At 69.6% G+C, this 111374-nt stretch carries 109 protein-coding genes and 6 pseudogenes (2 of these 115 running past the window's edge); 63 read left to right on the top strand and 52 right to left on the bottom strand.

Translation table 11 applies throughout. From position 1 onward, the window contains the following. The 3 genes from ACWIGU_RS25185 to ACWIGU_RS25175 all read left to right on the top strand — a co-directional run. Positions 1-576, top strand: partial view of an alpha/beta fold hydrolase gene (locus ACWIGU_RS25185; protein ID WP_454404024.1) — the 3' portion only. It extends 141 nt beyond the left edge of the window; the window shows 576 of its 717 coding nt (coding positions 142-717); its start codon lies beyond the left edge, outside the window; it ends in the stop codon at positions 574-576. Positions 577-712: 136 nt separating this feature from the next. Continuing rightward, on the top strand, positions 713-1609 hold the full coding sequence (locus tag ACWIGU_RS25180; protein ID WP_454403956.1) for a hypothetical protein: 897 nt from the start codon (positions 713-715) through the stop codon (positions 1607-1609). A gap of 109 nt (positions 1610-1718) precedes the next feature. After that, positions 1719-2084, top strand: coding sequence for a DUF1801 domain-containing protein (locus tag ACWIGU_RS25175; RefSeq protein WP_454403955.1), 366 nt, complete (start codon positions 1719-1721; stop codon positions 2082-2084). 85 nt (positions 2085-2169) lie between these two features. Here the strand turns inward: ACWIGU_RS25175 and ACWIGU_RS25170 are convergent. Further along, a pseudogene (locus ACWIGU_RS25170) lies at positions 2170-2415 on the bottom strand (MerR family transcriptional regulator); the annotation flags it as partial. Positions 2416-2437: 22 nt separating this feature from the next. Between ACWIGU_RS25170 and ACWIGU_RS25165 the strand changes: the two are divergent. After that, positions 2438-2572 (top strand): annotated as a pseudogene (locus ACWIGU_RS25165) (erythromycin esterase family protein); the annotation flags it as partial. 36 nt (positions 2573-2608) lie between these two features. Here the strand turns inward: ACWIGU_RS25165 and ACWIGU_RS25160 are convergent. Beyond that, positions 2609-3187, bottom strand: a complete 579-nt coding sequence (locus tag ACWIGU_RS25160; protein WP_454403954.1) for a TetR/AcrR family transcriptional regulator — start codon at positions 3185-3187, stop codon at positions 2609-2611. 54 nt (positions 3188-3241) lie between these two features. Here ACWIGU_RS25160 and ACWIGU_RS25155 point away from each other — a divergent pair, with 54 nt between their 5' ends. Beyond that, a complete protein-coding gene (locus ACWIGU_RS25155) occupies positions 3242-3757 on the top strand; it encodes a GNAT family N-acetyltransferase (protein ID WP_454403953.1) in 516 nt (171 codons plus the stop codon). Here the strand turns inward: ACWIGU_RS25155 and ACWIGU_RS25150 are convergent. Continuing rightward, positions 3741-4187, bottom strand: coding sequence for an Lrp/AsnC family transcriptional regulator (locus tag ACWIGU_RS25150; protein WP_454403952.1), 447 nt, complete (start codon positions 4185-4187; stop codon positions 3741-3743). The two genes, ACWIGU_RS25155 and ACWIGU_RS25150, sit on opposite strands and share 17 nt — an antisense overlap. Before the next feature lie 218 nt (positions 4188-4405). On the opposite strand from ACWIGU_RS25150, the gene ACWIGU_RS25145 reads away from it, so the two are divergent. Next, on the top strand, positions 4406-5050 hold the full coding sequence (locus tag ACWIGU_RS25145) for an AzlC family ABC transporter permease (RefSeq protein WP_454403951.1): 645 nt from the start codon (positions 4406-4408) through the stop codon (positions 5048-5050). Then, entirely contained in the window at positions 5043-5372 is a 330-nt protein-coding gene (locus tag ACWIGU_RS25140) for a branched-chain amino acid transporter permease (protein WP_356285556.1), read from the top strand. Before ACWIGU_RS25145 ends, ACWIGU_RS25140 begins: the two co-directional genes overlap by 8 nt. Positions 5373-5777: 405 nt before the next feature. On the opposite strand, the gene ACWIGU_RS25135 is transcribed toward ACWIGU_RS25140, so the two are convergent. From ACWIGU_RS25135 to ACWIGU_RS25125, 3 genes are read right to left on the bottom strand one after another with little or no spacing between them, the layout of a single operon-like run. After that, positions 5778-7337 carry a tripartite tricarboxylate transporter permease gene (locus ACWIGU_RS25135; protein ID WP_454403950.1) on the bottom strand — a complete coding sequence of 520 codons (1560 nt, stop codon included), beginning with the start codon at positions 7335-7337 and terminating at the stop codon, positions 5778-5780. Positions 7338-7340: 3 nt separating this feature from the next. After that, a complete protein-coding gene (locus tag ACWIGU_RS25130) occupies positions 7341-7853 on the bottom strand; it encodes a tripartite tricarboxylate transporter TctB family protein (RefSeq protein ID WP_454403949.1) in 513 nt (170 codons plus the stop codon). After that, positions 7850-8896 (bottom strand): Bug family tripartite tricarboxylate transporter substrate binding protein, encoded by a 1047-nt coding sequence (locus tag ACWIGU_RS25125; RefSeq protein WP_454403948.1) that lies wholly within the window; start codon positions 8894-8896, stop codon positions 7850-7852. The genes ACWIGU_RS25130 and ACWIGU_RS25125 overlap by 4 nt, the downstream gene beginning before the upstream one ends. Positions 8897-9015: 119 nt before the next feature. On the opposite strand from ACWIGU_RS25125, the gene ACWIGU_RS25120 reads away from it, so the two are divergent. Further along, positions 9016-10086 (top strand): DUF5937 family protein, encoded by a 1071-nt coding sequence (locus ACWIGU_RS25120; RefSeq protein ID WP_454403947.1) that lies wholly within the window; start codon positions 9016-9018, stop codon positions 10084-10086. A gap of 112 nt (positions 10087-10198) precedes the next feature. Then, positions 10199-11053, top strand: a complete 855-nt coding sequence (locus tag ACWIGU_RS25115) for an alpha/beta hydrolase (protein ID WP_454403946.1) — start codon at positions 10199-10201, stop codon at positions 11051-11053. A 254-nt stretch (positions 11054-11307) separates the two neighbouring features. On the opposite strand, the pseudogene ACWIGU_RS25110 reads toward ACWIGU_RS25115, so the two are convergent. The 5 genes and pseudogenes from ACWIGU_RS25110 to ACWIGU_RS25090 form a co-directional block, all read right to left on the bottom strand. After that, positions 11308-11544, bottom strand: a pseudogene (locus tag ACWIGU_RS25110) (SDR family NAD(P)-dependent oxidoreductase); the annotation flags it as partial. A gap of 52 nt (positions 11545-11596) precedes the next feature. Then, entirely contained in the window at positions 11597-12421 is an 825-nt protein-coding gene (locus tag ACWIGU_RS25105) for a class I SAM-dependent methyltransferase (protein ID WP_454403945.1), read from the bottom strand. A 281-nt stretch (positions 12422-12702) separates the two neighbouring features. Continuing rightward, the gene (locus ACWIGU_RS25100) at positions 12703-13785 is read right to left on the bottom strand and encodes an acyltransferase family protein (RefSeq protein WP_454403944.1); all 1083 of its coding nucleotides are present in this window, start codon (positions 13783-13785) and stop codon (positions 12703-12705) included. Between the two features lie 173 nt (positions 13786-13958). Then, positions 13959-16343: a glycosyltransferase gene (locus ACWIGU_RS25095; protein WP_454403943.1), complete on the bottom strand. Its 2385-nt coding sequence runs from the start codon at positions 16341-16343 to the stop codon at positions 13959-13961. 19 nt (positions 16344-16362) lie between these two features. After that, complete coding sequence (locus ACWIGU_RS25090; protein WP_454403942.1) at positions 16363-16767, bottom strand: hypothetical protein; 405 nt, start codon at positions 16765-16767, stop codon at positions 16363-16365. A gap of 161 nt (positions 16768-16928) precedes the next feature. Between ACWIGU_RS25090 and ACWIGU_RS25085 the strand changes: the two genes are divergently transcribed. From ACWIGU_RS25085 to ACWIGU_RS25075, 3 genes are all read left to right on the top strand, one after another. Next, positions 16929-17954: a chitinase gene (locus tag ACWIGU_RS25085; RefSeq protein WP_454403941.1), complete on the top strand. Its 1026-nt coding sequence runs from the start codon at positions 16929-16931 to the stop codon at positions 17952-17954. A 149-nt stretch (positions 17955-18103) separates the two neighbouring features. After that, positions 18104-19387 carry a low temperature requirement protein A gene (locus ACWIGU_RS25080; RefSeq protein ID WP_454403940.1) on the top strand — a complete coding sequence of 428 codons (1284 nt, stop codon included), beginning with the start codon at positions 18104-18106 and terminating at the stop codon, positions 19385-19387. 133 nt (positions 19388-19520) lie between these two features. Further along, positions 19521-20771 (top strand): MFS transporter, encoded by a 1251-nt coding sequence (locus ACWIGU_RS25075; protein ID WP_454403939.1) that lies wholly within the window; start codon positions 19521-19523, stop codon positions 20769-20771. Positions 20772-20782: 11 nt separating this feature from the next. On the opposite strand, the gene ACWIGU_RS25070 is transcribed toward ACWIGU_RS25075, so the two are convergent. After that, the gene (locus ACWIGU_RS25070) at positions 20783-21013 is read right to left on the bottom strand and encodes a hypothetical protein (protein WP_454403938.1); all 231 of its coding nucleotides are present in this window, start codon (positions 21011-21013) and stop codon (positions 20783-20785) included. Between the two features lie 138 nt (positions 21014-21151). Beyond that, positions 21152-22264 (bottom strand): ABC transporter substrate-binding protein, encoded by a 1113-nt coding sequence (locus tag ACWIGU_RS25065; protein WP_454404023.1) that lies wholly within the window; start codon positions 22262-22264, stop codon positions 21152-21154. A 120-nt stretch (positions 22265-22384) separates the two neighbouring features. On the opposite strand from ACWIGU_RS25065, the gene ACWIGU_RS25060 reads away from it, so the two are divergent. The 5 genes from ACWIGU_RS25060 (at position 22385) to ACWIGU_RS25040 (ending at position 25780) form a co-directional block, all read left to right on the top strand. Further along, complete coding sequence (locus ACWIGU_RS25060; RefSeq protein ID WP_454403937.1) at positions 22385-22579, top strand: helix-turn-helix domain-containing protein; 195 nt, start codon at positions 22385-22387, stop codon at positions 22577-22579. 182 nt (positions 22580-22761) lie between these two features. Continuing rightward, positions 22762-23664 carry a dioxygenase family protein gene (locus tag ACWIGU_RS25055; protein ID WP_454403936.1) on the top strand — a complete coding sequence of 301 codons (903 nt, stop codon included), beginning with the start codon at positions 22762-22764 and terminating at the stop codon, positions 23662-23664. Positions 23665-23708: 44 nt separating this feature from the next. Beyond that, entirely contained in the window at positions 23709-24788 is a 1080-nt protein-coding gene (locus ACWIGU_RS25050) for a maleylacetate reductase (RefSeq protein ID WP_454403935.1), read from the top strand. 9 nt (positions 24789-24797) lie between these two features. Further along, complete coding sequence (locus ACWIGU_RS25045) at positions 24798-25370, top strand: hypothetical protein (protein WP_454403934.1); 573 nt, start codon at positions 24798-24800, stop codon at positions 25368-25370. Positions 25371-25426: 56 nt separating this feature from the next. After that, on the top strand, positions 25427-25780 hold the full coding sequence (locus ACWIGU_RS25040) for a VOC family protein (protein WP_454403933.1): 354 nt from the start codon (positions 25427-25429) through the stop codon (positions 25778-25780). Between the two features lie 149 nt (positions 25781-25929). On the opposite strand, the pseudogene ACWIGU_RS25035 reads toward ACWIGU_RS25040, so the two are convergent. The 3 genes and pseudogenes from ACWIGU_RS25035 to ACWIGU_RS25025 form a co-directional block, all read right to left on the bottom strand. Next, a pseudogene (locus tag ACWIGU_RS25035) lies at positions 25930-25992 on the bottom strand (hypothetical protein); the annotation flags it as partial. A 53-nt stretch (positions 25993-26045) separates the two neighbouring features. Beyond that, positions 26046-26374 (bottom strand): annotated as a pseudogene (gene manB / locus ACWIGU_RS25030) (phosphomannomutase/phosphoglucomutase); the annotation flags it as partial. Positions 26375-26382: 8 nt separating this feature from the next. Continuing rightward, positions 26383-27204 carry a helix-turn-helix transcriptional regulator gene (locus ACWIGU_RS25025; RefSeq protein ID WP_454403932.1) on the bottom strand — a complete coding sequence of 274 codons (822 nt, stop codon included), beginning with the start codon at positions 27202-27204 and terminating at the stop codon, positions 26383-26385. Between the two features lie 147 nt (positions 27205-27351). On the opposite strand from ACWIGU_RS25025, the gene vdcB reads away from it, so the two are divergent. The 3 genes from vdcB to ACWIGU_RS25010 are packed head-to-tail and all read left to right on the top strand — an operon-like array spanning position 27352 to position 29682. After that, complete coding sequence (vdcB, locus tag ACWIGU_RS25020; RefSeq protein ID WP_454403931.1) at positions 27352-27954, top strand: non-oxidative vanillic acid decarboxylases subunit B; 603 nt, start codon at positions 27352-27354, stop codon at positions 27952-27954. A 28-nt stretch (positions 27955-27982) separates the two neighbouring features. Beyond that, positions 27983-29410, top strand: coding sequence for a non-oxidative vanillic acid decarboxylases subunit C (vdcC, locus tag ACWIGU_RS25015; protein ID WP_454403930.1), 1428 nt, complete (start codon positions 27983-27985; stop codon positions 29408-29410). Positions 29411-29442: 32 nt separating this feature from the next. After that, positions 29443-29682, top strand: coding sequence for a non-oxidative hydroxyarylic acid decarboxylases subunit D (locus ACWIGU_RS25010; protein ID WP_454403929.1), 240 nt, complete (start codon positions 29443-29445; stop codon positions 29680-29682). Between the two features lie 135 nt (positions 29683-29817). Here ACWIGU_RS25010 and ACWIGU_RS25005 read toward each other — a convergent pair whose 3' ends face one another. Then, entirely contained in the window at positions 29818-30156 is a 339-nt protein-coding gene (locus ACWIGU_RS25005) for a DUF4333 domain-containing protein (RefSeq protein ID WP_454403928.1), read from the bottom strand. Positions 30157-30303: 147 nt separating this feature from the next. On the opposite strand from ACWIGU_RS25005, the gene ACWIGU_RS25000 reads away from it, so the two are divergent. Further along, positions 30304-31533 carry a MalY/PatB family protein gene (locus ACWIGU_RS25000; protein WP_454403927.1) on the top strand — a complete coding sequence of 410 codons (1230 nt, stop codon included), beginning with the start codon at positions 30304-30306 and terminating at the stop codon, positions 31531-31533. Positions 31534-31622: 89 nt separating this feature from the next. Here the strand turns inward: ACWIGU_RS25000 and ACWIGU_RS24995 are convergent, their stop codons facing one another. Next, positions 31623-33779 (bottom strand): glycoside hydrolase family 3 N-terminal domain-containing protein, encoded by a 2157-nt coding sequence (locus tag ACWIGU_RS24995; protein ID WP_454403926.1) that lies wholly within the window; start codon positions 33777-33779, stop codon positions 31623-31625. Positions 33780-33885: 106 nt separating this feature from the next. Between ACWIGU_RS24995 and ACWIGU_RS24990 the strand changes: the two genes are divergently transcribed. Further along, a complete protein-coding gene (locus ACWIGU_RS24990; protein ID WP_454403925.1) occupies positions 33886-34740 on the top strand; it encodes an endonuclease/exonuclease/phosphatase family protein in 855 nt (284 codons plus the stop codon). Continuing rightward, entirely contained in the window at positions 34737-36320 is a 1584-nt protein-coding gene (locus ACWIGU_RS24985) for an alpha-amylase family glycosyl hydrolase (protein ID WP_454403924.1), read from the top strand. Before ACWIGU_RS24990 ends, ACWIGU_RS24985 begins: the two co-directional genes overlap by 4 nt. A gap of 198 nt (positions 36321-36518) precedes the next feature. Here ACWIGU_RS24985 and ACWIGU_RS24980 read toward each other — a convergent pair whose 3' ends face one another. The 9 genes from ACWIGU_RS24980 to ACWIGU_RS24940 all read right to left on the bottom strand — a co-directional run bounded on the left by ACWIGU_RS24980 (position 36519) and on the right by ACWIGU_RS24940 (position 45667). Then, entirely contained in the window at positions 36519-37964 is a 1446-nt protein-coding gene (locus tag ACWIGU_RS24980) for a sulfatase family protein (RefSeq protein ID WP_454403923.1), read from the bottom strand. Between the two features lie 5 nt (positions 37965-37969). After that, positions 37970-39358: a glucoamylase family protein gene (locus ACWIGU_RS24975; RefSeq protein WP_454403922.1), complete on the bottom strand. Its 1389-nt coding sequence runs from the start codon at positions 39356-39358 to the stop codon at positions 37970-37972. A gap of 30 nt (positions 39359-39388) precedes the next feature. Next, positions 39389-40144 (bottom strand): hypothetical protein, encoded by a 756-nt coding sequence (locus ACWIGU_RS24970; RefSeq protein ID WP_454403921.1) that lies wholly within the window; start codon positions 40142-40144, stop codon positions 39389-39391. 100 nt (positions 40145-40244) lie between these two features. Then, the gene (locus ACWIGU_RS24965; RefSeq protein ID WP_454403920.1) at positions 40245-41132 is read right to left on the bottom strand and encodes a carbohydrate ABC transporter permease; all 888 of its coding nucleotides are present in this window, start codon (positions 41130-41132) and stop codon (positions 40245-40247) included. After that, complete coding sequence (locus tag ACWIGU_RS24960; RefSeq protein ID WP_454403919.1) at positions 41129-42115, bottom strand: carbohydrate ABC transporter permease; 987 nt, start codon at positions 42113-42115, stop codon at positions 41129-41131. The genes ACWIGU_RS24965 and ACWIGU_RS24960 overlap by 4 nt, the downstream gene beginning before the upstream one ends. Positions 42116-42119: 4 nt before the next feature. Next, on the bottom strand, positions 42120-43361 hold the full coding sequence (locus ACWIGU_RS24955) for an extracellular solute-binding protein (RefSeq protein ID WP_454403918.1): 1242 nt from the start codon (positions 43359-43361) through the stop codon (positions 42120-42122). A 154-nt stretch (positions 43362-43515) separates the two neighbouring features. Continuing rightward, positions 43516-44571, bottom strand: coding sequence for a LacI family DNA-binding transcriptional regulator (locus ACWIGU_RS24950; protein WP_454403917.1), 1056 nt, complete (start codon positions 44569-44571; stop codon positions 43516-43518). Between the two features lie 167 nt (positions 44572-44738). Then, positions 44739-45002 carry a hypothetical protein gene (locus tag ACWIGU_RS24945; protein WP_454403916.1) on the bottom strand — a complete coding sequence of 88 codons (264 nt, stop codon included), beginning with the start codon at positions 45000-45002 and terminating at the stop codon, positions 44739-44741. Between the two features lie 95 nt (positions 45003-45097). Then, on the bottom strand, positions 45098-45667 hold the full coding sequence (locus ACWIGU_RS24940) for a YidB family protein (RefSeq protein WP_454404022.1): 570 nt from the start codon (positions 45665-45667) through the stop codon (positions 45098-45100). Between the two features lie 249 nt (positions 45668-45916). Between ACWIGU_RS24940 and ACWIGU_RS24935 the strand changes: the two genes are divergently transcribed. After that, positions 45917-46378, top strand: a complete 462-nt coding sequence (locus ACWIGU_RS24935) for a GNAT family N-acetyltransferase (RefSeq protein WP_454403915.1) — start codon at positions 45917-45919, stop codon at positions 46376-46378. 119 nt (positions 46379-46497) lie between these two features. Here the strand turns inward: ACWIGU_RS24935 and ACWIGU_RS24930 are convergent, their stop codons facing one another. After that, entirely contained in the window at positions 46498-46812 is a 315-nt protein-coding gene (locus ACWIGU_RS24930) for a hypothetical protein (protein ID WP_454403914.1), read from the bottom strand. 189 nt (positions 46813-47001) lie between these two features. On the opposite strand from ACWIGU_RS24930, the gene ACWIGU_RS24925 reads away from it, so the two are divergent. From ACWIGU_RS24925 to ACWIGU_RS24910, 4 genes are all read left to right on the top strand, one after another. Continuing rightward, positions 47002-47442 carry a VOC family protein gene (locus ACWIGU_RS24925; protein WP_454403913.1) on the top strand — a complete coding sequence of 147 codons (441 nt, stop codon included), beginning with the start codon at positions 47002-47004 and terminating at the stop codon, positions 47440-47442. Positions 47443-47594: 152 nt separating this feature from the next. Next, positions 47595-47789 carry a hypothetical protein gene (locus ACWIGU_RS24920; RefSeq protein WP_454403912.1) on the top strand — a complete coding sequence of 65 codons (195 nt, stop codon included), beginning with the start codon at positions 47595-47597 and terminating at the stop codon, positions 47787-47789. Between the two features lie 198 nt (positions 47790-47987). Beyond that, positions 47988-48887: a bifunctional helix-turn-helix transcriptional regulator/GNAT family N-acetyltransferase gene (locus ACWIGU_RS24915; RefSeq protein WP_454403911.1), complete on the top strand. Its 900-nt coding sequence runs from the start codon at positions 47988-47990 to the stop codon at positions 48885-48887. A gap of 119 nt (positions 48888-49006) precedes the next feature. Beyond that, positions 49007-49504, top strand: a complete 498-nt coding sequence (locus tag ACWIGU_RS24910; protein WP_454403910.1) for a GNAT family N-acetyltransferase — start codon at positions 49007-49009, stop codon at positions 49502-49504. A 157-nt stretch (positions 49505-49661) separates the two neighbouring features. Here the strand turns inward: ACWIGU_RS24910 and ACWIGU_RS24905 are convergent, their stop codons facing one another. Beyond that, positions 49662-50147: a nucleoside deaminase gene (locus ACWIGU_RS24905; RefSeq protein ID WP_356289043.1), complete on the bottom strand. Its 486-nt coding sequence runs from the start codon at positions 50145-50147 to the stop codon at positions 49662-49664. Between the two features lie 323 nt (positions 50148-50470). Next, a complete protein-coding gene (locus ACWIGU_RS24900) occupies positions 50471-50635 on the bottom strand; it encodes a hypothetical protein (RefSeq protein WP_454403909.1) in 165 nt (54 codons plus the stop codon). A 469-nt stretch (positions 50636-51104) separates the two neighbouring features. On the opposite strand from ACWIGU_RS24900, the gene ACWIGU_RS24895 reads away from it, so the two are divergent. The 3 genes from ACWIGU_RS24895 (at position 51105) to ACWIGU_RS24885 (ending at position 53774) form a co-directional block, all read left to right on the top strand. Continuing rightward, the gene (locus tag ACWIGU_RS24895) at positions 51105-51725 is read left to right on the top strand and encodes a helix-turn-helix domain-containing protein (protein WP_454403908.1); all 621 of its coding nucleotides are present in this window, start codon (positions 51105-51107) and stop codon (positions 51723-51725) included. 795 nt (positions 51726-52520) lie between these two features. After that, entirely contained in the window at positions 52521-53069 is a 549-nt protein-coding gene (locus ACWIGU_RS24890; protein ID WP_454403907.1) for a hypothetical protein, read from the top strand. 213 nt (positions 53070-53282) lie between these two features. Further along, positions 53283-53774: a nucleotidyltransferase domain-containing protein gene (locus tag ACWIGU_RS24885; protein ID WP_454403906.1), complete on the top strand. Its 492-nt coding sequence runs from the start codon at positions 53283-53285 to the stop codon at positions 53772-53774. A gap of 145 nt (positions 53775-53919) precedes the next feature. Here the strand turns inward: ACWIGU_RS24885 and ACWIGU_RS24880 are convergent, their stop codons facing one another. After that, on the bottom strand, positions 53920-55332 hold the full coding sequence (locus ACWIGU_RS24880) for an MFS transporter (RefSeq protein WP_454403905.1): 1413 nt from the start codon (positions 55330-55332) through the stop codon (positions 53920-53922). 322 nt (positions 55333-55654) lie between these two features. Between ACWIGU_RS24880 and ACWIGU_RS24875 the strand changes: the two genes are divergently transcribed. The 3 genes from ACWIGU_RS24875 (at position 55655) to ACWIGU_RS24865 (ending at position 58414) form a co-directional block, all read left to right on the top strand. Continuing rightward, the gene (locus ACWIGU_RS24875; RefSeq protein WP_454403904.1) at positions 55655-56641 is read left to right on the top strand and encodes an SDR family NAD(P)-dependent oxidoreductase; all 987 of its coding nucleotides are present in this window, start codon (positions 55655-55657) and stop codon (positions 56639-56641) included. Between the two features lie 251 nt (positions 56642-56892). Then, positions 56893-57471, top strand: a complete 579-nt coding sequence (locus tag ACWIGU_RS24870; RefSeq protein ID WP_454403903.1) for a dihydrofolate reductase family protein — start codon at positions 56893-56895, stop codon at positions 57469-57471. Between the two features lie 157 nt (positions 57472-57628). Continuing rightward, positions 57629-58414, top strand: a complete 786-nt coding sequence (locus ACWIGU_RS24865; protein WP_454403902.1) for an ABC transporter permease — start codon at positions 57629-57631, stop codon at positions 58412-58414. 92 nt (positions 58415-58506) lie between these two features. Here the strand turns inward: ACWIGU_RS24865 and ACWIGU_RS24860 are convergent, their stop codons facing one another. Together ACWIGU_RS24860 and ACWIGU_RS24855 are read right to left on the bottom strand one after the other, a co-directional pair. Continuing rightward, entirely contained in the window at positions 58507-59436 is a 930-nt protein-coding gene (locus tag ACWIGU_RS24860; RefSeq protein ID WP_454403901.1) for a M56 family metallopeptidase, read from the bottom strand. Positions 59437-59451: 15 nt separating this feature from the next. Then, entirely contained in the window at positions 59452-59838 is a 387-nt protein-coding gene (locus ACWIGU_RS24855; protein WP_454403900.1) for a BlaI/MecI/CopY family transcriptional regulator, read from the bottom strand. A gap of 123 nt (positions 59839-59961) precedes the next feature. Here ACWIGU_RS24855 and ACWIGU_RS24850 point away from each other — a divergent pair, with 123 nt between their 5' ends. The 9 genes from ACWIGU_RS24850 (at position 59962) to ACWIGU_RS24810 (ending at position 68465) form a co-directional block, all read left to right on the top strand. After that, on the top strand, positions 59962-60657 hold the full coding sequence (locus ACWIGU_RS24850) for a phosphatase PAP2 family protein (RefSeq protein ID WP_454403899.1): 696 nt from the start codon (positions 59962-59964) through the stop codon (positions 60655-60657). Beyond that, the gene (locus ACWIGU_RS24845; protein WP_454403898.1) at positions 60654-61490 is read left to right on the top strand and encodes an undecaprenyl-diphosphate phosphatase; all 837 of its coding nucleotides are present in this window, start codon (positions 60654-60656) and stop codon (positions 61488-61490) included. The genes ACWIGU_RS24850 and ACWIGU_RS24845 overlap by 4 nt, the downstream gene beginning before the upstream one ends. 263 nt (positions 61491-61753) lie before the next feature. Further along, entirely contained in the window at positions 61754-62788 is a 1035-nt protein-coding gene (locus ACWIGU_RS24840; RefSeq protein ID WP_454403897.1) for a sodium-dependent transporter, read from the top strand. Positions 62789-62980: 192 nt separating this feature from the next. Continuing rightward, a complete protein-coding gene (locus ACWIGU_RS24835; RefSeq protein WP_454403896.1) occupies positions 62981-63919 on the top strand; it encodes an ATP-binding cassette domain-containing protein in 939 nt (312 codons plus the stop codon). Further along, a complete protein-coding gene (locus ACWIGU_RS24830; RefSeq protein ID WP_454403895.1) occupies positions 63916-64767 on the top strand; it encodes an ABC transporter permease in 852 nt (283 codons plus the stop codon). The genes ACWIGU_RS24835 and ACWIGU_RS24830 overlap by 4 nt, the downstream gene beginning before the upstream one ends. A 70-nt stretch (positions 64768-64837) precedes the next feature. Then, on the top strand, positions 64838-66121 hold the full coding sequence (locus ACWIGU_RS24825) for a sensor histidine kinase (RefSeq protein WP_454403894.1): 1284 nt from the start codon (positions 64838-64840) through the stop codon (positions 66119-66121). Then, positions 66118-66786 (top strand): response regulator, encoded by a 669-nt coding sequence (locus tag ACWIGU_RS24820; protein WP_454403893.1) that lies wholly within the window; start codon positions 66118-66120, stop codon positions 66784-66786. The genes ACWIGU_RS24825 and ACWIGU_RS24820 overlap by 4 nt, the downstream gene beginning before the upstream one ends. Before the next feature lie 149 nt (positions 66787-66935). Further along, positions 66936-67370 (top strand): VOC family protein, encoded by a 435-nt coding sequence (locus tag ACWIGU_RS24815; RefSeq protein ID WP_454403892.1) that lies wholly within the window; start codon positions 66936-66938, stop codon positions 67368-67370. 123 nt (positions 67371-67493) lie between these two features. Beyond that, complete coding sequence (locus tag ACWIGU_RS24810; protein ID WP_454403891.1) at positions 67494-68465, top strand: SDR family NAD(P)-dependent oxidoreductase; 972 nt, start codon at positions 67494-67496, stop codon at positions 68463-68465. Positions 68466-68547: 82 nt separating this feature from the next. Here ACWIGU_RS24810 and ACWIGU_RS24805 read toward each other — a convergent pair. Next, positions 68548-68720: pseudogene (locus ACWIGU_RS24805) on the bottom strand (GNAT family N-acetyltransferase); the annotation flags it as partial. A gap of 326 nt (positions 68721-69046) precedes the next feature. Here ACWIGU_RS24805 and ACWIGU_RS24800 point away from each other — a divergent pair. After that, positions 69047-71275 carry a penicillin acylase family protein gene (locus ACWIGU_RS24800; RefSeq protein WP_454403890.1) on the top strand — a complete coding sequence of 743 codons (2229 nt, stop codon included), beginning with the start codon at positions 69047-69049 and terminating at the stop codon, positions 71273-71275. A gap of 247 nt (positions 71276-71522) precedes the next feature. Further along, positions 71523-72440, top strand: coding sequence for an NADP-dependent oxidoreductase (locus ACWIGU_RS24795; RefSeq protein ID WP_454403889.1), 918 nt, complete (start codon positions 71523-71525; stop codon positions 72438-72440). A 328-nt stretch (positions 72441-72768) separates the two neighbouring features. Here ACWIGU_RS24795 and ACWIGU_RS24790 read toward each other — a convergent pair whose 3' ends face one another. The 3 genes from ACWIGU_RS24790 to ACWIGU_RS24780 form a co-directional block, all read right to left on the bottom strand. Further along, the gene (locus ACWIGU_RS24790) at positions 72769-72990 is read right to left on the bottom strand and encodes a helix-turn-helix domain-containing protein (RefSeq protein ID WP_454403888.1); all 222 of its coding nucleotides are present in this window, start codon (positions 72988-72990) and stop codon (positions 72769-72771) included. Between the two features lie 148 nt (positions 72991-73138). Further along, entirely contained in the window at positions 73139-73795 is a 657-nt protein-coding gene (locus ACWIGU_RS24785) for a YceI family protein (protein ID WP_454403887.1), read from the bottom strand. Positions 73796-74036: 241 nt separating this feature from the next. Next, positions 74037-74738: a 2-phosphosulfolactate phosphatase gene (locus tag ACWIGU_RS24780; RefSeq protein ID WP_454403886.1), complete on the bottom strand. Its 702-nt coding sequence runs from the start codon at positions 74736-74738 to the stop codon at positions 74037-74039. 306 nt (positions 74739-75044) lie between these two features. Between ACWIGU_RS24780 and ACWIGU_RS24775 the strand changes: the two genes are divergently transcribed. Further along, positions 75045-76502: an amidase gene (locus ACWIGU_RS24775; protein ID WP_454404021.1), complete on the top strand. Its 1458-nt coding sequence runs from the start codon at positions 75045-75047 to the stop codon at positions 76500-76502. 38 nt (positions 76503-76540) lie between these two features. Here the strand turns inward: ACWIGU_RS24775 and ACWIGU_RS24770 are convergent, their stop codons facing one another. Beyond that, entirely contained in the window at positions 76541-76912 is a 372-nt protein-coding gene (locus tag ACWIGU_RS24770; RefSeq protein WP_454403885.1) for a winged helix-turn-helix transcriptional regulator, read from the bottom strand. Positions 76913-76995: 83 nt separating this feature from the next. Here ACWIGU_RS24770 and ACWIGU_RS24765 point away from each other — a divergent pair, with 83 nt between their 5' ends. From ACWIGU_RS24765 to ACWIGU_RS24750, 4 genes are all read left to right on the top strand, one after another. Continuing rightward, a complete protein-coding gene (locus tag ACWIGU_RS24765) occupies positions 76996-77904 on the top strand; it encodes an NAD(P)-dependent oxidoreductase (protein WP_454403884.1) in 909 nt (302 codons plus the stop codon). Between the two features lie 700 nt (positions 77905-78604). Next, positions 78605-80710 (top strand): SpoIIE family protein phosphatase, encoded by a 2106-nt coding sequence (locus tag ACWIGU_RS24760; RefSeq protein ID WP_454403883.1) that lies wholly within the window; start codon positions 78605-78607, stop codon positions 80708-80710. 126 nt (positions 80711-80836) lie between these two features. After that, positions 80837-80968, top strand: a complete 132-nt coding sequence (locus tag ACWIGU_RS24755; protein WP_454403882.1) for a hypothetical protein — start codon at positions 80837-80839, stop codon at positions 80966-80968. A gap of 827 nt (positions 80969-81795) precedes the next feature. Beyond that, positions 81796-82452, top strand: a complete 657-nt coding sequence (locus tag ACWIGU_RS24750; protein WP_454404020.1) for a TetR/AcrR family transcriptional regulator — start codon at positions 81796-81798, stop codon at positions 82450-82452. Positions 82453-82455: 3 nt separating this feature from the next. On the opposite strand, the gene ACWIGU_RS24745 is transcribed toward ACWIGU_RS24750, so the two are convergent. Both ACWIGU_RS24745 and ACWIGU_RS24740 read right to left on the bottom strand, forming a co-directional pair. After that, on the bottom strand, positions 82456-83490 hold the full coding sequence (locus ACWIGU_RS24745; RefSeq protein ID WP_454403881.1) for an SMP-30/gluconolactonase/LRE family protein: 1035 nt from the start codon (positions 83488-83490) through the stop codon (positions 82456-82458). Positions 83491-83632: 142 nt separating this feature from the next. Continuing rightward, a complete protein-coding gene (locus ACWIGU_RS24740; RefSeq protein WP_454403880.1) occupies positions 83633-84694 on the bottom strand; it encodes an SDR family NAD(P)-dependent oxidoreductase in 1062 nt (353 codons plus the stop codon). 183 nt (positions 84695-84877) lie between these two features. Here ACWIGU_RS24740 and ACWIGU_RS24735 point away from each other — a divergent pair, with 183 nt between their 5' ends. Next, positions 84878-86695: a flavin-containing monooxygenase gene (locus ACWIGU_RS24735; protein WP_454403879.1), complete on the top strand. Its 1818-nt coding sequence runs from the start codon at positions 84878-84880 to the stop codon at positions 86693-86695. Between the two features lie 799 nt (positions 86696-87494). On the opposite strand, the gene ACWIGU_RS24730 is transcribed toward ACWIGU_RS24735, so the two are convergent. The 4 genes from ACWIGU_RS24730 to ACWIGU_RS24715 all read right to left on the bottom strand — a co-directional run bounded on the left by ACWIGU_RS24730 (position 87495) and on the right by ACWIGU_RS24715 (position 91570). Then, positions 87495-88292 (bottom strand): SAM-dependent methyltransferase, encoded by a 798-nt coding sequence (locus ACWIGU_RS24730; protein ID WP_454403878.1) that lies wholly within the window; start codon positions 88290-88292, stop codon positions 87495-87497. A gap of 109 nt (positions 88293-88401) precedes the next feature. Beyond that, positions 88402-89316 carry a carbohydrate ABC transporter permease gene (locus ACWIGU_RS24725; RefSeq protein WP_454403877.1) on the bottom strand — a complete coding sequence of 305 codons (915 nt, stop codon included), beginning with the start codon at positions 89314-89316 and terminating at the stop codon, positions 88402-88404. Then, positions 89313-90236, bottom strand: a complete 924-nt coding sequence (locus tag ACWIGU_RS24720; RefSeq protein ID WP_454403876.1) for a carbohydrate ABC transporter permease — start codon at positions 90234-90236, stop codon at positions 89313-89315. The genes ACWIGU_RS24725 and ACWIGU_RS24720 overlap by 4 nt, the downstream gene beginning before the upstream one ends. Then, a complete protein-coding gene (locus ACWIGU_RS24715; protein WP_454403875.1) occupies positions 90233-91570 on the bottom strand; it encodes an extracellular solute-binding protein in 1338 nt (445 codons plus the stop codon). The genes ACWIGU_RS24720 and ACWIGU_RS24715 overlap by 4 nt, the downstream gene beginning before the upstream one ends. Positions 91571-91828: 258 nt before the next feature. On the opposite strand from ACWIGU_RS24715, the gene ACWIGU_RS24710 reads away from it, so the two are divergent. The 3 genes from ACWIGU_RS24710 to ACWIGU_RS24700 all read left to right on the top strand — a co-directional run bounded on the left by ACWIGU_RS24710 (position 91829) and on the right by ACWIGU_RS24700 (position 94285). Then, positions 91829-92596 carry an SDR family NAD(P)-dependent oxidoreductase gene (locus tag ACWIGU_RS24710; RefSeq protein WP_454403874.1) on the top strand — a complete coding sequence of 256 codons (768 nt, stop codon included), beginning with the start codon at positions 91829-91831 and terminating at the stop codon, positions 92594-92596. A gap of 134 nt (positions 92597-92730) precedes the next feature. Beyond that, entirely contained in the window at positions 92731-93465 is a 735-nt protein-coding gene (locus tag ACWIGU_RS24705) for a FadR/GntR family transcriptional regulator (RefSeq protein ID WP_454403873.1), read from the top strand. Positions 93466-93556: 91 nt separating this feature from the next. Beyond that, positions 93557-94285, top strand: coding sequence for an SDR family oxidoreductase (locus tag ACWIGU_RS24700; protein WP_454403872.1), 729 nt, complete (start codon positions 93557-93559; stop codon positions 94283-94285). 217 nt (positions 94286-94502) lie between these two features. Here the strand turns inward: ACWIGU_RS24700 and ACWIGU_RS24695 are convergent, their stop codons facing one another. After that, positions 94503-94928: a nuclear transport factor 2 family protein gene (locus ACWIGU_RS24695; protein ID WP_454403871.1), complete on the bottom strand. Its 426-nt coding sequence runs from the start codon at positions 94926-94928 to the stop codon at positions 94503-94505. Between the two features lie 305 nt (positions 94929-95233). Between ACWIGU_RS24695 and ACWIGU_RS24690 the strand changes: the two genes are divergently transcribed. Next, positions 95234-96187: a phosphotransferase family protein gene (locus tag ACWIGU_RS24690; RefSeq protein ID WP_454403870.1), complete on the top strand. Its 954-nt coding sequence runs from the start codon at positions 95234-95236 to the stop codon at positions 96185-96187. Between the two features lie 246 nt (positions 96188-96433). On the opposite strand, the gene ACWIGU_RS24685 is transcribed toward ACWIGU_RS24690, so the two are convergent. After that, complete coding sequence (locus ACWIGU_RS24685) at positions 96434-97303, bottom strand: alpha/beta fold hydrolase (RefSeq protein ID WP_454403869.1); 870 nt, start codon at positions 97301-97303, stop codon at positions 96434-96436. Between the two features lie 310 nt (positions 97304-97613). Here ACWIGU_RS24685 and ACWIGU_RS24680 point away from each other — a divergent pair, with 310 nt between their 5' ends. The 5 genes from ACWIGU_RS24680 (at position 97614) to ACWIGU_RS24660 (ending at position 103530) form a co-directional block, all read left to right on the top strand. Next, positions 97614-98102: a CGNR zinc finger domain-containing protein gene (locus ACWIGU_RS24680; protein WP_454404019.1), complete on the top strand. Its 489-nt coding sequence runs from the start codon at positions 97614-97616 to the stop codon at positions 98100-98102. A gap of 145 nt (positions 98103-98247) precedes the next feature. Next, on the top strand, positions 98248-99708 hold the full coding sequence (locus ACWIGU_RS24675; protein WP_454403868.1) for an FG-GAP-like repeat-containing protein: 1461 nt from the start codon (positions 98248-98250) through the stop codon (positions 99706-99708). 406 nt (positions 99709-100114) lie between these two features. Next, entirely contained in the window at positions 100115-100348 is a 234-nt protein-coding gene (locus ACWIGU_RS24670; protein WP_454403867.1) for a hypothetical protein, read from the top strand. A gap of 493 nt (positions 100349-100841) precedes the next feature. Next, positions 100842-102047 carry a cytochrome P450 gene (locus ACWIGU_RS24665; RefSeq protein ID WP_454403866.1) on the top strand — a complete coding sequence of 402 codons (1206 nt, stop codon included), beginning with the start codon at positions 100842-100844 and terminating at the stop codon, positions 102045-102047. Positions 102048-102477: 430 nt separating this feature from the next. After that, positions 102478-103530, top strand: coding sequence for a type III polyketide synthase (locus ACWIGU_RS24660; protein WP_454403865.1), 1053 nt, complete (start codon positions 102478-102480; stop codon positions 103528-103530). Positions 103531-103863: 333 nt separating this feature from the next. Here the strand turns inward: ACWIGU_RS24660 and ACWIGU_RS24655 are convergent, their stop codons facing one another. After that, on the bottom strand, positions 103864-105231 hold the full coding sequence (locus ACWIGU_RS24655) for an NAD(P)/FAD-dependent oxidoreductase (protein ID WP_454403864.1): 1368 nt from the start codon (positions 105229-105231) through the stop codon (positions 103864-103866). Beyond that, positions 105221-105430 (bottom strand): ferredoxin, encoded by a 210-nt coding sequence (locus tag ACWIGU_RS24650; protein ID WP_454403863.1) that lies wholly within the window; start codon positions 105428-105430, stop codon positions 105221-105223. Before ACWIGU_RS24650 ends, ACWIGU_RS24655 begins: the two co-directional genes overlap by 11 nt. 652 nt (positions 105431-106082) lie before the next feature. Between ACWIGU_RS24650 and ACWIGU_RS24645 the strand changes: the two genes are divergently transcribed. From ACWIGU_RS24645 to ACWIGU_RS24635, 3 genes are all read left to right on the top strand, one after another. Continuing rightward, entirely contained in the window at positions 106083-106532 is a 450-nt protein-coding gene (locus ACWIGU_RS24645) for a hypothetical protein (protein ID WP_454403862.1), read from the top strand. A gap of 522 nt (positions 106533-107054) precedes the next feature. Next, positions 107055-107546, top strand: a complete 492-nt coding sequence (locus ACWIGU_RS24640) for a DUF2975 domain-containing protein (RefSeq protein WP_454403861.1) — start codon at positions 107055-107057, stop codon at positions 107544-107546. Continuing rightward, positions 107546-107767, top strand: a complete 222-nt coding sequence (locus ACWIGU_RS24635) for a helix-turn-helix domain-containing protein (RefSeq protein ID WP_454403860.1) — start codon at positions 107546-107548, stop codon at positions 107765-107767. The genes ACWIGU_RS24640 and ACWIGU_RS24635 overlap by 1 nt, the downstream gene beginning before the upstream one ends. A gap of 208 nt (positions 107768-107975) precedes the next feature. On the opposite strand, the gene ACWIGU_RS24630 is transcribed toward ACWIGU_RS24635, so the two are convergent. The 4 genes in view from ACWIGU_RS24630 to ACWIGU_RS24615 are tightly spaced (at most 31 nt apart) and all read right to left on the bottom strand, a layout consistent with a single transcriptional unit that may run on beyond the window. After that, positions 107976-108737 carry a FadR/GntR family transcriptional regulator gene (locus ACWIGU_RS24630; RefSeq protein WP_454403859.1) on the bottom strand — a complete coding sequence of 254 codons (762 nt, stop codon included), beginning with the start codon at positions 108735-108737 and terminating at the stop codon, positions 107976-107978. Between the two features lie 5 nt (positions 108738-108742). Then, complete coding sequence (denD, locus tag ACWIGU_RS24625; RefSeq protein WP_454403858.1) at positions 108743-109777, bottom strand: D-erythronate dehydrogenase; 1035 nt, start codon at positions 109775-109777, stop codon at positions 108743-108745. Beyond that, positions 109774-110568, bottom strand: a complete 795-nt coding sequence (otnI, locus tag ACWIGU_RS24620; protein WP_454403857.1) for a 2-oxo-tetronate isomerase — start codon at positions 110566-110568, stop codon at positions 109774-109776. Before otnI ends, denD begins: the two co-directional genes overlap by 4 nt. 31 nt (positions 110569-110599) lie before the next feature. Further along, positions 110600-111374 carry the 3' portion of an MFS transporter gene (locus ACWIGU_RS24615; protein ID WP_454403856.1) on the bottom strand. It continues 533 nt past the right edge of the window, so only the last 775 of its 1308 coding nucleotides appear in the window; the start codon falls outside the window, past its right edge; its stop codon occupies positions 110600-110602.

Raw genomic sequence — 111374 nt, 5'->3', positions numbered from 1 at the left:
CTCACCGCGCTCGGTATCGAACGCGCTCACGTGGTCGGGACCTCGATGGGCGGAATGATCGCCCAGAAGGCGGCCATCACCGAGCCCGCCCGGGTGCTGACCCTGACGTCGATGATGTCCTCGACCGGCGAACCCGAATACGGCCAGTCCGTTCCCGAGGCCCAAGCGGTACTCCTGAGCCCGAAGCCGGCGGACCGCGAGGGCTACGTCGCAGCGGCGGACCGGGAACTGGTGTGGGCGTCCAGGCGATACGGCGACGCCGCACTCCTGCGTGAGCTGGCTGCCGTCAGCTACGACCGCGCGTACTGTCCGGCAGGAGTCGGACGTCAACTCGGAGCGATGATCCTCGACGGGTCGCGTGCGGAGGCACTCCGGACCCTGCGGGTACCGACTCTGGTGATCCACGGCTTGGACGACACGCTGATCACCCCGAGCGGAGGGGAACGCACCGCGGAACTCGTAGCCGGAGCGAAGCTCTTGCTGATCCCCGACATGGGCCATGACCGCCCGCGCGAACTCTGGCCCGAGATCATCGGCGCGGTGCAGACGCACACTGAATCCCTCGACGTTTCCTGATGCAAACCGCCCCAGGGCCGGCTGATCGCTGGAGGACCAGCGTGGCCACAGAAGCGTGGTGACCCCCGTGCCAGGCTCGCGATCAGAACTTCCTGACACCCCTGCGGGGCTGTCGCCCGCACGGTGGCTCCTGCGGGTGGCCTTCGACGATCCGCAGTGCCTCCCGGAGACCTTGGCCGCCTTCGCGGTGCGGCGGCTCGGCCCAGCCGCTGCCGGGTCGGTCGCCCGTATCAGGAAGGACCACCCGGATGTGGATCCGGCAGGGCTCCGTGCACTGGTGGTGGCCAGGGGGCGGCGTGCCACGGTGTCCGAGGGCGCCTTCGTCGGTGGCCCGTTCCTGCTGTTCGTACCTGTCGCGTTCTGCGCTGCTCTGCTTAGCCAGGCCCGTACGGTCCTGGAGCTGGCCGCGCTGAAAGGCGGCGATCCCACCGCCGACGACCGCGCCGCCGAGCTCCTCGTCCTCCAGGGCGTGCACGAGAACACCGGCCGGGCCCGGGAGGCTCTCACGGTCTGCCACGGGGAACGGCCGGCCACCGCCAAGCGGTCCGCGCTTCGGCATCCCGTCGTGCTGTGGCACCTGACCCTGCGCATGGCCCGGGTGCTGGGACTGCTCACCGCGCGCGACCGCCCTGGCTGGTCACACCGGCTGGTGCAGGCAGGCCGATGGGTTCTGCTGGGGCTTGTGTTCGTGCTGGGGATCGTCGCCCCTCTGGTCTGGCTGCCCTACATGGCGATGTCGTACCACCAGGCCACCACCCGGTTGACGGACCGGGCCACAGCCTTCTACTTCACCGATTCCGCGCCGGTCTCCCGGCGGCGGTCGCACCTCGACCCCGCCCTGATCGCCGGCGTCGCCCGCACCCTCCTCTCCATTTTGGTGCCGGTCGCCCTGGTCGCGGCCGCCCTCGTCACGGGCGTGCGGATCGCCGGCAGCAGCTGGCCGGTCGTCGGCATCCTCCTGTTCAGTGCCTCTGTCGCGGTCGGCGCGGTGTGGCACTGGCGTCGGCGCCGCCACGGGAAATCCGGCGGATGACAGAGGGCGGGAAGCGGTGGGCATCGCCCTCTCGGCTTCCCGCCCCTCGCGCGGCCCGCCGAGTTGGGGGCGGGCCGGCGGCCGGGTCCCGGTGGGTACGCTCGACCGCATGGTGCAGAGCAGCGCGGAAGACGTCGACGGGTATCTCGCAGAGGTGGTGGAGGGGCGCAGGGAGGCTCTGACCAGGCTGCGGCAGCTGTGCTGTGCGGAGCTCAAGGGGTTCGAGGAGGTCATGGCGTACGGAATGCCCGCATACGAGCGGGACGGCGCTGCCGAGATCGCCTTCGCGAGCCAGAAGCAGTACGTCTCGTTCTATCTTCTGCGGTCTGATGTCCGGGAGGCGTTCACGGAGCGCCTGGCTGCGCAGGACATGGGCAAGGGCTGCCTGCGTTTCCGGAAACCGGAGAGCATCGACTTCGACTTGGTGCGAGACCTGCTGAGGGCTACCGCGGCCGCGCCGGGCAAGATCTGCTGACGGCCCGCCAGGCAGACATCGGCGGACGGGTCAGCCGGGACGGGACCGTCTCTGCCCGCGTTCCCTTCGGCTGCCGACCGAAAGCTCAGCCGCGCTCGCGGAGATACGCATCCAGCTCTGCGGCCCCGGTCGGCATCGCCCGCCCGCGGGCGGACAGCCGGCCCCGCCAGTCGCCCAGCGCGGCCTCCAGCGGCTCAAGGCCGCCGGCCGCCCGTACCTGGGCGATGAGCGGGGCGATCTGCTCCAGCAGGTTGCCGCCCCGCCTGAGTTGATGGGCGAGCCGGGCGTCCCGTACGTCGGCGTCGTCGTAGACCCGGTACCCGGTCCGCGGCGTGGGTTCAGCAGCCCGGCGCCGCGTGTCCGCCGCCCTCGGCGATACGCGGCCGACCGCCCGCGTCTCCCCCTACTTCGGGTATGCCCCACTCGATCCGGCCCACCTGGGCGGGTACGACGGGATCGTGTTCGTCAAGGACGTCCCGCGGAGTTAGCGTGCGCGGCCCTCACGTGATCGAGGCGGGCACGCGTCACCCCAGAGCGGCCAGCTGGTGATGCACCGCGGCGGTGGTGCGTGCGGTCTCGCCCGTGGCGAGCAGGTCCAGCATCGCGCCCCGCAGAACTGCGAGTACGAGGGTGCGCTGGGTGAGGGCGGCCTCGGTGTCACGTAGCGCGGCGGGCTGGCCGGCGGCGAGCAGCGCCAGCCAGTCGCCGACCGTGTCGCGCGCGAACCCGGCCCACGGCCCGTCGGGTTCGATGAGGGAACGGGCATAGCTCTCGACCCACAGCGTCAGCAGCCCGCGGTGAGCCTCGTCGGAAAGCCATCGCCACAGCTCCCGGGCGACGGGCTGCAGCCCCTCGCCCCGGACCTGTGCCTCGGCGACCTGCTGCATGTGTGCCAGTTCGTCGGCTCTTGCCCGCGCGAGCAGGGCGCGGATCAGGCCGTCCTTGCTGCCGAACAGGTAGAGCAGCACGCGCGGGCTGGAGTGGATCTCCTCGGCCAGCGGGCGCAGGGACAGCTCGCCCAGGCCGCTGCGCAAGGCATAGGCGTAGGCCGCTTCCAGCAGTTCCTGCCGCCGCGGGGAGGGGTTTGGTTCGGATCGGCTCACAGGGTTAGTCTACTGAAACAGTCGTTTCAGTGAGACGCGGGAGTCGAGGTCGACATGGCAGAGCGTGAAGCGGTTGTCCGGCCGTTGGGCAGGCCCGGCGATCTGGGCTGGGTGGTGATGGCGCACGGTGAGTTCTACGACCGGGAGTTCGGCTGGGACACCGGCTTCGAGACGCTGGTCAGCCGGATCGTCGCCGACTATGCCGAGGGGAAGGAACCCGGTCCGCAGGCGGCCTGGATCGCCGAGGTCGACGGAGCGCGGGCCGGCTGCGTCTTCTGCGTCCGCTATGACGACCGGACGGCGAAGCTGCGCCTGCTGCTCGTCGATCCGAACGCGCGCGGCCTGGGCCTGGGAGCCCGCCTGGTCGAGGAGTGCCTGAACTTCGCGCGGGAAGCCGGGTACGAGGCGATCACCCTGTGGACCAACGACGTGCTCGGTTCGGCCCGGCGCATCTACCAGAAGCACGGCTTCGAACTGGTCGCCGAAGAGCCCCATCGCAGCTTCGGCCAGGACCTGGTCGGGCAGACCTGGCAGCGCAGCCTGCAGGAGGGCGTCACGGGTTGGTCTTGACGTTCTTCATGGTGAGGTGGGATTCGAGCCGGAGAACACAAGGCAGGCCGCTGAGCCTGCCGGTGAGGAAGGCTTCGTAGGCGGCGTGGTCGGCGACGGCGACGCGGATGAAGTAGTCGGGGCGGCCGAACATGCGCCGGAACTCGATGACTTCCTCGTAGGACGAGACGGTCTTCTCGAACTCCTCGAACGTCTTGCGGTCAGTGGCGCTGACCTCTACGTCGATGAGGACTTCCAGCCCGCGGCCGAGTGCTACGGGGTCGATGACGGCCCGGTATCCGCTGATGACACCGGCCTCCTCCAGTCGCTTGACCCGGCGCAGGCACGGGGGTGGGGTCAGGCCGACTCGTTTGGCGAGTTCGACGTTGGTGAGACGCCCGTCCTGACTCAGATGAAACAAAATTTCACGGTCGATACGATCCACATGCATTTGATTGCCCTTTGCTGAAGCTCTGAGCCATTATCGGCAACCATATTAGGTCATTTCTGCCCTAATATTTCCGCATGGGAATACCTCCGTCTGCTGTCGACGATGCCTTTCGCCCTGCCACCGGAACCCTGGCCTCCGGTGTGCCCCCGTCCCCTTCATCGCCGCCGGTTCCGCCTCGGAAAGCCGCGGTGGCGGCCGCGTTCAAGGATTCCGCCTCCGTGGGCCTCGGGCTGGTGCCGCTCGGCGTCGCCTTCGGGATTGTCGTCACGCAGTCCGGCTTGGCGTGGTGGTGGGCGAGCGCGTTCACGGCGCTCATCTACGCCGGATCATTCGAATTCGTGCTCGTCGGCCTGGTCGCCGCGGTCGCACCGCTGGGGACCATCGCCCTGACGGCCTTCCTGGTCAACATTCGCCACGTCTTCTACACGCTTTCCTTCCCGCTGCACCGTGTGAACGGGCACCTCGCGAAGACCTACAGCACCTTCGCCCTGACTGACGAGGCATACGCCCTGACGACCGGCGAACACGCCCGGTCCTGGTCAGGCCGACGCATCCTGTGGCTCCAACTCTTCATGCATCTGTACTGGGTCGGCGGCGCCACCGCGGGCGCACTGCTCGGCTCACTCATCCCTGACAGCGTCACCGGCCTGGACTTCGCTCTGACCGCCCTGTTCACCGTCCTGGCCCTCGACGCGATCCGCGACCGGCACGACGACCTGCCGACGCCCGCCCTGGCTCTGCTCAGCGCACTTGCCGCCCGCCTCCTCTTCCCCGCCGAAATGCTTCCGGCCGCGTTCGCCCTTTTCACGGTCGGCCTCGTGGCCCGGCACCTCACCGCCCGCACGAGGGCCGGCCATGCCTGACACTCCCTACCTGCTCGCCGCGGTCGCCGTCTCCACCGCCATCACCTGGGCCCTGCGCGCCCTGCCCTTCGCAGCCCTGGCCCCCCTGCGCGCCAGCGCCACCGTCCAGTACCTCAGCACCCGCATGCCGGCCGGCGTCATGGTCATCCTGCTCGCCTACTGCCTACGCGACCTCCCCTTGCCCCAGTCACGCGCCGTCGCCCCCCTCGCAGCCCTGACGGTCACCATCGGCCTGCACCTGTGGCGACGTAACGCCCTGCTGAGCATTCTCGGCGGCACCACGGTCCACGTGATCCTCGCGAGCACCGTCTTCGCGCACTGACCGGTGGGCCGACGCGACAACGTGCGCGGGCCTACGCGTGTGAGGAGCGCAGGGTGACCGCACGGTGGAGGGCCTTCCGGCAGGCCAGGGCCGGCGCCGCCCCAACTTCCGGCTGCCTTGGCCATGACGCTCCTCGTTCTCCTCCACGCCGCGCTCACGCTCGCCTGGCTGGGCGGATACGTGTTCCTGCTGTCCAAGGGGGAACGGGCCCTGGAGAAGCCGCGGATCCGCAGAGCAATGGGACGGACCACAGGTGTCGTACTGATCGGTTCGGCTTCGGCACCGCGGTCGCGACCGCCTCCGTCTGAGCTCTGACCGGCGGGCGGGCGATGGCGTGCTCGACTCGGGCGCGGACCAGGTTCCACCGGTCACCGCCCTGCCGCCCCGAGCCGGGGGCGACAGGATTCATCGTGGCGCAGCATTGCCGGCATGGTGGCTGCCTTCGGGCACTGGCACCTCGGCCTCCCCGCCAGCCGGTGCGGGTGTGCGGACGAGTCGCATCAACAACGGACCGATCAGGGCGAGTGCGGCCAGCGCAAGGATGGCTGCCGACACGGGCCGGGTGACGAAGACGGTCCAGTCGCCCTCGGCGAGGGTGAGGGCGCGGCGGAACTGGGTCTCGGTCAGGGGGCCGAGGACAGCGCCGAGTACCAGAGGGGCCACGGGGTATCCGGTGCGGCGCATCAGGAAGCCCAGGACACCGAACGCGAGGGCGATGCCCAGGTCGAACGGGCTCTGGGAGAGGGCGTAGACGCCGAGCGCGGCGAAGAGCAGGATTCCGGCGGTGAGCAGGGAGCGTTCGATCTTCAGGAGCTTCACCCAGAGCGGGATCATCGGCAGGTTCAGGGCGAGGAGCACCACGTTGCCTATGTAGAGACTGGCGATCAGCGTCCATACCAGCGTCGGCTGGGTCTCGAAGAGCTGCGGTCCGGGCTGGACGTTGTACATCTGGAAAGCGATGAGCAGCATGGAAGCCGTCGCCGACGTCGGGATGCCGAGGGTGAGCAGCGGGACCAGGACACCGGAGAAGGCGGCGTTGTTGGCGGCTTCCGGGCCGGCGACGCCTTCGATGGCACCCTTGCCGAACTGCTTTTTGTGCTTGGAGAGTCGGCGTTCCAGGTTGTAGCTGAGGAACGTGGGTATCTCGGCGCCGCCGGCCGGGAGCGCACCGATGGGCAGGCCGAGGGCGGTGCCGCGCAGCCAGGGCTTCCAGGACCGTCGCCAGTCGTCGCGGGTCATGCCGATGCGGCCGCGCAGCGGCAGCGGATCGGGGTCGGGCGCCCGGCGCAGCCGAGCCGCGGTGTACAGGGCCTCGGCGATGGCGAAGAGGCCGACGGCGACGGCCACCAGCGCGATCCCGTCGAAGAGTTGGGGGACGCCGAAGGTGTAGCGCGCCTGCCCCGTGAGGCTGTCGATGCCCACAAGGCCGATGGCGAGCCCCAGGAAGAGGCTGCACAATCCGCGCAGCGGGGCCTCGGCCACGACCGCGGTGACGGTGGCGAAGGCGAGCACCATGACCGCGAAGTACTCGGCGGGCTGGATGTGTTCGGCGATGGCGGAGAAGGCGGGCCCGGCGAAGGTGATGCCGACGGTGGAGATCGTGCCGGCGACGAAGGACCCGATGGCGGCGGTGGCGAGGGCCGCTCCGGCCCGGCCCGCACGGGCCATCGGGAAGCCCTCGAGGGTGGTGGGAACGGAGGCCGTCTCGCCAGGCACGTTGAGGAGGATCGCGGTGGTCGATCCGCCGTACATGCCTCCGTAGTAGATGCCGGCGAACAGCACGAGCGCGCCGACGGGGTCGACGACGTAGGTGACGGGCAGGAGCAGGGCGACGGTGGTGGCGGGGCCGAGTCCGGGCAGCACACCGACCAGGGACCCGAGCAGGCAGCCGGCGAAGGCGAGCAGCAGGTGCACCGGACTGAAGGCGTTGGCGAATCCGTCGCCGAGGTGGGAGAGCACGTCCATGGGTCAGAACGCCAATCGCAGGTAGCCGGGCGGGAGATGGATGCCGAGGAGCCGGTCGAAGAGCAGGTACGCGGTCACGGCGAGGGCGAGCCCGATGAGCAGGTCACGCACGGCGCGGCGGCTGCCGAGGACACGGGCGACGACAGCGAACAAGGCCGTGCTGGTCTGCCAGTAGCCGAAGAACTCAAGGGTCAGGCAGTACGCGGCGAGCGCGGCGACCAGCAGGCCGACCGGACGCCACTCGGTGACCCTGGCCTCCTCGCGGGCCGCACCGTCCTGGGTGGGGTCGGTGCCGCGGAAGCACTGCACGGCGTTGAGGGCGGCGACGACGGTGAGCCCGGAGCCGACCAGGAGGGGGAAGGCGCGCGGGCCGACGTCGGTGCCTTCGGCGAGGGCGGCGTCGGGGATGCCGAAGGCGAAGGCCAGCACGGCGAGTCCGGCGGCGAGGAAGGCGGCGGCCGTGATCCGGGGCGCGAGCGGACGCCTGGTGCCGGCGGTGGGTGCGGGCGTGGTCATCCGAGTCCGACCTCCTTGAGGACGCCGCCGACCTGGCCGCGCTGATGGTGGATCAGATCGCCGAACTTCTTGCCGGGGAGCCAGACCTCGTCCCAGTCGTTCTCGCGCAGGGTGCGTTTCCAGCAGTCGGTGTGCCGCATCTTGTCGATGAGTGCGACGACCGCGCGCTGTTCTGTGCGGTTGAGTCCGGGCGGGGCCATCACGCCGCCGATGGCGTCCACGGCGTCCTTGCCGTAGCCGAGGTGCTCCAGCGTGGGCGGCGATCCGAGGTCCTTCGGTGACTTCCCGCCACTGACCGCGAGGATGCGCAGCTTTCCGGCCTCGACCTGGGGGCGGATCTCGGAGAGCGTGGAGAGCCCCGCTGTGGCGACACCGCTGAGCAGCATGTTGAGGACCTCGCCCCCGCCGCCGGTGGGCACGTACGTGACCTTGTCGGGCGTCACATGCGCGGATTCGGCGAGCGAGGCGACGGTGATGTGGTCCGGGCCGCCGAGCGACCCGCCGACCCACTTCGTGCCGCGCGGGTTCTTCGCCATCGCCCGCATCAGGGAGGCGAAGTCGCGATACGAAGAACGGGCGGGTACGACGATCGCGGTGGTGGAGACGGTGAGGCCGGCGATCGGGGTGAGCTGGGTGAGGGAGACGGGGGAGTGGTTCTGGATCTCACCGCCGAGGAGGGTGACGGTGTCCATGGTCATCAGCTGGTACGGGTCGTCGGCACGGCCAGCCATCCGTGCCAGGCCGATGGTTCCGGCGGCGCCCGGGGCGTTGGACACGGTGACGTCCTGACCGGTGATCCCACACTTGCTCAGGGCCGAACCGATGCCACGGGCACGGGAGTCGAAGCCGCCGCCGACACTGCCGGGGGCGAGGATCGCCAACCCCCGGGCGGGGTAGTCCTCGACGGTGGCGCCGGAGTCGACCGGGCCGAACGCGCAGCCGCCGAGGGCGGCGGTGAGCACGGTGGCGAACAGGGCGAACAGCACCGGTCGGCGCGGGCCGGGCGGGCGGGGGACCGGCCCGGGGGGAATGAACGGGGACATGGAGGGGCTCCAGCGCGGAGGGGGCGGGTAGGGGGGAACGTGTCGGGGGATCCTGCGTGCCACGGCGTCGCGGCAGCAAGAGGATTGACAGCAAGCAATCAATCCTTGAAGGTCGGCGGATGCCCGTCGTGATCGAACCCGGTCCTGATCCGGACCGTGCCGTGGCTCCGCGGCTCTCCCCGCTCGCCGAACTCTGCGCCTGTCTGCACGCCCTGCAGACCCCCGGTCACCATCCGGCCAGTCGCCGTTGGGTGGACGCGGTACGGCAGGACGCCGACCCCGCGCTTCTCGCCCGGGCCGCCGCGCTGTCGCCGCTGTGGAGCGCTTTCCGGGCCCGGTATCTGCTGCCGTTGTCGGCGGGCGCCGAGCGTTCCCTCGAGGAGGAGATCGCTGACATCACCACCCTGGATCTGGGGCAGTTCACCGGGATGACGGCGCAGGCGCTGCTCGGGAAGAATTCACCGCGGCCCGGGGCACCGCTCGAGGAGCCGGACCGGTTCCTGTCGCGGCTGCGGCAGCATGCCGAGGAGCGGTTCACGCTGGGCGCCCGGCTGCTGTCCGACCCCGAGGGGCTGCGCGACACGGTCACCGGCTTCCTCACCGCGGCGGGCGAGGAGTGGTTCGGCGCGGAGTGGGAGCGGCTGGCCGGGCCGCTGCGGGCGGAGGTCAGGGGCCGGTTCGCGGAGCACCGGAACGACGCGGTGGCGGTGCTCGCCTCGTTCCCGAACGCGCGGCTGCTGGCAGATCCGCCGCGGATCGAGTTCGAGAAGCTGTACCAGGCACGGGTACCGCTGGTCGGCACGGACTGCCTCCTGACGCCGTCCCTGCACGTCAACCCGCATCTGGCGATCAAGCACTATCCGGGCCTTCCGGTGGTGGTGCAGTATCCGGTGCGGGGACCGGGCAGCATGGGCCCGCCTTCCCTCGACCTGGTGCGGCAGCGCATCAAGGCGCTCCAGGAACCGATCCGGATCGACCTGTGCCGCACCCTGCTCCGGGAGGCGATGACCACGACCGAACTGGCCGAGCAGTACGCGATGACACCCCCGCAGATGTCCCGGCACCTACGACGGCTGCGCGAGGCGGGGATGGTGGTCACGCACCGCCGCGGCGCCCAGGTCCACTACCAGCTGGACCAGGAGGCGGTCCGCACCCTGGGGCACGACCTGCTCGCGGCGCTGCACCGCTGAACGCGTCCTCGTACCCCGAAGATTGACGTACGGGCGGCAATCTTCTTGAGCCGCCCGTCCCCCGTGGCGAGGGTGAGCGGGACCGCACCACGAAGATCGAGGTCCACGCCCCATGACAAGCAGTCCTGCCATCACCGCCACCGCCCGTACCAAGACCACCTCCGCCTTCTATGTCACCGGCGCCACCACGCAGTTCGCCTCCCGCCACGACCAGCGTCTCTCGTACTGTCTCTACGTCCCGTCCGCGCACGAGACGGCCACCGAGCCGCTCCCCCTGCTGGTGATGCAGCACGGCACCGGCCGCACCGGGCCCCAGTACCGGGACGCGATGGCCGGCTTCGCCGAGGAGCACGGCATCGTCGTGCTCGCCCCGCTCTTCCCCGCAGGGCTCGGCGACGACCCCGACGACCTCCACAACTTCAAGTTCATCGCGCACCAGGGCATCCGCTTCGACCTGGCGCTGCTCGCGATCGTCGACGAGGCCGCGGAGCGGATTCACATCGACACCTCACGGTTCGTGCTGCACGGCTTCTCCGGCGGCGGCCAGTTCGCCCACCGGTTCCTCCTGCTGCATCCGGACCGGCTCGCCGGAGTCTCCATCGGCGCCCCGGGCAGGGTCACGCTGATCGATCCGGAACGGGAGTGGTGGCTGGGCACCAAGGGGTTCGCCGAACGGTTCGGCGCCCCCGTCGACCTGGACCAGGTGCGCGACGTCCCGGTGCACATGGTGATCGGCGCCGAGGACACCGAGACCTGGGAGATCAACAACCCGGGCGACTCCAACTGGATGGACGGCGCGGACGACGTCGGCCGCACCCGCGTCGAACGCATCTCGGCACTGCGTGACAACTACCGCGCCCACGGGATCGACGTCGTCTTCGATGTCGTACCCGGGCTGGGCCACGACGGCATGGGCGTGCTGGAGCAGGTCCAGGTTTTCGCCGCCCGTGTGCTGCGGGCCGAATAGGGAGCACAAGGGTATTCAACTCCTGACCGGACAGCGGTCGTTCGGGATCCGGGCGCCGCTCGTCGGTCAGGAAGTCCAGTGCCGCTCCTTGGTGCGGAGCCGTCGCAGGCCGACGCCGGCAAGTGGCATGACGCGACTCGCCTCACTGCAGGACTTCGGGCCGGGCAGGCAGGCGACGTCGAGCAGCCGCACCGGCATCCACCGCAGCGACATGGGCAGGGCCGGCTGCCGGCGTCAGCGCGGTTGCGGGTCGATCACTTCGCCTCGGCCGGTCGGACGGCGTCGGGACCGGCCGGGAACCGCGGCTCGCCGTCCGTCGCCTTGCCCGCGAAGTTCGTCGTCAGGCAGGCGCCCGGCTCGACGGTCTTCGCCTGCACCCCGAAGGGTTCGAGATCGAGCGCGAGGTACGAGGTGAACCCTTCGATGGCCGTCTTGCTCGCCTGGTAGACGGCCGTGAGCGGCATGTGGCCCAGCACCACGCTGGAGGTCACATACGGAGCTGCCGCCGGCCGGGCTGCTCGCTGCCTGGCATAGGTCCGGCCGTCAAGGACCGTCCACGGTTTTCCATCCCCAGGCGGTGAGCATGCCGGCCGACAGCGCGGCGCATTCGTCGGAGTCCAGGTACCGGACCGCCGCGTCGACGGCCGCGTCATCGATCAGGCCCGTGGTGAGCATCGCCGCCCTGCTGCGTTCCCATGTGTCCGCCCAGAAGCGGCTGATGGGGCTGGCCGGCAGCAGCGGCGGCACATGGATCTCGGCAGCCACGGACACGAGCCCCGCCCCCCGCAGCAGCTGCGGGTACGACGGAACCCAGGAGACGTCGGTGCCGATGGTGGACCGCAGCCCCTGCCACATCGCGCGCATCATCACGGTGTACGGCGTGTCGGGCGTCCGGTCGCTTGTGAGGTCGACCGCGTCACTGAGTACCAGCACACCGCCGGGCGCCACGAGTTCGGCCAAATCCGTGATCAGGCGCTCGCGCTCGGGCAGGTGCATCAGCACGAAGCGCGCGTGGACGAGCCGGAAGCGGCCGGGGGCGAAGTCCGGCGCAGTGACGTCGGCTTCCAGCACATCGAGCCCGGGCACGAGCCGTGCGCTGAGGAAACGTGTGTCGCGGTCCACGGCGAGCACATGTGACACCCCGGCCTCGTCGAGCAGCCGGCGCGAAACCGTACCCGTGCCGGCGCCCACGTCGAGGCAGCGCCACCCCGGGCCGACGCCGAGTTCCCGCAGTCGCGCCATGGTGATGTCGTCGTAGGCGAGGGCGCCGAAGTCGATGCGCTCGGCCTCACCGGCCTGTTCAGGACGGAAGACGGCCTCGCCATAGCGGTCGCCGCCTGGCACGTCCCCGCGCGGAGCGGCGGTCACGTCGCGGCCGTGGTCGGGACGCCGTGGGCGTCGTCACGGATGAGTACCAGTGCGCGGTCGGCGAGGGGCTGGGACGGCGGGTCGTAGAGCGGTTTCAAGGCCGGACCTCTTCATCTGTGGGTCGGTGGGGCGGCGGCCCTCCCGAGGTCGCCGTCCCACCGATCTTCTATCGGCGGCCGCCGGCGCCGCCGCGGCGCGCCGGACCGCTACCCGGACGACTCAGAGCCGTGCCGGCGTCGCCGGAAGCATGGCCCAAGGTGTGCTTCCAGCGACCGACCACCTCAGGGCAGCAGCCGAGGCCGTCGCTTCGCCGCGACGTCCTCCACCCAGCCCACCAGCGGGATCGCCGCGGCGATCAGCACCCAGCCGACACCGAACATGAACCACTGGTTCTCCAGCGGCAGGTACTTCGCGAACGCGGGCACGTTCCAGAACCGGTCGATCAGCGGCACCGCGAGGATCAGCGCGATCTCGTGCCAGAGGTAGATCGTCATCGCCCGCGCGTTGAAGACCGACACAACCCGGTCGAGCCGTTCGAAGCGCGCCAGCCACGCGAAGTCGACCTTGAAGTACGCCTTCGAGTACATCAGCAGCATCACAAACCCGGCCGACCAGAAAGCCTGCGCAAGCGGGATGTCGTCCAGGTCGTAACTCCCGTACTCCGCCTGGTGGGTGAGGGCGAACCAGGCACCGTAGGCAAGCGCCGCGAGAGACAGCACAACGACGGGGCCCGGTCGCAGACGGGCCAGGACGCCCTCACGGTGCGCGAAACCGGCGAGCCAGCAGAACAGGAACGTGGCGAAGTCGAGAAGAGCGCTGCCGAACCGGTCGTCCGGCGGCTGCCACACAAACTGGAGCACCAGGATCGGCGCGAGCGAAGCGAGCAGCACCGCCACCGGCGCCGGCCGGAACACCTTCAACAGCAGCGGTGACAGGAGCACGAACCACAGGTAGGCGCGCAGATACCAGAGGATCTCCCAGGCCTGCATGCCCCAGCTGTTACCCGGCGGGTCGCCGAGGGGCACCACCCAGTACACGACCTGCCATCCCGGTATCCAGCCGTGCAGCAGCATCGCGAGGACGACGAAGATTCCCCAGAGCCAGAAGGGCGGCAGCAGCCGTCGTATCCGGCTTCTGATCACCGAAAGGGCCGGCCGTTCAAGGGATTTGGCCATCAGTGACCCGGCGAGCGCGAACATGACGCCCATGGAAGGGAAGACGAGGCCCGCCCACACCCAGCCGAACGTGTGGTAGGCCACGACGCGCATCAGTGCGAGGGCGCGAAGCGTGTCGAAGTACCGGTCGCGGCCGCCCGCCCGGACCGCTGACCGCTCGGGCACGGCGGGTTCCCGGTAGTCCGGCACGATCACACGGAGAGGCGTGGTGTCCTGATCAAGGCCCTGCGTTCCCGGCGTTCCCAGCGTTCCCGGTGTTCTCGGCGGTTCAGGCGTTACGGGCGTTACGGGCGTTACGGGTGTTACGGGTGTTCCGCGCGTACGCCGAGCGGCTCTGTGACGATTCCCCTGTGCCTCCGAGGTCACTGCCCCACCCCCGTCGGCGTCCCGACCTCGCCGGTGCGCTTGAGCTTCTGCCAGCGCAGCCGGCCGCCCGTGAGGGCGGTGATGGAGGAATGGATGAGGACCAGGTACATCATCTGGCGGTACGCGATCTGCTGGAGCGGGAGCATCCACAGGTAGCGGTACTTCTCTCCGTCGAGGCGGAACGCGTAGGCGGCGCAGACGAGCTGGAGGCCGAGCACGGCCAGCCAGGCGAGCAGGGACGCCTTGAAGTCCACGAAGATCATCGAGTAGACGGTGAAGAGGTCGATCAGGGGCGCGAAGACCGGCGTGACGATCTGGAAGAGCACCACGAGGGGCATTCCCACCCGTCCGAAGCGACCCGAAGGCCCCTTGTCGACGAGGGACTTACGGTGCTTCCACAGCGCCTGCATGGTGCCGTACGACCAACGGTAGCGCTGGCTCCACAGCTGCTTGAGCGAGGCCGGTGCCTCCGTCCAGGCCCGCGCATGCTCCTGGTACACCACACGCCAACCGGCACGGTGCATCGCGATGGTGATGTCGGTGTCCTCGGCGAGGGTGTCCTCGCTCATGCCGCCGACCTCGAGGACGGCCTGGCGCCGGAACGCTCCGATCGCCCCGGGGATGGTGGGCATGCAGCGCAGCAGGTCGTACATGCGGCGGTCCAGGTTGAAGCCCATCACGTACTCGATGTGCTGCCAGGCGCCGATGACCGTGTTGCGGTTGCCGACCTTGGCGTTGCCCGCGACCGCGCCGATGTCCGGGGCGGCGAAAGGCTGCACGAGCTGCCGGACGGTGTCCGGCTCGAAGACCGTGTCGCCGTCCATCATCACGACGATGTCGTAACTGGCGTGGCGCACCCCGTTGTTGAGCGCCGCGGGCTTGCCCGCGTTCTCCTGACGGATCATGCGCACGTTGGGCAGGCCGAGGGACTCGGCGATCTCCTTCGTGCCGTCGGTGGAGCCGTCGTCCACGACGATGATCTCGATGGGATGCGTGCTCTTTGCGAGCGAGTTGAGGGTGTTGGCGATGCACTCCTTCTCGTTGTACGCGGGCACGATCACGCTGACCGGCCTGGTGACGGGCGGCCCCCAGCTGAACCGGCGTTTGTTGCGCTGCCTGTGGTGGCGCCGCGCGAGGACCAGCATCATCGCGAATCGCGCCATGACGGCGACTCCGACGACCGCGAGGAAGACGGCCAGCGTCGGCACGGTCCACTCGGCGATCGCGACCGCCACGATGAGCGCCTTGCCCTCGTAGAGCGTGGTGCCGGTGGCTTTGGAGTGGGCCGCCTGGTCGACATTGCGGGCGCCGCCCGGAGCGTTCGTGCCGGAGGAGGGAGGGGTTCCCTGTTGGGCCGCGCCACCCGGTGCCTGACCGGACCTCTGGGCCCCACCGGGCTGAGCGCTTCCGGCCTGTGCGCCGCCATCCTGCGCGCCGGTGCCCTGCGCGGAGCCGCTCCCGGCGGAGCCGTTCTGTGCGGAGCCGCCGCCCCGCGCCCCCGTCTTGGCCATGGCGCCGCTGACCGTAGTGAAGGTGTAGCCCTTCGCCTTCATCTTCTTGATGTACTCGGGCAGCGCCTTGAGCGTCTGGTCACGGTTGCCGCCGGCGTCGTGGAAGAGCACCGAAGCGCCTTTGCTCTTCTTCGGCGTCGCCCACTGGACGATCTTCGAGACGCCCGGCTTCTTCCAGTCGTCGCTGTCGGTGTCGACGAAGACGCTGGTGTAGCCCATGGCGCCGAGCTTCTGGTAGACCGGCCAGCTGTAGTTGTCGATCGCGGCGGCCTCGGACGAGTAGGGCGCGCGCACCAGCTTCGTGGTGATGCCGGCCGCTCCCGCGAGCGCCAGCTGGGTCTGCGTGAGCTCACGCTTGACACGGGCGTCGCTCTGATAGGAGAGGTCGACGTGGGTGAAGGTGTGCAGGCCGACCTCGTTCCCCTGCTCGACCATGTCCTTCACGATGCCGGGGTGCCGGGCGATCATGGAACCCACGAGGAAGAACGTGCCGTTCACATCGTTGTCCGCGAGGATCTTGAGAACCTTCTCGGTGTACGTGGCGTCGGGACCGTCGTCGAAGGTGAGCACGATGGTCTTCTTCGGAACGGACTGCGTCCGCATGGAACCGTTGGCCGAGGTCAGAATCGGGCCCCCGTCGAGGATGCGCTGCGGCACCTTGTCGTAGGACGCGTCGGTGCGGACGCGGTGGTCGCCCAGGACCTCGGCCCGCAGATATCCGTCGAGCATCATCACGCTGACGAGTCCGAGGACGAGAACGAGCGCGAGGACGACGCGTGGCCGCTGCAGAGCGGCGGCTCGGCGCCCGGCGCGCTCGAAGCGGGAGGGAGCGGCACGGCGACGGCGCCGCGCGGAGGTGTTGCTGGTCATGTTTTCCCTTACCTGCGCGTCAGTGGGCGTCGGCGGCGGCTGATGCCGAGGGGGCGGGCAGTGAAGGGCTGGGCGAGAGGGAGGGGCGGGTGGCCGGAGGCGTTCCCTGCTGCTGACCGGCGCCGCCCGGGGCGCCGTACCCGGAGCCGGCCGGACCACGACCGGTGCCGGCGCCGCCACCTCCACCGCCGAAGGGCAGCAGGTCCGTCGTGCTCACGGACACACCCCACCCCATGAACGACAGGCCGAGGACGACCGCGTATCCCACACAGGCGACGACCACGGCAAGGCCGAACCTGCGCAGCAGCTTGGCCCGCCGTCCGGAACTGTCGACGAATACGGGGCCTTCATCGGCCCCTTTTCCACGTTTGCGGTGGCTTCCGCGCCCACTGGCACGTTTTTCGACGGAGGAATCGAAATGCATTCCCGGGACGCTAAGGGATCTTCATGTGGCCCATCACAGGCATTCCTGTGCGCACCCTGAGAAGGCCCTGAGTTCGCTGTGATGTGCCTGATGACACCTGGATCACAGGCTTCCGTGTTTCAGTTCCGGGACCGGACCGAAAAGAAATGGGTGCATGCGCGATGAGGAATGTTCTGGGGAGGCCGGCCGCCGCTTTCGTGTCGCTGGTGGCGGCAGCGACCTGCGCGGGGTGCTCATCGGGGAGCTCGGGCCCGGCCGACGCGGCACCGCACGGTGCGCCCTCGCAGGCCGCGAGCGCACCCTCGTCATCCAGCCCGTTCGCCCCCTACGTCAGTGCCACGGACGCTTCGGAGCTGGACGCGGCCGGGTCCCCCTCCGCGTACAACCTGGCCTTCACCATCGCGGACGGCAGCTCCTGCACGCCCACGTGGAACGGCACCGAGGCCGTCGGCGACGCGACGGTGAAGAAGCGGATCTCGGCACTCGAGTCGTCCGGCGCGACCGTGCGGGTCTCCTTCGGCGGGGCGTCCGGCAAGGAACTGGCCGAGACATGCGGCAGCGCGTCCGCTCTGGCCGACGCCTACGCCGCCACGCTCGACGCCGCGGGCGCCACCCAGGCCGACTTCGACATCGAGGGTGATGCGCTGAAGGACTCCGACTCGGTGACCCTGCGCTCGAAGGCGATCGCCCTGCTCCAGAAGGAGCGCACCGGCCTCAGCGTGTCTTTCACACTTCCCGTGATGCCCTCGGGCCTGGACGCGGACGCCGTGGCCCTCCTGGAGTCGGCCAACGACCAAGGCGTCAAGGTGTCCAGCGTCAACATCATGACGATGAACTACGGCACGTCCTACACCGGCGACATGGGCGACTACGCCATGGCGTCGGCCAAGGCGGCCCACGCCCAACTCGCCGACATTTTCGGGCTGTCGGACAGGAAGGCATGGCGCGGACTCGCCGTGACGCCGATGCTCGGCACGAACGACGTCGACAGGGAGACGTTCACCCTTTCCGATGCCGCCCGACTGCGCGCCTTCGCGGAGACGAAGGAGCTTGCGTGGGTCTCCATGTGGTCCACGTTCCGCGACCAGCAGTGCTCCTCTTCCGGCACGTCGTCGGACGACGCGCTCACCAACTGCAGTGGTGTGCAGCAGAGTTCGGGAGCCTTTGGCAAGGCTCTGGCCGGCTGAGGCGACGCGTTCGGGACACGGTGGCGCCGACGCCTTCTTCGACAGCGAGGGCGAGAGCGCGAGCGAGAGCGAGACCGTGCCCGACGCACCTCGGGCGCCTGACTGGCATCACTCAGTTCGACGGGCACCCATGCGGCATCATGCTCCGCATGAGCGACTCTCCCCACCCTCAAGGTGCCGGCGGCAATCTGGCGCACAGCCGGGTGCCGATGACCGGCCGCGATCCCCACGAACCCGGACGGGTCTCTTCACCGCTGGAGCTGTTGTTCGACCTGACGTTTGTGGTCGCGGTAGGAACCGCCTCATCCCAATTCGCCGACATGGTCGCCGAGGGGCATCCCGGTGACGCGGTCACCGCGTTCGTGCTGGCGATGTTCGCGATCAGTGTCGCGTGGATCAGCTTCAGCTGGTTCGCTTCGGCGTTCGGCACGGATGACTGGCTCTACCGCGCGCTGACGATGGTGCAGATGATCGGTGTCGTCGTGTTCTCGCTCGGCCTGCCCGCGATGTTCCACTCGGTCGACGAGGGCGAACACCTCGACCTGAGGGTGATGGTGCTCGGCTATGTCGTGATGCGGATCGCGATGGTGCTGCAGTGGTGGCGTGCCGCCCGGGAGTCCCCCACATTCCGGGACGTCGGAATGGCGAACATCCGCTGGACGGTGATCGTCCAAGTCGGCTGGTGCGTCATCGCGTTCACGCATCTGCCGCTCAACGCGGTGTTCGTCGCCTTCATCGTCCTCGGTGCGCTCGAACTGGCATTGCCTGTCCTCACCCAGGGCGGTGCGGGCGGAACTCCGTGGCACCCTCACCATGTCGCCGAGCGGTACGGCCTGTTCGCCATCATCGTTCTCGGGGAGGGCGTCGTGGGGACCGTCGCGTCCTCGGGCGAGCTTCTCGGCGGTGTGGACGGAACCCATTGGAGCGGCAACGCGATCGCCGTGGTCGTCGCCGGCGTCGGGCTGACCTTCGGCATGTGGTGGGTGTACTTCTCCACCCCCTTCGGCGACATCCTCGTGCACCGCCGCAGCCGCGGATACCTCTTCGGCTACGGGCACATCCCGCTCTTCGTCGGGGTGGCCGGCGCCGGAGCCGGCCTCCACGTGGCGGGCCTGCACCTGGAGCACCACTCCGAGATCAGTGACGTGGCCGTGGTGCTGTCCCTGGCCGTCCCGGTCGGCCTCTACCTGCTCATGGTGTACCTCCTCCACACGCTGCTGCTGTCCACGGCCGACCCGTTCCACGTGATGCTGATCTCGCTCACGCTGGCGGTACTTCTCGTGGCGGTGCTCCTGTCGGCGGCCGGCGTCGCCATCGCGGCGTGCCTCCTCATCGTGATGCTGGCCCCCTTCGTCACCGTGGTCGGCTACGAGACGATCGGCCACCGCCACCAGCGCCGGATGCTGGAAGGACTCGACTCGCAGAACCAGTGACAACTGCCCGCGGATACGGGGGTGATGGGCACAGGTACAGGCCCTGGCGGCCCGCCCGTTGGCCTTCGTCCCTTCCGACCTCCCACGAGTCCGACTCGGTCTGCCGCTGATCCCTCGCTGGTACTGTCCAGCCATGCCGCGGCTGGTGGAAGTTCCTGGGTACGTCCGCTTCTGGACCGCCTCGGCGGTGTCCGCTTTCGGTTCTCAGGTCACGGGGCTGGCCTTGCAGATCCTCACCGCCGTGGCGCTGAGCGCATCCGCCACTGAGGTCGGCATCGTCAACGCCGCCCGCTGGGTTCCGTATCTGCTCTTCGGACTCGTGGCCGGGGTAGTGGTGGACCGCCGCCGACGCAAGCCGATGATGGTCACCACGGACCTCGGTAGGGCGGTCCTGCTCGGCGCGATACCCGTGCTGTATGCGCTGGACCGGCTCACGATTCCCACGCTGTGCTTGTTCGTCTTCGCGTTCGGGGTGCTGTCACTGCTGTTTGACGCGGCGAACCAGTCGTACGTGCCACAGCTGGTACCGAAAGAACTGCTCAACGCGGGGTACGCCCGTGTGGAGCAGGCGGGCGCGGTGGCCGGCTCGACCGGCCCTCTGATCGGCGGGGCACTGATCAAAATCATGGGGGCGCCGCTGGCCGTGCTGGTGGACGCCGTCACCTATCTGATCTCGGCCTTGTTGCTCGCCTCGGTGAAGGCACCCGACCCCGTCCCCGACGCCGGCGCACGGCGCAGCCTCGGCAGCGAGCTGCGGGAAGGGGTGGCGTGGGTCTACCGGCATCGCACGCTGGCATCCATCGCCCTGACCTCACACGCGATGCTGCTTTTCAACAGCATGGTCAGCACCGTCTTCGTGGTCTTCGCCCTGAACGAGCTCAAGATCGGCGCATTCGGCCTGGCGGTCACCTACGCCTTCGCGAGTGTCGGAGCGGTACTCGGCGGCGCGTTCTCCGCACGTGTGGCCGGCAGGCTGGACGTCGGCCCCACTCTGATCGCCTTCCGTCTGCTCGCCGCGATCGGCTGGCTGCCCCTGGTCCTGGCAGGACGTGGACCGTGGGCGCTTGTCTCCGTGGCGCTCGGCTTCTTCCTCGTGTCCCTGGCCATCGGCATCGAGAGCCCGGTGGAGATCAGCTATCGGCAAGCGGTGACACCCGACCGGCTGCGCGGGCGCATGAACGCGACGATCCGCTCCATGAACTGGGGAATGGTAGCCGTGGGGGCACCGCTCGGTGGAGTACTCGCCGACCAGGTCAGCTATCGCTTCGCCCTGTGGATCGGACTGTCCGGAGCAACCGTCCAGGCGCTCGTTCTGACCGTCTCTCGTACCCGCAGGGCCCGCACCACCGACGAACTCGATTTCCCGGCAGGGGCCCGCACGTGACCGGAATCCGTTCAGTCCCCGGGGTGCGGGTCATATTGGACGATGGCGCCGCGGCTGAAGTTCGCGTCGCCGTGCGCCTCCACTGTCACGGAGCCGACGCCCCAGGCCCGGTCGGTGCCGGGGATGGCTGTGATCTCCAGCAGTCGTAGCTTCTGCTTGCGGTCGGCGGCGGTGACTTTGCCGCTTCGGCCCGCGGCGGCCGGCGGGGAGCCGATCTTACGGCCGGCCACCGCAAGTGCCATCACCAGCGCCGAAGTTGCCGCACGCCACCGCCGCGTCCCGATTCCCCTCCCACCTGGTGACCGGTCCCCTACATGTCTGGCGCGGCACTGCCTCGGGAGGCTCCTTCTGCCTATAGGGGCGGTTGGCTCGGCGCTCGGTCAGCCGGTGTGCAGGATCCGAAAGCGATCGGGTTCCGCCGGATCCCGGTCGACGACCTGCACCGGCGTCCAAGCCCATTGCCACACGCTGATGCCAGGCGTGCGGGAGAACTTGATCTGCCCGCGAGTGCCTTCGACTGCAACGCGCGGCCAGGAATCGGCAATCCGCGACCGGTCCGCGCCGTGCGAGCGCAGTACATCGGCGAGGACCGCGATCGTGTCGTAGCCCTCGAAGGCGACGAAGGAGGGCGCTTCGCCCAGCACCTCACGGAGTGCCGTCCCGACGCGTGCACCGAGTGGGCTGAGGCGCTCCGGCAGGTAGCGCAGGAACGGGATCCCGGCGCCGTCGTCGCTCAGGAGCTTCGCCCATTCCGCGCACTCCGGTTGCCCCGCCGGAGCACCGATCAGCATCTCGGCGAGGCGCTGGTCGTGGCGTACGGACTTGACGATCGACACTGCCGGCTCCGGATGGCCGACCAGAAGAAGCAGGGCTGTCGCGTGATTCTCGACGAGTGCGTCGCACAGCCCAGCGGGGTCGAGCTCCCGCATGTCGAGTTCGATGACGGCGCCGCCGCGTGGAGCGAGATGATCCCGCAGAATGCGGGCCCCGGATGCCCAGTAGACACTCGGCTGGGCTGCTACGGCGATTCGGCTGTGGCCCGCGGCGAGGAGGAAGTCCGCGTATATCTGCCACCCGTGGGACTGCGCGGGCGCGAGGCGCGCGACCCATTCCGTCGGCTGATCGGTGAGCGCGTCGAGAACCGCTGACGAGCAGAGGTACGGCATGCCGAGGGCGTCGGCCCTGGCAGCAGCGGCGCGGGCGACGACGCTGTGATATTCGCCCGCCAATGCCGCCACGCCCATGCGAGCCAATTCATCTACTGCCGCCACGGCCTTCTGCGGATCAGCGGCCGTGTCCCGGACCACCAGCTCGAGAGGCCTTCCGACGATTCCGCCGGCGTCATTGACTTCGCGAACGCCCAACTCGAGTCCGGCGAGGAGGTGCCGGCCTGCCTCGACCCAGCCGGGCCGAGTCAGCGGAGCGAGAGCGCCGATCCGGATGGACGACCCGTCGGTCTGTTCCACTCCAGGCGGTGATGCCGGCGTATTCATGAGTTGGCGCCCCCCTGAGTGACGATCCGGTGGCACTTCGTCCGGATCGGATCGCAGAGTGCACGTCAGTGGTGCCGAGGGTAGCCGAGCCGAGCCGGGCGGGGATCGGCGCCCCATCCGGTGCGCGACCTCCAACGCCTGCTCGCCGCCCCGCGGTCCGGGCCCGGGGCGGCAAGCGTCGGTCGATCGGTCCCGTCAGCGGCCGAACTGTTCATCTCCGTCAAGACAGTGCAGTACCACCTGACGCACATCTACACGAAACTCGGCATCCGCTCGCGCGGGGAGCTGGCGGCCCTTCGGCGCGACGAGGCCTGACCGCACCCACCTGCGACGCGTCGTACGGAACTGAGGAAATCCCCTGCACAGTGCAGTCAACTCCGTGCCGCGCGACCTGACAGCCGAGTTCAAGAAGGCGGGCATCTGTCGTGCCGGCGCCCTGAGCGGTCTGCGACCGTATTGAACGACGACCATGCCGAACGAGCAGGAGGAGCCCCTCCATGTCCGTGCCGCAGAACGCAGCACATCCCGCAGGACAGCAACAGCGCCAGGTGGAGGACGAGTTGATCGATACGGTCCTGGCGTCGTTCCGTGACACCCCGGACCCGCGACTCAAGGAACTGATGCAGTCACTGGTCAGGCACCTGCACGGGTTCATCCGTGACGTACGACTGACCGAGGCGGAGTGGCAGCAGGCCATTGACTTCCTCACCGCGGCCGGGCACATCACAACGGACCGGCGTCAGGAGTTCGTGCTCCTGTCCGACGTGCTCGGGGCCTCCATGCAGACCATCAATGTCAGCCATGAGGCCGCCGGGAGCGAGACCGAGGCGACGGTGGTCGGCCCGTTCTTCGTGGACGGCGCCCCGGAGATCCCCATCGGCGGCGACCTGGCGGGCGGAGCCCCAGGAGAACCCTGCTGGGTCGAGGGCACCGTCACCGACACCGACGGAAAACCGGTCGCGCGAGCCCGGCTCGACGTATGGGAAGCCGACAAGGACGGCCTCTACGACGTGCAGTACGGGCCGGACCGCACGGCGGGCCGTGGACACCTCTTCACCGATGACCAGGGACGTTACGCGTTCTGGGGACTCACCCCCACCCCGTACCCGATTCCGCACGACGGGCCGGTCGGTGAACTCCTGGAGAGGACCGGACGCTCCCCGCTGCGCGCCCCCCATCTGCACGTCAAGGCGACCGCCCCCGGACTGCGCGCCGTGATCACCCACATCTTCGCCGAAGGCGACCAACTGCTCGCGCAGGACGCTGTGTTCGGCGTCAAGGACTCCCTCGTCAAGAGGTTCGACCGGCAGGCACCCGGCACCCCGACACCCGACGGCCGCACCCTCACCGACCTGAGCTGGACCCGCGTCCGCTTCGACATCGTGCTGCGGCGCGCGTGACGTGCCCGTCGGAGCAGGAATCGGAGCAAGAAGGAGAACGACCCATGCGATTCGAGCACGAGACACTTCCGCAGCGCGTCCACTTCGCTGCCGGTGACGCACGCGCGGCCGTGCGCACCGAGGTCGAACGGCTCGGCGGCACCCGGGTGATGGCCATCGCGACGGCCCGCGAGGCCGAACGGGCCAAGTCCGTGACCGCCGACGTCCCGGTGGTCGTGCACCACGACGACGTGGCGATGCACGTCCCATTCGCCACGGCCGAACGGGCTCGGGCGGCAGCGGCCCGGCACGAACCGGACGTGCTGATCTGTGTCGGCGGCGGCTCGACGACCGGCCTGGCCAAGGCCCTCGCGCTCACGACGGGGCTGCCGATCATGGCCGTGCCGACCACGTACGCGGGGTCGGAGGCGACCAGCGTCTGGGGACTCACCGAGGGCGGCCGCAAGACGACGGGCGTGGACGCCCGCGTGCTGCCGCGCGCGATCGTCTACGACGCGACGCTCACCCTCACACTCCCCGTGCCCATGAGCGTCGCCTCCGGCCTCAACGCCCTTGCCCACTGCGTCGATTCGATGTGGGCACCGCGCACCGACCCGGTCGACCAGGCTTTGGCCGGAGAAGGCATCCGCGCGCTCGCTGCCGGACTTCCGGCGGTCGTCGCCGATCCCTCCGGCATCGAGGGCCGCGAGCAGATGCTGTACGGGGCGTACCTGTCGGCGGTCGCGTTCTCGTCGGCGGGGTCGGGCCTGCACCACAAGATCTGCCATGTACTCGGCGGCCGCTACGACCTGCCGCACGCCCAGACGCACGCCGTCGTCCTGCCGTATGTGCTGGCCTTCAACGCCCCTGCCGCGCCGCACGCCGAGCGCAGGATCGCGGAGGCGTTCGGCACGGGTTCGGCGATCGAGGGGCTGCAGCGGCTGCGCCGGGCGGTGGACGCTCCGTCCGCGCTACGGAACTACGGCCTCGCCGAGCGGGACATCGACGACGCGGTGCCGGCGATCCTGGAGGCTGCCCCGGCTGACAATCCGCGTCCGGTCACGGCCGACGGCGTACGAGGCTTGCTGCGCGCGGCGTGGGAGGGGGCGGATCCGTCGACGCCGGGTGTCAGTCCCCGTTCGTAGGATCACGCCATGCCTGACGCCTTCACCGTCCTGTGGACCCGTGACACCTGCCGCGCCCTGCGCAAGGCCAACCGCGTGGGCGAGCGGCCGCCGGTCGCATTCAGCGGCATCCATACCTCCCTCCCTTCCTGGTCGGCTGCCCGTGCCGGGGACGAGGTGTTCGCGCTGCATGTCAATCGTGGCGAAGTGTTCGTCGTGAGCCGAATGAAGGTGCTCGACATGGAGCGGAGCGCCTGTTGCGGCACGGCCCCCGCGTCGTGGGAGGATCCGGCGTTTCCCGGGCACGGCGACTGGGCCGCGCTCGGGGCGGACGGCTGTGGTGCCTCGGCCGTGCACGTGGACGCGACGCCCGTCCGCTTCGACAGGCCGATCCCTGGCGAACTTCTGACAACGCTCACCTGGCGCAACGTTCGAGGGAAGACCCGCAATCTCAAGCACGTCGTGGACGGCCGCCTCGAACGCGCGATCAGCCTCCAAGGGTTCTACCGCCTCACCCCCGAGTCCGCCGGGGAGCTGGCACAGGTCGTACCCAATGCTCCGTATAGGGCCCGGGGAATCAGAAGAAGTCCCATCCGGCGGTGAAGCGGGCGAGGGTGTGGTGTCCGCCCGCCCGGTCGCCGCCCTGGCAAGATGGCGGCATGGAACGTGTGCTGGGAATCGGCGGGTACTTCATGCGGGCCAACGACCCGGCGGCGTTGAGCGCGTGGTATCGCGATTGCCTGGGCCTGGACGCCGATGAGCACGGCCTGTGGCGTCAGGGAGCCGGGCCGACGGTGTTCGCGACGTTCGAGTCCGAGACCGACTACTTCGGGTCCCGCGCCCAGCAGACCATGCTCAACTTCCGGGTCCGCGATCTGGACGCGATGCTCGCGCAGTTGCGCGCCAAGGGAGCGGACGTGGCGGAAGAAACGCAGGACATGGAGGGTGTCGGCCGGTTCGGCTGGGTGACCGATCCGGAGGGCCATCGGCTCGAGCTGTGGCAGCCTGCCTGATCGAGACTTCGCGCTGACGGTGACGTCATGTGCTCGTGGCTGCGTTTCCTGCCGCGTTCAGCTGGTCGCGCTTCGGCGCGGATCATCGCCAGTACCTCGTCACGGAGGGCGCGCAGGGCCGGCTCGGTCGGGGCCTCGACGTTGAGTCGCAGCGGCGGCTCCGTGTTCGAGGGGCGGACGTTGAACCACCGGTCCGTTCCGCTGACGGTCAGGCCGTCGAGGTCGTCGTCCGTGCGGTCCGCGTCGCCGCGAGGCGACCAGTGCCCAGGGTGCGGATCTCGGCGAGGCCTGTGTCCTGTCCGACGGCGGCGGCGCCGGCGCGGCCCAGCTTGATGCCGTTGTACTGGGCCGGGTTGTGCGAGGCCGTGAACATCGCGCCCGGCAGGCCGAGAGAGCCGGACGCGTAGTACAGCTGGTCCGTCGAGCAGAGGCCGATCTCGGCGACGTCGGAGCCCTGCGCGGTCGCGCCGAGGGCGAAGGCGCGGGCCAGGCCGGGGGACGAGGGGGCATGTCATGGCCCGTCACGATCGTGCCCGCGCCGGTGACCTGGACGAACGCGGCGCCGAAGAGCTCGGCCGTCGTCTCGTCCCACCGTCGCCGGTCTACTTTCCGCGGAACGTTCCCGGTGTCATGCCCGTCCGCAGTCGGAAGAACTTGGTGAAGTCGCTCGCGTCCGTGAACCCGAGCCGGACGGTGACCTCCTTCGCTGTCAGGCCGCTGTGCTGCAACAGGCGCTTGGCCTCCAGAAGGACCCGGTCGTCGACGTACTGCTTGGCCGTACGTCCTGTCGCGGCGAGCGTGGCCCGGGTCAGCGTGCGCGGACTGTAACCGAGCGCCGCCGCGTAGTCCTCGACGCGCCGGGTCACCGCATGGTCCCGCTCGACGGCCGCGTGGAAGCGACGGAACGCCTCCGACGCAGCGGTCGGCCGCGGCGCCGGGCCGCGCGCCTGCGCGAGCCGCACCACGAGGACGGAAAGCAGCGCGCGCAGGACCTCGGTGTGTGCCCGGAGGGGGAGTGAGGCCATCGCCCCGTACTCGTACACGAGATGGTCGAGCGCCCGGCGAACGCCTTCCACGTCCGAGCCCTCGAGGACCGACGGGCGCTGTTCGTACGGCGGATCCATGTGGGCCAGCGAAACGGTCGCCGGCGGCAGGAAGCCGGGCTGGAACAGCACGATCACCCCGTCCGCCGCCACCAGGTCGGGCCCGAACCGCTGCACCTGACCCGGCCGGATCCACAGCCACGACCCGGGCCTCAGCTTGTGCTCGACGAAGTCCACCCACATGCGCAGTGGCCGTTCGCGCGCGCCGATCAGCTGATGGAAGGCGGGGCGCAGGGGTGCGTACGGGTCATTGCCGTGGCGCCGCGAGCGTTCGAGCAGGTCGGCGAGTTCCATCACCTCGACCCCGGCCGGTGCGCCCACGGCCGGGGTGTACTCCAGGTCCCTGACATCGGGGCGCCCTGCAGGGTGTCCGTTTTTCCCCATCGATGGTCCCGAGGGTACCGCTGCCGCGTCCGGATCGCTCCGTAGCGTGAAAGCACAGGTCAGCGACGTGTGTGAGGTGGTCCTATGCGGTTGGTCGTGGGAATGACCGGGGCGACGGGTGCTTCGTTCGGTGTCCGCCTGCTGGAGAATCTGCACGAGCTGCCGGACGTGGAGACGCATCTCGTCCTGTCCCGCTGGGCGCGCACCACCATCGAGCTGGAGACGGGCCGGTCCGTGGCCGAGGTGTCCGCTCTCGCGGACGTCACGCACCATCCCGAGGACCAGGGCGCCACCATCTCCTCCGGTTCGTTTCACACCGACGGCATGGTGATCGTGCCGTGCTCCATGAAGACCCTCGCCGGGATCAGGACCGGATACGCCGAAGGGCTCGTCGCCCGGGCCGCCGACGTGGTTCTCAAGGAGCGACGCAGGCTCGTCCTCGTCCCGCGTGAGACGCCGCTGAGCGAGATCCACCTCCAGAACATGCTCGAACTCGCCCGCATGGGCGTGCAACTGGTGCCGCCCATGCCCGCCTTCTACAACAACCCGCAGACCGTCGACGACATCGTCGACCACGTGGTGGCCCGCATCCTCGACCAGTTCGACCTGCCCGCGCCCGCCGCCCGGCGCTGGGCCGGGATGCGCGCCGCCCGTGCCGCTTCCCGATCCATGGGCGACGCCGCCTGAAGTCCCCCGATCCGTAAAGGAATTCACCATGGCCTATGACGACCTGCGCAGCTTCCTCGACACCTTGGAGAAGGAGGGGCAGCTGCTGCGCATCACCGACGAGGTGCTGCCCGAGCCGGATCTCGCGGCCGCCGCCAACGCGACGGGCCGCATCGGCGAGAACGCCCCCGCCCTCCACTTCGACAACGTCAAGGGCTTCACCGACGCCCGGATCGCCATGAACGTGCACGGCTCCTGGGCCAACCACGCGCTCGCGCTCGGCTTGCCGAAGAACACGCCGGTCAAGGAGCAGGTGGAGGAGTTCGCGCGGCGCTGGGACGCCTTCCCCGTCGCGCCCGAGCGCCGCGAGGACGCCCCCTGGCGCGAGAACACCCAGGCGGGCGAGGACGTCGACCTGTTCTCGGTGCTTCCCCTCTTCCGCCTCAACGACGGAGACGGTGGCTTCTACCTCGACAAGGCCGCCGTCGTCTCCCGCGACCCGGAGGACCCCGACGACTTCGGCAAGCAGAACGTCGGCACGTACCGCATCCAGGTCATCGGCACCAACCGGCTCGCCTTCCAGCCCGTGCCCATGCACGACGTGGCCCAGCACCTGCGCAAGGCCGAGGAGAAGGGCGAGGACCTGCCCATCGCCATCACCCTCGGCAACGACCCCGTGATGGCGATCGTGGCCGGGATGCCGATGGCGTACGACCAGAGCGAGTACGAGATGGCGGGCGCCCTGCGCGGCGCGCCCGCGCCGATCGCCACCGCGCCGCTCACCGGCTTCGACGTGCCCTGGGGGAGCGAGGTCGTCATCGAGGGCGTCATCGAGTCCCGCAAGCGCCAGATAGAGGGCCCCTTCGGCGAGTTCACCGGTCACTACTCGGGCGGCCGCCGCATGCCCGTCATCCGCGTGGACCGCGTCTCGTACCGCACGAACCCGGTCTTCGAGTCCCTCTACCTGGGCATGCCGTGGACCGAGTGCGACTATCTCGTCGGACCCAACACGTGTGTGCCGCTGCTCAAGCAGCTGCGCGCCGAGTTCCCCGAGGTGCAGGCCGTCAACGCCATGTACACGCACGGCCTGATGGTGATCATCTCCACGGCCAAGCGGTACGGCGGCTTCGCCAAGGCCGTCGGCATGCGCGCCATGACCACGCCGCACGGGCTCGGCTACGTGGCGCAGGTGATCCTCGTCGACGAGGACGTCGACCCGTTCAACCTGCCGCAGGTCATGTGGGCCATGTCCGCCAAGGTCAACCCGAAGGACGACGTCGTCGTCATCCCCAACCTGTCGGTCCTGGAACTCGCGCCCGCCGCGCAGCCCGCCGGCATCTCCAGCAAGATGATCATCGATGCGACGACGCCGGTCGCCCCGGATGTCCGCGGCAACTTCTCCACTCCGGCCAAGGACCTGCCCGAGACCGCCGAGTGGGCCGCCCGCCTGCAGCGCCTCATCGCGGCCCGCGGCTGACCCCGCCGAACCTCGCTGAAAGGACAACTACCTTGAACTGCCTGCCTGTTGAATGCCCCCGCTGCGCCTTTGCGGAGATCTCCCTGCTTGCCACGTCGCCCGTTCCAGGCGTGTGGGACGTGGTCCAGTGCGGCCGCTGCCTCTACACCTGGCGCACCATCGAACCCGCCCGCCGCACCCAGCGCGACGCCTACCCCGACGCCTTCAGGCTGACGGAGGCGGACATCGAGAGCGCGATCGAGGTGCCGGCGGTGCCGCCGCTGCTCAAGTGACGTTCCTGGCACGCCTGTCAGTACCCAGGAGTAAGAGCCGACGGACGGAAGCCTGGGCCTCTCAGCCCGGGCGGACAGCTGCACCTGAGCCAACGTGCCTATGCGGCTCCGAGTTGGAGCATTCGCCCGGATCCGTCAGCGAAGAGTTTCCACCAGGAGCTCGCCCTGGTCGCTGACGACCTTGACCTCGACATCCTTCTGATTGGGGCCGTCCCAGACCCGGCAGTCGACCTTGTTGCCCACCTTGACCTCGACGGAGACCGGGCAGGTCACCCCCTGAACGGACGCCTGTTTCGGGCCGAGGACCACCTCGGCCACCTGCCGCTCCAGCGCGTCCTGATTCAGCACCCGAGGCGGTTCGACGGATATGACGTCGGTGGCCATCACCTTGATCGTCACCGCCACCGCGCAGCAGGCGATGACGGCCGAGGAGATCGCCAGGACGGTACGCGCGAAGTTTCGTTGATCTGCCACGCGGACAGTCCTATCGATCAGACGAAGGACTGACAAGGCCTCCCGCTCGTGTGCCCAGCGGGGCTGTCCTGGCTGCCGCGCCGTCATCGACTGGGCCTTCGGGCGTGGCTAGGGGGTGTCCGGCGGACACCCCCTAGCATCGCGACCATGCCATCCGACATGGATCCGTCGATCATGAACCCGCTCGAACAGCTGACGATCGACCAGCTGCGGGCCCGGACCAGCATGAAGTGGACCACCTTTCCGGCCGACGTCCTGCCGCTCTGGGTGGCCGAGATGGACGTGCCGCTCGCCCAGCCGGTCGCGGACAGGGTGCATGAGGCCATCGCGGCCGGTGACACCGGCTACCCGAGCGGCCGGGCCTACGCCCGTGCCCTTCAGTCGTTCGCCGCGGACCGCTGGGGCTGGCGGGGCTTCGAGGCCGAGCAGACCGAGATCGTCCCCGACGTGATGATGGGCATCGTCGAGGCGCTGCGGCTGATGACGTCCTCGGGCGATGCCGTGGTGGTGTGCCCGCCCGTCTACCCGCCGTTCTACGCCTTCGTCACCCACTCCGACAGGAGAGTGATCGAAGCACCGCTCAGCCCCGGTGGCCGACTCGACATGGAGACGCTCCGGTCAGCGTTCGCCTCGGCCCAGCGCGTCTCGGCACGGACCGTCCTGCTGCTGGCCAACCCCCACAACCCCACCGGAACCGTGCACACCAGGGCCGAACTCGTCGCGGCCGCCGCTCTGGCCAGGTCCTTCGGAGTGCGCGTCGTCTCGGACGAGATCCACGCGCCCTTGGTCCTGCCCGGTGCCGAGTTCGTCCCCTACCTGACCGTCCCCGGCGCCGAGGACGCGTTCGCCCTGCACTCCGCGTCGAAGGCCTGGAATCTCGCCGGCCTGAAGGCGGCACTGCTGGTGGCCGGACCGAAGGCCGTCGACGACCTGCACCGGCTTCCGGAGGAGGTCAGCCACGGACCCAGCCACGTCGGCGTCCTCGCCCACACCGCCGCCTTCGAGGAGGGACGGCCCTGGCTGGACGCGCTGCTGCGTGGTCTCGATGCGAACCGGGCGCTACTCGCCGACCTCATCGCCGAGCGGCTTCCCGGGCTCGCCCTGATGTGGCCGGAGGCGACCTATCTCGCCTGGCTCGACTGCCGCACCCTCGGCCTCCATACGACGTCGCCGACCACTGCCACTCCGGTGGTGAGTGAGATCGCCGGCCCCGCCCGGCTGTTCCTCGACCAGGCGCGGGTCGCGTTGAGCTCAGGGCACGCGTTCGGCAGCGGGGGTGCCGGGTTCGTACGGATCAACTACGCCACCTCCTCGGCGATCCTTCGCGAAGCGGTGGACCGCATGGCCGCCGCGGTGTCCGGCCTCGAAGCCCCCTGACCAGCCGAGAAAGCTCCGCCACAGCGTCCGGGTCCGTGACCGCCTGCGAGAAGTCGGCCACGGCGCCGACTGGAAACCCGTAGGGCCCGTCAGAGAATGCGCAGCGTGCCGCGTGCCTGCGCCGTCGAGCTCGTCCCCGCGTAGACGTCGACGCGGCCGCGCTCCACGACGTACGTCCCTGCCGGGTCGTTCGTCCAGAAGCCGAGGTCGTCGGCGCCGAGCCGGAAGCGGACCGTTGTGTTCCCGCCCGGCTCCAGCGTCACCCGCTCGAATCCGCGCAGCCGGCGCACCGGCTGCGCGATGCTCGCCGCGACGTCGTGAATGTAGAGCTGGACCACCTCGTCTCCGACGCGGTCGCCGGTGTTGGTGACCGTCACCGTGACCTCGAGCGTTCCGCCCGCCGCCAGCTCGTCGCGGGTGATCTCGGCGCGCGGCAGCTCCGGGGCGCCGGTGGTGAACGTCGTGTAGCTCAGGCCGTGCCCGAACGGGAGCTGCGGGGTCTCGTCCAGGTCCAGGTACTTCGAGACGAACTTCGGGTCGGCGCCGGGGACATGGGCGGGGCGGCCGGTGTTCTCGTGGTTGTAGTAGACCGGGATCTGGCCCACCGCCCGCGGGAAGGACACGGGCAGCTTGCCGCCGGGGTTGACCGTGCCGAACAGCACGTCCGCCACCGCGTGCCCCGCCTCGATGCCCGGGTGCCAGGCCTCGAGGACCGCGGGCGCGGTGTCCAGCCAGCCGCCGATCGTCAGGGGCCTGCCGTTCAGGAGCACCACGGCGTACGGCTTGCCGGTGGCGGCGACGGCGGCGATCAGTTCCTCCTGCCCGGAGGGCAGTCCGATGTCGCTGCGCACGGATGCCTCGCCGCTGAGCGCGGGAGGTTCGCCGACCACGACGACCGTTACCTCGGCCTCCTGCGCCGCGGCGACCGCGGCCGTGATGTCGTCATCGGCGTGGGTGACGCGGGCGTCGGGCGCCGCCCTGCGCACCGCGTCCACGATGCTCACGGACGGGAGGTGGAAGCCGCCGGGACCGGCCCAAGTCCCGTGCAGGTCAGTGGAGTTCGCGAGCGTGCCGACGACCGCGATCGAGGGTGTGGTGCGCTCCAGGGGGAGAACACCGTCGTCGTTCTTGAGCAGCACCATCGACCGGGCGCCGGCGGCTCGCGCCGCCTCCCGTGCGGCCGGCGTCGGACCGGTGATCTCGGCGCGCTCGTCGGTGTACGGCTGGTCGAACAGACCGAGGGCGAACTTGAGGCGCAGGATGCGCGTGACCGCGTCGTCGAGGCGGGACTCGCCGATCAGGCCGTCGGCCACGAGCTGCTCGCCGTGCTCGGTCACGTTGGTGGAGACCATCTCCATGTCGAGCCCGGCGTTGAAGGCGAGGCGTGCCGCGTCGGCACCGTCCTCGGCGAAGCCGTGCGCGATGAGTTCCTCGACACCCGTGTAGTCACTGACGACGAACCCGTCGAAGCCCCACTCCTCCTTGAGGATCGTGTGCATCGTGTGCGGATTGCCGTGCGCCGGTACCCCCGCGACTGTGTTGAACGCGGCCATCACCGTGGCCACGCCCGCGTCTACGCAGGCCTTGAAGGGCGGTAGATAGTGGTTGCGCAGCCGCTGCTCGGAGACATCGACCGTGTTGTAGTCGCGGCCGCCCTCCGCCCCGCCGTAGGCGACGAAGTGCTTGGCGCACGCCGCGATGCGCCCCCCGTCCGCCAACTCGCCGCCGCTGCCGGAACCTTGGTAGCCGCGGACCTTGGCCACCGCGAAGGCGGCGTTGACGTACGGATCCTCGCCGCAGCCCTCCGCGATGCGCCCCCAGCGCGGCTCATGGGTGACGTCCATCATCGGCGAGAACGTCCAGCGCACACCGTTCGAGCGGGTCTCCGCCGCCGACACCTCGGCGTCGCGGCGGGCCACCTCCGGGTCGAAGGAGGCCGCCTGGGCCAGCGGGATCGGGAACGTGGTCCAGAAGCCGTGGATGACGTCGAGGCCGAACAGCAGCGGGATGCCGAGCCGGGACTCCTCGACGGCCATCCGCTGCAGGGCGTTGGTGTGCGCCGCGCCATGGATGTTGAGGACCGAGCCGAGCAGACCGGCGCGCGCCGCCGCCTCGATGTGCGCGGTCTGGCCGCCGCCGGGACCCGTGTCACCGGTCCAGGTCAGCTGTTGCAGCTGCCCCAGCTTCTCCGCGGTGGTCATCTGGTCGAGAAGCCCCTTGACCTGGTCCTCATATCCTCGAAGCATGCGAGCCCCTCACCGCTCTATTGCCGCATCGCCCATGCGAAGTTAACGTGTGCGCCAGTCATGTAAGCGCATTCAGGAAGCGCATACAAGTGGGCGGAGGTTTCTGATGGCCGACCTCGGGATTCCGACGGCCGGGGACGGTCTGCACGTCATGACGTTCAACCTGCAGGTCCACTGGGACAACCCGCCTCACACCTGGCCCGAGCGCAGACAGACGGTCGCCGACCTGCTGCGCCGCGCACGTCCCCACCTCATCGGCACCCAGGAGGGCCTGCGGCACCAAGTCCACGACATCGAGACCGCCTTGGGCGAGTACGGTGACGACTACGGCTGGATCGGAGAGGGCCGGGAGGGCGGTGACGACGGCGAGTTCATGGCCATCTTCTACGACCGCCGGCGCCTGGCCCCCCTGACACACGGTCACTTCTGGCTCTCCGGCACACCGGACATCGCGGCCTCCAACACCTGGGGCGGCGGCTGCCCCCGCATGGTCACCTGGGCCCACTTCCGCGACCTGGCCACGGGCGGCGAACTGTACGCCGCCAACACCCACTTCGACCACGCGAGCGCCCGCGCCCGCGAACGCTCCGCGGCCCTGCTCGCCGAGCGGCTGAGCGCGCACGCACCCGACATCCCGACCATCGTCACCGGCGACTTCAACACCCCGGCGGGACCGGACAGTTCGCCGTACCTCCGCCTGCTCGCCGACGCGGGCCTCGTGGACGCCTGGGACGCGGCCGAGGAACGCGGCCCGGACCTCGGCACCTTCCACGACTACCTGCCCCCGGTCCCTGACGGCGAGCGCATCGACTGGATTCTCGTCTCGCGAGGCGTCCGGGTCCGCTCGGCACGCGCCAACACCTTCGCGCCCGGCGGCCGCTTCCCTAGCGACCACCTGCCGATCGAGGCTGTTGTGCACACCGCACCATCCCGACCGTCCTCGGAGGACCCCACCCCATGACCTCTCGCCGCCCCGCCACCGAGTGGCTCGCCGACGCCGTCCTCTACCAGATCTATCCGCAGTCCTTCGCCGACTCCGACGGTGACGGCATCGGCGACTTCGCCGGTGCCGAGGCCAAGCTGGACCACCTCGCCTGGCTCGGCGTGAACACCGTCTGGTTCAACCCGTGCTTCGCCTCGCCCTTCCGGGACGCGGGCTACGACGTCAGCGACTACCTCACCGTCGCCCCGCGTTACGGCACCAACGACGACCTGGTCAACCTCGTCGACGCCGCTCGGCGCCGCGGCATCCGCGTCCTGCTCGACCTCGTCGCCGGACACACCTCCGACGAACACGCCTGGTTCAAGGCATCGGCCGGCGACCCCGCAGACCAGCGCTACATCTGGGCCGACACCGAGACGGCGCCGCCCGGCTTCGTCGCCTCGCCCGGCACCCGTTCCGGCTTCTACCAGCCCAACTTCTTCGAGTCGCAGCCCGCCCTCAACTTCGGTCACGCCCGCATGAACGCTGACGAGCCCTGGCGCCTGCCCGTCGACGCGGAAGGACCCCGCGCCAACCGCCGCGCCCTGCGCGACATCATGGACCACTGGCTCTCCCTCGGCCTGTCCGGCTTCCGCGTGGACATGGCCGCATCGCTGATCAAGGACGACCCCGGCCACGTCGAAACCGCCAAGCTGTGGCGGGAGCTGCGCGGCTGGCTCGACACCAGGCACCCGCACGCGGCACTCCTGTCCGAATGGGGCGACCCGGCGACCTCCGTCCCGGCCGGCTTCCACGCCGACTTCTTCCTGCAGTTCGGCTCCGAGAACGACGGCCTGTACCTGCGCTCCCTGTGGAACAACTTCGCGGGCACGGTCAGTGAGCCCTGGGCGCCGCAAGCCCCGTACTTCGACGTCTCGGGCGAAGGCTCCCCGCGGACCTTCCTCGACGGCTGGCGCGCGGCCCGCGACGCCATCGGCGACGCCGGCTTCATCGCCCTGCCCACCGCCAACCACGACTTCTCCCGCCTGGCCTGCGGGCCCCGCACCGCCGAGCAGCTGCCCGCCGCCTTCGCGTTCCAGCTCACCTGGCCCACGCTGCCCGCGATCTACTACGGCGACGAGATCGGCATGCGCTACGTCCCCGGCCTGCCCGACCACGAGGGCAGCCGCCTCGGCCCCCGCTACAACCGGGCGGGCTCACGCACCCCCATGCAATGGGACGACACTCCCAACGCGGGATTCTCCACCGCCCCGGCCGACCGCCTCTACCTGCCCGTCGACCCCGACGCGAACCGGCCCACGGTCGCCGCCCAGCAGGCCGACCCCGACTCCCTGCTGAACCTCGTCCGACGCCTCATCACCTTGCGCCGCGCCACTCCGGAACTCGGCTCCGACGCAAGCACCGAAGTCCTGCACGACGGCTACCCGCTGGCCTACGTCCGTGGTGGCCGCTACCTCGTCGTCGTCAACCCGCGTGGCGAACACGCGGACGCAGCCGCGCCGAAGGACACCGCCACCCTGGTGGTGGCCTCCGGGGTCACGGTGAGCGGGGGCCGGATCAGCGCGGAGGGCTTCGGCTACGGGATCTTCGAGCTGTAAGCCACAACACAGGGGCCGCACTGCCATCCGGCGGTGCGGCCCCTCCTGCGTCACCGGCGTCAGCCCTTGCGGACCGTGAACTCCCCGCGGCGTACGCGCAGGATCGTGCGCCGGGCCTCGTAAGAGGACTTGGCGCCCTCGCACCGCGTCCGGCCGTCGACCGTCACGACTGGGCGGTCACCGGCACCGACTGCTGCGTCATCGCGGCTCCTCGGCGCGCACGTGCTCCGGTGTGTCCAGGCAGCGCAGTTGCAACGCGGTGAGCCGCGCCGTCAGGTCCTCGACGACCTGCGCGTACCCGGGGTCGTCGTACCGGTTGTGCAGCTCGTCCGGATCCCGCTCCAGGTCGAACAGCTCCCACTGCGGCGCCCGGGTCAGCGGCGACGCCCCGACCTGCCCCGAACCGTGGCCCGGGTAATGGATCAGCTTGTGCGTCCGGGTCCGGATCCCGTAACTGGCTTGCACGCCATGGCACACGTCCAGATGCTCGAAGTAGCGGTAGTAGACCGCGTCACGCCAGTCGTCCGGCCGCTCGCCGCGCAGCAGCGGCAGCAGACTGCTGCCCTGCATCCGCTCGTGCGCGGGTACGTCGGCGAGGTCGAGAATCGTCTGCGCGTAGTCGACGTTCGCCACCAGCTCGTCGCACGACGACCCCGGCCGCACCACACCCGGCCAGCGCACGACCAAGGGGATGCGCAGCGACGGCTCATACATGAACCGCTTGTCGAACCAGCCGTGTTCACCCAGGTAGAAACCGTGGTCGGAGGTGTACGCGACCACGGTGTCGTCGGTCAGCCCGCTGACGTCGAGGTAGTGCAGGACCCGGCCCACGTTCTCGTCGAGCCCCGCGATGACCCGCAAGTACTCCTTGATGTAGCGCTGATAGCGCCACTCCCGCTCCTCACGCTCCGAAAGCCCTTCGGGCACCGGCATCTTGAGGTCCTGCGGCAGCAGGTCCGACATCCGCATCCGCGCCTCGGCCGCCGCGCCCGAACGGTTCGCGTAGTCGTCGTGGAGCGTGGCCGGGGCCGGAATCTCCTGGTGCTCGTACAGGTGACGGTGGCGCTCGGCCGGCTCGAAGGCGCGGTGCGGCGCCTTGTGCTGGATCAGCAGCGCGAACGGCCGCTCCGGATCCCGCCGGTCCAGCCAGTTCAGGGCCAGGTCTGTGATGATGTCGGTGACGTACCCGCTGTACTCGTGCTCACCGTCGGCAGTCAGGAACGTGGGGTCATGGTACTGCCCGTGCTCCGGCAGGATCTCCCAGTGGTCGAAGCCGCACGGGTCACTGACCCCGCCGTGCCCCAGATGCCATTTGCCGATGATCGCCGTCTGATAGCCCGCCGCCTGCAACATCCCGGGGAACGACGGCTGACGCGCGTCGAACTTCTGCCCCGGCTGCTCCAGCGTCGTCATGCCGTGCACATGGCTGTAGGCGCCGGTGAGGAGCGTCGCACGGGCGGGCGAGCAGATCGAGTTCGTACAAAAGGCGTTGTCGAACCGTATGCCTTCGGCCGCGAGCCGGTCCACCGCAGGGGTCCGGTTGATGACACTGCCGTAGGCGCCGATGGCAGGCACGGCATGGTCGTCGGTCATCATCACGATGATGTTGGGGCGCCGGGCGGGGCGGTTCTGTGCGTGCTTCATGCCTGTCATATCCCGAAGTTCTCCCTCGCCAGCAGTGGCCGTACGCGCCGGGCGAACCCTCCGCCGCGGAACGGGCGTTGCAGGAGTCCGGGCTCGAGCACCTGGGCGAGCGCCGCCGCGATCATTCCCTGGTCCAGCGCGAGCATGTGGTCACTGACCCGGCCCGTGTTCACGTCGACCGAGTCGCGGAAGCCCAGGCCGTCCTCGTACGCTCCGAAGTCCCGGGCGATGCGCAGCAGGTTGGTGACCGCCTCATCGCGTGCGAACGGCATCGCGAGGAAGGATGCGTGCGGAGTGACCACGCCCCCGGAGGTGTAGCCGTCGACCGCCATGCCGATGGCGTCCACGCCGTACGTGGCATAGCCGCCCGCCGGGACGTCGGCAGGGGAGAAGCCCCAGTAGCCGTACGCCTCCTCGACCGTCCCGTGCTCGATCTGACTGCGCACGTAGCGCCGGTGGTTGAGCCCCCACGCGCCGGGCGACCACGCCGCTTCCGGTACGAACAGCGGCACCATCAGCGCCTCGAACATCGACCCGCCCCAGGAGGGGACGATCTTGCGGCCCCGGTATGTGTAGTGGCCGCGCCACAGTCGCACACCGTCGACCGTCACCCACTCGCCTTCGGGCTGTTGTTCCTGATCGGCGCCGGGCTCCAGGGTGCGGAAGGTGTGCCAGTAGTGCTCACCGGGCAGCGAGCCGTCGGCGATGCCGAGGTAACTCGCCATGCGCGGCTCGGTGTTGAGCGCGCCGTACCAGTGGGGGGTGAAGGACCCGGTGGCCGTGGAGTAGCCGCCGTGCAGCTGGCCGGGGTTGGCCTCCGGGTCCGCGGCGTCGTACGGCGTGTAGTAGAACGACCAGTCGGCGTCCGCGAGCAGCCGCGCCACGCGCGGGCGCAGCTCCGCGTCGGCGTCGGCGGCGATCCTCAGGCCCGTGACCAGCCACGCGTTGTCGACGGACGACAGGAACGGGTCTACCGGGTCGCCGCTGCCCGGCCAGGTCGTGAGGGTCTCGCCGGTGTAGGCGTCGTACCAGTTGAACCAGAAACCGTGGGCGCGCTCCAGCCGCTCCACGGCGGTTACGGTGCGGGCGAGGCGGCGGTGCATCGTCGTGGCGTCGATGACTCCGAGTCCGCCGGCCGCGACCGTCGTCCACAGGCCGCAACCGATGTTGGTAGGTGAGGTGTTGACGGACGGCGTGAGTGTGCTCGCGGTGACGTCCATGGTGTCCGCGGCCAGACCGAAGTCCGTGGTCAGGGCCTCGATGGAGCGGTACGTGTCGTGGAACCAGCGGCGCAGCAGGGCGTCGGTACCGGCTCCGGCGGCCGTGCCGTCGGCGCCGAGGGCGAGGGCGGTGGACGCGCCCGCTGCGGTGGCGAGGAAGGTACGCCGTTTCATCCCGGTCTCTCCTTTGAGGTGGGGGCGTGGTCAGATGCGGGACAGGTGGAGCGAGCGCAGGCCCGGCAGCGGGACGTCGAGCGACAGGGACGCGGCGCCGTCCGGTGCTGTCGTGAGCGGGGGGAGCTGTTCGTGGGGGAGCGTGCCGTTGAGTGCGTCGCGGGCCGTTGCGGCGTCGGTGGTGTCCGCGCGGTGCAGTGAGACGGCGTACGAGGTGTGGGGAGCGAGGCCGGTCACCCGTACAACGGCCGTGCGGTCCAGGGCCGGCGAACCCGACGCCATACCTGGGCGGTCGGCGGCCGTGTTCCACACCATGACGTACACGTGCGAGCCGTCGTCCGTGCGCCTCGCCACGGCGTTGACCAGGGCCTGGGCGCCGTCGCCGGTGACGTGCGGCGGTACGGCGCCGGTGGCGTCGACCGTGACCGTCACGGTCGCGAGGGCGATGCCCCGGGCCTTGACGCACCCGGGGACGGGCGTCGGGGTGAGCGGTCCGGGGCCGTCGTCGGTCAGGGCCGCGACCTTGTACCAGTAGCCGCGACCGGGTTCGGCCCGGGTGTCGGCGTACGGAGGGCGGGGGAGGGACTGCCTGGTCAGGGGCTCGTAGGGGCCCTCCGCGAACGGTGAGCGGTGCACGAGGTAACCACGGGCCCCCGGCACCGGCTCCCACGTCAGGAACACATGACCGGTCCCGTCTTCGGAGCGCAGTGCGGCGGGCGGTGGCAGGGAGACGGCCATGGCCGCGGGCCGGTCCAGGGCGTGTGGTGCGGCGTTCCTCGGTGGCATAGTGGTCCGCCTCTCGAATGGATGCGCATACATTCATGGCGTACGGATTCGCCGGTTCCCGTCCCCGTGGCCCGGGACGGGAACCGGCCGGCGGGAAGGGCTACTTCAGCCCGGCGGTGGCGATGCCCTGGGTGAAGAAGCGCTGGAGCAGGACGAAGACGAGCAGCACCGGCAGCACCACGAGGAAGGCGCCTGCCATCAGGACGCCGTTGGAACCGTCGGCCTGGGTCGGGTCCGTGGCGAAGGTGGCGAGTGCGACCGGGAGCGTGTACTTGCCCGGGTCGTTGGTGGCGACCAGCGGCCACAGGAAGTTGTTCCAGGAACCGAGGAACACGAAGATCGACAGCGTTGCCAGGGCCGGCTTGACCAGCGGCAGCACGATCCGCCAGAAGATGTACCACTCGCGGGCGCCGTCCATCCGCGCCGCCTCGAGCAGCTCGTCCGGGATGGCCTGGATGAACTGCCGCATGAGGAAGACGCCGAAGGCCCCAGCCGCGAACGGCAGGATCAGCGCGGCGTAACTGTCGATCAGCCCCATCGCGCTCATCATCACGAACATGGGCAGCAGCATCAGGTTGCCGGGCACCATCAGGGCGCCGAGCACGACAGCGAAGATCGGCCGCTTCCCCGCGAAGTTCAGCTTCGCCAGGGCGTAGCCGAGCATCGAGCAGAACAGCAGATTGCAGACGGTCACGAACACGGCCACGAGGAGGGAGTTGAACAACGCCTGCCCCACGTCCATCCGGTCGAGCAGTTCCCGGAAGTTGTCCAGGGTCCACTCGGTCGGCCACCACACCGGCGGGCTCGCGCCCAGCTCCCGCTGTGTCTTGAAGGACGACAGCGCCATCCACAGGAACGGCGCGACCGTCACGATCAGCCCGACGGTGAGCAGGACGTAGACGAGTGTCCGCCGGGCCCGGGCCGCCGGGTCCCGCCGTGCCTTGCTCGCCGGGGCCGCGAGCGGGGCCCGGGTCTCGGTCGTGCTCATGAGGTCTTGTCCTTGAGGAGGCGGAGCTGGAGTGTCGTGATCGCGAGGACGATCACGAACAGGACGTACGCCATGGCGCTGGCGTAGCCCATGTGGAAGAAGTCGAAGCCCTCGCGGTACATGTGCAGCGAGATCGTCAGGGTGCTGTCCGACGGGCCGCCGTCGGTCATCACGAACGGCTCCTCGAAGACATTGAGGAAGCCGATCGTGGTCATGACGGCGACGTAGAGCATGGTGGGCCGCAGCAGTGGCACCGTGATCCTGCGGAACTCCTGGAAGATCCCCGCGCCGTCGATCCGCGCGGCCTCCCGCACCTCCGTCGGAATGGCCTGCAGACCGGCGAGGAAGAGCACCATGGCCGAGCCCATGTTGCGCCAGACAGCCATCATGATCAGGGAGGGCATCGCGAGTGTCTCGGAGCCGAGGAAGTCCGGCGTCTGGATGCCGAGTTGGTGGCCGAGGCCCGCGATCAGGCCCTCGCTGGGGTCGAGGACGAAGCGCCAGATGACGGCGACGGCCACGATGGCTGTGACGACCGGCGCGTAGAAGCCGACACGGAAGAAGGTGCGCAGCCGGTCGATGCCCGAGTTGAGCAGCACCGCGGCCGCCAGGCCGCTGCCGATGGTGAGCGGCACGCCGAGGACCACGAAGTACCCGGTGTTGAACAGTGCCTTGACAAACTTGTCGTCCTGGAACAGCTTCGTGTAGTTGTCCAGGCCCACGAACTGCGCCGACAGCGGATCAGTGACATTGCGCAGACCGAAGTCGGTGAAGCTCATCAACAGCGTGGCCACGATCGGGAACGCCATGAAGGTGAGGAACAGCACCAGGAACGGTGTGGAGAACAGCCAGCCGGCGAGATGGTGGCGGGACAGCCGGTCCCGACGGCGCCGGCCGGGCCCGGTGCCGTCAGCCTGAGCCTTCGACACCACTGCGTCCTGTCCGGCACCCGGCGCACCGGCCTGTGCGGTGGTGGTGCTCATGGGGTCAGTCCACCAGCCCCTCGGCGGTCTTCTGCAGCGCCTTCGCGGTCGCCGCCGGGTCCGCGCCCTGCGAGATCTTCGCCAGGGCGCCCTCGACGGCCGCGGCGAACTCGTTCCACTTCTCCAGCGGCGGAATCGCCTTCGCCGTGTCGAGCGAGGACTTGAAGGTGGCGAGCGACTCGCCGCCGTTCTGGAGGGCGGGCTCGTCCCAGGCGGCCTTGACGGCCGGCAGTGCCTTGTCCGCCTCGTACCACTTGGCCTGCGTCTTCGGCGTGATGAGGAACTTGGTCAGCTCCTCGGCCGCCGCCTTGTGCGCGCTGTCCTTGAACGTGACCAGGGAGGCGCCGCCGACCCAGGAGGTCGAGGTCTTGTCCGCGGGGACGGGCACGACCTTGTACTTGTCCTTGAGCTGCGGCTGCTGGTCGGCGATGTTGCGCACCATCCAGGGGCCGGACTGGAACATCGGCCGCTTCCCCGAGGCGAAGTCCTTGGTGACGTCGTACCCGGGTGTGAAGGTCTTCTTGGCGAGCCCCTTCCTGAAGTAGCTCGCCCACTCGGTGAACGCCCGTACCGCCTCGGGGGAGTCGAGGGCCGGCTTGCCGTCCTTGCCGATCAGCTCACCGCCCGCCGAGTACAGGTACTGCACCCAGCTCTGCCAGGCGCCCGAGCTGCTGGGCTGCAGGTCCGTACCCCACTCGGCGCCCGCCTTCCTGTAGGCGGCGGCGAGGGACTGCTGCTCCTTCCACGTGGTGGGGGCCTTGTCGATCCCCGCCTTCTCGGCGAGGTCGGTGCGGTAGTAGAGCGCGCGGGTGTCGGCGTACCAGGGAACGCCGTACGCGGTCCCGTCCTTGACATTGCTGTCCCAGGTGGCGGGGAAGAAGTCGGACTTCTTGAACGTCTTGGCGTCCACCGGCTCCAGGGCGTCCAGGGCGATGAATTCACCCATCATCGTGGAGCCCATCTGTGCCACGTCCGGCAGCTTCTTGCCGGCGATGGCCGACACCAGCTTCTGGTGCACGACGTCCCAGCCCACCGGGGTCACCTTGACGGTGATGTTCGGGTGCTGCTTGGTGAACTCGTCGGTGACCGCCTTGAGGCGGGTGCCCTCCTCGCCCATGGCCCACACCGTGAGCGTCTGCTTCTTGTCCGCTGCCACCTGCGCGCCCCCACCGCTCCCGCAGGAGGTCAGGGCGAGCGCCGTCATCACCACGGTCGCGGCGACGCTGACGGACTTGGTGCGTGTCATGGGGCCCTCCAACACATTCATGTAAGCGCTGTACGTAAGCGCATACATGACCTTGTAGTACGAGGCGGACCGACTCAAGAGGTCTGGAGGTAACGCTTCCGTAAACGTGCGGACATCCGCGAACACGCAGCTGACAAAGGGCTGTTACACGCCCTCAAACGGTGCTTTCCTGCGCGCATCCGCAGCTCGCCCGACGGGTCACCGCCACCGGCAGCACGCGCACTTCAGCCGCCCGGTCGCGCTCGTGGAGCCGGGCGATCAGCAGCTCCACCGCCACCTCGCCCAGGTGGCCGGTCGGCTGCCGTACGGTCGTCAGCGTCGGCCGCACCAGACGACTCAGCGGGATCCCGTCGAAGCCGGTCACGGCGATGTCGTCCGGGACGGCGACCCCGCGCGCCTCCAGGGCGTGCAGCGCGCCGACCGCCATCTGGTCGTTGGCGAACACCAGCCCGTCGGGCAGGGCCTCGTCCCTGTCGAGCAGCTCCAGCGCCGCCTTGCGGCCCGCGGCCTGGGTGAGGTCCCCTCTGGTGTCGGGCGCCTTCGGCAACGGCAGTCCGGCCTCCAGGTGGGCGGCCTGAAAGCCGCGGAAGCGCGCCTCGCCGTCCGGTGAGTCGGCCGGGCCGCCGGCGAAGGCGAGACGGCGCAGCCCGTGGTCGACGATCAGATGCCGTGTCAGCTCCAACTGGCCGTCGAAGTTGGCCACTTCGACGTGGTCGTAGCCGGTGTGCCGTTCGCCGGCCAGCAGGACGACCGGCTGTCGGCGCCCCACGACGTCGAGGTCCTCTTCGGTCAGGGCCTGCGCAAGTACGGCCAGGCCGTCCACGCGCCCCGCCACCTCGGCGAGTTGCCGGCCGGCCTGGTCGGCGTGCGCGGCCGAGATCAGCAGCGCGTAGCCATGGCGCCGCGCCGCGCGCTCCATGCCGCGGATGACCTGGTCCGAGTAGAGCACCAGCTCGGCGTCCTCGGCGCCCGGCGCGTGCTCCGCCTCGGTGTCGTGGAAGTCGGGGAAGCAGAGTCCCAGCACGCCGGTCGCCCGGCTGGCGAGCCCGCGGGCGCTGCCGCTCGGCACGTAGCCGAGCTCGCGCGCGGCGGCCAGGACCTTCTCGCGGGTCTCCGCCCGGACCGCGTCGGGGTTGCGGTAGACGCGCGACACGGTCGCGATGGAGACGCCCGCCTTTTCAGCGACGTCGTACACCGTGGGAGTGGTCATCTTGCTGTCTCGCCTCGCCCCTTCGCCCGGCACTTGGCGTGCCCGGCTGCCCGCCGTCGTTCCTGAAAGCGCATTCAGCCTAAGGTCGGGGTGGGTGCCGGGGCAAGATACCAGGTGCCGGGCAGTGGCGGCGGCCGGTGATGTATGTGGCCAAGGGCGCGGTGCCGTCAGCGGCGCGCGTCGTACAGCACGGGGTTGAGGGGCGTGTCCGGGACCTGGCCGATCCCGGTGCCGGGCATCCAGCCGCGGTCGGCGGCCTGGTGGTCGTTCGTGGGCTCGGCGACGCGGATGTCGGCGTCCAGGTAGATCACCGTCATGACACGGCGCGGGACGCCGGCGCGGTTGGGCCCCGCGTGGTGGAAGATCCATCCGCGGTGGAAGCTCGCGTCGCCGAGCGCTGTCGGCGCCGCTGATCCGCTCGGCCGGGACACGGGTCACGCCATGAGGGAGGGGCAGACGCTGCGGAGGGTCGGCGCGCGGACTCGGCACACGATCTGCGGAGCGACGCGTTGCACACAGCGGAGCTTCACAGCTGTTGTGCGATCACTTCCTCGATGGAGCCCTCGGGGACCTTCCCCTCGGGAGTCAATTTGTCGACCGCCACGGGCAGCGTTTCGGCGATTTGGTCCGCGGCTTCGATCTCGCTGAGCCCACCTGCCTGAGCGGCTGCCGCGAGCAGGCCCGGAGGTAGCGCCTGGGCGATCTCCGCGCCGCTGACCGGGTCATTCTCTGCGTCGCTGATCCATGACTCGGACTTTGCGCCCAGACCGCCGTCCTTGAGCTGGCTGAGCAGCCCGTCGATCGAGCTGCCGCTGCTGTCGCTGCCGACGGAACTGAGCAAGGTACTGAGCATGTTCCCCGTGCCGCTGGAGGTGCCTCTTCCCAGCAGGGATCCCAACAGGCTCCCCAGATCTGTGCCCGCCATTTCTGTCCCTTTCGTCGTCTGGGCTTGCGCGCCGGCCGCGCGATCGGATCCATCGTGAGGGCGGCGTTCCGGACTCGCGCGGAGGCGTAGCGCATGTGCGGGACGCGGTCGCTGGACCCGCTCGAAGCGCTCATGATCACTTGCACTACGGGCTTGCGACGCAGCCCTTATCAGCTAACCAACGCTCATTCACTCCTGCACCTTGACGATGGCCGGTCGGGCTCGATTCCCCCGGGGGCGGCGACAGCCGATCGAGGGTGTGCGTGCTCGGATGCCGAGTGCGGCCGTAAGGGCCGGGCCGAGGGAGCAGCAACGGCGCGGTGAACGCTTGTCCCGTCCGGCCGCAGGCCATCGCGTACTTCTCCCGCACGACCGCAGGGTGCGAAGATCGACGGACCTGCATCTGACGGGGAGACGTGGATGAGTGTGCTGATCAGGCCCGCGCGGGTGAAGGAAGCCGAGATACTCAGTGACCTGGCCCTGCGGTCCAAGGCGCATTGGGGCTATGACGCCGGATTCCTGGCCGCGTGCAAAGACGAGCTCACCGTTGACGCGGGTGAGGTCGTACGCAGGCGCGCCACGGTGGCTGACAGAGACGGTCACATCCTGGGCTTCACGACTCTTGAGGGAGAGCCGCCCACAGGCGTTCTGGGCATGATGTTCGTAGATCCGCAGGTCATTGGCCAGGGAATCGGCCGCCTGCTGTTCGAGTACACCATCGCTGCCGGACGAGAGCTGGGGTTCGCCCGGCTCACGATCGAGGCGGACCCGAATGCGGAGCCCTTCTATCGTGCGATGGGTGCAATACGCACGGGAAACGTCCCCTCTGGTTCCATTGCCGGCCGTGTGCTGCCGCAGATGGCTGTCACCATCCAGCGCTGAACCAGCGCGGCCCTGTTGCCGGGCGCGCGAACGCGGCAGGGCGACCACGAGCGGGACCGCATCCGCCGCTGGGCACGGCTCCGTCGCGATGGGGTGGGGCCGATACTGATCGCGGCCCGTCAGCCGGAATTGCGTGCGATCCCTAGCGCGAGCGCCTGCAGGATGGCCTCGGTGGACGTCTCGGGGTCTGTCTGGTCGTACGCGTCCGCGACCGTCTCGAAAGCCAGGACGAAGCCCTTGATCAGGGCGCTCAGTGGTTCGGAGAGCTGGTTCAGCACGGCAAGACCCACCTCTGCCGCATCTTCGGTGTCGGGGACGAGGAATTGAGTCGGAATGACCTCGCCGAGCAGGTCGGATACGTAGTCTGCGCCGACACCACCGCGTAGGGCCGTGAGCGCCGCGATGGCCTTGAGCTCGATCTCGCTTTCGGTCATGTGCCGAGCGTAGAAGGAAGCGGTCGTTCCGCAAGGGCCGTTCGGCCTGGCCTTCTCAGCGGCAGGGTCGGCATCCGGCACGACCGCTCCGCCGCGCCCCTCGCACAGCGGGTGTCGATAAGGGCCTGTCAGCTCCGTCCCAGGGACAGATGCGGCCACCGTGGCCGTACCGCGCGAAGGAGGCCCAGCATGGCGATCCAGCGGATGGACAATGTCCTCATCGTCGTCGACGATCTTGACGCGGTGATCGAGTTCTTCGTCGAACTGGGCATGGAGCTGGAGGGCAAGGGGCCGCTCGAGGGCCGTTGGGCGGAACGGGTCATCGGGCTCGACGATGTCCGACAGGACATCGCCATGCTGGGGGTCCCGGACGGTCACGGTCGAGTGGAACTGGCGAAGTTCCACAGGCCGCAGGCCATCACCCCCGAGCCGAAGGACGCGCCGGCGAACACGCTGGGCATGCGTCGCGTCATGCTCGCCGTCGACGACGTCGAGGACGTCATCGCCCGCCTGCGGACCCATGGCGCGGAACTCGTCGGCGAGCTGGAGCAGTACGAGGACACCTATCGGCTCTGCTACGTCCGCGGCCCCGAGGGCGTCATCGTCGGACTGGCCGAGCAGTTCCGCTGAAGGCCGCGGCCGAGGCTGCCGTGCCCCGCAACATCCGCAGGCGGCCGCGCCTGCCGGTTCGCCCGCCGCCAGCTTTGATGACGAGCACGTCTGCGATCGGCGCTCCCCGCACCGCTTGCATAAGAAATCGAACATGCGATCTAATTGATGGTATGCGGAACACGATCACCGAGGACCTCGTAGAGACACAGCGGGAGTGGGACGCGACCTACCGGCAGCTGGCTGTGCAGCCCGGCCGCACAGCCCTGCGCCGCCGCCTGCTGCAGCTGTCCCGGGTGCTGGCCGGAGAGCGGCTGAGCCCAGCGCAGAAGGCGGAGCTGCGGCAACGGGCGCGGGAGGGCCGCTGACCGGGCGGCGGTGGCGGATCGCCGCGCAGATGCGGCGGCGGGCAACGGGCAGCGCGCGAGGCGCTGTATGCGCCGATCTCGGGCATGAGATGCCGGCCCGCGGCGGAGGCGATCGCGGGGAAGATCCCGTAGCGCCGGCGCGTCAACGGATCCGTGTCCGGGGGCAGCGATCGGGATTCTCTGACTAAAGTCAGAGATATGGATGCGACGCAGATCGACGGGGTGCGACGGTTCAACCGCACGGTCACGGAACGTGTGGGCGTGCTGCACGACCACTACCTGGGCCTCGACCGGCCCGTCGCCGAGGTGCGGCTGCTCTGGGAGATCGGCCTGCAGGGCCGGGACGTACGGCGGCTGCGCGAGCGCCTCGGGCTCGACTCCGGCTACGTCAGTCGGCTGCTGCGCTCCTTGGAGACGGACGGCCTCGTGACGGTGGAGCCGCAGCCCGAGGACAGGCGCGTGCGCACCGTACGTCTCACTGATGCAGGCCGTGCGGAATTCGCCGTGCTCGACCGGCGTAGCGACGAGTTGGCCGGCTCTCTCCTGGAGCCGCTCAACGCCGGCCAGCGCGCCCGCCTCGTCGCCGCCATGGCCGAGGTCGACCGGTTGCTGACGGCCGCGACGGTCACGGTGGACGCGGTTGATCCGGAACGCCCGGACGCCCAGCACTGCCTGCGGTCCTACTTCGCGGAAATGCAGGAACGCTTCGAGACCGGATTCGATCCCGGGCGGAGCCTGCTGCCCGACGCGGGTGAACTCCGCCCACCGAACGGCCTGTTCCTGGTCGCCCGGCTCCACGGCGAGCCTGTCGGCTGCGCCGGTCTGAAGCTGCCGCCCGGCGCCCCGGCCGAGATCAAACGCATGTGGGTCGACCCCCGCACCCGGGGCCTCGGTCTCGGCCGCCGGTTCCTGGCCGAGCTGGAGGCGCGGGCCGCCCGGCACGGCTGCGACGTACTGCGCCTGGACACCAACAAGGCGCTCGCCGCCGCGATCGGCCTGTACCACTCCTGCGGCTTCCAGGAGGTCGCCGCCTTCAACGACGAGCCCTACGCCCACCATTGGTTCGAGAAGCGGATCACCGCACCACGGTCGGGATGAGGGCTTCGAGGGACTGGTGGATTGTGGATTGTGTGCCGGATGGCGGACATGTCTGGTGGAGCGGGCGCAGCTGCGCCATGTGGACCGCCTGAGCGTCGGCCGGTTGTAGCCTCCCTCTCATGACCTGGCTCCCGGATGACTTCGTTCACCCCGTCCATGTGCCCGTGCCCCACACCGCGCTGCACCTGCGGCCGATCCGCGAGTCGGACACCGCGCTCGACTACCCGGCCGTCATGGGCTCTCAGGAGCGGCTGTGGGAGATCTTCGGTCCGGCCTGGGGATGGCCCAAGAAGACGATGACCTACGAAGAGGACCGCATCGACCTACTGCGCCACGAGAAGGAGATAGCCGCGCACCAGTCCTTCAACTACGCGTTGCTGGACGAGGAAGAGACAGCGGTCCTCGGCTGCGTCTACGTCGATCCACCCGAGCGCACCGGCTCCGACGGCGAGATCTCCTGGTGGGTGGTGGACGACCTCGTCGGCAGCGAGGCGGAGCGCGCGCTCGACGCCCTGGTACCCGAGTGGATCGCCGCCGACTGGCCCTTCCGGCAGCCTCGTTGTCTGGGCCGGGACATCACCTGGCAGGAGTGGCTGTCGCTGCCGCCCGCCGATTGACCCTTCTGTTGGACATCAGCCGCCCGGACCGGCCGGGAAACCGCACCCAGAGCCGTTGGCCCGGAGCGTGCGGTGCTCGTCGCGGCGGAGTCCGGTTACGCCGGGTGGTGCGACGGGCCCGGGCCGGCCAGGCGGCTGAGAGGGCAGGTGCGGTCGGTCAGGCGTTCCATGCCCGTTGTGCCAGGCGCCGGTGCAACTCGTTGACCGCGGGAACGAGTTCATCGACAGGGCCCTCGACCTCGACCGAGGGAGCGACCTCCTGGATGGTCAGGCTGCGCACGGGCGCCTGGGGGCGGCCCCAATCGGCGAGCCACCCGGACAACTGGGCCGCAGAGGCCACGTACACGATGCGACCCAGCCCGACCCAGGCATGTGCGGCCGAGCACATCGGGCAGTGCTCACCAGAGGTGTAGACGGTGGCGGCGGCCCGTTCCTGAGGTGAGAGGTTCGCGGCCGCCCAGCGGGCGAGTTCGAACTCGGGGTGGCACGTGGCGTCGCCGTCGGCGACCCGGTTGCGGTCCTCGGCGCGGACGACTCCGGCACCGTCCACAAGTACCGAGCCGAAGGGCTCGTCCCCGGCTTCCAGAGCTTCGGCCGCCAGCTCGACGCACCGTCGCAAATGGTCCAAGTCGTGGGTGTCCATCAAAGCCCCTCCGGCGCTCGAAACTGATGCGCACGCCATGCTCACACAGGCCTCGGGCGGAGTCCCGCATCGGTGCTGTGGTCGGCGGGTCTGCGGCAGCGCGATGGGCGTGCGAGCGGCAGGTGCGCTGCCAGTCGCTTTGGACGTAGACAGAAACGGTCGGGCAGACGTCGGGCGCCGTCGTGCGACAGCGCCTGACGCCATGTCATCAGGCGGAATTCCGCGCCTGGTTGGGCGCGGGCGTCACGCGAGAATGGTCTCCGAGGTGGCCCCCTTCTCGTTCGCCGACGCTGCGACCTGCGCTGTCGACTTCGGGCCGCGGGCTAGGACGTAGACGAACAGGGCGGGGTCTGGGCGACGTTCAGCCCGGCCACGGAGGCGATGACGGCCATCAGCGCGATCGGGACGGCGATCAGGATCGCGCGCAGCTGACGTGCATCGGGCGCACCGCGGTCACGGGCGGTGCCGCTCCCGTCAGGGGCTGCCACCTGGGGGGCCGGTTCGTACTCATGGATTCCTCTCAAAAGGGCGTACGGGGCGTACGGGGTCTGGGGAGGGGGCCGGAGCATGGTGGGTCGCCGAGGGAGAGGGGGGCGGGACGCGGCAGCCGCGCGCGTCTTTCGGTGTGCGCAGGGCCGGCATGGGCCCGGGCATCAGGCGGTGATGGCGATGTCGCCCTGCGTTGCGGTGAAGGCCGCCTCGGTGTAGGTGGGTGTAGGTGGCCGGGTGAGCGTCGATGTGGGCGCCTCCCAGGGCACCTGCCGCGGCGGAGGCGCGCACCTGAGCCGTGCCGGCCTGCATCCGGGTGGCGACCGCGAGGATGCGGCGAGTCACGAGCGTGCCGTCGGCCGGACGCACCCCGGCGATTCCGCCGTCCTCCTTTCGCTCGGGCGTGGCCCAGCCCTTCCGGGTCACCTCGTCAGCGAACGTAACCCTCACTTGCATCACGGGCATACGATGTTGCCTATGACGCAAAATGATGGCGAGCTGGACAGCCTCGTACGCAAACGGATCCGCGCCCTGCGCGTGGCACAGGGCTGGTCCCTGGAGGAACTGGCCACCCGCGCCGACGTCAGCCAGTCAACGCTCTCCCGCATCGAGAACGGCCGGCGCCGCCTCGCCCTGGACCAGCTGGTCACCCTCGCCCGCGCTCTCGACACATCTCTCGACCAGCTCGTGGAGAACGCCTCCGACGACGTCATCACGAGCCCCATGATCGACGCGGCCCACAGCATGATGCGCTGGCCCGTCAAGGGCGACCCCGGCATGAGCGTCGTGCGCCAGCGGATGACCGAACCACCGCCGGACAACCCCGCACGCATGCGTGCGCACCCCGGCCGGGAATGGCTCGTCGTCCTGTCCGGCACCGCGGTCCTCATGCTGGGCCACCGCAGGTTCCGCGTCGAGACCAACCAGGCCGCGGAGTTCCCCACCATGCTCCCGCACGCCATCGGCGCCGAGGGTGGCCCCTGCGAGATCCTGGGCATCTTCGACCGCGACGCCCGCCGCGGCCACCAGCGCGACAGCGGCAGCAAAGGCGTCGGCGACGACTTCGAGCCGGGCGGCCCCTGCTCCTGAGCTCGTGCCGCGGCAGAAGTTTTGCCGCACACCGGCCACACCGACGGCCCACACACCCGGACACCGGCCGCCCACACACCCGGCCGCCCACACACCCGCCCAGCAGAATGCCGCCGACTCCGGCAGCCAGGCAGACACCTTTGGCCTGGACGAGGAAGTACTCACCGCGCGCTACACCGCCATCGCCGCCCCCGCAGTCGGCGTCGCCACGGCCGGTGACGACACGTGGCTACGCCTGACGCGGGGTTTGGTGACTGACTGGCAGCGCGTGTACCTCCTGAGTCACTGCTGTCGGGCAGGGTCTGCAAGGGAAGGGGTGCCCCGGGCTCCGAGGAGGCGGCAACGGTTGGACCGGTGGCGCAGTTCAACCGCTTCAGGTCCGCAGGCGTGAGGCTGTGCCGCTGTGGCGGCCGGAACATCGGGTGAGTGCTGCGAAGGCTGTGCCACCAGGGGATTTGCCCGCCGTGAGGCGCCGGTCGAGCCCGTCGAACGGGTTCGGTGCCGAGATGAGTGGCCGCTCAAGATGACGTGGAGCGGATTGGGAGTAGCGTTTATCACTGAGACCGCAACCCGGGACGCGCCACATCGGCGAAGTCTTCTCGCGGTGGACAGCTCGACTGCTGCTGCGGGGTTCGCGCGTAGAGCCGCACACGGCCGACACACGGCCGGCGGCCACGGCGTGTCTTTCAATTTCCAGAGCGGTGACATTTCGACCGCGCGCCCTGATGTTTCTTGCGTGCGCGGCCATCCATCTCGCGTTCGGGTGCGCGAGACGATGGAAGGGAGAAAATTCTCATGCGAGCACTTCGCGTGAAGCGCCTCTTCGCGGTGACCGCCACCGGAGTTCTGATGGCGGGTGGCGCCGCGATCGGCACAGCGGGGACGGCCTCGGCCAACACGGGCTCGAACCACCACAACTCCGGCTACAGCGACTGCTACAACCGCGGCTGGGGCTGGAACTGGAACTGGAAGTACAACGACTGCCGCTACTACGGTCACCACCGATACGGTGGCTACAACCGCGGCTACTACAACTACAGCTACAACGACTACGGTCGCCGTGGCTACAACGACTACGGTCGCGGTGGCTACAACGACTACGGCCGTGGTGGCTACGGCGGCTACGGCGGCTACGGCGGTTACGGCGGTTACGGCGGAGGTGGCTACGGCGGCTACGGCGGCGGTGGCTACGGCGGCGGTGACTACGGCGGCGGTGGCGGCTACGGCGGCGGTGGCGGTGGCTACGGCGGCGGTGGCGACGGCGGCGGTGGCGGCGGCTACGGCGGCGGTGGCGGCGGCTACGGCGGCGGCGGTGGGGGCGGCTACGGCGGCGGTGGCGGCTGACTGTCTGCCTCCTGAGAGCGCGGTGTGCGGGCCCGGTCAGCGCCGGGGCCGCACACTGCGTTACTCCCCAACCCGCCCACACAGCGAGAGTGCGGCAACCGCGGGGGTGAGGGTCGCACACGCCGCGTGAGGCCGGAGGTGCTGTCTACGACGTAGCGGGGACATGGAATTCGTTCGCCGGCACAGGCGGATGCTTCTAGTCTGCGTCGGGTGATGACAGCTGACGACGTGCTGTGCGTTCTAACTCGTTTGCAGCGGGCGAACGTTGACGTCTGGATCGGTGGAGGGTGGGGAATCGATGCTCTGCTCGGCGAGCAGACCCGGGACCACCGTGACCTGGACCTGATGCACCGACAAGACCAGGAAGCCGCCGCGCTGGGGGTCCTTGGTGAGGCGGGCTTCGTGGAGAGTGTGGATCGGAGGCCCATCAGATTCGTCATGGCGGCTGCGGACGGACAGGAGATCGACCTTCACCCGCTGGTCTTTGCCGACGACGGCTCAGCAGCGCAGGCATCACCCGAACCGCAGCGCCCTTTCACGTATCCCTGCTCGTGTTTCGTGACCGGCACCATCAAGGGAATGTCCGTCCCGTGCTTGTCCGTCGAGCAGCAGGTCTATTTCCATCAGGGATACGAGCCGTCGGAACGCGATCGCCACGACATGGCACAACTGCGCCGCGCCTTCGGGACCACCACGCACTTCTGATCCAGCCGGGTCCGGCCTGATCCAGCCTGATCCAAACGGAAAGCCCTACAGTTCCGCCTTTCCCATGGTCTGGCCTCGAGCGCTTTTCCACACCGGCCGGCTCATCGGCGTACTGCCATGCCCTGGCTCGCCGCCTCGCCGCCATTCAGTCGGTGGCGTGGCCGGGTGCCTTCCGGGGGATGCAGAAGAGCGCAAGGGTGGCGGCCGTCAGGTAAGCGGCCGAACCGATGGCCATGCTGGTCCGCAGCCCGTTGGTGAAGTTGCCTGTGGCGGCCAGCAGGGAGCCTCCCAGCGCGACGCCTGTGGCACTGCCGACCTGGCGGGTGGTGTTGAACAGGGCGGAGGCGGTGCCGGAGTACTTGTCAGGGGCGGCCGCCATCACGGTGGTCGTTGACCCGGTGAGGGCGAAGGACGTACCGAAGCCCGCCGCCATCATCGGCGCCACGAGCAGGGCGTAGCCGGGGTTCGGTCCGGCCACGGCCCAGCCGGCCAGGCCTGCCCCTCCGAGAAGCAAGCCGGAGACCACGAGCGGGCGGTGTCCGGTGCGACGTGCCAGCCGTCCGGACAGGACGGAGGCGAACATCGTCATGGCCACTGCCGGGAAAAGGGCGAACCCGGTGCGCAGCGCGGTCAGGCCGCGCTGATGCTGGAAGTACAGGCTGGCGGTGAAGACCATCCCGTAGAAGGCGAAGTTGAACAGCAGGCCGATGATCGCTCCACCGCTCATCGCCCGGGAGCGCAGCAGCCGCAGTGGCAGCACGGGGGTGCGGGCCAGGTGCTCCCGCAGGACGAACGCGGCTGCCGCCAGCAGGCACAGGCCGGCCCCGGTCAGGATCAGTGGGTCCGTCCAGCCGCGTCGTCCGGCCTCGTTCAGCACGGCGGTCAGCAGGGCCACCGTCGCGATGATCGCGCACTGGGCCGGCCAGTCCACCGGGCGGTCCGTGCGCCGGGCCGAAGGGGGCACGCGGCGCAGCGTGAGCAGCAGGCAGACGCATCCGACGGGCAGGTTGATGAAGAACACCCAGCGCCAGCCCACGGTCGTGACGAGGAGGCCGCCCAGGAGGGGGCCGGCCGAGGCGGCGATGCCGGCCATGGAGCCCCACAGGCCGAAGGCCCGCGAGCGCTCGACGGGGGAGGGATACGCCTGTTGGAGGAGAGCGAGGGAGGCGGGCACGATCAGTGCCGCGCCGGCGCCTTCCAGCAGCCGGGCGGCGATCAGAGTCCCGGTGCTCCGGGCCAGTCCGCAGCCGGCCGAGGCGACGGTGAACACCACCACCCCGGTGCAGAAGATCCGGCGATTGCCCAACCGGTCTCCGAGCGCGCCGCCGGTGAGCAGGAGGCCGGCGAAGATCAGGGTGTAGCTGTTGGTGATCCACTGAATCCCTGTCAGCGACGCCGACAGTTCCCGCCCCATCACCGGAACGGCGACGTTGATGACGGTCACGTCCAGGATGACCATGAAGTAGCCCGTGCAGACAGCGAGCAGCGGGGCCAGGGAGCGGCCCGAAGCCACAGACCTGTCCGGTCCATGGGTCTGCGGACCACCGGCACGCACCATGGCAGCACCGTAGATCAGGAACGCGCCTCCCTCGGCAGACCCGCGCCGTGTCAAGCTCTCACGGACCGCTGCCCGCATCGAACGGCGAGCAATGTTCGAGACCTTGGGTGTGCCACACACCTGGAGACTGCGGTCGCCCTTGACTCTGCTGCTTCAGATTGATGTGGGCGGGCCTGTCTGTCGGCGGGGTGTCGGCGTCCGTCGCGGCGGTCGGTGATCCGTAGGCGATGTGTCGGTTCGCGCTGGAACTGTGGAGGGCGAGCTGCTCCCTCGGGAGCGGCCGCAACCGTCTCGCCCCTCCGGATCCAGGGAGCCTCCCGTCATGTCGCCCACGTCCTCCACTCCGCCCTGGGATGTTCACCGGCTGCCGCGCGCGGAGGGCAGCGTCTTCTTGGTCACCGGCGGCAACGCCGGTATCGGGTACTTCATCGCGGAGCAGCTTTCAGCGACGGGAGCGACGGTCGTGCTGGGCTGTCGGGACCCGGCGAGAGCCGAAGCCGCCGTGACGTCGATCCGCTCTCGCGTGCCCGGCGCGCAGGTACGGGCAATCCGGCTGGACCTCGCTGACCTGTCGTCGCTCAGCGCAGCGGTGGAATCCCTGGAGGTGGGTGCTCTGCACGCGGTGGTCCACAATGCGGGCGTCGCGCTCGATGACCCGCCTCGTCGCGAGACAGGGGATGGTCATGAACTCATGTTCGGCACGAATCACCTCGGGCATTTCGCGCTGACCGGTCTGCTGATGCCGCTGCTGTCGGCCGCACCTGCGGCGCGTGTCGTGACCGTCGGTAGTTTCGCGGCGAAATCGGAACGGCTGGACCTGGACGACCTCCAGTCCCGGCGGGACTACCAGGCCAAACGCACCTACGGACGAACCAAGCTGGCCCAGATGTACTTCGGGCTCGAACTCGACCGCCGCCTGCGCGCCCTCGGCAGTTCGGTGGAGAGCGCAGTGGTCCATCCCGGCGGTGCCCTGGACGCCCTCACTCCGTCACGGCCGCCGGTCCATGTGCGAAGCCTCGGCGCGCGGCTGTGCGCGGCGCCCGCCGCTCTACTCGTCCAAGGCAAGCACGCCGGCGCCTGGCCGGCGGTCCGAGCGGTGCTCGACCCGGCCGTGCGCGGAGGACAGCTGTGGGGGCCGCGCCTGTTCAGCCTGCGCGGGGCACCCCGACAAGAGGCGGTATGGAGTCATCTCGCCGACACCGCCGTCGCGGCGGGGCTGTGGGACGCCAGCTGCGACCTGACCGACGTCGACCCCACCGGCCTCCGCGGACAGGCCGGGCGAGCAGGCCCGTGGCCGACGGGGGGCTGAGTCAGCTGAGTCACGGCGTGGGACTCGGCGCTTCTCTTCCTGTGATGGGAGCGTGCAACTGGGCACGAATGAGCGGGAGTTGATAGGCCGGAGGAATCGGCCAGGAACCACCGCTCGGTCGAGGTGGTGACGTCTGCCCGGGACTGGCAATCGGGGGCGGCCGGACTCCGGGAGTGCGAGGGCGATGAGTCCCGCCGCGGTCCCCGGTCTGTATACCCGACACGCGATCAACCGTACGCGAGGAGAGCATCATGACCGCCACCTACACATACGACGTCTTCTCCAGCCTCGACGGCTTCGGCGCTGCCAGTGGAAACTGGACCGGCTACTGGGGCAAGCAAGGCCCCGAGCTCCTCGAGCACCGTCTCGCCCTGTACGACGACGAGCAGCGGATGGTCTTCGGGGCCAACACATATCGGGCGTTCGCGCAGATGCTGGCCTCGAGCACCGAGGAGTCCGAGGTGCGTGACCCATGGGTCACCCGGATGAGGAACCTGCCGGCGACGGTGGTGTCGACCACGCTGGAAGGGCCCCTCGACTGGCCGGACGCGAACGTCGCCGCCGGCGACGCCGTCGACGTCGTCGCTCGGCTCAAGAAGGAGTCCAAGGTGCCGTTGCGTTCGCACGGCAGTCTGTCGATGAACCGGGCGCTGATGGCCGCCGGCCTGGTCGACCGCGTCCAGGTGACGCTCTTCCCCGTGATCACAGGTCAGACCGGGCTGGCCCCGATCTTCCAGGGTGCGGCCGACTTCGACCTCGAGCTGATCGAGCACCGGACCCTCGACGGCGACATCCAAGAACTCATCTACCGGCCCACCCTGCATGTCTGAGCCCGTGCGGGCCGATGGGAGGCGCGTGAGTTTCGCCCGGGGCGGGATGGTGGTGACCGTGCAGCGGACGCGCATCGAGTCCGTCCCCGATCCCACCCCGCCCCCGTGACGTGGTCGTCGAGACCGGAACTCGGCCGCGGCATCTACGGTGAGACACGTGACGCTGAGCGCAAGATCTCTTCTCCCGGTCAACATCACGCTCGGCGTACTGCTGATCGTGCTTCTCGCGGTGGCGGCGGGGGTTGCCTACTGGTTTCGTCTGTCTCCCGACTCATCGGCCGGCAGGCCGAGGGAGATCCTGGTCGCGGGGGTGCGCGCGGCGGCTCAGCTCGCCGCGGTGTCCGTGGTCATCACCTGGGCAGTCACCACGGTGGCCGGCCTGGTCGCGTTCCTGGCCGTGATGTTCACCGTCGCCGTAGGCACGGCAGGCCGAAGGCTGACCACCAACCGCACCTGGTGGCTGACCGCCGCGCCCATTGCCGCCGGTGTCGTCCCCACGGTGGCCGCATTGCTGCTCACGGGACTGGTTCCCCTCAAGGGACTCGCCCTTGTTCCGGTCACCGGCATTCTCATCGGCGGCGCCCTGACGGTGACGGTGCTCTCCGGGCGCCGCGCCCTGGACGAGCTGGAACAGCGCCGAGGTGAGGTCGAGGCGGCGATGGCGCTGGGCTTCCTCGACCGGGATGCGCGGATGGAGATCGCCCGGCCCGCGGCATCGGACGCCCTGCTTCCGGGCCTGGACCAGACACGTACGGTCGGCCTGGTCACGCTCCCCGGGGCGTTCGTGGGCATGCTGTTGGGCGGTGCGAGTCCGGTGATGGCCGGGGCGGTGCAGCTGTTCGTACTGATCGCCCTCATGGCCGTGCAGGCCATCGCAGTCGCCGTAACCGTCGAACTCATCGCTCGTCGGCGCCTGTTCCGCCCTGACACGAAGAGCCGCTGAAATGACGTGACTTCAGGACCCTGGGTCTCGTGGCTCACGATGGTGAGGGCGCGGGCATGCAGGGTGTGCTCGCCCACGTCGGAGCGCGGTCATCAGCGTAGGTGCGCGAGTTCGAGGAACTCGTGCAAGTCATGAGCGGCTTCCAGCACGCAGACGCTGCTTATTCCCACCAGAGCTCCGGCCGCGGCGAGGAGGTGTGCCGGTCTGCGCGGGGGAGGTTCGAGCAGGGCTGCGACTCGGCGGGGGATGACGCCCGGGGCCGGGCTGCGGCCGAGGACCCCCAGGGCCGCTGACGGCAGGCGAAGCGCGCGGGTTCGTTTGGTCGCCACGGCCGCTCTGGCCACGGTTTCGGCGACTGCGCGCCGGTCGCCGGTGTGGAGTGCGGCGTACTCATCGGCCCACCGCTCGACGGTGTAGGCCACGGACGCGGCCAGCGGGCGGAGCAGCGGGTTGGCGGCGGCTGAGATCTGGGCGAGGGTGACGAACGCGTAGTGATGGTGGTTCAGGTGGGCTCGTTCATGGGCCAGGATGATGTCGTGACCGGTGGGGTCGAGAGCGTCGAGCATGCCGTGGGAGATGACGATCCGGCCGGGCAGTCCTGGCATGGTGTACGCGTCGGCGTGCAGGTCGTCGGTGACGACGACCGATTCCCTCCCGGGGAGGCAGGCCGCTTCGAGAGCGGCTGCCCACAGCGCACCGGCCCGGCGCACGGTGAGGCGGACGGTGGCCGCGACGGCGAGCGTGAGCAGAACGGCTCCTGCCAGGGCCGCGGGCCAGGCTGCCGGGTCGTCGCGGGCGACCACCGCAGGGGAGTAGCCCTCGATCGCCGCGATCAGCGGGAGACGCACCAGTCCCGCCACGGCCAGCAGGGCGAGGACCACGGTGCTGGACACGGCCAGGATCAGTCCGGCCGCTGTCAGCAGCCATGTCGCCAGCCGCGGTTCGAGGCGGCGGGCCAGTGGGCCCGCGCTCAAGCCGGCCAGCGCGGGCAGCAGCAGCGGCAAGTAGACGGCCAGGTGCATCGGTACGCTTCTCCGCTACCCGTCGCTGCCCAGCAGGCGGCGCAGCAGGTCTTCGTCGTCGTCGGACAGCTCGTCCACGAAATGGGTCAGAACGGAGGCGCGGTCGGTGCCTGCCTCCATCACCTGGTGCATGTGTCTGGCCGTCAGCCCCGACTCGTCGGAGACGGGTTCATACGCGTAACTGCGGCCCAGCGGCGTTCGTTCGAGTACGCCACGGCTGTGCAGACGGGCGAGCGTGGTGGCCACGGTCGTGTGCGCGGGGGACGCCGTCAGGAGTTCAGCCACGTCCCCGGGCGTCAGGGCACGTCCGGCCGAGTGCAGCAACGAGAGGATCTCGGTCTCCAGCGCGCCGTTGGCCCGGCGCCTGCCACCGGTCCCAGATGCCTGTTCCTGAGCACCCAACGCCGTCCTCCTGTCTTCGTGGTCTAAAGTCACCCGTATCTTCTATTCGCGAATAGAAGATAATGTGTCCCCAGCCCCGCCGTCACGTCCCAGGTGCGGTGGACCCTGCTCACAGGATGCCTGATGCCTCCTTCGCCTGCCCACAGCCCTCGGCGCGAGAGCCTGCCGTTCTGGCTTGCCATGTCCGTCCTGGCGGTGTGCGGAGTTCTGCTCGGGACCCTGGTTGCCGCGGTCGCGACGCGGGCGTCGCCCTTCGCCCTGGACACGGCGCTGCATGCGTGGATGCTGGACCACCGTCCGGCCTGGGCACGGCAGTTGGCCATCGTCGTGACCGATACAGGCAGTGGAGCGGCGGCTTATGCGCTGGCGGCGGCGGCCGGAACGCTCGCGCAGCGCACCGCGTACTGGCGAGGCGCGCTCGCGGGGGTACTCGCTCTGGCCTCGGCGCAACTTCTGCGTATGGCATTGGCCTCGGCACTGGCAAGGCCCAGACCACCGTCCGCGGACTGGGCGGCGAAAGCCGGCGGATGGTCCATGCCGTCCGGGCACACCACGACGTCCATGGTGGTCGCCCTCTTGTTCACCCTCGCCGTACACCGCAGGGTGCATGGCCGGGGGCGGCCGTTCCTGCTCGCTGTCCCCGGGATCTGGGCAACCACCGTGGGCCTCACTCGGATTTTCCTGGGCATGCACTGGCCGACCGATGTCGCGGCCGGGTGGCTACTGGCCGGCTGCTGGGCCGCGTCGGCAATACTCGTTGTTCTTCTGTGGCGGCGCCGGGCCGGCCACGCACTCTCGATGGAAAGGCAGCACACGTGAGCGCCATCAGCATCGGACAGGCCGTGATCCTCGGCGTGGTGGAGGGAGTGACGGAGTTTCTGCCCGTCTCCTCCACCGGCCACCTGAAGATCACCGAGGGGCTGATGAACATCCCCGTGGACGACAAGTCCGTCGTCGCGTTCACCGCGGTGATCCAGGTCGGCGCCATCGCCGCAGTACTGCTCTACTTCTTCAAGGACATCGTCCGGATCCTGGGCGCATGGGGACGCGGCCTGCGCGACCGCGACCAGCGCTACCATCACGACTACAAATTCGCCTGGTGGGTCATCTACGCCACCATTCCCGTCGTCATCGTCGGACTGGCCGCCAAACCGCTGATCGAGGGCCCGCTCGCCTCGCTCTGGGTCGTGGCCGGATCGTTGATCGTCGGCAGTGGACTGATGTGGGCCGCCGACCAGATGGGCCGGCACAAGCGCGGCGAGGACGACACCAGCCTCAAGGACGCCATTCTCGTCGGCTCCTCCCAGATCCTGGCCCTCCTCTTCCCCGGCTTCTCGCGGTCCGGCGCCACCATGTCCACCGGGCTCATCCTCGACCTGGACCGCGTCGCCGCCACGCGCCTGTCGTTCTTCCTCGGCATCCCCGCACTCACCGGCGCCGGCCTGTACGAACTCAAGGACGCCGTCGGAGCCGGCGCGGCCACCGCGCCCCTCGTCGTGGGGACCGTGGTCTCTTTCATCGTCGCGTACGCATCCATCGCCTGGCTGCTGAAGTACGTCGCGCGGCACAGCTTCAATGCCTTCGTCATCTACCGGGTCATCATCGGCGTTCTCCTGTTCGCCCTCCTCGGCTCCGGAACCCTCAACGCCTGAACGGGCCACGGCGACGGCGCAGCCGCCGTCGCCGTGCTTCGGACCGAGGTCCTGGCACCGCCCGCGCCGACGGGCACCTGAACGCATCCTGACTGCCGTGCGGCGCAGCGCGCACCGCTCGATTCACGGGAGCACCATGGGCGGAATGAACAGCTGTCCGGCCCGCCGCATACCGGCGTTCCTTCCCGCCCCTGCTCCTGCGACGGAAGAATGCCGCCCTGAACCCCCGAAGCGCCGCAAGGACTGACAGGACGACCGGCTGGTTGCGAAGCCGGCTCGGCCGCGGAGTCGTCCTGTCCTACGCAGTTGCCCTGCTCCTGCCGGGCCCCGGACTGTGGCTGCGCCGAGCTCACTCCCTGCCGTTCGGCGCGCCAGGCCGGCTGTCCTTGGCCACCGCACCGCTCCTGCTGTCCCTGGTGCTCTTCTCGGCCGGACTCCAGGTTCCGGCGGGCACGCTGGGGACCCTGTTGCGCCGCCCGATCGCGCTGCTGGCCGGGCTCGTTCTGCACCTGGCGATTCCGCTGCTGGCCATCCCCGCCGTCGCGTTCCTGCTGCGCCGGACGCCCGACACCGACGGCGGCAGCGGCCTGGTCACCGCGATGATCCTCATCGTTGCCATGCCCGTCGCCGCCGGGTCGACCGTGTGGACCGGCAAGGGCGGCGGCGACCAGCCGACCATGGTCGGGCTCGTCCTCGCGTCCACCCTCCTCAGTCCGCTCACCATTCCTGTGGTCACCAGCGCCCTGGTGCCGCTGCTCGGAGGCGGTTACGCCGACAGACTCACCAGGGCCCTGCACGCCGTCGACGGCGGATTCGCCCTGGTCGGTGTGGTCCTGCCGTGCGCCGCGGGCATCCTGTGCCGCCTGGCGCTGCCGGCGCCGTGGCTGCGCCGGATCGTCGGCATCGGCGTACCCGTTGCCCTGGTCGGCTCACTCCTGCTCACCTACGTCAACGCCTGCGGCGCCCTCGGCTCGTTCCCGGCCCGCCCGCGACCGCTGCTGCTGCCCGCCGCGCTGGCCGTGGCGGCCGGCGTCTGCCTGCTGTCGTTCATGGTCGGCCGCGGAGCCGCACGTCTGCTGGGACTGGACGCTCCTGCGGCATCGTCACTCACGCTCGCGTGCGGCATGAACAACAGCAGCGCGAGCGCGGTCCTGATCACCACCACACTTCCCGACAAACCGCACCTGCTCCTGCCGGTCCTGGCCTACGGACTGCTGCAGAAGACGGCCGCCGGCCGAGTCGTCCGCAGACAGCGGATACGCACCAACGGCACGCACTCCGTGGCGCGCACCTCCTGACCAGCGGTCGGCAGGGACAGCAACCGCAAAGTCGCCGGGCGCGCACAGTGCCGGGGCGTAGTACCCCGGTACCACCCGCCTGGCTCCCTTCAGCCCCCGGTACCACCGGATCGGGGACATCGCGGTCTTAGCGTTGCGAAGGAGGCGTCAGGCGTTTCCGACGCCTCAGCCCGAAGAAGAAGAGAGAAGCGAATGATCGACGCACAGCAGCTCACCAAGAGGTACGGGGAGAAGACAGCCGTCGACGGTCTCGACTTCACGGTGAAGCCGGGCACGGTGACCGGCTTCCTGGGACCCAACGGAGCGGGCAAGTCCACGACCATGCGCATGGTCATCGGGCTCGACGCGCCGACGAGGGGTTCCGTGACGGTGAACGGCCACCGCTACGCCCGACACCGGGCACCCTTGCAGGAGGTCGGAGCGCTTCTGGAGGCCAAGTCGATCCACCCGGGCCGCTCGGCAAGCAACCACCTCCGGGCACTCGCGCTCACCCACGGCATTCCGCGCCGCCGCGTCGACGAGGTCATCGAACTCGCCGGTCTCGGCAGCGTCGCGAAGAAGCGGGCCGGTGCCTTCTCTCTCGGCATGGGGCAGCGGCTCGGCATCGCCGCCGCGCTGCTGGGCGATCCGCAGACGGTGATGCTGGACGAGCCCGTCAACGGTCTGGACCCCGAGGGAGTGCTCTGGATCCGCAACCTGCTGACATCGCTCGCGGCGGAGGGGCGGACGGTGTTCGTGTCCTCGCACCTGATGAGTGAGGTCGCCCTGGTGGCTGACCACCTGATCATCGTCGGCAGGGGACAGCTGCTGGCCGACACGACCGTACGGGACCTCGTCCGCGAAGCGGGCGGTGACACCGTGAAGGTCGCGACGCAGGACCCGACCATGCTGCGGGACGTGCTGTCCGGGCCTGGCGTGGAGGTCACCGGCCGCGTCGGATCCGAGGAACTGCAGGTGACCGGGATGACCGCCCGCGCGATCGGGCTGAAGGCGGCCGAGCACGGAATCCCCCTGTTCGAGCTGACCGCGAAGGCGGTGTCGCTGGAGGAAGCCTTCATGGAACTGACCAGGGACGCCGTGGAGTACCACGGTTCCACGACCGGCGCCGACACCTTCGGGAGCACAGCATGAGCACCCTCACGGCAACCCCCGAGACCCCCGGGAGCGCCCAGGCCACTCCGGGCGGGCCCGTCTACCGGGTGACCGGACGGCGTGTGCTGTCCTCGGAGTGGGCCAAACTCTGGTCCGTGCGCTCGACCTGGATCACTCTCGGTCTGGGCCTGCTGTTCCTCGTCGCCTTCGGTCTCATCGCCGCGAGCCACTACAAGACCGAGATCGGCTCCGGCCGTCCGATGGAACGTGACTTCGGCTCCGCGACGGCCTTGAGCCTGTCCCTCTTCGGCACGAACTTCGCCCAGCTGGCCCTCGGCGTACTCGGTGTGCTGGTCACAGCGGGCGAGTACTCCACCGGCATGATCCGCTCGACCCTGGCCGCGGTGCCGCGTCGGCTCCCCGTGCTGTGGTCCAAGGCGGTCGTGTACGGGCTGGTCGCGCTCGTGATCGCCACGGTCGGCGCTTTCGTCGCCTTCCTCGTCGGAAGCAGGATCGTCTCCGGCACGCCCGCTGCCATGGGCCTCGGCCACGCCGGCGTCGTGCGCAGCCTGCTGGGCGCCGGGCTCTACCTGGGCCTGGTCGGTGTGATCGGCACCGCCTTGGGCGCGCTGCTGCGGTCGGTGGCGGGCGGCATCTCGGTCCTGGTCGCCACCCTCATGCTCGTCCCAGGGCTGATCTCCCTACTGCCCAGTTCGTGGCAGGGCGACATCGACCCGTACCTCCCGAGCAACGCGGGCGAGGCGATGTTCGCCCTGGCGCACGACTCCGCCAGCCTGTCGCCGACCGCCGGGCTCCTGGTCTTCCTCGGCTGGACGGCGCTGGCGCTGGCCGGGGCGGCGTACCGGCTGCTTCGCAGCGACGTCTGAGCCGTTGCCTTCGCATCACGGGCAGGACCCGCGTCAAGGCCCGGACCCGCATCATGGGCTGGTGAACTCCGTGACCACTGAAGACCTCGGCGGGATGGGGCCGCTCGTCGCTCGGTTCGGCCGGGCCGGCGAGCGGCTACGGCGCGCCGACCAGGCCCGTCCGTGGGTGCTGGACACCGCGGTCGTGGTCCTGGTCTTCCTGGTGTTCTGCCTGCCCGACCTGCTGCACCAGGGCGTTGGGGACGGAGACGGTCCGCGCCGGTTCCGCCTGGTGTTCACCCAGCTCCCCACGGTCGGGGTGCTGGCGCTGCAGGCCGGATTGGTGCTGCCGCTGCTGTGGCGGCGGCGATCGCCCGCGGTGGCCTTCGGCGCGGTCACGGCCGTGTTCGTCCTGCAGTGGTCTCTCGGTGCCGCACTCCGCGCGGATGTCGCCCTCTTCGTAGCCCTGTACAGCCTGGCCCTGCACGGGCGGCTGCGACAACTGCCGTGGGCGTGCGCGGTCATGGCGGGTGCGCTGGGCCTGGTCGCGGCGCGGGTCTCGTCGGCGGTGTCGCTCTGGGACGCGCTCTTCTTTCTCCTCAGCACGGCGACCGCGGCCCTCGCGCTCGGTCTGATGATCCGGATCCGGCGGGCCCAGCTGGCCGGACTGCGGGACCGTGCGGCCCGGCTGGAGATCGAACGCGACCAGCGCGGCCGGCTCGCCGTCGCGGCCGAACGGACACGGGTGTCGCGCGAGATGCACGACATCGTCGGCCACAACCTGTCGGTCATCATCACACTCGCAGACGCGGGCGCCTATGCCACGGCCGTCGCACCGGAACGGGGCACGGAGGCCCTGCACCTCATCGGCGACACCGGCCGTCAGGCCCTCGGCGAACTGCGGCGCCTGCTCGGCGTGCTGCGCGAGGCGGACGGCCCGCGCACCGAGCCCGAGCTGAGCCCGCAGCCCGGACTCGCGGACATCGACGCGCTGTGCGAGGGGGTGCGTGCTGCCGGCCTGAAGGTGATCTACCGTACCGCCGGTGACATCGACGCCCTCGACAGCGGCGTACAGCTGACCGTCTACCGCATCGTGCAGGAGGCCCTGACGAACACCCTGAAGCACGCGGGCGCCCATGCCCGTGCGAACCTGGCGATCGTCGTCGAGGACAAGCGGCTGACCATAACCGTCCAGGACTCCGGCCCACCCGCTCCGGCCGGCCGGCGGGGACCGGCGAACGAGGAAGGACACGGCCTGGTGGGCATGCGCGAACGAGCGGCTCTCTACGGCGGACACATCAACGCCGGTCCCGCCGGCGCGGGATGGGCCGTGCGGGCCGAACTCAACCTCGCTCCCCAGGACGGTGCCCGATGACCACCGTGCTCGTCGTGGACGATCAGCCCCTCCAGCGGTACGGCCTCCGCATGCTCCTCGACTCCGTGCCCGAGACAGAGGTGGTCGGCGAGGCCGCGCACGGAGCCGACGCCGTGCGCAAGGCCGCCGAACTCCGCCCCGACGTCGTCCTGATGGACGTACGCATGCCGGGCATGGACGGCATCGAGGCCACGCGCCGCATCGTCGCGACGGGCGACCGCTCCCGCGTCCTCGTCATGACCACCTTTGACCTCGACGAGTACGTCTACGCGGCCCTGCGTGCCGGAGCCAGCGGCTTCCTCCTCAAGGACGCCCGTCCCGACGAACTCCTGGCCGGCATCCGCGCCGTGGCCGTGGGAGACGCGGTGATCGCTCCGGCGCTCACGCGCCGCCTGCTGTACGAGTTCGCCCAACTCGTGCCGTCCGGCGCGAACGGATCCGCCGAGGACGCGAAGCTGAGCTCGCTCACCGACCGCGAACGCGAGATCCTCGTAGCCATCGGCAAGGGCTGGACCAACGGCGAGATCGCCACCCGCTTCGTCCTGTCGGAGTCCACGGTCAAGACCCATGTCGGCCGCGTCCTGTCCAAGATCGGTGCGCGCGACCGCATCCAGGCGGTGATCTTCGCCTATGACCACGGCCTGGCCCGGCCCCATGGGGGCTGAGCCGACGGGCCGGCGATGCCGTCAGTGACGGCGGTGCGGGCGGCTGTTGTCCGGGCAGCACCTCCCAGTGCCCTGGATCAGCCGTGGTCAGTGCCAGGCGGCCATGGAGGCTCCCGGGCAAGCGCTGAAGCACGTGCTAGCTTCCGCGCATGGAACAACGCGTCAGTCTGATCACTCTGGCTGTTGCCGACCTGGGGCGCTCCCGGGCGTTCTACGAGAGCCTGGGCTGGCGGGGACAAGAGGTCGAAGAGACCGTCTTCTTCCAGGCAGGTGGCCTCGGGCTCGTCCTGTGGGGCCGCGACAAGCTCGCACTCGACTGCGGCCTCGACAGCGCTGACGGGACAGGCTTCGGCGGCATCGTCCTGGCGCACAACATGCGCTCCCCGCAGGATGTGGACGCGCTCCTCACCGCAGCACAGCAGGCCGGAGGCACCATCACCAAGCCGGCCCGGGCAACGCCCTACGGCGGCTATGCGGGGTGCTTCGCCGACCCTGACGGACACCTGTGGGAGATCGCCCACAACCCGGGCTTCCCCCTGGCCGAAGACGGCTCCCTGACCATCCCGGCCTTCGGATCTCCGTAGCCTCGTGTGCGGGGGGCATGGTTCGTCCGTCCGGTCGGGGCCGCTTCCCCGATCGGGCCTGTTCAGACCGCGTCCGCGGGGTGGGCTTGACCTCGAGTGCACTCGAATTCGTACCGTGCCCTCATGAGCGACAGCAGCACACCGCAGCACAAGATCGGTTCGGGTTTCGGCGCCCAGAGCTCCGCCGACGATGTCCTCGCGGGCATCGATCTCACGGGTCGGCTCGCCCTGGTGACGGGAGGCTACTCGGGCATCGGCGCCGAGACCACACGCGCACTGGCGAAGGCCGGCGCCCGGGTCGTGGTCCCGGCCCGCCGGGTCGGCGCGGCACAGGAGAACCTGGCCGGGATCGACGGCGTCGAGGTGGAAGAAATGGACCTCGGCGACCTGGACAGTGTGCGCGCCTTCGCCGAGCGTTTCCTTGCCACGGGCCGGCCCCTGGACATCGTCATCGACAGCGCGGGGATCATGGCCTGCCCCGAGACCCGCGTCGGGCCGGGCTGGGAGGCCCAGTTCGCCACCAACCACCTCGGCCACTTCGCCCTCGTCAACCGCCTTTGGCCGGCGCTCGAGCCGGGTGGCGCCCGCGTCGTCTCGGTCTCCTCGACCGGCCACCATGCCTCCGGTATCCGCTGGGACGACGTTCACTGGCGCCACGGCTATGACAAGTGGGAGGCGTACGGCCAGGCCAAGACGGCGAACGCGCTGTTCGCCGTGGAACTCGACCGCCGCGGCCGGGGTCTGGGCGTGCGGGCCTTCTCGCTGCACCCCGGTGGCATCTTGACGCCCCTTCAGCGGCATCTGCCGACGCAGGAGATGGTCGAGCGGGGCTGGATCGACGAGGACGGCAACCTGCTCCACCCCGAGGCGTTCAAGACGCCGCAGCAGGGCGCGGCCACGCAGGTCTGGGCGGCGACCTCCCCCCAGCTGGACGGCATGGGCGGCGTCTACCTGGAGGACTGCGACATCGCCGAGCCCGCCCCGGCGGACGGCTCCCGGGTCGGCGTCAAGGAGTGGGCCACGGACCCGGAGCAAGCGGCCCGCCTGTGGGCACTGTCCGCCGAACTGACGGGCGTGGACGCGTTCGCCGCCTGAGAGATGCCGTCGCACCCTTACGCGAAGCCAGGACCAACCCCGCCGCCACGCCCGTTGCACCTGTGCCACTGACCGCGGCTCGAAGGCCCCTCCGCATGAGAACGCACATCGTCTCGTGGCTACGGATCGACCCGTCGGGCCCTTCCTCGTACCAGGCGTCCGGCTCCCGGCCGTACGGGACACAGCCCAAGCGTTCGTACAGGGCACGGGCCCGGGGTTGCCTTCCTCCACTGCGAGTTCGGCCCTGCGCAGCCCGGCCCCCACCCCCTGGAGAAACGACTCCTTCGGCGACGGGTGGGCCAGCCGCTCCCCACCGGACGAAGTACTTCCGATTGCAGCGGGGTGAAGCCTTGTCAGGGGGCTGCTTCCTGGATAGGACTGTCCGCGTAGGTGATCACCGGAACGTGCGTGTGCCGTCCGGGGGTCACCTCGGTCAGTGGGTGCCGGCTGCGCGGTGGGTGGTGACGATCAGGGTGACGGCCGAAGGCGTCAGAGCATTGGGGCCGGCACGTGGACCACCGCTCGCCACACCGGGTGAAGCCGAACGATCCCCTGATCCTCGAAGGAGAGTGGAGCAACTCATGAGCCATGCGCAGAACTCCGGGGTGAGCCGGCGCCGCGTCCTGGGCGGAGCGGCCGGGCTGGCCGCCGCTGCGGCGGGGCTGCAGACCGGCACCGCGTTTGCGAGCCCGGCACTGCCCGACGAGGCCCGTCGGCGCAGACACGCGGACCGGGTCACGATCACCCGGGACGACTGGGGTGTTTCCCACATCGTGGGCGAGACCGATGCCGACGCGGTGTTCGGGATGATGTACGCCCAGGCGGAGGACGACTTCAACCGGATCGAGCAGAATTACCTCGTCGCCCTGGGCCGTCTCGCCGAGGCCGAGGGCGAGAGCGCGATATGGCAGGACCTGCGCCAGCGGCTGTTCCTCGACCCGGAGAAGCTGAAGAAGGACTACGCCAAGTGCCCTGTGTGGCTGCGCGCGTTGATGCGGGCCTGGGCGGACGGACTCAACCACTACCTCGCGACACACCCCGAGGTGCGACCGCGTGTGCTCGACCGGTTCGAGCCGTGGATGCCGCTCAGCTTCTCCGAAGGCAGCATCGGAGGTGACATCGAGTCGGTGCTGCTCACCCAGCTCGAAGCGTTCTACGACAAGCGTGACGTTCCGATGACCGACGCGGAACGCGGCCTCGTGCAGCGCGAACCCACGGGGTCCAACGGCTTCGCGATCGCACCCAGCCACACGCGGGACGGCCACGCACTGCTGCTGATCAACCCGCACACCAACTTCTTCTTCCGCGCGGAACAGCATGTGACGAGCCGCGAGGGACTCAACGCCTACGGTGCCGCCACCTGGGGACAGTTCTTCATCTACCAGGGCTTCAACGCGGAGACGGGGTGGATGCACACGTCGAGCGGTGTCGACAACATCGACGAGTTCGCCGAGACGATCGTGGCAGGGGCCGACGGAGCCCGTTCCTACCGTTACGGCGACGAACTGCGACCCGTCACGACGAAGAAGATCACGCTCTCCTTCCGGACCGATGACGGAGGGCGGCAGGAGCGCACCTTCACGACGTACGCGACGCACCACGGCCCGATCGTGCGCGAGACGGACGGCAAGTGGATCGCGTGTGCGCTGATGAACAAGCCCGTCGAGGCGCTCCAGCAGAGCTTCCTGCGCACCACGACGCGGGACTATGCGGGCTATCTCCGGGTCGCGGGCCTCAAGGCGAACAGCTCGAACAACACGCTCTTCGCGGACTCGAAGGGCGAGATCGCCTTCCTGATGCCGCAGTTCATGCCGGTGAGGGACGACCGGTTCGACTATCTCAAGCCTGTCAGCGGCAGTGACCCGGCGACCGACTGGCGTGGACTGCACAGCCTGGACAGCATGCCGCAGGCTGTGAATCCGAAGAACGGCTGGGCGTTCAACACCAACAACTGGCCCTGGACCGCCGCCGGCGCGGACAGCCCCGACAAGGCCGACTATCCGCGCTACTTCGACCGCTTCGGTGAGAACCCGCGCGGGCCGCAGGCCGTCCGGGTACTGAGCGCGCGCGACGACTTCACCCCGCAGACGTTGATCGAGGCCGCGTTCGACCCTTATCTCACCGCCTTCGCGCGGCTGCTGCCGGGGCTCGTGGCGGCGTGGGACCAACTGCCCGAAGGGAGCGCGCGGAAGGAGAAGCTGGCCGGTCCGATCGGTCTGCTGCGCGACTGGGATCACCGGTGGTCCGCTGATTCGACTGCGACGTCGGTGGCCGTGTTCTGGGGCGAAGACACGTGGGCGCTCACCTCCCAGGCGGCGGCGGACGCCGGAATGTCGGTGTGGGACTACATCGCCGACCGTGCCACGAACGCGCAGAAGCTCGCAGCCCTCGAGACGGCGGTGCAGCGGCTTCAGCGGGACTTCGGCAGCTGGCAGGTGCCGTGGGGTGACATCAATCGCTACCAGCGCAACGACGCCGCGATCGTGCAGGAGTTCAGCGACGACAAGCCCAGCATCCCGGTGCCCTTCACCTCCTCGCGCTGGGGCTCGCTCGCCTCGTTCGGCGCGAGGGCCTACCCGGGAACCAAGCGTTACTACGGCACCAGTGGCAACAGTTTCGTGGCGGTCGTGGAGTTCGGGCCGCGACTTCGCGCCTGGGCGGTGACGGCGGGCGGAGTGAGCGGACACCCCGACTCGCCGCACTTCGGCGACCAGGCCGAACGCTATGCGCGGGGTGCCCTGCGGCCCGTCTACTTCTATCCCGAGGATCTCGCCGGGCACGTCGAGCGGAGGTACCGGCCCGGCACGTGACCGGTCGCCCGGGAACGGGGGCGAGGGGCGGCAGGGGGCTGAACGGGCTCACGGAACCGCGTACGGGCGCCCGCCGGGCCCTGGTCCCCGTTCCCTGGCGGCAGTCCGTGCCCGGCCGCCCAGTTACGCACTGCCGGGAAGTCAGCACCGTTCCTGCGTCGTTGAAGGCGATGGCGCGGTCGACGTGTGGCAACCCGCGCGTGGCCGTCCAGGACCTGTCCGAACGACGAAACGCGGTGATCACGCCATGAAGGCAGTGCGGTTCCACGAGTACGGCGAGATCGATGTGCTGAGGGTGGAGGAGGTGGAGCGCCCGGCGCCCGGCCCCGGGCAGGTGCTGGTCGAGGTACGCGCGGCCGGGATCCAGCCCGGCGAGGTGATGATCCGCAAGGGCGCCCGGCACGAACGCTGGCCTGCCGCGTTCCCCTCCGGGCAGGGCAGCGACCTGGCCGGCGCTGTGGTGGAGGTCGGTGCGCAGGTGCGCGGCTTCACAGTGGGCGATGACGTCCTGGGCTTCACCCACAACAGAGCGAGCCACGCGGAGTTCGTCGTGGTCGACGACGTGAACGTGGTCTCCCGTCCGGAGGGCCTGCCATGGGACGTGGCGGGGTCGTTGTACGTGGCCGGTACGACCGCGTACGCCACCGTGTTCGCGGTCGACCCCGGGCCGGCCGACACGGTCGTGGTGTCCGGTGCGGCGGGCGGCGTCGGGTCGCTTGCCGTGCAACTCGCACGGCGGCGCGGCGCCACGGTGATCGGCCTTGCGAGCGAGCGAAACCATGCCTGGCTGAAGGACCGTGGCGTCATTCCGGTCGAGTACGGGGAAGGCGCGGCCGAGCGGATCCGGCAGGCCGCCGGCGGGAACGTCGACGCGTTCATCGACACGTTCGGCGACGGCTACGTGGAGATGGCAGTGGGGTTGGGCGTGCGGCCCGAGCGGATCAACACGATCCGGGATTGGCAGGCCGCGGCCAGAGTCGGTGCGCGGACATACGGAGAAGGCTCGGCGGCATGCGCGGTGGTGCTCGGTGAGCTGGCCCGGCTTGCCGCGTGCGGGGAGTTGGAGGTGCCGATCGCCCGCACCTACCCGCTGGAGCGGGTGCGAGACGCGTTCCGCGAGCTGGAACGGGGGCACACCCACGGCAAGATCGTGCTCCGTCCGTAGCCCCGGCTGCCTGGGGGCGACCATCGAGCAGGTCCCCCGTAGGAGCATCAACGCAGTGTCCCCGCCGGCAACCAGATGACTCCCCGTCAAGTGGTCGTCGGCGGGCCTCACCCTGGCCGACGTCTCGGGGACTGGGCCTGGTCGCCTGGTACTCACTGATCCACATTCCTGACGACGGAATCAGCTCGGTACTTGACTTGCGCCGAGTGCTTCGGCCCGGTGGGCTGCTGCTCGGCTTCCATGTCGACGACGACGTCTGCGGGCCCCAAGGGCCCGACGCCAGCCGCCAGGTCATCACGAACGCCCCGGGGTACCGACCCGAAAAGCGTCAGTCCGTGTGACGCGGATGCAGCCGTGTCTCGATGTCGTCCGCTGCCTCTCGGTATTCGATGGGCGCCACCCCCAGCGTCTGCCGGAACGCCCGGCGCATGCTCTCCGATGAGCCGAACCCGGCCGCCTGCGCGATGTGTTCGACCGGGTCGCCGCCGCCCTCGAGCAGGGCGCGGGCCTGCCGATTCGCTGCCGACGTTTCTGCCGACCTGTTCAGCATCCGTCGCGAAGGCGGCGCGCGCCATGGCCGTACGGCCGGGTATGCCACAGATACGGACATCGGGCGGACGGGCGGACGGGTGGTGGGTCCAGGTGGGTCGGCGGGGCGGACGGATCGGCAGCGAGGGCTTTCGTGCGGGGTGGTGCGGCTAGGCGATGGGTGTGGAGCGGATGGCGGAGATGTCGAACTGGAGCCGGACTTTTTCGCTGACCATGGTGCCGCCTGCTTCGAGGCGTTGGTTGTAGACGAGGCCCCATTGGGTGCGGTCGATGGTGGTGGTGGCGTCGAAGCCGGCTCGTTCGTAGCCGAAGGGGTCGAGGACGGAGCCGAGGTAGTCGAGTTGGAGTTCGACGGGCCGGGTGACGGCGCGGATGGTGAGGTCGCCCGTCATGCGGAAGGTTTCTGCGCCTTCGTGGGTGGTGGAGGTGCTGCGGAAGGTCATCTCCGGGTGGCGGCGGGCGTCGAAGAAGTCGGTGCCGATGAGGTGGGCGTCGCGTTGTTCGACGCCGGTGTCGACGCTGGCGACGCGGATGGTGATCTCGGCGCGGGACTGGGAGGGGCGGGCTCCGTCGAAGTACAGGGTGCTGTCGTAGTCGGTGAAGGCGCCGCGGACGGTGGTGACCATGGCGTGGCGTACGGAGAAGCCGATGCGGCTGTGGGGGCGGTCGATGGTCCATTGCCCGGTCAGTGCGCGAAGGGCGGGGTCGAGCGCGGGGCCGGTGGTGTCGTCGGGGAAGGGTGTGCGGGGGCCGACGGCGGGTGTCGGCTCGGTGGTCGCGCTCTGGCGACGGCTGAAGATACCCATGCGGTCGTTGCCCTCCTCGTTTTTGATTACTCCGTGTTATCACGGTGTGGGGAGGGTGTGGTCGGGGAGATGGGTGGCCTCGTCCGATATCTCTGTCGCGGCCTGCAAAGATGCACAGGATCGACCCAGGATCGTCATGAGTGTGGATGTACTGTCCGGCGGTACGTCGTCACGTTGAGTCGCCGCACGGTTCGGTGAAGTGGCGAGGTCGGCGACCGTGGCGAACAGTGCGCGACAGCGATCAGGCCGAAGCCTCGTCGGTCAGCGACGGCACCGCGCACGGACGGAGGATCATGAGCGAGTCTTCCAAGGTCGCCACCATGGCAAAGGGGAACCGGTCGAGCTCGAGGCACAGTTCGACGTCATCAGGATGGACTCCCTGACGCACGCCCTCCGCCAGCTCGGCGGCGGCGCGCGACTCGCCGGCGCGGCGAAGGAACTCAGCTGCATCCGTTCCAGCCCCGGTGGCCCTGCGAGCGATGTATTGAGCGCACGCCAGATCTTCATCGGCTTGACCGTCCTCGCCAGTGACCACGAACGTGACACCGTCGCACTCGCGTATCCGCAAGAGCCGAGCCGTTGCCTCCGCCACCACGAAGCCGGCGCACAGCACCAGCGACGCCTCCTTGACCGCAAGGGCGCCGACGGTCCCTGCCGTGGTCTTCTGCACAACGGTCCGTCCGCCGAGGTCAATGGACCGCAGCAGGCCCGGCGAGTTGACGGCGTCGAACCCGGGCGCGGGCGGACCGTCTTTGAGCGTCGCCCAATCCGGGTGGCGTGCCTTGAGCGCCAGGGCTTCCTCCAGTGACTCAGCAAGAACGATCTTTTCCGCTCCCTGGGCAAAGGCCCAGGCAGCCACCGTGAAAGCGCGCATGACGTCGACTACGACCGCCACGGACGGGGCTTCGACCAGCTCGGAGATGCCAAGGAAATGAGCGTCCATCCGGTCATGATCGCGTACGCCCGACCCGAAGCACCCGGACAGTGATGCGCATCACGTCGACGGTCTCGGAATGCAACAACTCCGGCTGCCCACGTCGCGAAAGCAGCGCGCAACGACAGAGGCCCGGGGCCCCACCGAGCCCTGACTCGTCATCAGGGCCCGCCCATCGGGCTTGACCCATGCGACAGCCATAGAGGGAAGGAGAGACTCCTGCAGCCCTGAGTATTGCTGGGTATTGAGACGTCAAACCCCGTTGCGCGAAACGGTATTTCGTGGCCCTTCCTATTGGCCGATACGGTCGGATTCATGGAGTGGAATTCTCAGTCAGCCGAAAAACTTGTGGCTGCCTTGCGTGCCGGTGAAGTGACCTCGGCGGAACTGACCGACGAGGCGATCACCCGTATCGAGCGGGACGACAAGGCGATCAATGCGATCTGTGTGCCGGACTTCGACCGTGCACGGGCCGCCGCGCGCGGTGCCGATCAGGCGCGCGCCCGCGGTGAGGACCGGCCGCTGCTCGGCATTCCGGTTACGGTCAAAGAGTCCTACAACATAGCCGGGCTGCCCACGACTTGGGGCATGCCGCTCCACCGGGACTACATGCCGGCCGAGGACGCGGTGCAGGTGTCTCGGCTCAAGTCCGCAGGCGCGGTGGTGCTCGGTAAGACCAATGTGCCCTTGGGACTGCAAGATGTGCAGAGCTTCAACGAGATCCACGGCACCACCAACAACCCGTGGGATCACGGTCGTACGTCGGGCGGATCCTCCGGCGGCTCGGCGGCGGCCCTGGCGTCCGGATTCGGCGCGCTGTCCATCGGCTCCGACCTCGCCGGCTCGTTGCGCACCCCCGCGCATTTCTGCGGCATTTACGCGCACAAGCCGACACTCGGGCTGGCGGCGAGCCGCGGCATGGTCCCGCCGCCCGGGCCGGCCCTGCCGGTCGAGCACGACCTCGCCGTCGTCGGTCCGATGGCACGCACCGCTCGCGACCTCACGCTCCTGCTCGACGTCATGGCCGGACCGGATCCGCTGACGCTCGGTGTGGCGCACGAGTTGGCCCTGCCGCCCGCGCGCCACGAGCGCCTTGGCGACTTCCGGGTCCTGGTCCTTGACGATCATCCACTCATTCCGACCGGGTCCGCCGTGCGGGCGGGCGTGAACCGGGTGGCCGACGCGCTTGTCGACGGCGGTGCCCGCGTCGAGCGGGACAGTCCGCTGCTTCCCGATCTGACCGAAGCCGCGATGCTCTACACGCAGTTGCTGTTTTCGAGCTCCGTTGCACGTTTCCCCGTCGAAGCGTACGAGCAGCTGCGGACCCGCGCCGCCGGACTGAGCGCGGACGACCGGAGACTCGAAGCGGCGCGGCTGCGCGGCATGGTGCTCAGCCACCGCGACTGGATCGAGGCGAACAGCCGTCGCGAGCTCCACCGCCACGGCTGGCGGCAGCTCTTCGCCGAGTTCGACGCCGTGGTGTGTCCCATCACGCCGACTCCCGCGTTCCCGCACGACCACAACCCCGATCCGAGAGAACGCCGGATCGACATCGACGGCGTCGAGTACCCGTACTTCGACCAGCTCGTCTGGGCCGGTCTGCCCACCATGCCAGGTCTGCCCGCCACCGCCGTTCCGGCGGGCCGGTCTCCCGAGGGTCTGCCGGTGGGAGTGCAGCTCATCGGTCCGATGTACGAGGACCGCACCCCGCTGCGACTTGCCGAGCTGCTGGAGCAGCAGATCGGCGGCTTCCAGGCACCGGCACCGGCATAGGGCGTGTGGGGGCGGCGACCAGGAAGCCGCCCCCATGCTCAGCCCTTTGAGGTCTCGGCTACGTCGACCGTTTCGGAGCCCTCGCGACGCATCCGCTCAGCCCCCCAGGCACCGAGCGGACCGAGCGCCTGATTGAGCGTGCGCCCGTGCCCAGTGAGGGAATACTCCACCCGCGGCGGCACCTCGGCGTAGACCTCCCTGTGCACGAGTCCGTCCGCCTCCATCTCACGAAGATGCTGCGTCAGCATCTTCTCGCTCACTCCCGGCAGACCGCGACGGAGCGCGGCGAAGCGGCGTACGCCATGGGCATCGAGTTCCCAGAGGATCAGTCCCTTCCATTTGCCGCTCACCACGTCGAGCGCGGCGTCGATGCCGCAGATGTAAGGCCCGCTTCTCGGCGCCACGGCCATCACTGATCCCCTTACGAAAAGGTAAGTACCGCAGAAAATAGTGGGTACTTCCGAGCGTAGTCGCGCTCTCCGATCATGGAGAAGTGAACGAACGACAGAACCACACCGCCAGGCAGAACAGCACCGTCACCGTGATCGGGCTCGGCCCGATGGGCCAGGCAATGACACGTACCCTCCTCACCGCCGGCCACCCGGTCACCGTCTGGAACCGCACCGCCCGTCGGGCCGACGGTGTCGTGAGCGACGGAGCAACGCTCGCGGCGACGCCCAGAGAGGCGGTCGAAGCGAGTGACCTCGTGATCCTCAGCCTCACCGACTACCAGGCGATGTACGACGTCCTCGACGGCGCCACCGGATCGCTTGCCGGCCGGACGCTGGTCAACCTGAGCTCTGACACTCCCGACCGCACACGCGAGGCAGCGGCCTGGGCAGCGGGCCACGAAGCCGCCTTCCTCGCCGGAGGTGTCATGGTCCCCGCGCCGATGGTCGGTACGGAGGCTGCCCATGTCTACTACAGCGGCCGCGACGAGGCCATGGAGAGCCACCTGTCGACGTTGACGCTGCTCGGAACGCCCAAGCACCTGGGGGAGGACCCAGGCCTCGCGCAGATGATGTATCAAGCCCAACTCGCGGTGTTCCTCACCACCTTGTCCGGCCTGATGCACGCCACCGCGATGCTGGGCACCGCAGGAATGGAGGCCAAGGAAGCACTGCCAGAGCTGCTCTCCTCCGCCGACTCGATCGGCGACGTCCTGAGGGCCGGTGAACAGGCCCCCGGCACCGCGCTTGATGCCGGAGAGCATCCCGGCGACCTCAGCACGGTCACCATGATGGGTGCGACGTCCGACCACATCGTCGAAACCAGCACGTCACTCGGCCTCGACCTCGCACTCCCACTGGCCGTGCAGGCCCACTATCGGCGCGCGATCAGGGACGGACATGGCAGTGACAACTGGACTCGCATCATCGACAGCATCCGCGGACCGCGATGACCGGACTCGGGACCGATGCATCCACGCCCAGCCGCGACTCCGCCAGACTCCGCCGCCTGCCTGCGCCCGCGGCGGACCGTCACCCGGCGACTGACCCGGCACGGAGTGGGGCAGAGCCAACTGGGGGCCACCCCGTTGTCTTGGCGGCATTGCCCCGGTCAGGCGACGCCGTTGCTGTCCGCGACAGGTCTCGTGGACAGCAGCTGCCTGCCGACCAGACGGCGCGGCCGGTGGGTGTCCCTGCCCATACTTCTCACCCCCCGTGTTCCGGAACACGGCCGCCATCGGTTCACGGCCGGATGCCCCCACGCCCGACCGTGCCGAGAAGGGCCGGACGCGGGTGGCGGTGCGCGGCAGGCGGGGTGAGGATGGCGCGCAAGGGAGTCCCCGGAAGGTGGTGCGCGCATGGCGGAAGAAGCCGGTGGGGCGGCTGGGGCGTACACGGCCGGGCGTAACCAGGTGATGCAGTTCGTCGACACCTTCGCTTACCTCGGCCACCTTGCCACCGGAACCGGAACCGGAACCGGAACCGGAACAGGCACCGGAACTGGAACAGGAACAGGAACAGGAACCTTCCTGCCCCTCCCGCGTGAGTACCGACCGAGCCCGAAAGCGCTCGACGGCACGTGCACCCTGCCGCCTCCTGCCGCCTCTCAACACCGCCCAACCGGCCTGAAACAGTCGGACAGGAGGGACGCACGTGGTTGACGCCGACCCCCACCTCGGCACGGAAGCATCGGACTCGGCCGTGCTGGACGCGTTGTTCACCCAGGCACCGCTCGGCCTCTTCCTTCTCGACGATCAGCTGCGGGTGCGTCGCTACAACACATCGCCCCGTGGCCTGCGTGGCATCTCCGCAGAGCGGGTGCTCGGGCGGACGTTCGGAGAGGTCGGTTCGGGCCTCGACACCACGGAGCTCGCCGTCCTCGCTCGGGAAACCCTCCGCACGGGTCAGCCCGTGCTACGGCACACCCTGAAGGGCACGTCGGCCACCCGACCTGACGAGGACCTGACGGTCTCGGTGTCCGTGTACCTGGTGGACGACACGGCCGACAGGCAGCCCGGTGTGCTCCTGGTGGTCGAGGACGTGACCGAACGTGAGGCGGCCCGGGCGCGGCTCGATCTCCTCTACGACGCTCGCCGGACCGTCGGCACGACGCTGGATGCGACGACGACCGCCCGCGAACTGGCGAGCGCGCTGGTGCCGGCCCTGGCCGACGCCGTGACCGTGCACATCCTGGATGCGGTACTGCGCGGTGAGCCTCGCCGTCGGGGACCGGTCGACGCCGGACAGCCTCTGAGCCGGGCGGCCTTCCTGAACGGGCCCGGCACACACGCCGACGAAAGGGACACGATCCTTGAGACGCTGCCCCTGGCCACCCCCTTCACACTGAGCCTCCAGGACGCCAAGCCCCGCCTGATCACCCACCTGGACGCCGAGGGGGTCTGGTCACCCGAGCTGTCCGAGTGCGCCCACGCACTAGCCGCCGCGGGCGTCCACTCGTTGATGGCCGTCCCCCTCGTCGTACCGCATGCCGTGCTCGGTGTCGTCACGCTCTACCGTTCGGAGCGACCCCAGCCGTACACACGGCAGGATCTCGATCTGGCGGTGCAGGTCACCTCCCGGGCCGCCCTCGGCATCGACCACGCGTCGAGCTACGCACGGGAGCGGAACACGGCCACGGCCCTCCAACGGCATTTGCTGCCGAGCCGTACGCCGGAGCTGACAACCGTCGAGACGGCGCATCTGTACCTGCCCGTGAGGGCGGGCGGGGACTGGTTCGACGTGATCGAACTGTCCGGAGCCCGGGTCGGACTCGTCGTCGGCGACGTCGTCGGACACGGGATCGAGGTCGCGGCGATGATGGGGCGCCTGCGTACCGCCCTGCGCACGCTCGCCGAACTCGACCTGGAGCCGGACGAGTTGCTGACTCATCTCGACGAGATCGCTGCCCGGCTCGCCAGTGAGAACGTCGACGTCAACGGGGCGGGCCACGATGACGGCATCCCTACCGGCGGCCGGGTCGCCACCTGCGTGTACGCCGTCTACGACCCGGTGAAGTGCCGTCTGACCCTCGCCTCCGCCGGGCACCCCGCCCCGCTGATCGTCTCGCCGGCCGGAGAGGTCACCACTGTGGAGGCCGACGCGGGCGCCGCGCTCGGCACGGCGCACAGCACGTACGAGACAGCCACGTACGACCTCGACGACGGCGCCGTCCTCTGCATGTACACCGACGGACTGCTCGCGGGCAGTGACGAGGCGGCCGACACGCTCCGGCGGGTTCTCGCCCACCAGGACCGTGCGCTGCCCGAGACGGCCGACGCGATCGCCTACGCCCTGACCGACGAGCAGGCCGAGGACGACGCAGTGCTGCTCCTCGCACGCGCCCAGGGTCTCGCCGATGACCAGGTGGCTCAGTGGGACCTGCCGTCCGACCCGTCGGTGGTCGCCACGGCGAGGTCGCTGGCCGAACGGCAGCTGGCTGCCTGGGGGTTGGAGGACATCGCGTTCGAAACCGAACTGATCATCAGCGAACTGGTGACGAATGCGATCCGATACGGCGAGGGCCCGGTGCGTCTCCGGCTCATCCGCGACCGGCACCTGACGTGCGAGGTCACCGATGGATCCAGTACCTCGCCACACATGCGCCGCGCCCACGACACCGACGAGGGCGGTCGCGGGCTGTATCTCGTGATGACCATGAGCCACCGCTGGGGTACGCGTTACGCCTCACGGGGCAAGACGGTCTGGGCGCAGCAGACCCTTCCCGCCCGGACCGACGACGGCGCTCGATCGACACAGTGAAGCCACCGACCGCCATGCAGCGCCGCACGGCCGACGTCCTCAGTGCCCTGCTGACCGCGACGTCCCTGCCTCGATGACCGCAACCGGCCTCCCGAACCGACCGGGCCACGGCCCCAGTTCTTGGCAGTGATCGCCAAGCCGGGCATCAAGACCGCGACCGCCGGCCATGCGGGTGACGATGCGACGGCGCACGGCACCTGGCGGGGTGGCCAGGCCGCGATCGCCGTCACCGTGTCTTCGTTCTGGCTGGTCACGTAGACGCTCTTCCCGTCCGGGCTCACCGCCACCCCACCTGGGCTGTCGCCGACAGGGACGGTCCTGACCACCTCGTTCCCGAGAAGGTTGCCCACGTAGAGGCGAGTTCCGTCACGGCTCACCGTCACGCCGAGTGGGTTGTCGCCGACCGGGATCGTGCCGACCGCGGCCCGAGGGGCCGCAGGGGTGGCCGCCGCGGCCGGCAAAACCGCGCCGGCCGCCGCCATGACGAACGCGAGTATCCACATCCGCACTTGCGAAAGCAGCCGGGGCATCCCCTGGTGCGCCTTCCGTACTTCTGGCCGTGCCGGCGAGGCAGCTCGACCGGCGATTTCCGCTCCACACGCGGTACTTCCCTTCGTGCGCAGTGGGGGAAAGGCCATCGGCTCCGGAGAAAACCTCGCCCACATGCCTTTCCCATCCACCGTGAGACCTGACCCAATTAAATGGAAATCAGAATCGGCGACGGCATGGTCTGGAACATTTATGGTGCTTTGGAGATTGAGGTGGCTGAAGAATTCGGCCAAAGGGGCTTTCCTGCACTCCACTCGAACGAGTGAACGAAGCCGGTCTTCACGCCGCGTCCCCAGTACTTGATCACAGTCGGAACCTTCATCAGAGGTGAGGTGCTGAACGTCGAGGAGATCACCAACGACGCCGAGATCCCCTACGACGACACGTTCTCGATGGACGCCGTCCTCGGAACGAACAACCTGTGGACGGTGTCCGCATCGAACAGCTGATGTGCCTGCCTCCGGCGCCGCACGACGGTGGCGCCGGTTGACCTGCCGGGCGGGTGCGCCCTGGGCTCGTACTACGCTGCCAAGGTGATGAACCCCAGCGAGCCCCAGGACCCGCAGCCGGCGGCGCGGGGCTCGGCCGTGGTGCGGGGCGGCCGCGCGAGCTCCGATCGCCGCGGCGCTGCCGGCCAGGGCCGCCCGGCCAACCAGGGGCGGCGGGTCGCGGCTCGCAACCGTTCCGCTCTCATCGCCGCCGCCCGCGAGGTCTTCGCCGAGCAGGGCCTGAACGCCCCGCTGTCCGCCGTCGCGCGCCGCGCGGGGGTGGGGCAGGGCAGTCTCTACCGGCACTTCGCCGACCGCTTCGCACTGGCCTCCGCCGTCCTGGACGAGAACGTCCAGCAGATCGAGCGGGCCGGCGCCGAGCCGGGCGCGAGCCTCAAGGGTGTTCTGGGCGTGGTCACGTGGCACCTGACCCGATCGACGGCATTCGTCGACCTGTTGCGCGTGCGCGGCGACGGCGAGCAGGCCCGTGTGCTGGCCGGGCGCGTCCGCAGTGTCCTGGCCCGGTGTCTGCCCGCCGGGCATCGCCTGTCCGCCGACGACGTCATGCTCGCCGTCGCGATGGTCTCCGGCGCCGTCGCCGGCCCCACCCCGGCGGAACGGGAGCGCGTCGCCCTGGCGGCTTGGGGACTGCTCGGCGTCGAGGTGGGGCCGCTGCGACCCTGCGAGGCGGTCGTCGACGTGTGACTGTCAGCCGCCGTTGGACTGGCGGATGCCCTTGGCCAGTGCGGTGAACGTGAAGACGTACCCGCCGTCGGGGCCGCTGACGGTCATATAGGCCTTCGTGCCGCCCGGAGCGATCGCGACGTTGGTCGCCGACGTGAGCCCCTCGGCGTCCTTGGCAGGGACCTCGGCGGTGGCCAGACGCGCCCCGTACTTGCTGTAGACGGCGATGGCGGGTCGGCCGTGCAGCGCCTGGTAGAGGTTGCCGTCGGCGTCCACGGCGATGGAGTCGGTCTGGGCCAGGCCCCCGTCGACATGGATGGCCTCGTGCCGGGAGGTAACAGCGGCCTTGCCGGCATCGAGCAACAGGTAGGAGATGGTGTCCTCGGCGAGCTCGCTGATCCACAGGCCGTGCAGGCCGGGGTCGAACATGACTCCGTTGGGCTGGGCGAGCCCGTCGGCCAGGACGCTGCTCTTCGTGCCGTCGCGGTCGATGCGCACGATGCGGCCGTCGGTCTCGTCCGGCTCCGTGCCGTGCGCGTCGCTCACGTACAGATTGCCCTCGCCGTCGAAGGCGATGTCGTCAGGTGTCATCTTGGAGCCGTCGACCGTGCCGGAGAAGAACGTGCGCGGATCCGAGCCGTCCGGCGCGAGGCTGACGATCGAACCGGTGGCGAAGTCGGTCAGGTACAGACGGCCGTCGTGCGGGCCTGTCTGCGCGGAGGTGTAGGCGCCGGTCTTGTCGGTGTAGACGCCCTTGTGCTCACCGGTGGCGACATCGACGGAGATGAGCTTGGGCTCGCCCGGGGGTGCGGTGACGTCCACGACGTACAGCCGGCCGTCGTCGTCCAGGACCGGGCCTTCCAGCAGAGTCATGCCGGTGGCTTCGTGCACGTCGGTCACGTGCGCGAGCTGGGTGGCACGGATGCTCCTGCCCTCGCCGGACGGCGTGGGGTTCTTCGAGGCCGAGGCGCCGCCGGTCTGAGTGCCGCAGCCGGTCAGTGCCAGCAGGCCGACGGCGGCCAGACCCGCCAGGGTGCGGTGCGCGCGGTACGTGGTCATGCGGTGATGTGCTCCTTCCTGACATCCGGGAGATCCGGACGTCGTGACGTGCCGGAGACGTACTCCCCGCCGTGGCGCGGGTGTTCAGCAACGGGGCCCTCCCCCGGGAAGTTCGGCGCGAGGGGGCCCGGTCGGACAGCTGTCAGGCGGCCGACCAGCCGCCGTCGGAGGGCAGGATCGCGCCATTGATGTTCGCCGCGTCCTTGCTGAGGAGGAAGGTGATGGAGGCGGCCAGCTCCTCGGCCATGGCCAGGCCCGGGATCGCGACGCGCATCTTCGCGGTCCGGGACGAGCCGTACGGGGCGGCGGCGGGGACGTGGATTCCGGTGGCCACCGCGCCTGGTGCGACGGCGTTGACCTGCACGCCGGTGCCCGCGTACTGGTAGGCCGACGATTTCGTCAGGCCCACCAGCGCGTGCTTGGAGGTGGTGTAGGCGGCACCGGCCGCCGAACCACGCAGGGCGGCTTCGGACACGATGTTGACGATCCGGCCGCCGCCGGCGGCGAGCATGCCGGGCACGACGGCGCGCATCAGGCGCATGGGTCCCTCGACGTTGATGCGCATGACGCGATCCCAGATCGTGTCGTCGACCTCGTGCACGGCGGCGTCGTCGTCCATCACGCCCGCGACGTTCGCCAACGCGTCCACGCGACCGCCGGCGGCGGCCAGGACGGCGTCGGCGGACATGGGCGAGGTGATGTCTGCGGTCACCGGCGCGACCGCCTCGCCCAGGTCGGCGGTCAGGGCCGAGAGGCCGTCGGCGGAGACGTCGACGGCGATCACACGGCCGCCCTCGCGCACGATGCGCGACGCGACGGCCTTGCCTATGCCCGAGGCGGCACCGGTGACGACGACGGTCTGGCCGCTGAAGCGACCGTGTGTGATCTGTTCGGTCCACGGCTCGGGGGCTGTGATCTCGACCCCCAGGTCGGGTTCGACGGCCACCGCGGTGCCGGCCGGGGGAGCGGTGGGCAGGCCCTCGGGGACCCGGCCGGTCTCAGCGGCGGTGACCAGCGTGCCCACGAGCTCCGGCGGGAACTTCCCGCCGGACATCTTCACAAGTTGCTCCAGCGGCAGGCCGAGGGCGGGGGCCAGGGCCTGCTCGCGCTGCCCCTGGGAGGCCAGCAGGCCTCGCAGGACCTGCCCGGCGGAGTGATCCGCCAGCCAGTCGCGCAGAGGGGAAGCGGGGGTGAGGTTCGACATCGCGGGCCCTTCGTGTCGTGGGGCTGGGGCGGGCCTGATCGAGACAGGACCCGCACCGCAACCGGACAGTGTTGTCCGGTTCTTGGGTTACGGTACCGGTGCCCTCGCGGGACGCCCCACGAGGGCACCGCCCCATCCCGCGCGGCTGCTTGCGCACCTCCCCCCACGAGAGGAATCCCCCACATGCCCCTGCCTCAGTGCGACACCCCACCCACCCCGCAGGAGACCGCTGACCTGCGCGAGCGCTATCGCGTCGAGCGGGAGCGCCGCGTGCGCCCCGAAGGCCCGGGCCAATACCGGTCCACGGCCGCGGAGTTCGGCTACTTCGCCGCCGATCCGTACGCCGACGAAGTGGCGGAGCGCGAGCCGCTGCACGACGTGGTGGACGTCGCGATCGTCGGTGGCGGTTTCGGCGGGATCCTGGCGGGCGCACGCCTGCGCGGCCAGGGCGTGGCTCGCGTGCGCGTCATCGACAAGGGCGGTGACTTCGGAGGCACTTGGTACTGGAACCGCTACCCGGGCATCCACTGCGACGTCGAGTCGCACGTCTACCTGCCGATGCTCGACGAGACCGGATACGTGCCCGAGTGGAAGTACGCGCCGGGAGAGGAGATCCGCCGGCACGCGATGCGCATCGCCGAGCAGTTCGGCCTGTACGAGGACGCCCTCTTCTCCACCGCCGTCACCTCCCTGGCCTGGGACGAGCGTGCCCGGCAATGGGTGGTCGCCACGGACCGCGGCGACACGTTCCGCGCCACCTACGTCATCACGGCCACCGGCACGCTCACGGAACCCAAACTGCCCGGCATCCCCGGCATCGAGGACTATCGGGGCCACACCTTCCACACCTCCCGCTGGGACTACGGATACACCGGCGGCAGTCCCGAGGGAGGCATGACGGGCCTGGGCGGCAAGAGGGTCGCCGTCGTCGGCACCGGAGCCACCGGCGTGCAGGTCATCCCGATGCTGGCCGAGGACGCCGGGCATCTGTACGTCTTCCAGCGCACCCCCTCCGCCGTGGACGTGCGCGGTCAGCGGCGCGTGACGCCTCAGGACGTCGGCGCTGACCGCCCGGGATGGGCGGCCGAACGCCGGGAGAACTTCCTGCGGATCGTCTCCGGGGAGGATGCCGGGCAGGACCTGGTCGCCGACCGCTGGACGGAAACGGCCGCCCTGCTGGAGAAGCTCCTGCCCAGCTTCCGCCGCGACGGCGAGCCGGACTTCGAAGCCGCCTACGAGGCCGCCGACCACGCCACGATGAACCAGGTCCGCGAGCGGGTGGCCGCCGAGGTCACCGACCCCGCCACGGCCGCGGCACTCAAGCCCTGGTACCGATACGCGTGCAAGCGCCCCACGTTCTCCGACACATACCTGTGCGCGTTCAACCGGGACAACGTCACTCTCGTGGACACCGCCGACACCCACGGCGTCGAGCGCATGACAGAGCGCGGCGTCGTCGTCGGCGGGGTGGAGTACGAGGTCGACTGCCTGGTGTTCGCCACCGGATTCTCCGTGGGCGTTTCCGGCATTACCTCAGGCGATCTGCCCGTGACCGGCCGCGGCGGCGCTCAGCTCCTGCACGCGCGGGCACAGCACGGTCCACGTACGCTGCACGGTTTCACCAGCAACGGCTTCCCGAACCTGATCCAGATGGGCTCGCTGCAGAACGCCAGCAGCGTGAACTTCACGCACATCCTGGACGAACAGGCCGTCCACGCCGCCGCCCTGGTCGCCGCCGCTGAGGCGAACGGCGCCGTCGTGGAACCCACCCCCGATGCCGAGGCCGCGTGGATCGACGTCTGCGCCAAGGGCGCGCCCGACCACGTGTGGTTCCACGCCGAGTGCACCCCCGGCTACTACAACCGCGAGGGCCGCGGGCGCCCCAACGGTCCCACCGCCTACCCGCACGGCGCCGTCGCTTTCCATGACCTCCTGCGCCGCTGGCGTGAGGAGAACATCAGCGAGGCCCTCCAGGCCAAGGCCACCACAGCCTCGTTCTGATGCGTCGACCGGTAGGGGCGGCGGCGCCCCTACCGCCGCACCGCGCCTGTCGTCCTCTTAGCTTCCAGCGCCGGACTGCTGACGTGGACGCCGGACCATGCGCCCCAGGGCGCGCCTTCCGATCGCCGTGGCGGCTGCGTCGTGGCGGGTGGGTTCTGGCGTTGCCCGTGTGTGGTTGGCGGTGTGAAGGCCGGGTACTCGGGGTGCACGTAAAGGATCTCGAGCTACGAGAGGCCATGCCCGCGCGGTAGGCAGCGGCCGCCGGAGCCCAGGACGGGAAACGGCCTTCCTGACCCAGGACGGGAAGGAGAATGCAAACGATGGCGCGGATTTTCGTTGATGGCGATGACTTGGTTGTGCGTCTGTCATGGCGGGAAAGGGCGGCCGCCCGCCACGGCAATGTGCGCGCGCCGCTGACCGCGGTGATCCGTGTGACCGTCGAACCCGACTGGTGGCGGGCTCTGCGCGGTGTCCCGCACCGAGGCGTATGGATTCCAGGGACCTGGTGCATCGGCACGCGCAGTCACCAGGGCGGGATGGATTTCGTGGCCATACGGTCCGGCAGGCCGGTCGTGTGTGTCGAACTGCGGACCTCTTCTCCCGCTCCCTTCAGCCTCCTCGGCGTCTCTGTTCCCACCCCCGCGGAAGCCACGGACACGGCACAGTCGATCTGCGGAAAGGCACCAGAGATCGACACGTCCACGCCTTGGCGGCAGCCGCTTCCAGTCCCCGGGGAGAACTCGGCCTGAGCAGCCGACGGCCGGACCTGGAAGCGGCGGACCGAGGTGACCGCTCACCGTCAACCGGTCCTGCGGCCCACGCCCCCGTAGAACCCGATCGCCTCGGACCCGGCGGGCGGCGGGTTGTCCGGACGCCAGAACGGGGCCTGGGCCAGGCCGGGTTCGACCAGTTCGAAGCCGGTGAAGAAGCGCTCGACCGCGGCGCGGGACCGCAGGTTCAAGGTGGCCGTGGCCTTGCTGTAGACGGCCTGAGCCGCACTGCGGTCGGCGAAGTCGCCCGTGGCGTGGGAGAGGACGAGGAAGCTGCCGGGTGCCAGGGCGTCGCGCAAGGTGGCGACGATCCGCTCGGGCTCGTCGGCGTCCGTGAGGAAGTGCAGGACGGCGACGAGAAGCAGGGCGACCGGCTCGTCGAAGTCGATGACCTGACGGACGCCCGGGTGGTCGACGACGGAGCGCGGGTCGCGCAGGTCGGCCAGGGCGATGCCGGTGGCGCTGGAGTCACTGAGCAGGGCGCCCGCGTGCGCGCTCACGATGGGATCGTTGTCGACGTACGCGACCCGCACGTCGGGCGCGACGGCGTGCGCGGTCTCGTGCACGTTCGGAGACGTGGGAAGGCCCGTGCCGATGTCGAGGATCTGGCGGACGCCGCTGTTCACGACGTGCCGGACGGCGCGCCCCAGGAAGGCGCGGTTGGCCCGCAGGCCGACGCGTACCTCGGGCGCGGCGGCGGAGAGTTCGTCACCGGCCCGCTGGTCCACCTCGTAGTGGTCCTTGCCGCCGAGCAAGTAGTCGTAGATCCGGGCGGGATGCGGCTTGCTGGTGTCGATCTTCCCGGCATGGAAGCCGTCCTGTCTCACGCTGAGCCCCTCCAGGCCTCGATGATCCCCCAGCTTGCCACATCAACCGCCGTGCCCCTGACGGAAGTTGCTCTGGTCGTCGCATCGCACGGCGAACAGTCCGTTCCCACTACTCTTTGACGCTGCCCTCTGTCATGCCCGTCCGCCAGTACCGCTGCAGTACGAGCATCGCCGCGGCGAGCGGGATGACGGAGACGAAGGCGCCTCCGATGGTGTACTGCATGAGCTCCGGCACTCGGTCGGCAGCTGTTTTCCACGTGGTGAGGCCGAGGGTGACCGGGTACTTCCGGTCGTCGGAGAGCATCACCAGGGGCAGGAAGTAGTTGTTCCAGATGCCCACGAACTGGAACAGGAAGACGGTGACCAGGGCCGGCGACATGATGCGCAGGACGAGTCCGAAGAAGATCCGGCCCTCGCGCGCCCCGTCCACCCGGGCGGCTTCCAGGAGCGTGTCCGGCACCGCCGACTCGGCGTAGATCCGGCAGAGGTAGACGCCGAACGGCGAGGCGAGGCTGGGCAGGAGGACCGCCCAGTACGTGTCGACCAGGCCGATCTTGCTGAACACGAGATAGAGGGGAAGGGCAAGCGTGCTCTGGGGGAGCAGCACCCCCGCCAGGACCGTCTTGAACACCGTCTCCCGTCCGGCGAACCGGTACTTGGCGAGTGCGAACCCGGCCGCGGCGGCGAGCAGCGTCGCCACGGCCCCGCCGACCCCCGCGTACAGCACGGAGTTGAGCACCCAGCGAAGGTAGACGTGGCCGTCGTAGGTGAAGACCTTGCCCAGGTTCTCCAGCAGCTGGGCGTGGTCGAACCAGAGGCCGGAGCTGCCGTAGACCCGGTCGGTGGACTTCGTGGCCGCGATGACGAGCCAGTACACCGGCAGCAGGAAGTAGCAGGCCGCGACCGCGAGAGAGGCGACCAGCAGGATCCGGCCGGGGCGCAGGGTACGGCGGGGCACGGCCGGGGCGGCGGGGACGGGATGCGTGTCGACTCTGGGCAGGTCCGTGGTGGTCGTGGCGCTCAACGTCCGCTCCTTTCCTTGCGGGTGACCAGGCTGAGGAACGTGAACGACAGGGCGCAGGCGACGAGGGCGAGGATCACGGACTTCGCGGCGGCGAGATAGATATTGGCGTTGGCGAAGGCGTCGTTGTACGCGCTGAGGTTCGGCGTGTAATCGTTCGTGACAGCGGGCGCCTGCAGCTTGATGACGAGCGGCTCGGCGAACAGCTGCAGCGTGCCGATGATCGAGAACACGCAGGTGAGGACGAGGGCCGGACGGATCAGCGGGAGCTTGATGTGCAAGGCCGTCTGCAGGGGACCGGCCCCGTCGATCTGTGCTGCCTCGTACAGCTCCTGCGGGATGGACTTCAGCTGGGCGACGATGATCAGCATGTTGTAACCCGCGAACTCCCAGATCACGATGTTCGCGATCGACCACAGCACGCCGTGGTAGCCGAGGAAGTCGGGAGCCGCATCGCCGAGTGCGTCGGTGACGGGGCTGATCCCGGGGACGTAGAGGAAGCCCCACAGGATGGTGGCGATGACGCCCGGCACGCCGTACGGCAGGAAGAACGAGGCGCGCAGCAGGCCCGACCAGCGGCGGCCGACCTGCTCCAGCATCAGCGCCAGTGACGTGGCGAGGAACAGCATCAGCGGTACCTGCACGATGCCGAAGAGCAGCACACGGCCGAACGACTCCAGAAACGCGGCCTGTTGGAGGGCCAGGACATAGTTGTCGAGACCCGCGAAGCCGACCGTGGGCGCGCCGAGGCCCATCGGGCCGTGCCGGTCGACCTTGAGCAGGCTCTGGTAGACCGCGTAGCCGATGGGCACGACGAAGACGAAAACGAAGACCGCGAGGAAGGGACCGAGGAATGCCCAGGCGGCGCGGTCGGGGCGGGACGCCCCGGTCTTCGCGGCCCGCAGGGGAGTGGTGTTCGTCATCGTGCGCTCCTCGCCTTGAGGCCCTTGGCACGGAGGTCGTCGACGACCTTGCCCTGCGCGTCCTTGAGCGCGTCCACTAGGGTGCCGCCGGTGGCGATCGCCCGTGCCATGCCGTCCTGGATGTGTGCGAAGGACTGGGTGGTGGTCGGCGACCACTGCCAGGAGGTGTCGACGTTGCGGTCGGAGGTCTGGAACACCTCGTTGTAGACCTGGCCGCCGAAGAACGGGTCCGGTTTGCCGAGGGCCGTCTTCTTCAGGTCGATACGGGCCGCGGGCCAGCCGTATCCGGCGGCCACGAGCAGGTCGATGCTGCGCGGGTCGGTGTTCAGCCAGTGCGCGAACTCCAGGGCCTCGACGGGATGCCGGGTGCCCTGCAGGATCGCGGTGGAGGAGCCGCCGTAGTTGCTCGACGTGTGCGCGCCCGCCTCCCACTGCGGCAGGCCCGTGACCCGCCACTTGCCCTTGGTGCCGGGCGCGTTGCCGCGCAGCAGCGCGTCGCCCCACTGGGCGGAGACCCATGCGGCGAGCTGCCCGGTCTGGATCGCCCGGTACCAGGGCGCCTGCGTGTCCGGCATGATCGTGACGAGGTCGTCCCGGATGATTCCGTCCCAGTAGTCGGCGACTTCGAGGGACTCCTTGCTGTCGATGTCGACGATCCACGTGTCGGTGTCCGGGTCCGTGCGGATCCAGTGCGCGCCGCGCTGCCACGCGAAGGTGGAGAAAAAGGAGGCGCTGGCGGGATTGAAGGAGCAGATCCGCGCCCCGCCGCCGCGCCTCCTGACGATGCGCGCGGCTTGCCGGAACTCGTCCCAGGTGCCCGGGACTTCGGCGTCCCAGCGTTCGAACAGGTCCTTGCGGTAGTAGAAGCCCATCGGCCCGGACGCCTGCGGGACCGCGTACACCTTGCCGCCGAACACGCCTTGGTTCCATTGCCAGTCGACGTAGCTGCCCTTGAGTTTGTCGGCGCCGTACCCGCTGAGGTCCGTGAGGCCGTTGACGAGCATGAACTCGGGCAGCGCGTAGTACTCGACCTGGGCCAGGTCCGGCGGATTGCCCGCCTTCAGCGCCGAGTGCATCTTCTGGTAGCCGCCGGACGTGTTCGCCGGGACGATCTGCACCTGGACCTGGACGTCCGGGTGGGTCCGGTTCCAGAGGGCGACGGACTTCTGCAGCGGGACCCAGGTCCACAGGACGAGCCGGACCTTCCCGCCGGGGCGGTGCCGGGTCTCCGCGCTGAGCCGGGCGGCGCCCGGTGACTCGCCGCAGGCGGCGAGCGCGGGCGCGCCGGCAGCGGCCGCGGCGCCCCACGCCAGGACTTTCCTTCGAGAGGGCATCCGACCTCCTTGTCAGTGCCTTGGCCCGCGCCCCGGCCGGGGCGCGGTGGCGCACTCGCGGGCGCTCCGCCTCGGGCGCCGATGCTGTCGACGGCCTCAACTATCAATTAATTACGAAGTATTGTGAAGGCTCGTGGCCGGACGAGACCCGGAGCAGCCCCGAAGCGGATCCCAAACAGCTCCCGAACAAACCGAAGACAGACGCCGAACGGAACCCGAACAAATCCCCAGCAGATCCCGAACGGAAGGAGCTGTTTCATGGCACCCCCTGGTACAGCCGACCGCTTCACCGGGCGCACCGCGGTCGTCACCGGCGCCGCGGCGGGCATCGGCGCGGCGACCGCGCGCCGCCTCGCCGACGAGGGAGCCGCTGTCGTGATCGCCGACGTCGATGAGGCGCAGGGCGCCCTCGTCGCCAAGGGGATCCGGGAGTGCGGCGGCCGGGCCGCCTTCGTCCGCGCCGACGTCGCCGACGAGGAGAGCTGGGAGCAAGTCCTTGCCGCCGCCCATACGTTCGGTCCGGTCGGTGTCCTGGTCAGCAACGCGGTGAAGGTCGAGGTCGCCCCGGTGCACGAAACATCTTCCGCTTCCTGGAACCGGCAGCTGTCCGTCGGCCTGACGGCCGCCTTCCTCGGCGTGCGCACCTGCCTGGATGACCTGCGGGAGGAGCACGGCGCCATCGTCCTCGTCTCGTCCGTCCACGCCCACCACGGCATCCCTGGTCACCCCGCCTACGCGGCGGCCAAGGGCGGACTGCTCTCCCTGAGCGGTCAACTCGCTGTCGAGTACGGTCCGCAGGTGCGGGTCAACACGGTGCTGCCGGGGCCGATCCTCACCGGCCTGTGGGAGCGGGTACCCGAGGACGAGCGTGTGGCCAGCGCCGCCGAGACCGCGGCAGGCCGCCTCGGCGACCCGGCAGAGGTGGCCTCCGCCATCGCTTTCCTCGCCTCGCCGGAGGCGTCGTACGTCACCGGCTCCAGCCTCCACGTCGACGGTGGCTGGAGCGTCGTCAAGTCCTCGGCGTGACCGGGCGTGCTTCTGGTGCGCGAGGCCGTGTTCCCGGTACGCGAGGTCGTCTTCCCGGTACGAGACGGTGTGTTCCCGGTGCGACCCGGGATACTCGGCGACGTCGTCCACCCACGACAGATCGGCAGGCAGACATGTCGGGCTATGCGCGGCGCGGGGTTCACGGTCAGACCGTGGAGGCCATCGCCCACCGGGTGTTCAGCGGCCGGATCGGTGAGGGGGACACGCTCGACCTCGGTGCTCTCCAGGCCGAACTCGGCGTCAGTCTCACCGCGTTGCGGGAATCGCTGAAGGTGCTCGCGGCCAAGGGAATGGTGGACGCACGGCAGAAGCGCGGCACCTTCGTCCGGCCCCGCGCGGACTGGCATCTGCTCGATGGAGACGTGCTGCGCTGGCAGTTCGAGTTCGCCGGACCGCCGGCAGTCGGCGCCGTGCATCCGTTGCTGCGGGATCTCGGTGAGGTCCGTGCGATCGTCGAGCCTGCGGCGGTCCGGCTCGCCGCCCAGCGCCGCACGGAACAGGACATCGCTGCGCTGCAGACGGCGCTCGACGCGATGGCGCAGGCGGCGAACGGCGGCGCCGACGCGGTTCAGGCCGACCTCGCCTTCCACCGCGCGCTCCTCGCGGCCTCCCACAACGAACTGCTCGAACGCATGGAGATGGTGATATCCAGCGGCCTGGCCGTCCGCGATCGCCTCGTCCACGGCTCCGACCGCCCTGAGGACCCGGTCCCCAGCCACCGCGCCGTGCTCGACGCCGTCAGGGCGCAGGATCCCGACGCGGCCGAGTCGGCCATGCGCACCCTGCTCGACCAGGCCGTCCGGGACCTGGGCAAGGTCCAGGGCGGGCACGGCCCCGGCCTGGACTGAGCGGACGGGCGATGCGGCCCGTGTTCGATGCCGGGACCAAATGACCGTTCTTGTGCCATATTGCGCACATGCCCCCAAGGAAAGGGTTGTCATGAAGTTCGCAGTCATCGGTGGTACGGGACTCATCGGTTCGCAGGTCGTCAAGGATCTGAACGCCGCCGGGCACCAGGCGGTACCGCACTCGAAGTCCACCGGGGTCGACGTCATCACCGGTCAGGGACTGGACGAGGCGGTGGCCGGAGTCGACGTCGTCATCAACCTCACGAACTCCCCGACCTTCGACGAAGCCTCCCCGGCCTTCTTCCAGACCTCCATGGACAACCTTCTGGCCGCGGCCCACAAGGCCGGCGTCGGCCACTTCGTCATTCTCTCGATCGTCGGCACCGACCAGGTCCCGGAGCTGGACTACTACCGGGCCAAGACGCTCCAGGAACACATCCTCGCGAACGGGCCGGTCCCGTTCTCGATCGTCCGAGCCACGCAGTTCATGGAGTTCATGGACGCCGTCATGTCCTGGACTGCTGAGGGCAGCACCGTCCGGCTGCCCGCCACGCCCATCCAGCCCATCGCCTCGAAGGACGTTGCAGGCGCAGTGGCGGACGTCGCCGCGGGCGCCCCGCTGAACGGCATCCGCAACATCGCCGGCCCCGAGATCTTCACCCTGGACGAACTGGGCCGGATCACCCTCTCCCACAAGGGCGACAGCCGCACCGTCGTCACCGACCCCACCGCCGGCATGTTCGCCGCTGTCAGCGGCGACGTCCTCACCGACAAGGACGCCCACCTCGCCTCCACCCGTTACACCGACTGGCTCTCCTGACTCGCTGCCTGCGGGGGCTGTTCCGGCCCGGCGCCGCCGAGCGGGCCGCGGCCGGTGGCAGCGCGGCGGTGACGCCGCCGTCGACAACGGCGGCGCCGCGCGATTCGCCTGTGGTCTCAGGCGGCCTGGTTCGCCAGTCGTCTCGTGACAGTGAGTCTTGTTCGAGAGCCCCGAAGGTTGGCCAGTGGGGGCACATGTCGCCGCGTCGTTCTGGCATTCATCCTCTGGCGTTGGCGACCCCCAAGCCGTCCATGTAGTCGCGGACCCGCGTGATCAGCCCGCCGTGGACCTGGAGTATCAGGAGACCGGGGACGGTGAAGGTGGTGGGGCTCGTCGGCAGCGTTCCCACCACGACATGCTCGGCGATGATCACTTCCGGATCGGCGGTCTCGTATGCCGCGATCTTCCTGATCTCCTCCACCTGGGCGGGGCTGGCGCCCCAGGCCGCCCGGTATCCCGCGCGCACGGCCTCGCGCCCCTCGTAGCGTGGAGGGAAACCGGGAGAGGTGAACGGGAACTCGTGCACCGCGTCCACGGCATACAGATCGGCGAGATCGTCTGCGGACTTGTCGAGCATGGCCTGGTAGTAGCAGGCCAGGATCTCGCGAGGGGTGCGGACAGCAGGTGTCTCCGGATCCGACACAGGGATCACTCCGTTCGCTCAACAGTTGTTGACTCACTCTCCGGAGCACCAGCTGGCAGTTCGGTGGCGGAGAGAGCCGGCCGAGGTTCCCGCGGCAGACGATGGGGGCGCCTCCAGGATGGCACCGGGCGCTGACATCGTTCCCCGGACAGCCACGTGGCCCGGCCCCTTCACGGGAGAAGGCCGAGCCACAGTCCGCAGTTCGCGCACGACGCGGGGCCGCGCACGCCGTCACGCCGGCAAGTGGGCCGTCGCGTGCAGTAAAGCGTTCGCGCGTGCCGCCGTCCGGATGGTGAGGTGGCACGGTGACCAACCACGATGAGGCGGCGGCTGTCAGGCCGTTGACGCTGGCCTGGGTGAGCCGGCACCTGGAGGTCGGCGAACGGATCGTCAGAACTGAGGCGCTGCACGGCGGCATCACTGCCGAAATGCGGAGGCTGACCATCGTCACGCGGGACGGAGGTACCCGTGACCTGGTGCTGCGGACCTTCGTCAACAACGAGCACGCCGAGGACTGGCTGAATAGGGAGGCCGGCGCCCTGACCCTGCTCCCGGGGACCGGCGTGCCGGCTCCTGGACTGGTCGCGGTTGATCCGAACGCCGCGCATTGCGAGTATCCGTCGCTCCTGATGACGCATCTGGTGGGCCGGACGGTCCTCGACGATGAGGGTTTGGAGACGCGTGTCCCTCTGCTGGCGCGTCAACTCGTGACGATCCACGCCCTGCGACCTGCCGAGCGGCCCCGGGAGTACGTGGCGTTGACGACCGGCGACACCGTCGTGACTCCGAAGGGCGCCGATGCGGCGGTGTGGGCCGCGGCGATCGACGTGATCCGCAAGCCCGCGCCACCCTATGAAGGACGATTCCTGCACCGGGACTTCCACCCCGGCAACGTGCTGTTCGACGTGCCGCCCTCAAGGCCGGCAGGTGCCCGGATCACCGGAGTCGTCGACTGGGCGGCTACCTCCTGGGGCCCGGCGGATCTCGATGTGGCGCACTGCTCCACCAATCTCGCGCTGCTGCACGGTCCGGCGTGGGGTCTGCGGTTCGCTGAGGCGTATGAGGAGGCCGGCGGGGTGCTGGCCGCGGCCGCGAGCGAGCGGCTGTACTGGCAGGTGCGGGACGGACTGGCGTTCTCAGAAGAAGTGCAGTCGGTGTCGCAGCCATGGCGGGAGGCAGGGAGGACGGAGCTGACGACACGAGCTGTGGAGGAGCGGCTGGATGCCTATGTGAGCGCCCTGATGGACGCGCTGGGCTGAGCCATGACGGTCCGGGGCACGACCTCGGTCCCATCGTCCACTGCTCAACCTAGGTGCGGTTGTTGTTGACGGTCAGGGCGTGACGGCGCAGCGGGAGATGTGGGCCTCGGGCCGACGGAAGCAGGTCCAGACGGGCTTGCCCTTGCCGGTGAGGGCAAGCACCCCCAGTCGTTGCAGAGCTCCTGGACGATGCGTATGCCTCGCCGGACTTCCCCGCTCCGTGAGGCAGGCGGGATGCCCTGCGCATCAGGGTAGGACGCGGGCCAGGAAGTCGCGGATGTGCTCGGTGATGGTCCCGAGGTGGCTCTCCAGGGCGAAGTGCCCGGACTCGAGCAGGTGGATCTCCGCGTCGGGCAGGTCCCGGGCGAACGCCTCCGCGCCGGCGGGGCCGAAGATCTCGTCGTTCGCGCCCCAGACCGCCAGCAGCGGGACCTGGGAGTCGCGGAAGTACCCATGGACCTGCGGGTAGAGGTCCGCGTTGGTGGGGTAGTCGCGAAAGAGCTGAAGCTGGATCTCGTCGTTGCCGGGGCGGTCCAGCAGCGCCTGGTCGTGGACCCAGTTGTCCGGGCTGATCAGGCTGGGGTCGGCGACACCGTTCACGTATTGCCAGCGGGTGATCTCGGGCGTCAGGGCGCCGCGCATGGGGGCTTCGGTGGCCGGTCCCGGGGCCTCGGCGTAGGCGAAGACGCCGTCCCAGAAGGGTTTGACGAACCCCTCTTCGTAGGCGTTGCCGTTCTGGGTGATGATCGCGGTGATGCGGTCCGGGGACTGGAGGGCGAGCCGCCAGCCGATGGGAGCGCCGTAGTCCTGCACGTACATCGCGAACCGGTCGATGCCCAACTGCTGGAGAAGGCCGGAGGTGACCTCGGTGAGGGCGTCGAAGGTGTACGGGAAGTCCTGTAGTGCGGGCATCGCGGACTGGCCGAACCCGATGTGGTCGGGGGCGATCACGTGGTAGCGGTCGGCGAGTGCCGGGATCAGGTGACGGAACATGTGCGAGCTGGTCGGGAAGCCGTGCAGGAGCACGACTACGGGTGCCTGGGGGTTGCCGGCCTCCCGGTAGAAGACCTCAAGGCCGTTGACGGTGGCGGTGCGGTGGTGGACTGCGGAGAGCATGTCTCTAACCTCTCTGTCCAGCTTCACTGGTTACATGTAGAGTCGAGCACTCGAAGTCTAACCTGTCAAGTTACTTTTATAGGTTAGGCTGAGGTTGCGTCCGGAGAGCGGCCGCGCCGGGGTGGCGGTACGTCGGCCTGTCTCAAGCCTCCGCGCGTGAACGGTCATCAGCCAGCGCACCGCCCGCCTCGAGCCCGTAGTCGCGCGAAGGGCGGTCCGGTGGCCTGCGCGGTGAGTGCGCACGTATAACCTGCCAGGTGAACCAATTCGGTTAGGAGGTGCGAGGGTGACCGACCAAGAGCAGCAAGACATGCTGCTGGAGCTCCTCAACGGCACGCCGGTGGTCAATGGTGTCGTCCAGGACCGGCTGGCAGATCCGGAAGAGGCCAGAACCTGGCAGCAGGCCCACGGCGGCAGCGGAAGCGCGGACGAACTGCGTAGCCTCGTGCAGGCACGCGATGCCCTTCAGGACGTGGTGCGCGGCAGCCGGCCCGCCACGTCGCTGGCCCCGCTCCTGAAAGGCGTCACCTCCCGCCCGCGCCTCTCGCCTGAAGGAGTGTCGTGGGCCCTGGACACCCCCGCGGAGCGTCGGATGGCGGTGGAAACGGTCATGGCATGGAGCGCGGTGCAGCAGACAATGCCCGGACGGCTACGACCGTGTGCCAACCCGGAATGCCGGCGGTTCCTCATCGACCGCAGCAAGACCAACAAGGCCCGCTGGTGCTCGATGGCCGTCTGCGGCAACCGTATGAAGGCACGGCGCCACTACCAGCGCACCCGCGACGCCACAGCCGAGTAGCACCGGTCAGTTGTACTGAACATGAGGCTCTGCGGTCGAACGCCGAACCCGCATCTGAGTCCGTACCAGCACAACCCTGGGGGCCTTTCGGATGTCCCACAGGTGAACTCCACACCTCGGATACCTCGGACCTCCTGGAGCCCACGTGCGCACACGGATTCGGAAGTACGCCACAGCAGCGACCATTGTCGCTGCGGCTGCTGCCGGGCTGCCCTTCCCGGCCTCGGCCTCTGTTGCCGCGCAGACCGATGGCGACTTCAACGGGGACGGGTACGCGGACCTCGCCGTGGGCGTACCCGACGGCACGGTCGGCGGCAAGGCGAGAGCCGGATACGTCAACATCGTCTGGGGCGGCCCGAAGGGAATCGGCGCTCACGGCAGCATCCGCATCACCCAGGCCACCCCCGAGGTTCCCGGGACACCGGAGACGGGCGACCGCTTCGGGGGCTCCGTGGCCCTGGTGGACACCAGCGGCGACGGCATCGCGGAACTCCTCGTCGGCGCGCCCGGCGAGGACGTCACCGGCCGTGGCACGGACGCGGGCTCGGTCACTGCGGTGGGCGGGGCCAGGGGCGGTCCGGGCCCGGGCTCCGTCGTCCTCAACGGCCCCTCGGCGTCGGCGGCGTTCGGCCTGGCGGTCTCCTCGGCCGACCTGACCGGCGACGGCAACAAGGAGATCGTGATCGGCGGCAAGGACAAGGTCGTCGCTCGTGTCGCCCAGGGCGAAGACAGCATGGTCACCACCGTCGTCACCGCCCCCATGGGCGGCCACGCCCCCATCCTGGCCACCGGCGACTTCACCGGGGACGGCACGGCGGACCTCGCGGTCGGGTACTGGACGAAGACTCCGTTCACCCAGTCCCACGTACGCCTGTGGACCTGGGACGCGACCGAGCAGGCCATGGTGAACACCTGGAACACCGACAACGCCGGCGTCTCCGCCCTCGCCGCGGGCGATTTCGACGGCGACGGCCACGACGACCTGGCCCTGGGTGAGTGCCGTGAGATCGCCGACGAGAACATCGACGACCCGTGCGGCCCCGAGGAACTGGCCAAAGGCGGCGGCATCCACGTCCACTACGGCAACGCAACGCCCGGCAGCTTCGGGTCCCGCCGGCAGACCCTCAACCAGGACACGGTCGGCGTGGCGGGCGTCGCGGAGAACGGTGACCACTTCGGCGCCGCCCTTGCCGTCGCCGACATCGACCACGACGGCCGCGACGACCTGATCGCGGGCGCCCCCGGCGAGGCGATCGGTACCCGCTCGGGCGCGGGCGCCGCGACCCTCCTGTTCGGCGGCCCGACCGGCCTCGTCGACGCGTGGGGCGAAGGTCATTCCGTCGGGTTCCAGCAGGACACCCCGCGCGTGCCGGGTGTCGCGGAAGCCGCCGACGCGTTCGGTGCCGCCGTCGCCACCGGCGACTACGACCACGACGGCAGGGCGGACGTGGCGGTCGGCTCTCCGGGTGAGAACGCCGCCTCGGGCGGCGTGTGGCTGCTGCCCCGGGCGAGCGTCAACGGCTCCTCCGCGTTCACGCCCGCCGAGCTGGGCCTGCCCTCCCCGTCGAGCGCGCTCGCGTACGGCAGGTACCTCAGCGGCCATTGACGTCGACCGAACCCGTCCGGAGGCCGGTCGGTCGCCGTCGGCTACGCCGGTCGCGATTCACTGTCGACCAGTCAGTGATGTGCGGTCCGAAGAGAGTTCTTCAGTTCCGTTCCAGAGGGCATGCTGCCGACAGGTCTTGGTCGGATCCCGTCAAGGCGGCCCGCAGGTGTCGAGTCGCCGTTCGACAGAAGGCGCAGGGTCCGGGTGACGGCGGGGTGTCCGCTGCCGGGAGGGGGCAGTCCGCCAGACGCCAGGCGAGGTGTCCGTCCCGGGCGGTGTAGGCGCGCAGGAGAGTGTCCCGGTCCACTGATCCGTCTCTGAAGTCGGTGGCCGACACTACGATGCCGCCTCCCGAGGCGACCGTGTCCCACGCATCCGGGGAGATGACAGCGCGTGGGGAGATCCCGTGGCGGTTCAGCCCGAGAAGCTGGACGGTCAAGGGGTCGGTTTCGGGATCGGAGGCGGCGGCCAGCGCGTGCTCGTCGGTCCTGACCGTCAGCTTGTGGTCCGCGGTGCGCTGCTGCCAGAGGATCTGGCCGTGCGGTTGTCGATGCCGAGCAGGAGGTTCGGGTGCGACCGGGGCCCCGGCGCCGAATACGGCGGGAAAGGGGCCGCGGGCTCCAGTGACCACATCCTGTGACTGGTGCCAATCCACCAGCTGATGACAGGCGGCGAGGACGATCAGAGCGATGAGCCCCCCCACACCCGACTGCGGGCCGCCCGCAGGTCCGCATCGCTCGGAACAGGCTTGCCGGGTCCTCCCGACAGCCCCACTCCTGGTTCTCCCAGCAAATTCATCCGTTGCGGCACGACAGCCCCCCACGGACCCCGCCCGTGATCACCGTGATCCGGTGTCTGTGGGATCTTCACCTTCCGTGCAGGAGCGAGGCACGAGCCGCAGCGTGAGTCCCGTGGATCCCCAGTTGGTTCCCTGGGAGTTGTCTCCCAATGTCACGCCCGCATCAGAACTGCCGTGAGTGGCATGGGTGAACTGTTGTGTGCGTGCGGGCGTATCCGGGTGCGTGCGGGTGTATCCGGGTGCGTGCGGGTGTATCCGGGTGTGGCCGGCCGGTGGGCGGGGAACGGCTGTCGGGTCCAGAGCAGCAGTAGACGCCACTCACCTGGAGACTCGCATGACCCTCGATTCCGACGCGCGGCAATGTCCATTCGACTTTGCCGAGGCCCTCGAGTTCGATCCGGTGCTCAGAGACCTCATGAACGAGGGACCTGTCTCCCGGATCCGGCTGCCCTTCGGCGAGGGCACGGCATGGCTCGTCACCGGTTACGACGACGTCCGGACGGTGACCACCGACCGGCGTTTCAGCCGTCATGCTGTCGCCGGCCGTGACTTCCCGCGCATGACACCGGAGCCGATCGTCCAGTCCGAGGCGATCAATCTCATGGACCCCCCGGCCGCCAGCCGCCTGCGCAGCCTCGTGTCGAAGGGCTTCGCCCCGGCTCACATCGAACGCATGAGGCTGCGCACGCAGAATGTCGTCGACGAACTGCTCGACCAGATGGCGGGGCACGGTACACCCGCCGACATCATGGAGCACCTTGCCGGACCACTGCCTCTGATCACGATCTGTGAGGTTCTGGAGATCCCCGAGGCGGACCACGCACAGCTGCGCGCCCACGCCCGGACGATGATGGACGTCGGGGTCGGAAACCGGGACGCCGCGGTACGGGCGAAGGCCGAGTTGCGCGCCTACTTTGCGACACTGACCGCGCAGCGCCGCAAGAATCCCGGTGACGACCTCATCAGCGTGCTGGCGACGGCCCGCGACGGCGACGAGATCCTCAATGATGAGGAGTTGGCCGTCATGGCCATGGTCCTGCTGATCACAGGGCAGGATACGACGACGTACGAGATCGGCAACCTGACCTACCTGTTGCTCACCCGGCCCGATCTGCTCGCGACCGTGCGCGAGCGCCCCGAGCTGCTGCCCGGGGCGATCAACGAACTGCTGCGCTTCATCCCCTTCCGCAAGGGGGTCGGTATCCCCCGGGTGGCCCTGGAAGACGTGCAGCTGAGCGGGGTGGCAATCCAGGCGGGCGACATCGTGCACGTCTCCTACCTGACCGCAAACCGGGATGCGCGCAAGTTCGACCGTCCCGACGAGGTAGACCTGGAACGTTCCGGCCCGCCTCACATGACCTTCGGCTGGGGCGCCCATCACTGCCTGGGCGCGCCGCTCGCCGCCGCGGAGATCGAAATCGCCCTCGGAACGCTCTTTGAGCGCTTCCCCCGCCTCGCGCTGGCAAAGCCCGCCGAAGAACTGCGATGGAACGCGACATCGATCTGGCGCTATCCCCTCGCGTTGCCCGTCACCTGGTGACAGGCCGGCACATGTCCGCAGGACCGAGCGGGGACACCTCTCACGCGTGACACCGCGCGCCCCGCTCGGCGCGCCCGCGAGCATGAGCGGCACCAGGGGGCAGTGGCCCCACGCGGTCGTCCGCAGGCGGCGAGGACGGCGGTTTCACCCTGCTCACGCCGACTGCGGGGAGCAGCGGTCCGACGTGCGGCGGTGATCCATCTGGCGTACGTTGGAACGCGCTGGCCAACTCCAGCGGCGGCGACTCTGCCAGGACTTGCCGCCCGGCCGGGACGCATTGTGTGACGGTCCGGTCGACCGTGTTCCCCTCAGGTATTCCACGTGCGCGCCGTCTTTGAGCGCCCAGGGCAGCAGGGGCTCCCTTCCAAACGCTGAACCCCAGGCCCGGTCCCGGCCGCGCCCGGGCCACCAACTGCAAGGAGTCACTCCCATGGCAGTTCTCTGCAAGCCGGCAATCGCGATACCCGAACACGTCATCACCAATGAGGAAACCCTCGAACTGGCGCGGAGGATGCACCACGACCATCCGCAACTCGACCTGGCGCTGAGCCTGATCGAGAACACCGGGGTACAGAAGCGGCATCTGATCCAGCCCATCGATGTGGTCCTCAAGCATCCGGGACTGGATGTGCGCAGCACCATCTATGAGAGGGAGTCCAAGGCCCGCGTCCCGAAGGTGGTTCAGCGTGCACTGGACCAGGCTCAACTCGAGCCCCTGGACATCGACTTGATCATCTACGTGTCCTGCACCGGCTTCATGATGCCCTCGCTGACCGCGTGGCTCATCAACACCATGGGCTTCAAACCGCAGACACGGCAGCTGCCCATCGCCCAACTCGGTTGCGCAGCAGGCGGAGCGGCCGTGAACCGGGCGCACGACTTCTGCACGGCATACCCCGACGCCAATGTCCTGATCGTGGCCTGCGAGTTCTGCTCCCTGTGCTATCAGCCGGGTGACATCGGCGTGGGATCGCTGCTCTCCAACGGCCTGTTCGGTGACGGCATCGCCGCCGTTGTCGTCCGGGGCCAGGGCGGCACCGGAATGCGCCTGGAGCGCAATGGCTCGTACCTCATACCCCACACCGAGGACTGGATCTCCTACGCGGTTCGCTCGACCGGCTTCCACTTCCAGCTCGACAAGCGGGTACCGAAGACGATGGAGCCCCTCAGCCCCGCGTTGCGCGCGCTGGCGGAAGAGCACCAATGGAACGTCGGCAAACTGGACTTCTACATCGTCCACGCAGGCGGGCCGCGCATCCTGGACGACCTGAGCCGCTGCCTCGACATACCGCCCGAAGCGTTCCGCTTCAGTCGGGCCACACTCACCGAGTACGGAAACATCGCCAGCGCAGTCGTCCTCGACGCCCTCGACCGCATGTTTGAGGAGCAGTCGGCACTCGAGGGCCACCAAGGCCTGATGGCCGGCTTCGGTCCCGGCATCACCGCCGAGATCGCCCTGGGCACCTGGGCAACGGACAGTTAAGGCTTGGCTTCCTGGCCCCTCAGCCGAGGGGCACACGGAGGCGCTGGACCCGCCGTGCACCTGGTCGGCCACCTGCCGGCGGGTGCACTACGGCTGTCTTTGGGCGGGCTCGGACGATATTCCCGGCTGCCTGCTGCGGCGAGGATCTGCCGCCTGTTCTGCACGCCGAGAACGTCGAGGTGCGGGACCGTGTCGCCGGCGTGTTGGAGGTATTGGGCGGTGGGGATTGCACCGTACAGGCCCGGGATGCGTGCGATCTCGGAGGCCGACATCCTGCCTCGCGCCCAGCGCCTGGCACAGGGCGGCGCGGCGTCGTCGTGGGACGGGCGGGGGTCAGCGCATGGGCTGCACCACGGTCAACCGGCGGTCGGGCAGGTATCCGGTGAGCGCCACGGTGGGGCCGTGGGAGAGTACGGAAGGATCCGGCACATCGGAGGGGATCGGTACGTCGGCCGCGATCGCGCGGTCGGCCGCGCCGGGTGGGGGCGGGAAGGGTGCGGCCGTCTCGATCAGGTGCCGGTAGTAGTCCAGTGACTTGGCCATGTCTACGGTGACCGCGGCGGTGACCCGCCCCTGGTAGCCGTAGACCATTGCCAGGCGGCGCGCCTCCAGAGAGCCCTGGGCGATGACCACGTGGTCGGAGTAGGTGGGCACGCCCACCGATTTGATGTTGAGCCCGAACTGGGTCGACCAGAACGTCGGGATGGCCAGGTGCGGGCGCCGCAATGGCCCCGGACTGACCATGTTGTGGGCCGCCACCTCGGCCTGCTCGACCGCGTTGCCCCAGTGCTCCAGGGAGAGCATCTGGTAGCCGAACAGCGGGTGCGGGAAGCGGGAGACGTCACCGGCCGCGAAGACGTCGTCGGTGACGATGCCGTACATGTTGAAGGCGCGGCAGCCGGCGTCGCAGGCGATCCCGCGCGGGCCCGCCGCCAGCCCGGAGTCCGCCAGCCACTCGACGTTGCGGATCGCGCCCAGCGCCACGACGCACACGTCGGCGTCGACGCGGCTGCCGTCGGACAGGTCGGCGCCGGTGAAGCTGCCGTTCCCGCGCAGGGCGGTGACCGTCACCCCGGTGCGCAGGTCCACGCCGTGGTTGCGTTGCATGGCGGCCGCGAGTTTCGCGAGAGTGCCGCCGAGCGCGCCCACCAGGGGCGCGGGGCCGCGTTCGGCGACCGTGACCTCCAGTCCCCGTTCCCGGCAGGCGGAGGCGATCTCCGAGCCGGTGAAGCCGCCGCCGATCACCAGCACCCGCTCCGGCCCGGCGGCCAGCCGCTCGGCCAGCCCTGCGCCGTCCTCGCGGGTGCGCAGGGTGAACACCCCGTCCAGGGCGCCCTCCTCCTGGTTGGGCCAGGGCCGGGCGCGGGTCCCGGTGGTGATCAGCAGCCGGTCGTACGGCAGCGACTCGCCGTCATCGAGCAGCACCTGTTTCGCGAGTGGGTCCACGCCGGTGGCGCGTACGCCCAGCCTCCACTCGGCGTCCGGGTCCCGGCGCATCGGCAGCCCGGTGGTGTCTGCCATCGCCCGCCCGAGCAGCACCTGCTTGGACAGCGGCGGCCGGTCATAGGGCGGGTGGGACTCGTCCCCGACCACGGTGAGCGAGCCGGTGAAACCCTCCTCGCGCAGCGCCTCCGCGGCTCTGAGCCCGGCCAGCGAGGCTCCGACGATGACGATGCGGCCGTCCTTGAGGTCACCGGGCACCGCCGCTCACCTCTTCCCCGAGGAGGATCGCCTGCACCGGGCACGCCGCCGCGGCCCGGCGCACGTACTCGACCTGGTCGTCGGGAACCGCCGTCGCGTACAGCAGCCCCTCCTCGCCGTGTAGCTCGAATACCTCCGGCGCGAGAAAGACGCACTGTGCGTAGCCCTGGCAGCGCGTGAGGTCCACTACGGCCTGCATCCCCACCACTCCCTCGGTTGTCACACCCCTTCTTCCAGCATGGGGCCAGACCTAGGCGCCCGCACGCCAGCCTCCCCGGGGCGCAGCCGGCCCCGAAGCGCTGCGCGGCCTGAAGAATCTCGTCGACGAGCACCTCGCCGGCTTGTTGTTGGACACGACAGACGATCTCGCCGCAGCGGCCACCGGTACGGACTTCGTGCGGGGTCGGTACCGGAGCGGCCTGCCATCAAGGAGCAGATGTTCGCGACCCTTTGCTGGAGGGCTTGCCCGGTCTGGGCGTCGCGGGCCACGTTCAGGCCGACGTCACGCTGACCAGGTACGAGGACAACGCCAAACCGTCGCTGGACATCTTCGCGGCCCCCGACGGACTGCGCCTGGTCGCGGCGGAGTTCACGATCCTCAGCACCGGCGACGACCCCGGCAACCTGGGAGCGAAGACCATCGACTCGACCCGCTCCTGCAGACCGACGGAGAACACACGGCCAGGGGGAACGGAACCTCGCCGCGGAGGTGATCGCGTACGCATCTGCGCGCACCGAGCACCGTCTGCTTCCGTTGGAGTGAAGAAGTCGATGAGCCGCTGCCCCTCGACGCCTCGACGCGTAATGGTTCCTCTGAGGCAATCGGTAACGAAAGAAACAGAGTTAGGTATATGAGGCGCATCGGAACAATCCTGGGCGCTGCCGCGCTCACCCTGCTGACCATTCCGGCGAACGCTCACGCCGCAGCAGTCGCCTGCGGCGGTGGAGTGTCGACCGGCCGGGTGGCCGTCAACGGCTGCATCAGCGCCCAACGCGGAAAGGAAGGCCGCATTTACACTCGGGAGATCACGGCGTACGTCAAGGCGCGCAACACGGGGCCGAGGGCGGTGAACGTGTCCTACGAGGCGTTCTTCCGTGTCGTCGACGGTGGCTACTGGGTGAAGTTGGGCAGCGGTCGCACCTATGTCCCGGCGGGTGGCACCGTCGAGCCCACGGAGGTGGGAAGCTCGACCCGGGTGTGCGCGCCCGGTGTGAGGGTCGAGATTCGCGTACACGCCCGTGCCGACGGGGGCGCCTGGAGCGGCTGGTCCACCGCCGGCACGGGGCAGTGCCAGACCTGAGCGGCTGAACATGCGATGCCCGAAGGCCGGGTGTTGATCCTGGGGAAGCGTGACCCGAAGTGCGCGCTGGTCCCGGCGGGCCGCAGTGCTTCTTGCCCGACTGGGTGAGGGGTGTCCGGCGGAGCGGCGGACCTCTTGAGGGCGACGCGTTCGATGGCTTCGAGACAGGTGGCGCAGGAAGGCTGTCTCCGCCTGTCTCCGCCGCTGGAGAAGGCCAAGAGCGGCGAGACCTTCGAGTAACCGGTAGCTGCGTAAGTGGCCGTCACCCCGAGCACGGGGTGACGGCCTTCGGCTTCGTCAGACAGGTAGGCGGCCCGCGACGACCGTGGCCGCCCCTGTGCAGTGGCGGAGGTTCGCCGGCTCTCGGCTGCTTGTCGTCCCTGGCCACCGCGCCTGGGGCAGGCGCATGCGCGGCCTCGTCCGCCCCGGTGCGAAGCGCCGCCGCCCACCCGCCGTACCGGCCCTTGCTTCATCTATCGAAAATCGATAGATTCCCATCGTAACTCGATGGAGGGATGGGTCGTGGGAAAGCTGACAGTGCGTGCGTTGCGTGCCGTTCTCGTGGTGGTGCTGACCGGCACCGTGTTCGTACAGGCATCGATGGTGTGGGTGCTGGTCAGTGGGAGTGACCCGGAGGACGGGTCGCTCCCGCTGACCGCGCTGCGCGTGATCACGATCCTGGGCATGGTGGTGGCCCAGGTCGCCCTGGTCTGCGTATGGCGGCTGGTGACGATGGTGCGCCGCGGGACCGTGTTCTCCCACGCCGCCTTCCGGTACGTGGACGGTGTGATCGGCGCGATCGTGGCGGCTGCCCTCCTGTGGTTCGCGGTCACGGCCGTCAATGCGCCGGGCCAGCGGGAGGACCCGGGCGTCACCGTCATCATGGGCGGGATTGGCCTGGCCATCCTGGGGGTCGCGCTCATCGTGCTCGTGCTGCGGATGCTGCTCGCCCAAGCTGTCGCCCGCGACAGCGAAGCGGCGCAGATGCAGGCCGAGTTGGACGAGGTGATCTGATGGCGATCATCGTCGACATCGACGTGATGCTGGCCAGGCGGAAGATGTCCGTGGGTGAACTCGCGGAGCGCGTGGGGATCACGCCCGCCAACCTGGCGGTACTCAAGAACGGCCGCGCCAAGGCGGTGCGCTTCGCGACGCTCGCCGCGCTGTGCGAGGTGCTCAAGTGCCAGCCGGGGGACCTGCTGCGCTGGGAGGCCGAGGACGCCGCGGTCGGATGACGTGCCCCGGGGCGGGAGTGAATACCCCTGGCGCCACCGGCTCGTGACACGGCACGCGGACCGCATGGACGTGGATCGCCGATCACCCGCAGCACCGCCCCGACCCCGCTGCCCGCGAACGCCGCCACCGCAATCTTGGATTCGCGGACGGCCCGTGGGCCTTGCGGGCGAGAGGTGGGCGACGTCAATGGGCCGGGCCCCAAGGGAATTACGGAGTCGCGTCGAGCTCCACGCCCAGGTCCTGCGCCGTGTGCCAGAACTCGGGGTCCGCCTTCTGGAGCCGGACCGCCGCGTGTTTGAGGTGGCGGCGGGCGGCCGTGCGGGCCGCTTTGGCGTTGCCCTGCTCGATGGCGGCCAGGATGGCGTGGTGCTCCTCGCGGACCGCGTCGAAGAAGTCGCCCCTGCGGGCCTCGTTGGCGCGGGTGACGCGGATGCCGCCGCGGGAGACCTCGCCGAGGTAGCGGACGGTGGAGACCAGGACCGTGTTGCCGGTCGACTCCGCGATGGAGCGGTGGAAGGCCAGGTCCTCGTCGGCGCCGTCGCCGCCGGCCGCGACCGCCGCGTCGATCGCGTCGAGGGCCTTTCGCATCCGGGCGTGGTCGGCGGCGGTGGCGCGGGTGGCGGCGAGCTCGGCCGCCTCACCCTCCATGGCGCGGCGGACCTCGACGATCTGCAGCACCTTGGCCTTGGTGTCGGTGGTGCTGGTGGTGTCGGCTTCGAGGTCGAGTGGCCGGGTGCGCCGGGGCAGGACGAAGACGCCCCGCCCCTGGCGCGGCTCGACCAGGCCGGCGCTGGCCAGCCGGGACACGGCCTCGCGGATCACGGTGCGGCTGACGCCGAGCTGCTTGACCAGCTCGACCTCGGTCGGCAGTTTGTCGCCCGTGGTCAGCCGCCCGGACTCGATCTCGTCCGCGAGCATCGCGGCGACGCGGTCCGCGAGCCGGACGGGCCCGTCCACCTTGGTAAACATGGTCGTCAGTCTATCGGCGTGGGCCTGGCCGCCACGGCGGTGACGGCCTGCGCGTGGTCGGCGACGTACTGGTGCACCACCGCCGCGAAGTCCGCGTCGGGCTCAAGTCCGAGCCAGGCCGCGCGGGTGTTGTCGAAGGCGGCCGGCCAGGAGCCGACGATGGCCTCGACGGCCGGGTCGGGGGCGACCTTCACCAGGTCGGCGACGGCGTCCCCGGCGACCTGACGCAGCGTGTCGAGGATCTCGGCGACCGTGACCGTGAGGGCCGGGAGGTTGACCGGGAGGCCGCCGGACAGCTGCCCGGGGCCCTCGCCGCGCTCGGCCTGGGCCACGCGCAGAATGCCCTCGACCGTGCGGCGGGGGGAGGCGAGGGCGACCCGCAGGTCCGGGCTGACCGGGCAGGTCGCCTCGAGGCCGGCCAGCGGCTCGCGGACGATGCCGGACAGGAAACCGGAGGCCGCCGCGTTCGGCTTGCCGGGGCGCACCGAGACCGTCATCAGGCGTGTGACGCGGCCGTCGAGGAAGCCGCGGCGGGTGTACTCGGCGATCAGCTGCTCGCAGATCCGCTTCTGGACGCCGTAGCTGGACTGCGGCGTGGGCAGCGTCTCCTCGCTGACGACCTCCGGCAGCGCCAGCGCGGCGTCAGAGCCGTAGACGGCGACGCTGCTCGCGAAGACCACCCGTACCTTCGGAAGACCCGCGGCCGACTGGGCGCGCGCCGCCTGGAGGAGGGCGCGGGTCGTATCCAGGTTGGCGCCCATGCCGAGGTCGAAGTCGGCCTCGCACTCGGCGGAGACCGCGGCAGCGAGGTGGATGACCACGTCCACGGGCTGCGCGAACAGGTCGCCGAGGTGCTCGGTCAGGTCGCCCTGGACCACGTCCACGAGCGGGTCGGCGGCCAGCGGCGATTCCTGCGGTACGAAGAGGTCGGCGAGGACGAGGCGGGTGATGGGGGCGCCCTCGAACGTGCGCTGCTCCAGCAGGGCCCCGGCCACCTGGCGGCCGAGGAAGCCGAAGCCACCCGTGATGACGATCCTCATGCGTTGTCTCCTTGGAACGTGTCTCGCCAGCCGAGACCCTCGCTCGTGCCGGCCTTGGGGAAGTACTCGCAGCCGATCCAGCCGTCGAAGCCCAGCTCGTCGACGACGGACATGAGATGACGGAGGTTCAGTTCTCCGGCATCGGGCTCGTGACGGTCGGGCACGCCCGCGATCTGAAGGTGGGCGACGCGGCCGGTGGGCAGGTCGCGGCGGAGTGTGGCGGTGAGGTCACCCTCGACGATCTGGCAGTGGTACAGGTCGAGTTGGACCTTCAGGTTGGAGGCCCCCACCTCCTGGACGACGGCGTGGGCGTCGGCCTGCCGGCTGAGGAAGTAGCCCGGCATGTCGCGGCCGTTGATCGGCTCGATCAGGATGTCGACGCCCGCCGCCGCGGCCTGCTCGGCGGCGTACGCGAGGTTCGACAGGTAGGTCGCGCGGTACGGCGCCGGGTCGGCGCCCTGCGGGACCAGGCCCGCCATCATGTGCACGCGCGGGCAGTCGAGCGCGGCGGCGTACTCCAACGCCCGCTCGACGCCGTCGCGCACCTCCGCCTCGCGTCCGGGAAGCGCCGCGATCCCGCGCTCACCCGAGTCCCAGTCCCCGGGCGGCGCGTTGAACAGCACCTGCCGCAGGCCGTGCACGTCGAGACGGAGCCGCAGCTCGGTCGCCTCGTACGCGTACGGGAAGAGGTACTCGACGGCCTCGAAGCCGTCCGCGGCGGCCGCGGCGAAGCGGTGGGGGAAGTCGTGCTCGGGATACAGGGTGGACAGGTTCGCGGCGAACCTCGGCATGGTGACTCCGTAAGGTGTGAGACAGGCTCGGTCAGCGGTTGACGACGCTCTTCTTGGTGGCGAGGACGGCCGCGGCGCCGATGACCAGGCCCAGCGCCAGGACGTACATCGGGATCGCCGTCGAGTCGGTGGCGTCCTTCAGCGAGCCGATCATGTACGGGCTGACGAAGCCGGCCAGGTTGCCGACCGAGTTGATGACGGCGAGCCCGGCGGCGGCCGCGGTGCCGCTGAGGAAGGCGGTCGGCAGCGACCAGAACAGCGGTGCGCAGGTCAGCACGCCCGCGGCGGCGATCGACAGCGCGACCAGGGACAGGGCGGTCGACCCGGTCCAGCTCGCGGCCAGCGAGAACCCGACGGCGCCCATCAGGCTCGGGACGACCAGGTGCCAGCGGCGCTCGCGCCGCTTGTCGGCGGAGCGGCCGAAGAGGTTCATCGCGACGAGCGCGGCCAGGTACGGCACGGCGCTCAGCGCGCCGATCGCGAAGCCGCCCTCGATGCCGGTGGACTCGACGAAGGTCGGCATCCAGAACGTGAGCGCGTACTGACCCATGACGAAGAAGAAGTAGATGAGGCACATCAGCCACACCTTGGGGTCGCGGAACGCGTCCCACGTCCTGCCGTGCTCGCCGTGGTGCTTGGTGTCCTCGGCGAGCGCGCGCTCGATCACGCTCTTCTCGTCGTCGCTCAGCCACTTCGCGTCGCGCACGCTGTTGTCCAGGTAGAACAGCGTCATCACGCCGATGGCGATGGCGGGCAGCGCCTCGATGAGGAACAGCCACTGCCAGCCGTTCCAGCCGCCGGTGCCC

The organism is Streptomyces sp. NPDC055400 (assembly GCF_053644375.1).
The sequence above is the reverse complement of the archived record's forward strand: the minus strand, read 5'-3'. Positions and strand labels throughout refer to the sequence as shown.

Coding starts and splice junctions, on each gene's coding strand:
- ACWIGU_RS24880 (WP_454403905.1), bottom strand. CDS start 55,332: ATGGTGCGTGCCGGTGGTCCGCAGACCCATGGACCGGACAGGTCTGTG.
- ACWIGU_RS24970 (WP_454403921.1), bottom strand. CDS start 40,144: ATGCCACCGAGGAACGCCGCACCACACGCCCTGGACCGGCCCGCGGCC.
- ACWIGU_RS24795 (WP_454403889.1), top strand. CDS start 71,523: ATGAAGGCAGTGCGGTTCCACGAGTACGGCGAGATCGATGTGCTGAGG.
- ACWIGU_RS24910 (WP_454403910.1), top strand. CDS start 49,007: ATGACCTGGCTCCCGGATGACTTCGTTCACCCCGTCCATGTGCCCGTG.
- ACWIGU_RS24835 (WP_454403896.1), top strand. CDS start 62,981: ATGATCGACGCACAGCAGCTCACCAAGAGGTACGGGGAGAAGACAGCC.
- ACWIGU_RS24775 (WP_454404021.1), top strand. CDS start 75,045: ATGGAGTGGAATTCTCAGTCAGCCGAAAAACTTGTGGCTGCCTTGCGT.
- ACWIGU_RS24635 (WP_454403860.1), top strand. CDS start 107,546: ATGGCGATCATCGTCGACATCGACGTGATGCTGGCCAGGCGGAAGATG.
- ACWIGU_RS24720 (WP_454403876.1), bottom strand. CDS start 90,236: ATGACGAACACCACTCCCCTGCGGGCCGCGAAGACCGGGGCGTCCCGC.
- ACWIGU_RS24830 (WP_454403895.1), top strand. CDS start 63,916: ATGAGCACCCTCACGGCAACCCCCGAGACCCCCGGGAGCGCCCAGGCC.
- ACWIGU_RS24780 (WP_454403886.1), bottom strand. CDS start 74,738: ATGGACGCTCATTTCCTTGGCATCTCCGAGCTGGTCGAAGCCCCGTCC.
- ACWIGU_RS25090 (WP_454403942.1), bottom strand. CDS start 16,767: ATGCATTTCGATTCCTCCGTCGAAAAACGTGCCAGTGGGCGCGGAAGC.
- ACWIGU_RS25095 (WP_454403943.1), bottom strand. CDS start 16,343: ATGACCAGCAACACCTCCGCGCGGCGCCGTCGCCGTGCCGCTCCCTCC.
- ACWIGU_RS24990 (WP_454403925.1), top strand. CDS start 33,886: ATGGCCGACCTCGGGATTCCGACGGCCGGGGACGGTCTGCACGTCATG.
- ACWIGU_RS24735 (WP_454403879.1), top strand. CDS start 84,878: ATGCCCCTGCCTCAGTGCGACACCCCACCCACCCCGCAGGAGACCGCT.
- otnI (WP_454403857.1), bottom strand. CDS start 110,568: ATGCCGAGGTTCGCCGCGAACCTGTCCACCCTGTATCCCGAGCACGAC.
- ACWIGU_RS24705 (WP_454403873.1), top strand. CDS start 92,731: ATGTCGGGCTATGCGCGGCGCGGGGTTCACGGTCAGACCGTGGAGGCC.
- ACWIGU_RS24685 (WP_454403869.1), bottom strand. CDS start 97,303: ATGCTCTCCGCAGTCCACCACCGCACCGCCACCGTCAACGGCCTTGAG.
- ACWIGU_RS24975 (WP_454403922.1), bottom strand. CDS start 39,358: ATGAAACGGCGTACCTTCCTCGCCACCGCAGCGGGCGCGTCCACCGCC.
- ACWIGU_RS24895 (WP_454403908.1), top strand. CDS start 51,105: ATGTTGCCTATGACGCAAAATGATGGCGAGCTGGACAGCCTCGTACGC.
- ACWIGU_RS24955 (WP_454403918.1), bottom strand. CDS start 43,361: ATGACACGCACCAAGTCCGTCAGCGTCGCCGCGACCGTGGTGATGACG.
- ACWIGU_RS25075 (WP_454403939.1), top strand. CDS start 19,521: ATGCCGCGGCTGGTGGAAGTTCCTGGGTACGTCCGCTTCTGGACCGCC.
- ACWIGU_RS24645 (WP_454403862.1), top strand. CDS start 106,083: ATGAGGCGCATCGGAACAATCCTGGGCGCTGCCGCGCTCACCCTGCTG.
- ACWIGU_RS24710 (WP_454403874.1), top strand. CDS start 91,829: ATGGCACCCCCTGGTACAGCCGACCGCTTCACCGGGCGCACCGCGGTC.
- ACWIGU_RS25120 (WP_454403947.1), top strand. CDS start 9,016: ATGCCCGTCGTGATCGAACCCGGTCCTGATCCGGACCGTGCCGTGGCT.
- ACWIGU_RS25175 (WP_454403955.1), top strand. CDS start 1,719: ATGGTGCAGAGCAGCGCGGAAGACGTCGACGGGTATCTCGCAGAGGTG.
- ACWIGU_RS24750 (WP_454404020.1), top strand. CDS start 81,796: ATGAACCCCAGCGAGCCCCAGGACCCGCAGCCGGCGGCGCGGGGCTCG.
- ACWIGU_RS24745 (WP_454403881.1), bottom strand. CDS start 83,490: ATGACCACGTACCGCGCGCACCGCACCCTGGCGGGTCTGGCCGCCGTC.
- ACWIGU_RS25050 (WP_454403935.1), top strand. CDS start 23,709: ATGCGATTCGAGCACGAGACACTTCCGCAGCGCGTCCACTTCGCTGCC.
- ACWIGU_RS25085 (WP_454403941.1), top strand. CDS start 16,929: ATGAGGAATGTTCTGGGGAGGCCGGCCGCCGCTTTCGTGTCGCTGGTG.
- ACWIGU_RS25115 (WP_454403946.1), top strand. CDS start 10,199: ATGACAAGCAGTCCTGCCATCACCGCCACCGCCCGTACCAAGACCACC.
- ACWIGU_RS24790 (WP_454403888.1), bottom strand. CDS start 72,990: ATGCTGAACAGGTCGGCAGAAACGTCGGCAGCGAATCGGCAGGCCCGC.
- ACWIGU_RS24905 (WP_356289043.1), bottom strand. CDS start 50,147: ATGGACACCCACGACTTGGACCATTTGCGACGGTGCGTCGAGCTGGCG.
- ACWIGU_RS25055 (WP_454403936.1), top strand. CDS start 22,762: ATGTCCGTGCCGCAGAACGCAGCACATCCCGCAGGACAGCAACAGCGC.
- ACWIGU_RS24630 (WP_454403859.1), bottom strand. CDS start 108,737: ATGTTTACCAAGGTGGACGGGCCCGTCCGGCTCGCGGACCGCGTCGCC.
- ACWIGU_RS24680 (WP_454404019.1), top strand. CDS start 97,614: ATGCTGCTGGAGCTCCTCAACGGCACGCCGGTGGTCAATGGTGTCGTC.
- ACWIGU_RS24740 (WP_454403880.1), bottom strand. CDS start 84,694: ATGTCGAACCTCACCCCCGCTTCCCCTCTGCGCGACTGGCTGGCGGAT.
- ACWIGU_RS24965 (WP_454403920.1), bottom strand. CDS start 41,132: ATGAGCACGACCGAGACCCGGGCCCCGCTCGCGGCCCCGGCGAGCAAG.
- ACWIGU_RS24985 (WP_454403924.1), top strand. CDS start 34,737: ATGACCTCTCGCCGCCCCGCCACCGAGTGGCTCGCCGACGCCGTCCTC.
- ACWIGU_RS25065 (WP_454404023.1), bottom strand. CDS start 22,264: ATGAATACGCCGGCATCACCGCCTGGAGTGGAACAGACCGACGGGTCG.
- ACWIGU_RS25125 (WP_454403948.1), bottom strand. CDS start 8,896: ATGTCCCCGTTCATTCCCCCCGGGCCGGTCCCCCGCCCGCCCGGCCCG.
- ACWIGU_RS24820 (WP_454403893.1), top strand. CDS start 66,118: ATGACCACCGTGCTCGTCGTGGACGATCAGCCCCTCCAGCGGTACGGC.
- ACWIGU_RS25080 (WP_454403940.1), top strand. CDS start 18,104: ATGAGCGACTCTCCCCACCCTCAAGGTGCCGGCGGCAATCTGGCGCAC.
- ACWIGU_RS24890 (WP_454403907.1), top strand. CDS start 52,521: ATGCGAGCACTTCGCGTGAAGCGCCTCTTCGCGGTGACCGCCACCGGA.
- ACWIGU_RS24935 (WP_454403915.1), top strand. CDS start 45,917: ATGAGTGTGCTGATCAGGCCCGCGCGGGTGAAGGAAGCCGAGATACTC.
- ACWIGU_RS24700 (WP_454403872.1), top strand. CDS start 93,557: ATGAAGTTCGCAGTCATCGGTGGTACGGGACTCATCGGTTCGCAGGTC.
- ACWIGU_RS24860 (WP_454403901.1), bottom strand. CDS start 59,436: ATGCACCTGGCCGTCTACTTGCCGCTGCTGCTGCCCGCGCTGGCCGGC.
- ACWIGU_RS25135 (WP_454403950.1), bottom strand. CDS start 7,337: ATGGACGTGCTCTCCCACCTCGGCGACGGATTCGCCAACGCCTTCAGT.
- ACWIGU_RS24875 (WP_454403904.1), top strand. CDS start 55,655: ATGTCGCCCACGTCCTCCACTCCGCCCTGGGATGTTCACCGGCTGCCG.
- ACWIGU_RS24810 (WP_454403891.1), top strand. CDS start 67,494: ATGAGCGACAGCAGCACACCGCAGCACAAGATCGGTTCGGGTTTCGGC.
- ACWIGU_RS24785 (WP_454403887.1), bottom strand. CDS start 73,795: ATGGGTATCTTCAGCCGTCGCCAGAGCGCGACCACCGAGCCGACACCC.
- ACWIGU_RS24980 (WP_454403923.1), bottom strand. CDS start 37,964: ATGAAGCACGCACAGAACCGCCCCGCCCGGCGCCCCAACATCATCGTG.
- ACWIGU_RS25070 (WP_454403938.1), bottom strand. CDS start 21,013: ATGGCACTTGCGGTGGCCGGCCGTAAGATCGGCTCCCCGCCGGCCGCC.
- ACWIGU_RS24960 (WP_454403919.1), bottom strand. CDS start 42,115: ATGAGCACCACCACCGCACAGGCCGGTGCGCCGGGTGCCGGACAGGAC.
- ACWIGU_RS24930 (WP_454403914.1), bottom strand. CDS start 46,812: ATGACCGAAAGCGAGATCGAGCTCAAGGCCATCGCGGCGCTCACGGCC.
- ACWIGU_RS24660 (WP_454403865.1), top strand. CDS start 102,478: ATGGCAGTTCTCTGCAAGCCGGCAATCGCGATACCCGAACACGTCATC.
- ACWIGU_RS24950 (WP_454403917.1), bottom strand. CDS start 44,571: ATGACCACTCCCACGGTGTACGACGTCGCTGAAAAGGCGGGCGTCTCC.
- ACWIGU_RS24925 (WP_454403913.1), top strand. CDS start 47,002: ATGGCGATCCAGCGGATGGACAATGTCCTCATCGTCGTCGACGATCTT.
- ACWIGU_RS24650 (WP_454403863.1), bottom strand. CDS start 105,430: ATGCAGGCCGTAGTGGACCTCACGCGCTGCCAGGGCTACGCACAGTGC.
- ACWIGU_RS24920 (WP_454403912.1), top strand. CDS start 47,595: ATGCGGAACACGATCACCGAGGACCTCGTAGAGACACAGCGGGAGTGG.
- ACWIGU_RS24815 (WP_454403892.1), top strand. CDS start 66,936: ATGGAACAACGCGTCAGTCTGATCACTCTGGCTGTTGCCGACCTGGGG.
- ACWIGU_RS25140 (WP_356285556.1), top strand. CDS start 5,043: ATGCCTGACACTCCCTACCTGCTCGCCGCGGTCGCCGTCTCCACCGCC.
- ACWIGU_RS25000 (WP_454403927.1), top strand. CDS start 30,304: ATGCCATCCGACATGGATCCGTCGATCATGAACCCGCTCGAACAGCTG.
- ACWIGU_RS24665 (WP_454403866.1), top strand. CDS start 100,842: ATGACCCTCGATTCCGACGCGCGGCAATGTCCATTCGACTTTGCCGAG.
- denD (WP_454403858.1), bottom strand. CDS start 109,777: ATGAGGATCGTCATCACGGGTGGCTTCGGCTTCCTCGGCCGCCAGGTG.
- ACWIGU_RS25150 (WP_454403952.1), bottom strand. CDS start 4,187: ATGCATGTGGATCGTATCGACCGTGAAATTTTGTTTCATCTGAGTCAG.
- ACWIGU_RS24770 (WP_454403885.1), bottom strand. CDS start 76,912: ATGGCCGTGGCGCCGAGAAGCGGGCCTTACATCTGCGGCATCGACGCC.
- ACWIGU_RS25040 (WP_454403933.1), top strand. CDS start 25,427: ATGGAACGTGTGCTGGGAATCGGCGGGTACTTCATGCGGGCCAACGAC.
- ACWIGU_RS25045 (WP_454403934.1), top strand. CDS start 24,798: ATGCCTGACGCCTTCACCGTCCTGTGGACCCGTGACACCTGCCGCGCC.
- ACWIGU_RS24885 (WP_454403906.1), top strand. CDS start 53,283: ATGACAGCTGACGACGTGCTGTGCGTTCTAACTCGTTTGCAGCGGGCG.
- ACWIGU_RS24915 (WP_454403911.1), top strand. CDS start 47,988: ATGGATGCGACGCAGATCGACGGGGTGCGACGGTTCAACCGCACGGTC.
- ACWIGU_RS24995 (WP_454403926.1), bottom strand. CDS start 33,779: ATGCTTCGAGGATATGAGGACCAGGTCAAGGGGCTTCTCGACCAGATG.
- vdcC (WP_454403930.1), top strand. CDS start 27,983: ATGGCCTATGACGACCTGCGCAGCTTCCTCGACACCTTGGAGAAGGAG.
- ACWIGU_RS24850 (WP_454403899.1), top strand. CDS start 59,962: ATGCCTCCTTCGCCTGCCCACAGCCCTCGGCGCGAGAGCCTGCCGTTC.
- ACWIGU_RS24715 (WP_454403875.1), bottom strand. CDS start 91,570: ATGCCCTCTCGAAGGAAAGTCCTGGCGTGGGGCGCCGCGGCCGCTGCC.
- ACWIGU_RS24870 (WP_454403903.1), top strand. CDS start 56,893: ATGACCGCCACCTACACATACGACGTCTTCTCCAGCCTCGACGGCTTC.
- vdcB (WP_454403931.1), top strand. CDS start 27,352: ATGCGGTTGGTCGTGGGAATGACCGGGGCGACGGGTGCTTCGTTCGGT.
- ACWIGU_RS25155 (WP_454403953.1), top strand. CDS start 3,242: ATGGCAGAGCGTGAAGCGGTTGTCCGGCCGTTGGGCAGGCCCGGCGAT.
- ACWIGU_RS24800 (WP_454403890.1), top strand. CDS start 69,047: ATGAGCCATGCGCAGAACTCCGGGGTGAGCCGGCGCCGCGTCCTGGGC.
- ACWIGU_RS25130 (WP_454403949.1), bottom strand. CDS start 7,853: ATGACCACGCCCGCACCCACCGCCGGCACCAGGCGTCCGCTCGCGCCC.